Annotated in this window: 88 protein-coding genes (2 of these 88 running past the window's edge); 31 read left to right on the top strand and 57 right to left on the bottom strand. The window is 67.2% G+C overall.

The window, feature by feature from the left end; translation table 11 throughout:
* Both IPG63_06690 and IPG63_06685 read right to left on the bottom strand, forming a co-directional pair.
* Nucleotides 1-485, bottom strand: the 5' end (the start) of a protein-coding gene (locus IPG63_06690; GenBank protein ID MBK6726939.1) for a hypothetical protein. It extends 1246 nt beyond the left edge of the window; only the first 485 of its 1731 coding nucleotides appear in the window; the start codon lies at nucleotides 483-485; its stop codon lies off the left edge, out of view.
* Between the two features lie 104 nt (nucleotides 486-589).
* Nucleotides 590-3196: a TonB-dependent receptor gene (locus IPG63_06685; protein ID MBK6726938.1), complete on the bottom strand. Its 2607-nt coding sequence runs from the start codon at nucleotides 3194-3196 to the stop codon at nucleotides 590-592.
* A gap of 420 nt (nucleotides 3197-3616) precedes the next feature.
* Here IPG63_06685 and IPG63_06680 point away from each other — a divergent pair, with 420 nt between their 5' ends.
* Both IPG63_06680 and IPG63_06675 read left to right on the top strand, forming a co-directional pair.
* Nucleotides 3617-5374 (top strand): arginine--tRNA ligase, encoded by a 1758-nt coding sequence (locus tag IPG63_06680; protein MBK6726937.1) that lies wholly within the window; start codon nucleotides 3617-3619, stop codon nucleotides 5372-5374.
* Nucleotides 5374-5949, top strand: a complete 576-nt coding sequence (locus tag IPG63_06675; protein ID MBK6726936.1) for an SPOR domain-containing protein — start codon at nucleotides 5374-5376, stop codon at nucleotides 5947-5949. The genes IPG63_06680 and IPG63_06675 overlap by 1 nt, the downstream gene beginning before the upstream one ends.
* A 93-nt stretch (nucleotides 5950-6042) precedes the next feature.
* On the opposite strand, the gene IPG63_06670 is transcribed toward IPG63_06675, so the two are convergent.
* The 4 genes from IPG63_06670 to speA all read right to left on the bottom strand — a co-directional run bounded on the left by IPG63_06670 (nucleotide 6043) and on the right by speA (nucleotide 10769).
* Nucleotides 6043-6450: an energy transducer TonB gene (locus tag IPG63_06670; GenBank protein ID MBK6726935.1), complete on the bottom strand. Its 408-nt coding sequence runs from the start codon at nucleotides 6448-6450 to the stop codon at nucleotides 6043-6045.
* Between the two features lie 103 nt (nucleotides 6451-6553).
* Nucleotides 6554-7942 carry a PQQ-dependent sugar dehydrogenase gene (locus IPG63_06665; GenBank protein MBK6726934.1) on the bottom strand — a complete coding sequence of 463 codons (1389 nt, stop codon included), beginning with the start codon at nucleotides 7940-7942 and terminating at the stop codon, nucleotides 6554-6556.
* Nucleotides 7943-8016: 74 nt separating this feature from the next.
* Complete coding sequence (locus IPG63_06660; protein ID MBK6726933.1) at nucleotides 8017-8886, bottom strand: NAD(P)-dependent oxidoreductase; 870 nt, start codon at nucleotides 8884-8886, stop codon at nucleotides 8017-8019.
* Nucleotides 8883-10769: an arginine decarboxylase gene (gene speA, locus IPG63_06655; protein MBK6726932.1), complete on the bottom strand. Its 1887-nt coding sequence runs from the start codon at nucleotides 10767-10769 to the stop codon at nucleotides 8883-8885. Before speA ends, IPG63_06660 begins: the two co-directional genes overlap by 4 nt.
* A 170-nt stretch (nucleotides 10770-10939) precedes the next feature.
* Here speA and speE point away from each other — a divergent pair, with 170 nt between their 5' ends.
* Nucleotides 10940-11794: a polyamine aminopropyltransferase gene (gene speE / locus IPG63_06650; protein ID MBK6726931.1), complete on the top strand. Its 855-nt coding sequence runs from the start codon at nucleotides 10940-10942 to the stop codon at nucleotides 11792-11794.
* A 19-nt stretch (nucleotides 11795-11813) separates the two neighbouring features.
* On the opposite strand, the gene IPG63_06645 is transcribed toward speE, so the two are convergent.
* The gene (locus IPG63_06645) at nucleotides 11814-12152 is read right to left on the bottom strand and encodes a P-II family nitrogen regulator (GenBank protein ID MBK6726930.1); all 339 of its coding nucleotides are present in this window, start codon (nucleotides 12150-12152) and stop codon (nucleotides 11814-11816) included.
* A gap of 167 nt (nucleotides 12153-12319) precedes the next feature.
* On the opposite strand from IPG63_06645, the gene IPG63_06640 reads away from it, so the two are divergent.
* From IPG63_06640 to IPG63_06625, 4 genes are all read left to right on the top strand, one after another.
* The gene (locus IPG63_06640; protein ID MBK6726929.1) at nucleotides 12320-12559 is read left to right on the top strand and encodes an accessory factor UbiK family protein; all 240 of its coding nucleotides are present in this window, start codon (nucleotides 12320-12322) and stop codon (nucleotides 12557-12559) included.
* A gap of 196 nt (nucleotides 12560-12755) precedes the next feature.
* Nucleotides 12756-14270, top strand: coding sequence for a YifB family Mg chelatase-like AAA ATPase (locus IPG63_06635; protein ID MBK6726928.1), 1515 nt, complete (start codon nucleotides 12756-12758; stop codon nucleotides 14268-14270).
* A 74-nt stretch (nucleotides 14271-14344) separates the two neighbouring features.
* A complete protein-coding gene (locus IPG63_06630; protein ID MBK6726927.1) occupies nucleotides 14345-14749 on the top strand; it encodes a GFA family protein in 405 nt (134 codons plus the stop codon).
* Nucleotides 14746-15534: a DNRLRE domain-containing protein gene (locus IPG63_06625; protein MBK6726926.1), complete on the top strand. Its 789-nt coding sequence runs from the start codon at nucleotides 14746-14748 to the stop codon at nucleotides 15532-15534. Before IPG63_06630 ends, IPG63_06625 begins: the two co-directional genes overlap by 4 nt.
* On the opposite strand, the gene IPG63_06620 is transcribed toward IPG63_06625, so the two are convergent.
* From IPG63_06620 to IPG63_06600, 5 genes are all read right to left on the bottom strand, one after another.
* A complete protein-coding gene (locus IPG63_06620; GenBank protein ID MBK6726925.1) occupies nucleotides 15494-17257 on the bottom strand; it encodes an acyl-CoA dehydrogenase family protein in 1764 nt (587 codons plus the stop codon). The two genes, IPG63_06625 and IPG63_06620, sit on opposite strands and share 41 nt — an antisense overlap.
* Before the next feature lie 58 nt (nucleotides 17258-17315).
* Nucleotides 17316-18854: a DUF1501 domain-containing protein gene (locus tag IPG63_06615; GenBank protein ID MBK6726924.1), complete on the bottom strand. Its 1539-nt coding sequence runs from the start codon at nucleotides 18852-18854 to the stop codon at nucleotides 17316-17318.
* A gap of 7 nt (nucleotides 18855-18861) precedes the next feature.
* Complete coding sequence (locus IPG63_06610; protein MBK6726923.1) at nucleotides 18862-20658, bottom strand: DUF1800 domain-containing protein; 1797 nt, start codon at nucleotides 20656-20658, stop codon at nucleotides 18862-18864.
* Between the two features lie 136 nt (nucleotides 20659-20794).
* Complete coding sequence (gene aceA / locus IPG63_06605) at nucleotides 20795-22090, bottom strand: isocitrate lyase (GenBank protein ID MBK6726922.1); 1296 nt, start codon at nucleotides 22088-22090, stop codon at nucleotides 20795-20797.
* A gap of 177 nt (nucleotides 22091-22267) precedes the next feature.
* On the bottom strand, nucleotides 22268-23857 hold the full coding sequence (locus tag IPG63_06600; GenBank protein MBK6726921.1) for a malate synthase A: 1590 nt from the start codon (nucleotides 23855-23857) through the stop codon (nucleotides 22268-22270).
* A gap of 149 nt (nucleotides 23858-24006) precedes the next feature.
* Between IPG63_06600 and IPG63_06595 the strand changes: the two genes are divergently transcribed.
* Genes IPG63_06595 through IPG63_06585 form a run of 3 tightly spaced genes read left to right on the top strand, consistent with a single transcriptional unit; the run spans nucleotide 24007 to nucleotide 25549 of the window.
* Nucleotides 24007-25038 (top strand): LysR family transcriptional regulator, encoded by a 1032-nt coding sequence (locus tag IPG63_06595; protein ID MBK6726920.1) that lies wholly within the window; start codon nucleotides 24007-24009, stop codon nucleotides 25036-25038.
* A gap of 47 nt (nucleotides 25039-25085) precedes the next feature.
* Entirely contained in the window at nucleotides 25086-25328 is a 243-nt protein-coding gene (locus IPG63_06590) for a hypothetical protein (GenBank protein MBK6726919.1), read from the top strand.
* Entirely contained in the window at nucleotides 25325-25549 is a 225-nt protein-coding gene (locus tag IPG63_06585) for a hypothetical protein (protein ID MBK6726918.1), read from the top strand. Before IPG63_06590 ends, IPG63_06585 begins: the two co-directional genes overlap by 4 nt.
* Before the next feature lie 6 nt (nucleotides 25550-25555).
* Here IPG63_06585 and bcp read toward each other — a convergent pair whose 3' ends face one another.
* From bcp to arfB, 3 genes are all read right to left on the bottom strand, one after another.
* Entirely contained in the window at nucleotides 25556-26053 is a 498-nt protein-coding gene (gene bcp / locus IPG63_06580) for a thioredoxin-dependent thiol peroxidase (protein MBK6726917.1), read from the bottom strand.
* 61 nt (nucleotides 26054-26114) lie between these two features.
* Complete coding sequence (locus tag IPG63_06575; protein ID MBK6726916.1) at nucleotides 26115-26705, bottom strand: 1-acyl-sn-glycerol-3-phosphate acyltransferase; 591 nt, start codon at nucleotides 26703-26705, stop codon at nucleotides 26115-26117.
* Entirely contained in the window at nucleotides 26705-27127 is a 423-nt protein-coding gene (gene arfB, locus IPG63_06570) for an aminoacyl-tRNA hydrolase (protein ID MBK6726915.1), read from the bottom strand. The genes IPG63_06575 and arfB overlap by 1 nt, the downstream gene beginning before the upstream one ends.
* Nucleotides 27128-27227: 100 nt before the next feature.
* Here arfB and IPG63_06565 point away from each other — a divergent pair, with 100 nt between their 5' ends.
* Complete coding sequence (locus IPG63_06565; GenBank protein ID MBK6726914.1) at nucleotides 27228-27995, top strand: hypothetical protein; 768 nt, start codon at nucleotides 27228-27230, stop codon at nucleotides 27993-27995.
* 48 nt (nucleotides 27996-28043) lie between these two features.
* On the opposite strand, the gene tatC is transcribed toward IPG63_06565, so the two are convergent.
* From tatC to IPG63_06540, 5 genes are all read right to left on the bottom strand, one after another.
* Nucleotides 28044-28793, bottom strand: coding sequence for a twin-arginine translocase subunit TatC (gene tatC / locus IPG63_06560; GenBank protein ID MBK6726913.1), 750 nt, complete (start codon nucleotides 28791-28793; stop codon nucleotides 28044-28046).
* A complete protein-coding gene (tatB, locus tag IPG63_06555) occupies nucleotides 28790-29074 on the bottom strand; it encodes a twin-arginine translocase subunit TatB (GenBank protein ID MBK6726912.1) in 285 nt (94 codons plus the stop codon). Before tatB ends, tatC begins: the two co-directional genes overlap by 4 nt.
* A gap of 10 nt (nucleotides 29075-29084) precedes the next feature.
* Nucleotides 29085-29300, bottom strand: a complete 216-nt coding sequence (gene tatA / locus IPG63_06550) for a Sec-independent protein translocase subunit TatA (protein ID MBK6726911.1) — start codon at nucleotides 29298-29300, stop codon at nucleotides 29085-29087.
* Between the two features lie 45 nt (nucleotides 29301-29345).
* Entirely contained in the window at nucleotides 29346-30023 is a 678-nt protein-coding gene (locus IPG63_06545; GenBank protein ID MBK6726910.1) for a lipid-binding SYLF domain-containing protein, read from the bottom strand.
* Between the two features lie 72 nt (nucleotides 30024-30095).
* Nucleotides 30096-30989, bottom strand: coding sequence for a hypothetical protein (locus IPG63_06540; GenBank protein ID MBK6726909.1), 894 nt, complete (start codon nucleotides 30987-30989; stop codon nucleotides 30096-30098).
* Between the two features lie 205 nt (nucleotides 30990-31194).
* On the opposite strand from IPG63_06540, the gene hemH reads away from it, so the two are divergent.
* Both hemH and IPG63_06530 read left to right on the top strand, forming a co-directional pair.
* Nucleotides 31195-32298: a ferrochelatase gene (gene hemH, locus IPG63_06535; GenBank protein MBK6726908.1), complete on the top strand. Its 1104-nt coding sequence runs from the start codon at nucleotides 31195-31197 to the stop codon at nucleotides 32296-32298.
* A 3-nt stretch (nucleotides 32299-32301) separates the two neighbouring features.
* The gene (locus IPG63_06530; GenBank protein ID MBK6726907.1) at nucleotides 32302-33144 is read left to right on the top strand and encodes an alpha/beta fold hydrolase; all 843 of its coding nucleotides are present in this window, start codon (nucleotides 32302-32304) and stop codon (nucleotides 33142-33144) included.
* 3 nt (nucleotides 33145-33147) lie between these two features.
* Here the strand turns inward: IPG63_06530 and IPG63_06525 are convergent, their stop codons facing one another.
* From IPG63_06525 to ttcA, 5 genes are all read right to left on the bottom strand, one after another.
* On the bottom strand, nucleotides 33148-34197 hold the full coding sequence (locus IPG63_06525; GenBank protein ID MBK6726906.1) for a DUF2167 domain-containing protein: 1050 nt from the start codon (nucleotides 34195-34197) through the stop codon (nucleotides 33148-33150).
* A 9-nt stretch (nucleotides 34198-34206) separates the two neighbouring features.
* A complete protein-coding gene (locus IPG63_06520) occupies nucleotides 34207-34716 on the bottom strand; it encodes a hypothetical protein (GenBank protein ID MBK6726905.1) in 510 nt (169 codons plus the stop codon).
* A 69-nt stretch (nucleotides 34717-34785) separates the two neighbouring features.
* Nucleotides 34786-35553, bottom strand: coding sequence for a M48 family metallopeptidase (locus tag IPG63_06515; GenBank protein ID MBK6726904.1), 768 nt, complete (start codon nucleotides 35551-35553; stop codon nucleotides 34786-34788).
* 30 nt (nucleotides 35554-35583) lie between these two features.
* A complete protein-coding gene (locus tag IPG63_06510; protein ID MBK6726903.1) occupies nucleotides 35584-36498 on the bottom strand; it encodes a recombination-associated protein RdgC in 915 nt (304 codons plus the stop codon).
* 77 nt (nucleotides 36499-36575) lie between these two features.
* Nucleotides 36576-37487: a tRNA 2-thiocytidine(32) synthetase TtcA gene (gene ttcA, locus IPG63_06505; protein MBK6726902.1), complete on the bottom strand. Its 912-nt coding sequence runs from the start codon at nucleotides 37485-37487 to the stop codon at nucleotides 36576-36578.
* Between the two features lie 97 nt (nucleotides 37488-37584).
* Here ttcA and IPG63_06500 point away from each other — a divergent pair, with 97 nt between their 5' ends.
* Nucleotides 37585-37794, top strand: coding sequence for a DUF465 domain-containing protein (locus tag IPG63_06500; protein ID MBK6726901.1), 210 nt, complete (start codon nucleotides 37585-37587; stop codon nucleotides 37792-37794).
* A 3-nt stretch (nucleotides 37795-37797) separates the two neighbouring features.
* Here the strand turns inward: IPG63_06500 and plsB are convergent, their stop codons facing one another.
* The 4 genes from plsB to IPG63_06480 all read right to left on the bottom strand — a co-directional run bounded on the left by plsB (nucleotide 37798) and on the right by IPG63_06480 (nucleotide 44553).
* The gene (gene plsB, locus IPG63_06495) at nucleotides 37798-40311 is read right to left on the bottom strand and encodes a glycerol-3-phosphate 1-O-acyltransferase PlsB (GenBank protein MBK6726900.1); all 2514 of its coding nucleotides are present in this window, start codon (nucleotides 40309-40311) and stop codon (nucleotides 37798-37800) included.
* A gap of 37 nt (nucleotides 40312-40348) precedes the next feature.
* On the bottom strand, nucleotides 40349-41260 hold the full coding sequence (locus tag IPG63_06490; GenBank protein ID MBK6726899.1) for a hypothetical protein: 912 nt from the start codon (nucleotides 41258-41260) through the stop codon (nucleotides 40349-40351).
* 255 nt (nucleotides 41261-41515) lie between these two features.
* Nucleotides 41516-42511, bottom strand: coding sequence for a hypothetical protein (locus IPG63_06485; GenBank protein ID MBK6726898.1), 996 nt, complete (start codon nucleotides 42509-42511; stop codon nucleotides 41516-41518).
* A 59-nt stretch (nucleotides 42512-42570) separates the two neighbouring features.
* A complete protein-coding gene (locus tag IPG63_06480) occupies nucleotides 42571-44553 on the bottom strand; it encodes a UvrD-helicase domain-containing protein (protein ID MBK6726897.1) in 1983 nt (660 codons plus the stop codon).
* 89 nt (nucleotides 44554-44642) lie between these two features.
* On the opposite strand from IPG63_06480, the gene IPG63_06475 reads away from it, so the two are divergent.
* The gene (locus IPG63_06475; GenBank protein ID MBK6726896.1) at nucleotides 44643-45269 is read left to right on the top strand and encodes a thymidine kinase; all 627 of its coding nucleotides are present in this window, start codon (nucleotides 44643-44645) and stop codon (nucleotides 45267-45269) included.
* A 154-nt stretch (nucleotides 45270-45423) separates the two neighbouring features.
* Here the strand turns inward: IPG63_06475 and rpoH are convergent, their stop codons facing one another.
* The 5 genes from rpoH to IPG63_06450 all read right to left on the bottom strand — a co-directional run bounded on the left by rpoH (nucleotide 45424) and on the right by IPG63_06450 (nucleotide 61053).
* Nucleotides 45424-46284, bottom strand: coding sequence for an RNA polymerase sigma factor RpoH (gene rpoH / locus IPG63_06470; protein ID MBK6726895.1), 861 nt, complete (start codon nucleotides 46282-46284; stop codon nucleotides 45424-45426).
* A gap of 72 nt (nucleotides 46285-46356) precedes the next feature.
* Nucleotides 46357-47034: a hypothetical protein gene (locus IPG63_06465; protein MBK6726894.1), complete on the bottom strand. Its 678-nt coding sequence runs from the start codon at nucleotides 47032-47034 to the stop codon at nucleotides 46357-46359.
* A 26-nt stretch (nucleotides 47035-47060) separates the two neighbouring features.
* On the bottom strand, nucleotides 47061-53387 hold the full coding sequence (locus IPG63_06460; GenBank protein ID MBK6726893.1) for a beta keto-acyl synthase: 6327 nt from the start codon (nucleotides 53385-53387) through the stop codon (nucleotides 47061-47063).
* 2 nt (nucleotides 53388-53389) lie between these two features.
* Nucleotides 53390-59584: an SDR family oxidoreductase gene (locus IPG63_06455; GenBank protein ID MBK6726892.1), complete on the bottom strand. Its 6195-nt coding sequence runs from the start codon at nucleotides 59582-59584 to the stop codon at nucleotides 53390-53392.
* 17 nt (nucleotides 59585-59601) lie between these two features.
* Nucleotides 59602-61053: a PfaD family polyunsaturated fatty acid/polyketide biosynthesis protein gene (locus tag IPG63_06450; GenBank protein MBK6726891.1), complete on the bottom strand. Its 1452-nt coding sequence runs from the start codon at nucleotides 61051-61053 to the stop codon at nucleotides 59602-59604.
* 241 nt (nucleotides 61054-61294) lie between these two features.
* Here IPG63_06450 and IPG63_06445 point away from each other — a divergent pair, with 241 nt between their 5' ends.
* On the top strand, nucleotides 61295-61900 hold the full coding sequence (locus tag IPG63_06445) for a TetR family transcriptional regulator (protein MBK6726890.1): 606 nt from the start codon (nucleotides 61295-61297) through the stop codon (nucleotides 61898-61900).
* A 3-nt stretch (nucleotides 61901-61903) separates the two neighbouring features.
* Here the strand turns inward: IPG63_06445 and IPG63_06440 are convergent, their stop codons facing one another.
* Nucleotides 61904-62911: a TerC family protein gene (locus IPG63_06440; GenBank protein MBK6726889.1), complete on the bottom strand. Its 1008-nt coding sequence runs from the start codon at nucleotides 62909-62911 to the stop codon at nucleotides 61904-61906.
* A gap of 355 nt (nucleotides 62912-63266) precedes the next feature.
* On the opposite strand from IPG63_06440, the gene IPG63_06435 reads away from it, so the two are divergent.
* A complete protein-coding gene (locus tag IPG63_06435) occupies nucleotides 63267-63677 on the top strand; it encodes a hypothetical protein (GenBank protein ID MBK6726888.1) in 411 nt (136 codons plus the stop codon).
* Here the strand turns inward: IPG63_06435 and ung are convergent, their stop codons facing one another.
* The 8 genes from ung to IPG63_06395 form a co-directional block, all read right to left on the bottom strand.
* Nucleotides 63678-64379: a uracil-DNA glycosylase gene (gene ung, locus IPG63_06430; protein ID MBK6726887.1), complete on the bottom strand. Its 702-nt coding sequence runs from the start codon at nucleotides 64377-64379 to the stop codon at nucleotides 63678-63680.
* The gene (locus tag IPG63_06425; GenBank protein ID MBK6726886.1) at nucleotides 64376-65224 is read right to left on the bottom strand and encodes a response regulator; all 849 of its coding nucleotides are present in this window, start codon (nucleotides 65222-65224) and stop codon (nucleotides 64376-64378) included. The genes ung and IPG63_06425 overlap by 4 nt, the downstream gene beginning before the upstream one ends.
* Before the next feature lie 6 nt (nucleotides 65225-65230).
* Nucleotides 65231-66232 carry an ABC transporter permease gene (locus IPG63_06420; protein ID MBK6726885.1) on the bottom strand — a complete coding sequence of 334 codons (1002 nt, stop codon included), beginning with the start codon at nucleotides 66230-66232 and terminating at the stop codon, nucleotides 65231-65233.
* Nucleotides 66229-66906, bottom strand: coding sequence for a cell division ATP-binding protein FtsE (gene ftsE / locus IPG63_06415; protein MBK6726884.1), 678 nt, complete (start codon nucleotides 66904-66906; stop codon nucleotides 66229-66231). Before ftsE ends, IPG63_06420 begins: the two co-directional genes overlap by 4 nt.
* The gene (gene gspF / locus IPG63_06410; GenBank protein ID MBK6726883.1) at nucleotides 66903-68114 is read right to left on the bottom strand and encodes a type II secretion system inner membrane protein GspF; all 1212 of its coding nucleotides are present in this window, start codon (nucleotides 68112-68114) and stop codon (nucleotides 66903-66905) included. Before gspF ends, ftsE begins: the two co-directional genes overlap by 4 nt.
* Before the next feature lie 457 nt (nucleotides 68115-68571).
* On the bottom strand, nucleotides 68572-68811 hold the full coding sequence (locus IPG63_06405; protein ID MBK6726882.1) for a DUF433 domain-containing protein: 240 nt from the start codon (nucleotides 68809-68811) through the stop codon (nucleotides 68572-68574).
* Nucleotides 68812-69134: 323 nt separating this feature from the next.
* Nucleotides 69135-71888 carry a DNA polymerase I gene (polA, locus tag IPG63_06400; protein ID MBK6726881.1) on the bottom strand — a complete coding sequence of 918 codons (2754 nt, stop codon included), beginning with the start codon at nucleotides 71886-71888 and terminating at the stop codon, nucleotides 69135-69137.
* Between the two features lie 17 nt (nucleotides 71889-71905).
* The gene (locus IPG63_06395) at nucleotides 71906-72913 is read right to left on the bottom strand and encodes a diguanylate cyclase (GenBank protein MBK6726880.1); all 1008 of its coding nucleotides are present in this window, start codon (nucleotides 72911-72913) and stop codon (nucleotides 71906-71908) included.
* A gap of 107 nt (nucleotides 72914-73020) precedes the next feature.
* Between IPG63_06395 and IPG63_06390 the strand changes: the two genes are divergently transcribed.
* From IPG63_06390 to IPG63_06365, 6 genes are all read left to right on the top strand, one after another.
* Nucleotides 73021-76905, top strand: a complete 3885-nt coding sequence (locus IPG63_06390; protein MBK6726879.1) for a response regulator — start codon at nucleotides 73021-73023, stop codon at nucleotides 76903-76905.
* Between the two features lie 13 nt (nucleotides 76906-76918).
* Entirely contained in the window at nucleotides 76919-77314 is a 396-nt protein-coding gene (locus IPG63_06385; GenBank protein ID MBK6726878.1) for a DUF2782 domain-containing protein, read from the top strand.
* Between the two features lies 1 nt (nucleotide 77315).
* Complete coding sequence (locus IPG63_06380) at nucleotides 77316-77759, top strand: GNAT family N-acetyltransferase (GenBank protein ID MBK6726877.1); 444 nt, start codon at nucleotides 77316-77318, stop codon at nucleotides 77757-77759.
* Nucleotides 77760-77763: 4 nt separating this feature from the next.
* Nucleotides 77764-78306: a TRAP transporter small permease subunit gene (locus IPG63_06375; GenBank protein ID MBK6726876.1), complete on the top strand. Its 543-nt coding sequence runs from the start codon at nucleotides 77764-77766 to the stop codon at nucleotides 78304-78306.
* Complete coding sequence (locus IPG63_06370; protein ID MBK6726875.1) at nucleotides 78303-79682, top strand: TRAP transporter large permease subunit; 1380 nt, start codon at nucleotides 78303-78305, stop codon at nucleotides 79680-79682. Before IPG63_06375 ends, IPG63_06370 begins: the two co-directional genes overlap by 4 nt.
* 213 nt (nucleotides 79683-79895) lie before the next feature.
* A complete protein-coding gene (locus tag IPG63_06365; protein MBK6726874.1) occupies nucleotides 79896-81380 on the top strand; it encodes a sulfotransferase in 1485 nt (494 codons plus the stop codon).
* A 57-nt stretch (nucleotides 81381-81437) separates the two neighbouring features.
* On the opposite strand, the gene IPG63_06360 is transcribed toward IPG63_06365, so the two are convergent.
* From IPG63_06360 to dctP, 5 genes are all read right to left on the bottom strand, one after another.
* Nucleotides 81438-83651 (bottom strand): M20/M25/M40 family metallo-hydrolase, encoded by a 2214-nt coding sequence (locus IPG63_06360; protein MBK6726873.1) that lies wholly within the window; start codon nucleotides 83649-83651, stop codon nucleotides 81438-81440.
* Between the two features lie 85 nt (nucleotides 83652-83736).
* Nucleotides 83737-86571, bottom strand: coding sequence for a proprotein convertase P-domain-containing protein (locus IPG63_06355; GenBank protein ID MBK6726872.1), 2835 nt, complete (start codon nucleotides 86569-86571; stop codon nucleotides 83737-83739).
* Nucleotides 86572-86647: 76 nt separating this feature from the next.
* Complete coding sequence (locus IPG63_06350; protein ID MBK6726871.1) at nucleotides 86648-87472, bottom strand: hypothetical protein; 825 nt, start codon at nucleotides 87470-87472, stop codon at nucleotides 86648-86650.
* A gap of 181 nt (nucleotides 87473-87653) precedes the next feature.
* A complete protein-coding gene (locus tag IPG63_06345) occupies nucleotides 87654-89885 on the bottom strand; it encodes a M4 family metallopeptidase (GenBank protein MBK6726870.1) in 2232 nt (743 codons plus the stop codon).
* 395 nt (nucleotides 89886-90280) lie between these two features.
* Nucleotides 90281-91363 carry a TRAP transporter substrate-binding protein DctP gene (gene dctP / locus IPG63_06340; GenBank protein ID MBK6726869.1) on the bottom strand — a complete coding sequence of 361 codons (1083 nt, stop codon included), beginning with the start codon at nucleotides 91361-91363 and terminating at the stop codon, nucleotides 90281-90283.
* A 190-nt stretch (nucleotides 91364-91553) separates the two neighbouring features.
* On the opposite strand from dctP, the gene IPG63_06335 reads away from it, so the two are divergent.
* Complete coding sequence (locus IPG63_06335; protein MBK6726868.1) at nucleotides 91554-93560, top strand: serine/threonine protein kinase; 2007 nt, start codon at nucleotides 91554-91556, stop codon at nucleotides 93558-93560.
* Between the two features lie 56 nt (nucleotides 93561-93616).
* On the opposite strand, the gene IPG63_06330 is transcribed toward IPG63_06335, so the two are convergent.
* The 5 genes from IPG63_06330 to IPG63_06310 form a co-directional block, all read right to left on the bottom strand.
* Nucleotides 93617-94300 (bottom strand): DUF4339 domain-containing protein, encoded by a 684-nt coding sequence (locus IPG63_06330; GenBank protein MBK6726867.1) that lies wholly within the window; start codon nucleotides 94298-94300, stop codon nucleotides 93617-93619.
* Nucleotides 94301-94326: 26 nt separating this feature from the next.
* Nucleotides 94327-96525 carry a DNA helicase II gene (gene uvrD, locus IPG63_06325; GenBank protein ID MBK6726866.1) on the bottom strand — a complete coding sequence of 733 codons (2199 nt, stop codon included), beginning with the start codon at nucleotides 96523-96525 and terminating at the stop codon, nucleotides 94327-94329.
* 23 nt (nucleotides 96526-96548) lie between these two features.
* Nucleotides 96549-99677: a sialidase gene (locus IPG63_06320; GenBank protein ID MBK6726865.1), complete on the bottom strand. Its 3129-nt coding sequence runs from the start codon at nucleotides 99675-99677 to the stop codon at nucleotides 96549-96551.
* Nucleotides 99674-100402: a hypothetical protein gene (locus IPG63_06315; protein MBK6726864.1), complete on the bottom strand. Its 729-nt coding sequence runs from the start codon at nucleotides 100400-100402 to the stop codon at nucleotides 99674-99676. The genes IPG63_06320 and IPG63_06315 overlap by 4 nt, the downstream gene beginning before the upstream one ends.
* Before the next feature lie 124 nt (nucleotides 100403-100526).
* Nucleotides 100527-101330 carry an SDR family oxidoreductase gene (locus IPG63_06310; protein MBK6726863.1) on the bottom strand — a complete coding sequence of 268 codons (804 nt, stop codon included), beginning with the start codon at nucleotides 101328-101330 and terminating at the stop codon, nucleotides 100527-100529.
* A gap of 110 nt (nucleotides 101331-101440) precedes the next feature.
* Between IPG63_06310 and IPG63_06305 the strand changes: the two genes are divergently transcribed.
* The 7 genes from IPG63_06305 (at nucleotide 101441) to IPG63_06275 (ending at nucleotide 110300) form a co-directional block, all read left to right on the top strand.
* Nucleotides 101441-102208 (top strand): glucose 1-dehydrogenase, encoded by a 768-nt coding sequence (locus tag IPG63_06305; GenBank protein ID MBK6726862.1) that lies wholly within the window; start codon nucleotides 101441-101443, stop codon nucleotides 102206-102208.
* The gene (locus IPG63_06300) at nucleotides 102205-103011 is read left to right on the top strand and encodes an ABC transporter ATP-binding protein (protein MBK6726861.1); all 807 of its coding nucleotides are present in this window, start codon (nucleotides 102205-102207) and stop codon (nucleotides 103009-103011) included. Before IPG63_06305 ends, IPG63_06300 begins: the two co-directional genes overlap by 4 nt.
* 47 nt (nucleotides 103012-103058) lie before the next feature.
* Entirely contained in the window at nucleotides 103059-105602 is a 2544-nt protein-coding gene (locus IPG63_06295; protein ID MBK6726860.1) for a CPBP family intramembrane metalloprotease, read from the top strand.
* 33 nt (nucleotides 105603-105635) lie between these two features.
* A complete protein-coding gene (locus tag IPG63_06290) occupies nucleotides 105636-106394 on the top strand; it encodes a TonB family protein (protein MBK6726859.1) in 759 nt (252 codons plus the stop codon).
* Nucleotides 106391-106891: an RNA polymerase sigma factor gene (locus IPG63_06285; GenBank protein MBK6726858.1), complete on the top strand. Its 501-nt coding sequence runs from the start codon at nucleotides 106391-106393 to the stop codon at nucleotides 106889-106891. The genes IPG63_06290 and IPG63_06285 overlap by 4 nt, the downstream gene beginning before the upstream one ends.
* Before the next feature lie 76 nt (nucleotides 106892-106967).
* Nucleotides 106968-107903, top strand: coding sequence for a FecR domain-containing protein (locus tag IPG63_06280; GenBank protein ID MBK6726857.1), 936 nt, complete (start codon nucleotides 106968-106970; stop codon nucleotides 107901-107903).
* Between the two features lie 12 nt (nucleotides 107904-107915).
* Entirely contained in the window at nucleotides 107916-110300 is a 2385-nt protein-coding gene (locus IPG63_06275) for a TonB-dependent receptor (protein ID MBK6726856.1), read from the top strand.
* On the opposite strand, the gene IPG63_06270 is transcribed toward IPG63_06275, so the two are convergent.
* From IPG63_06270 to rsmB, 4 genes are all read right to left on the bottom strand, one after another.
* Nucleotides 110288-111994, bottom strand: coding sequence for a glycosyltransferase family 39 protein (locus tag IPG63_06270; protein MBK6726855.1), 1707 nt, complete (start codon nucleotides 111992-111994; stop codon nucleotides 110288-110290). The genes IPG63_06275 and IPG63_06270 overlap by 13 nt on opposite strands.
* Nucleotides 111991-114117: a HAMP domain-containing protein gene (locus IPG63_06265; protein MBK6726854.1), complete on the bottom strand. Its 2127-nt coding sequence runs from the start codon at nucleotides 114115-114117 to the stop codon at nucleotides 111991-111993. Before IPG63_06265 ends, IPG63_06270 begins: the two co-directional genes overlap by 4 nt.
* Entirely contained in the window at nucleotides 114117-114485 is a 369-nt protein-coding gene (locus tag IPG63_06260; protein MBK6726853.1) for a DUF4390 domain-containing protein, read from the bottom strand. The genes IPG63_06265 and IPG63_06260 overlap by 1 nt, the downstream gene beginning before the upstream one ends.
* A gap of 73 nt (nucleotides 114486-114558) precedes the next feature.
* On the bottom strand, nucleotides 114559-115343 hold the 3' portion of the coding sequence (gene rsmB, locus IPG63_06255) for a 16S rRNA (cytosine(967)-C(5))-methyltransferase RsmB (protein ID MBK6726852.1). Its footprint extends 529 nt past the window's final position; only the last 785 of its 1314 coding nucleotides appear in the window; its start codon lies off the right edge, out of view — the gene reads right to left on this strand; it ends in the stop codon at nucleotides 114559-114561.

The following is a 115343-nucleotide window of genomic DNA, read 5'->3' as shown; positions in this document are numbered from 1 at the left end:
TCGGTCTGGTAGGCACAGCTTGCCGGCGCGCCGAAGAAGCGCTCCAGGTCCATGTTGAAGTTCTGCAGGTTGCTGCCGGCGCCGGCGACGAAGTCGAGCTTGACGCGATTGCAGCTCAGGAACTCGACATCGAGCTTGCCGACATTCGCCGAAGTCGGTGCGGTGAAGGTGTTGCCGAAGCTGCCACCGGTGAAGCGGAAGACATCGATGTTGGTCTTCTTCGACTCGCGTTCACCGAACGGAACGTTGGCGAGCACCCACGACGGATTGCCGGCCGCGTCATAGGTGTAGAAAACGATGCCCATGATGCCGCCGGTGGAACTGGTCTGGAACCAGTCGAAGTTGACGCCGCGGCCAGATTGCGTGGTGTTGTAGTAGGTGCCTTCGAACTGCTCGTCGACGATCAGCGCCGCCTGTGCGGTGCTCGCGGCAAGCGCGGAAACAATGGCGAACGCGAGTGGTCGCGTGAACTGTGCAAGACGCATGGACAAGGCTCCTGTGGATGTCGGACCGCCACCTTAGGCAGCGCGCATGGCGCGGTCATTGCACGCAGACTGCAGCCTGATGACACGCGCCGATTCTTGTGTGATCAGGGCTGCGGGCGCCATTCGAGGGTGAGGCCAAGCTCGCGGCCGCGGCGGAATGCGCGGGTGATTTCGTCGCCCTGGGTGAACTCGACCTTGGGGTCGAGCAGGTTGCGCAGGCGCAGCTTGAGCGTCCACTCCGGATCGAACTGCTTGCGCAGGCTGAAGTCGAGCGAGTGGAAGTCCTGCTCGTAGATGTCCGGCGCACCGAACACGCCGACCTGCGAGATTCGCTTGCCGAACACGTTGTACAACAGCGTCGCTTCGAGCGCGTTGTCCGGCCTGCGATAGCCCAACTGCAGGTTCGCGACGTAGGGCGACTGCCCCTGCATCGCGCGCTGGTCGTTGGTCTGGATGGCGTTGACGCCGCCGAGCTCGATCTCCGAGTCGATCCAGGCGAAGTTCGCCGCAGTGTAGAAGTCGCTCCAGCGATCGCCGAGGAATTCGAGGCCACGGAAGTAGTCGAGTTCGATGCCGCGGTTGCTGGCCGCATCGGCGTTCGCCAGCGACAGCAGGCTGCCGGTACCAGGCACCTGGATCTTTTCGATCGGGTCGTCGAACTGCTTCAGGAACAGCGCCGCCGAAAACGATTCGCTGTAGGAGAAGTAGTACTCCCAGCGCAGGTCGAGGTGCTGGATGGCCGTGGGCAACAGGTCCGGATTGCCGATCGTCTCCAGGTCCAGCAGCGGGTCGGTGTAGGGCGCCGACGACAGCTCGCGGAAGTCCGGGCGCGACACCGTCTCCGCATAGGAGAAGCGCCACTGCGCGGAATCCGAATACAGCCAGGTGAACCCCGCACTCGGCAACAGGTCGGAGGTGGTGATGCGCGACAGCACCGGTGCCGTCGTCGTCGAGCCGAGCGCGAAGGTACTGACTTCCTGGTCGTTGGCCTCGTGGCGCAGACCGAGCGTGAAACGGTATGCGCTCTTCCAGTTCAGGTCGGCCGCCAGGAACAGCGCGTCGAGGTCCTGTGCAGCGTCGTAGTTGTCGGTGCCGCGGGTGATCTCGCGCAGCTGGAAGCCATCGCTGCCGATCGTGTCCGGCGTAAAGACCTGGTCCGGGGTGGCGCCGCCGATGACCACGGGATCGTTGGCCAGCGGGCCGACGCCGCCGAACTCGAAGCGGCGGATTTCGGACTCGCGCTCGCGCCGCGTCAGCGCGCCGCCAGCCGAAAGATCGAGGTAGGTCTCGTCATTCAGCATCAATGGCAGCTTGAACGCGAAGCCGAAGTCCTGGCTGTCGTCGGCGAGGTCGCTGAACACCGTCGAGTTGCTGTCCGAGCGGCGCGAAAACTGGAAATCGCCGCTGGCGTTGTTGCGGTCGTAGCGGTAGCTGCGCGTGTTCGGGGATTCGCGCGTGGCCTGCGCCAGCGTGTACTGCCAGTTCAGGCTCAGGTCGCGCGCGCCGGGAAAGCGATGCTCGCCGGCGAACTGCGCCGCTACCAGTTCGTTCTCGATCCACTCCAGCGAGTGGAAGCGCGACACGTCGGCCGGATCTTCGGTGTAACCCTCGGCGATGCGCGCCTCGTCCTCGCTGGCGCGCAGCAACATGGTTGTCTGCTTGAGGCGGTGGTTCTCGTTCAGGTCGGCGCCGAGCGACAGGAAGGCGGACAGCTCGACGTTCTCGGTGCTGCGCGCCACATCCAGGCCACTGGCCTGCACCAGCGAGCCATCGCCCAGCACGGCATAACTGTTGCGCTGCTCATCGACGTGGTCGCTGGTGTTGGCGTAACGCACCGCGGCGAGCACGCCAACCGGCACGTCACCCAGCGTGAAGCTGTTGCCGATGGCGCCACCGACGCTGCTGTTCGGCTTGAGGCTGCGGCGCTCGATCGCATAGCCCTGCGCGGCGAGTGACTCGCCGAAGCCTTCCAGCTGGGTCGGCGTGAAGCCGGTTGGATTGGTCGGCGAAGACGGGCGCAGGATGGTACCGTCGGCGATCGCCGCGGCGAGGGCGTCCGGCAACTCGCGCGCGCCGTCGTCGTAACCCGACCAGTCGCGATCACCGCCGGCATAGCCGAGGCCGTCGTCGAAGGTGGCGCTGTCGTCGTAGCCGAGCCCGAAGCCAAGCTTGGCAACGAAACCGGACGGCACGCCGCGCGTGCGCAACTGCACCGTGCCGCCACCGAACTCGCCCGGCAGCTCGGCGCTGTAGGATTTTTGGATGACCACGCCTTCGAGCAGTTCGGTCGGGAACAGATCGAGCGGGATCACGCGCCGCGTCGGGTCCGGGCTCGGGATCTGCGCGCCATTCAGCAACACACTCGAATAGCGATCACCGAGACCGCGCACGAACACGTACTTGCCATCGACCACCGAGAGCCCGGTAACGCGCTTGAGCGTGCTGGCCGCGTCGGAATCGCCGGTGCGGGCGATTTGTTCGGCACTGAGCGCCTCGGTCACCGCTGCGGTGCTGCGGCGCTCGTCGGTATAGAGTTCCTGACCGCCCTCGTTGTAGATGCCCTCCACCTCGACACCGCTGAGCTCGGTGGCGTCTTCTTCGTCCACGGGTTCGGCGCTGGCGTCCTGGGCACGCACGGGGGACGCCAGCACGGCGGCGATCAGCAGAGGCAGCAGGGCGACGCGGGGTCGCTGCGAATGTTCGGTTTTCATCGGGGGAGTTCCGCAAACAGGAAGGGGTGCGCGAGTCGGTGGCGCATGGCGGCGGAAACTAGGTCAGTACCGTGACTCGGCAATGACGCAAAAACTGCAGCGATGTTGCAGCCCGGCTTACCCACAGTTCGCCAAGAGCCGGCGCGGCTTATCCGCTGAAGTTCACAGACCGCGTGACGATCATCCAGCAACATATTGAATAGGAAATGTTTTCTGTTTCCGAGACTGCGCCGCTTGTGCGCCATGCGCGCTTCTGCTCCCTGCGCTGGCAGCGCGGTTTCGGCGCTCCACCCACAGACTTGTCCACAGGCGCGCGGGATCGTCCTCGTCCTGCCCGCGCCACGCCAGCGCCCGGCGCTGTCGGCAGTCCGGCACGCCGACTACACTACGCGGCCCCCTTTTCGCTTCCGGACGCATTCCGTGAAAGAAATCCTGTCCGGGCTGGTGCTTGGCGCACTGGCCCAGTTGCGGGCCGATGGCCGCATCGCGCTCGATTCCGCTCCCGAGATCACCTTTGAACGTACCCGCGCCAAGGAGTTTGGTGACTTCGCGTGCAACATCGCGATGCAACTGGCCAAGCCGCTGGCGCGCAAGCCGCGCGAGATCGCGGAACTGCTGGTTGCGGCCCTGCCCGCACATCCGGCACTGACCAAGGTCGAAATCGCCGGCCCTGGATTTCTCAATTTCTTCCTGAGCAGCGCCACGCTGCAGCAAGTGGTCGCGCGCGTACTCGACAACGAACGCTACGGCTTCGCACCAAAGCATTCGCGCGAGTCGGTGCAGGTCGAGTTCGTCTCGGCCAACCCGAACGGACCGCTGCACGTCGGCCATGGCCGCGGCGCCAGCTACGGTTCGACACTCGCGAACCTACTCGAAGCCGGCGGCTACCGCGTCGATCGCGAGTACTACGTCAACGACGCCGGCCGCCAGATGGACATCCTCGCGATCTCGGTGTGGCTGCGCTACCTCGAGCTTGGCGGCGAGCCCATCCGCTTCCCCGACAACGGCTACAAGGGCGACTACGTGCATGGCATTGCCCGGGATCTGCGCCTTGCCGTGGGCGCCGAACTGCATCACCCGATTGCGACCGTGCTTGCCGACATCGCCGCCGACGAGGGCCAGGGCGGCGACAAGGAAGCGCACGTCGATGGCTTGATCGTGCGTGCCCGCGCCCTGCTTGGCGTGGCGAACTACCGGCGCCTGTTCGACGCCGGCCTGAAAGCCTGCCTCGACGACATCAAGCAGGATCTCGGCGAGTTCCGCGTCGTCTATGACCAGTGGTTCTCCGAGCGTTCGCTGACCACCAGTGGTGCGGTGCAGCGCGCGATCGACGTGCTCACCGCCAAGGGCCACATGTACGAGAAGGATGGCGCCCTGTGGTTCCGCGCCACCAGCTTCGGCGACGAGAAGGACCGCGTCGTGCAACGCGAGAACGGCGCGACCACGTATTTCGCCTCCGACATCGCGTACTTGCTGAATAAGTTCGACCGCGGTTTTGATCGCGCGATCTACGTGTTCGGTGCCGATCACCACGGTTATGTCGCACGCCTGAAGGCGGCGGCACAGGGCCTGGGCATCGATCCCGATCGGCTGGAGGTCAAGTTGGTGCAGTTCGCAATCCTGTTCGAGGGCGGCGAGAAGGTGCAGATGTCGACCCGCGCCGGCCAGTTCGTGACCCTGCGCGACCTGCGCCGCGAAGTGGGCGTCGATGCCGCGCGCTTCTTCTACGTGATGCGCAGCCACGACCAGCACCTCGACTTCGACCTCGACCTGGCGCGTTCGCAGTCGGTCGACAATCCGGTGTACTACCTGCAGTACACCCACGCGCGCCTGTGCGGACTGTTCCGCCAGGCCGTCGAGAAGTCACTGCCGTATGACGAGGCGACAGCGCGCGCGGCGCTGGGCCAATTGTGCGAGCCACAGGCGCATGCCTTGCTGGAGCAACTCGACCGCTTTCCGGAAGACCTGCGCGGCGCGGTCGACATCCGCTCGCCGCACCTGATCGTCGCGGCGCTGCGCGAACTGGCGGCACGCTACAACGCCTTCTACAACGGCCATCACTTCCTGGTCGAAGACACCGACCAACGCTGCGCGCGTCTGGCGCTCGCCGCGTGCGTGCGCCGCGTGCTCGCGAACGGGCTCGGCATCCTCGGCGTGTCCGCGCCGGAGACGATGTGATGGCCAAGCGCAGTTCGCAGGCGACGATGCGCGGCGGCAACAGCGGTGGCAGTCGCCAGATCCCGTGGTGGATCTGGTTCCTGGGCGGCCTGTTCTGCGGGCTGGGTCTCTCCGCCCTGGTACTGATGAAGCAATGGGCTCCGCAGCTGCGCGGCAACGAGGCCAAGGTGGCCGCACCACCACCGCTGGCGCCAGCGTCCGCCACGCCCGACGACAAGCCGAAGTACGACTTCTACAGTGTGCTGCCGGAGATGGAAGTGGTGGTGCCGGATGCCGAGGTGAAGTCAGCCGGCGCCGCCGCACCGGTTGCCACGGCAGCCGCGGGCACACAGCGCTACATGTTGCAGGCAGCCTCGTTCCGTTCCGCAGCCGATGCCGACGCACTCAAGGCGCGGCTGACACTGATGGGCGTCGGCGCCGCGGTATCGATCCAGGCGGTGACGGTAAATGGCACCGAGTACTTCCGTGTTCGCCTCGGTCCGTTCGTCGACCTGCGCGCAGTCGACGCCGCCAAGCGCACGTTGGAAGGCAACGGCATCAGCGCCATCGCGCTGCGTGAGAGTGCTGCACAGTAAGGCATCGCGGGCCGGAGCCCGCTCCCACAGTCGCCCGGACAAACTCTCCTAGAGCCCCTGTGGGAGCGGGCTCCGGCCCGCGATGCCTTCCCATCAAAGCTGCGCGAGCGTCTGCGTCAGCGAATAGGTGACATTGACCACAGCGACACCTGCCGCAACCGGGGCGTCGCCCGCGAGCGGGCAAAAGCGCACCGAGGCCGACTTTGCGGCGGTGGTAGCGCTGCGATCGAGCAGGCTGGACCCGCTGCCCTTCAGCAGCGAAACACGCTGCGCCTTGCCGCGGTCATCGAGCGTCAGCTTGAGCGTCACCGTGCCGTGTTCGCGATTGCGGCGCGCCTGCGCCGGATAGCGCCAGGGATTCTGCAGGTCGGCCTTGGCCTTCGATGCAAGGCCGATCCCCGGTTGCGGCGAATCGGGACAGGGCACCACGCGGGTGGCATCGTCGGCCGCGAACAAGGCGCCGCCCCACATCAGCGCAGCGATTGCGAGCATCGTCTTCATGGTGTTCTCCCCGGCCGCAATGGCCTGTGAGGCGAACGTACGCACTCCTCACCCCGCTGGCAAGCGCACTGTCATACGCATGTCACACAACTGTGCTGGGCGATCATTCAAACCCATTCGCAAACAAGATCGACTCCTGGATGCGGTGCACGCTGCCGCCCGCCGCCACATAGACGCGACCGCCTTCGTCCTCGCCGAATCCGGCCACGCCGCCGCCCGGGTTCTCCCACAGCTGGCTGGCCCAGACGCCAGGTGCGGTCTCCCGAGCCAGGAAGATCTCGCTGGTGCAGTAGTCGCTGTACACGTAGGTGCCCTGGAAGAACGTCGCCGGCCCGCGGTAGCGATAGCCGCCGGTGATCGAGCAGCGACCGGCGCTGTGCGAGTACCAGAGGATCGGGGCGATGGCGCCGGCGAGCCCGCAGGGCGTGCTGCCGGAGCCGCTCACGTAAGGTCCCTCGCAGACCTTCCAGCCGTAGTTGCGCCCGCCGGCACTGCCCGCGGCTTCGAAGTCCACTTCCTCGGTCGAGCCCTGCCCGACATCGCCGATCAGCAGATCTCCGGTGGAGCGATCGAAACTGAAGCGCCAGGGATTGCGCAGTCCATAGTCCCAGGTCTCGTCGCAAGCCGACTGCGGGTCGGCGCCCGCGAACGGATTCGCCGGACCGCCCATCGGGTTCGGGATCGCGTAGAACGCCACCACGTCGCCGCTGGTGCCGCCGGTGCGCTTGCCGCACAGGCCATTGGCATTGGCGGCGGTGGTGTCTCCATCGATGTCGATGCGCAGCATCTTGCCCAGCAGCGCGCGCGAGTCGGGATTGCCGTTGGCCAGCGAACTGAAGTTGGAGTCGGCCGAGCAGCCGCTGGTGCCGTCGTTGCCGGGCAGCTGGCTCGGGCTCAGCGTCTGGCCGCGGTTGCAGGGATCACCGCCGGAGCCGCCATCGCCCATGCCGATGTAGAGATAGCCATCCGGACCGAAGGCGATGTCGCCGCCGTTGTGGTTGCTGAAGTCCTGATCGATGCGCAGGACCACGCGGCAAGTGTCGTAATCGGTGGTGTTGCCGGTGGCGGTAAAGCGCGCGATCAGCGTATCGCCGCGGCTGTCCGAGAAGTGCACGAAGAAATACTGGTTGTCGACGCCGAAGTCCGGGTGGAAGGCCATCCCGAGCAGACCGCGCTCGCCGCTTGCGCCAGAGAATCCGAAGGAAGCCGATGACACGCCGGCGACGGCGCAGACCCCGAGGTTGCCCGAACCGGAGGTGATGTCGAAGAACGGCGTCGGTTGCAGGGCGCCATTGCCATCGGCCCAGCGGACCACGCCGCCCTGCTGCACGAAGAAAAGGCGGTTGGACCCGTCGCCCGCATTGCGAACCGCGAGCACACCCGAAAGTCCGGTCTGCACCTCGACCAGTTCCATGCCGTCGCCAAAGGTCTGGGCCTGCGCCCAACCGGTCAGTGCCAAGCCGAGGCCTAGCCCCAGGATCACGCTGCGCATCGTTCTGCTCCGTCCGAAATCGAGCCGATAGCGTAACCTTTCTTGACCTCGCTGCCGTGCGCCGCGTCGCGCTCTCAGCGCTGGCGCTTGAGCCGGATCAAGGCCGAGGTGTCCTCGTCGGCTCGGCCCTCGGCCATCAGCGCCGCATAGTTCGCCAGCGACAGGTCGATGAGGTCGTGGTTGACGCCGGCCGCGAGCGCAAGTTCGCGCACGATCCTGAGATCCTTGTGCAGCAGACCGAGCTTGAAGCCGGGTGCGAATTCGCTGCGCAACATGGTCGCGCCGCGCTTGTCGAGGAACCAGTTCGCGGCCGCGCCGGCGCCGATTGTCGGCAGCAGCTTGTCGGCGGAGAGCCCCAGGGCCTCGCCGAGCGCGAGACCTTCGCACACCGCTTGGGCGATGCCGGCGACCAGCACCTGGTTGACCGCCTTGGTGTTCTGGCCGGCGCCGACCTCACCCATCAGGGTGATGCGTGCCGCGAAGGTGTCGAGCGACGCACGCACGCGCTCGAGCGTCTGCGCATCGCCACCGACCATCACCGACAACCTGCCGTTGCGCGCGCCTTCGACACCACCCGACAGCGGCGCGTCAAGGAAATCGGCGCCGACTGCGCGCAGCAGCTCGGCCGCCTTGCGCGCACTGGTCGAGGCGATGGTCGAGGTATCGACGAGCACGAAGCCGGGCTTCGCCTTGGCCGCCAGCGCCGCGGCCAGACCGAGCACGTCCGCGTCCGCAGTCACGCAACTGATCACGACATCGCAATGTGCCGCGAGCTCGCCGGCATCGGCCAGAGCCAGCACGTCGGCCTGTTCCGCCGCAAAGCGCTGAGCCTTTTCATGGCTGCGATTGGCGACCGCGACCAACAGACCGGCGCGATACAGGTGCCCGGCCATCGACCAGCCCATGGCACCGAGGCCGACAAAACCAACACGAAGCGTGCTCATGCGTGCGGGGTCTCTTCGAGATAGGTGTAAGCCGTCAGGCCCGCCTCGAGATCGGCGGCGATACGTTGCGCGAAGCCGGCATCGACCTGCGCCTTGGCGACCTTGGCCGCAAAGGCGGCGCGCAGGTCGTCGGCGGCGAAGCCGACATACCCGAGCACGCGGTCGCAACTGTCGCCGCGGCGCGCGTTCGACAACTTGAACCCGCTGCCGTCGACGCGCACGTCGACGGTGTCGGTGTCGCCGAACAGGTTGTGGATGTCGCCGAGCGTCTCCTGGTAGGCACCGACCAGGAAGAAGCCAAGGCGGTAACTCTCGCCGGCACGCAGCGCATGCAGCGGCAGGCTGGCATCGACGCCTTCAGAATCGACGTACTGGTCGATGCGCCCGTCGGAGTCGCAGGTGAGGTCGGCGATCACGCCGTGACGGGTCGGCTTCTCGTCGAGGCGATCGATCGGCACGATCGGGAACACCTGGTCGATCGCCCAGATGTCAGGCATCGACTGGAACACCGAGAAGTTCACGAAGTACTTGTCGACCAGCTTCTCGTTCAGCTCGTCCAGCGTCTCGCGGTGCGAGCGCTCGTCCGGCTTGAGCAGGCCACGCACGCGATGCGCGATCGCGTAGTAGAGCGCGTCGAGCGCGGCGCGTTCGGCGAGCGCGATCTCGCCGTGCGCGTACATCGCCTGGCCCTCGGCCAGGTAGTGCTGCGCCTCCTGGTACAGCTCGAGCGCCGGGCGAGTGTCGAGCGCGGCATGGATCTCGCGCAGGTGACGCATCGGCACCGACTCTTTCGCCGCGAGCGGCGGCACCCGGCCCTCGGGTGCGGTTTCGACTTCGCTGACATTCGCGATCAGCACTGCATGGTGCGCAGTCATCGCCCGCCCGGCTTCGGTGATGATGTGCGGCGCCTTCAAGCCATGCTCGCGGCAAGCGGCGGCGACCGGTTCGACGATGGTCGCGGCGTATTGTTCGAGGCCGTAGTTGATCGAGCAGAAGCTGCGCGAGCGCGTGCCTTCGTAGTCGACGCCGAGGCCACCGCCGACATCCATGTAGCGGATGTCGAAGCCGAGCTTGTGCAGTTCGACGAAATAACGCGAAGCCTCGCGCATGCCGCCAGAGATGTCGCGCACGTTCGAGATCTGCGAACCCATGTGGAAATGCACCAGCTTGAGCGCGTGGCGCAGGCCGGCGGCATCGAGGTCGTCGAGCAGTTCGGTCAACTGGCCCGGCGACAGGCCGAACTTGGCCTTGGCGCCGCCGGTGTTCTGCCACTTGCCGGCGCCAATCGAGACCAGGCGCATGCGCACGCCGAGCAGCGGATCGACGCCGAGGTCGCGCGCTTCCTCGATGACCAGCTTCAACTCGCTCGGCTTCTCGATCACGATGAACACGTCGAGGCCGAGCTTGCGCCCGATCAGCGCGAGGCGGATGTACTCGCGATCCTTGTAGCCATTGCAGATGACGATGCCGCCCTTGGACAGCGCCAGCACCGCGATCAGTTCCGGCTTCGAACCGGCTTCCAGGCCGAAGCCGTCGCCGCCGCTGGCCGCGAGTTCACCGGCGACGCTGTGGTTCTGGTTCACCTTGATCGGGAACACCGCGGTGTAACCGCCATCGAAGCCGGAATTGCGCATCGCTTTGGCGAACGCCGCCTGCATGCGCGCGCGCTTGTGCGACAGGATGTCGTTGAAGCGCAGCAGCAGTGGCAGCTTCAGGCCGCTCGCCTCGGCGGCGGCGACGACCTCGGGCAGGGCCAGCGCGGTGCCTTGCGGGCCCTGCGGCTGCACTTCCATGCGGCCTTGCGCATCGACATCGAAATAGCCCTCGCTCCAGTGCGCGATCGAATAGGTGTGCCGCGCCTGCGCCAATGTCCAACCGCCCATGTCCAGCACTCCCAAGCCGCGGCAAACCGGCCGCCCGGACCCCGCGGGGCGCGTAGTGTAACGGCCGTTTGTGAACGAACGGCAGCCTGCTTTCGCGCGACGGTGCGCGCTGCGGGCTTCCCGCTACAATCGCGCCCCCAAAATTCGAAACACCTCGCCCTGGAGTCGTCATGAGTCTCGATTCGACCTGGTTCTCGGAACCACACGATCTGTCGGGATCGGCCATTTCCTTCCGCATCAAGCGCAAGCTTGCCGAGGAGCAGACGCCGTTCCAGAAGATCGAGATCTACGAGACCAGCGACTGGGGCAACCTGATGGTGATCGACGGTTGCGTGATGCTGACGACGCGCGACAACTTCCTCTACCACGAGATGATGTCGCACCCGGTGCTGTTCACGCACCCGAGCCCGAAGCGCGTCGTCATCATCGGCGGCGGCGACTGCGGCACCCTGCGCGAAGTGCTCAAGCACCGCGAAGTGGAGTCGGTCGTGCAGTGCGACATCGACGAGCGCGTGACGCGCCTGTCCGAACAGTATTTCCCGGAACTCTGCGACGCCAACGCCGACCCGCGCGCGAAGCTGATGTTCGACGATGGCATCGCCTACATGAAGCACCTCGATGCCGAGTCGATCGACGTCGTGATCGTCGATTCGACCGATCCGATCGGCCCGGCCGCAGGCCTGTTCAACACCGCGTTCTACCAGAGCTGCCTGAAGGCGCTGCGCCCGGGCGGCATTCTGGTGCAGCAGAGCGAGTCGCCACTGGTGCATATGGACCTGACCAAGGACATGCGCAACGCCATGAAGAACGCCGGCTTCGCGCACCTGCGCACGCTGCCATTCCCACAGCCCTGCTATCCGACCGGATGGTGGAGCTCGACCATGGCGCGCAAGCACCTCGACCTCGACACCTTCCGCGAACGCGGTGCGGCGACCAAGCAGTTCGCCACCCGCTACTACAACGCCGACACCCACCGCGCAGCGCTGGCGATGCCGAACTTCCTCGGCGAGTTCCTCGGCGAATGACGCGCGCGGACGGCGGCGCCTAGAGCGCGTCGCCGTCCAGTTCGCCGGTGCGGATGCGCACCACACGGTCGAGTTGATAGACGAAGATCTTGCCGTCGCCGATCTTGTTCGTGTTCGCCGCGTGCATGATCGCCTCGACCGCGCGTTCGGCCTGGTCGTCGGCGACTGCGATCTCGAGCTTGATCTTGGGCAGGAAGTCGACCACGTATTCGGCACCGCGATAGAGCTCGGTGTGGCCCTTCTGGCGGCCGAAGCCCTTGACCTCGGTCACGGTGATGCCCTGCACGCCGATCTCGGCCAGCGCCTCGCGCACGTCGTCGAGTTTGAACGGCTTGATGATGGCCATGATCATTTTCATGCGCGTAACTCCCGGAAACGCCGCGAGCTTAGCGAAAGCGGCGTCGCTGCGGCGGCTGCCCGCGGGTGTCCACGCATTTGCGAAATTTCCTAGGCACAATTCAGATTCCGCCCGAGGCGGAGCGCATCGGGCGTTCCGTACTCTGACGGCCATCGAGGAGGTGAACCATGATCAATGTCCGCGCGATCGACGAGCTGGCCCAACGTCTCACGACGCTGGTGCCGCCGGGCTTCGACGCCGCCCGGGATGATCTGGCGAAGACCTTTCGCGCCACCCTGCAGTCCGGCCTGGAACGGCTGAACCTGGTGACACGCGAGGAATTCGACGTGCAGCGGCTGGTCCTGCTGCGCACCCGCGAAAAGCTGGAAGCGCTGGAACGGCGCCTGGCCCAGCTCGAAGCGGAATAGCGTTCACCTTGACCTCGGCCGTCAGCGGGCAGCGTCGACCTCCCCCGGGGTCGTAGGCGGAACGGACTCCGCCGCCCGCACTCTTGATGCCGCGTTCGCGCGGCATTTTTTTCGGGACGATGAGGCTCATGCTGCGCAGGATCGTTGGCCACAACACCCAGGGACGCTGCCCGGTCGCGCGGCGCGCTCCGCCAGCATGAGCCTCGCCACCGTCCATGCGCGCGCCGCGCTCGGCGTCGAAGCGCCGCGGGTCAATATCGAAGTGCACCTGTCCGGCGGCCTGCCCGGCACCAATATCGTCGGCTTGCCCGAAGCCGCCGTGCGCGAGAGCCGCGACCGCGTGCGTTCGGCCCTGCTCAACGCCAGCTTCGACTGGCCGCAACGGCGCATCACCATCAACCTGTCGCCGGCCGACCTGCCCAAGGAAGGCGCGCGCTTTGATCTGGCGATCGCACTCGGCATCCTCGCCGCCTCCGGCCAGGTGCCGGCGGAGCGGCTCGACGAACACGAGTTCTACGGTGAGCTCGCGCTCTCCGGCGACCTGCGCGCGATCCACGGGCTGCTGCCGGCGGTGATCCAGGCGACCCGCAACGGCAAGTCGGTGATCGTGCCGACCGCCAACGCCGACGAGGCCGCGCAAGTGCCCGATGCCAGGGTCCACGCCGCCGACAATCTGCTGGCGGTGTGTGCCCACCTGCGCGACGAGCAGCGGCTGCCGCGCAGCGTCGCGCTGCCGGTGCCGCCCGCGCTGTCGAGCGCACCCGACCTCGCCGATGTGATCGGCCAGGCGCATGCGCGACGCGCGCTCGAGATCGCCGCGAGCGGCGGCCATAACCTGCTGTTCATCGGTCCGCCTGGCACCGGCAAGACCATGCTCGCCTCGCGCCTGCCCGGCATCCTTCCGCCGATCACCCACGCCGAGGCGATGGAGGCCGCGGCGGTGGCCTCGCTGTGCGGGCTCGATGTCACGCTGGCGTTATCGCGACGAGCATTTCGTTCGCCGCACCATTCCGCGAGTGCGGTAGCGCTGGTCGGCGGCGGCTCGATCCCGCGCCCAGGCGAAGCTTCGCTGGCGCACAACGGCGTGTTGTTCCTCGATGAACTGCCCGAGTTCGACCGCCGCGTGCTCGAGTCGATGCGCGAGCCGATCGAGTCCGGGCGCATCCTGATTTCGCGTGCCACGCGCCAGGCCGAGTTCCCGGCGCGCTTCCAGCTGGTCGCGGCGATGAACCCCTGCCCCTGCGGCTATGCCGGCGATGTCTCCGACCGCTGCCGCTGCTCCGCCGACCAGATCGCGCGCTATCGCAGCCGCGTCTCCGGCCCCTTGCTCGATCGCATCGACCTGCACGTGGAAGTGCCGCGCCTGCCGATCAGCGACTGGCGCGATGCCGGACCGCGCGAAAGTTCAGCGCAGGTGCGCGCACGCGTGCTCGCAGCGCGCGAACGCGCTCTCGCCCGCAGCGGCAACTGCAACGCGCAACTCGGTCCCAATGAGCTGAAGCAACACGCCGCACTCAGCGAGAACGAGCGCGCCCTGCTGGAACGCGCGGTCGACCGCCTCGGGCTCTCGGCGCGCGCGCACCAGCGCATCCTGCGCGTCGCCCGCACCATCGCCGACCTTGAATGCGCCGAGCAGATCGGCGCCGCGAACCTGATGGAAGCGATCGGTTATCGACGCCTCGACCGCCAGATCATCGTCGCCGCGGCGTAGTCGCCGGCGGGCCGCAGATTGCAGCGCGACAGCATTGGCGGCAGGCTTGGCCCATGTCCACGGGATCGACGAACATGGTTGCCGATGCGAGCGTGGTGGGTGGCTGCCTGTGCGGCGCCACGCGCTTCGAGTTCGACCTGCCGAGCAAGTGGGTCGCGCACTGCCACTGCACGATGTGCCAGCGCGCACATGGAGCGGCGTTCGTGACTTGGGTCGGCGTCGCCGAAGCCCAGTTCCGCTGGGTCGCCGATGCCACGCTGCGCTGGTATGCGTCGTCCGCCGAAGCGCAACGCGGCTTCTGCTCGCACTGCGGATCGCCGACCGCGTTCCGCTCGTCGCGCTGGCCGGGCGAGATCCATCTGGCGCGGGCGCTGATCGAAGGCTCGCTCGATCGCGATCCGCAGTTGCACGTCTGCCATGACACGGCGGTCGCGTGGGTGGTGCTCGGCGACAGCCTGCCGCGCAAGGCCGCGCCGTGAACGCGCGCCTCGCACTGTTCGCGGCGCTTGCGCTCGCTGCCGCCGGGGCGCGAAGCGAAACCCTCGTACTCCCGGCGATCGCCGACGCCACGCTGTACCAGCCCCTGGCCGGCGACCCAGAGACTGCCGACAGCCAGGGCCCGCACCTGTTCGTCGGGCGCATCGTCGCCGGCACGCGTCGACGCGCGCTGTTGCGTTTCGATCCGAGCGCATTGCCGGCGAATGCACTGATTCAATCGGCACGACTGGAACTCACGGTCTCGCGCACCACCAGTGGTCCCGTCGATGTCGGCCTGCACCGCGTCAGCGCCGCGTGGACAGAAGGATCGTCCAACGCCGGCACACCCGGTGGTCAAGGCACCATGCCCAGCATGGGCGATCCGACCTGGTCGCTGCGCGCGTTTCCCGCCGATCCCTGGACTGCCGCTGGCGGCGACTTCGCAGCGATCGCCAGCGCAACCCTCACGCTCGACGGCGAAACCCGCTACCTGGTGCCCGCGACTGCGCAAATGCTCGCCGACCTCGCGTCCTGGCGCGCGAACCCCGCCAGCAACCACGGTTGGCTGCTGCTCAGCAACGAGGCGCAGGTGCCGCCCACCGCCAAGCGTCTGGAATCGGCCGAGTCCTCCGATCCCGCCGCACGACCGCTGCTGGTGATCGACTACGCGCTGCCCACCGCACCGGTGCCCGGTCCGCGCAACCTGGCGCTGGCCGTGCTGATCCTCGCGGTCTTGCTTGCGGCGCTCAAATCACATCCCACGGATAGCTGCCGCGCTCCAGGATGAAGCCAGCCAGGGCTTCGATCTCGCCATCCTCGTTCTTCTCAACGCCGCGCACGTTGCGAAACATGCGCCGCCGCGCCTGCTTGGTGAACACCTCGGCGATCGCCAGCGCCTGCTCCGAGTGCGCATCACCAGCCTTGTCGAGCGCATCGGCGCGCGACAGCGTGCACAGGCCGACGAACAGGTCGATGGCGATGTCGGCGGCGCGCTTCTGCTGGTGCTGGTAGTCGGCGATGCCCCTGCCGTATTTTCGCAGCAGCACGTCGGAGACGCGCGCCAGTTCCACCGTGTACTGCTCATAGATCTTCGCGAGCTTCTGCAGCCGCGGATGCATCTCCCGCACGATGTGGTCGGTGCCGAAACCGGTGGCATGCGACAGGCGCCGCTGACCGTAGCCGCCGAGCACACCAAAGCCCTTGATCGGGTTGTTGAAGATGTCGCCGATCGCGGACTTCAGCTCGCTCAGGCTGGCACCCACGTCCTTCATGCCGGACAGCGCGATGTACAGGCGCAGGATCTCGTTGGTGCCTTCGAAGATCGACAGGATGCGCGAGTCACGCTGGATGCGTTCGTACGGGAATTCCTTCATGAAACCGTTGCCGGCGGCGATCTGCAGCGCTTCATGCGCGTGGCGCTGGATCGCGTCGGAAGCAAACACCTTGCTGATCGCGGCCTCGGTCGAATAGTCGCTGCAACCCGAGTCGATGTAGTGCGCGACCATCCACACCGCGCTCTCCGCAGCGAAGCAGTCCACCGTCATCTGCGCGATCTTCTCGCGCACCAATCCGAACTCGGCGATCGGCCGGCCGAATTGCTTGCGATCCTTGGCCTGCTGCGTGCTGAGCGCGATCAGCGTCTTCATGCCGCCAACCGCGCCGCCACCAAGCCCGGTGCGGCCGTTGTTCAAGATCGCCATCGCCACCTTGAAGCCCTTGCCCGGCTCGCCGAGCACGCACTCGGCCGGCACGCGCACGTCGCTGAACGCGACCGTGGTCGTGCTCGAGGAGCGGATGCCCATCTTCTGCTCGTGCGGCCCATGCGAGACCCCGGGCCAGCCGGCCTCGACGATGAACGCGGTCATCTTGCCGTCGGTGTCGTCGGTGCGTGCGAACACGGTGTAGAACTGCGCGATGCCGCCGTTGGTGATCCAGATCTTCTCGCCATTGAGGACCCACGACCCATCCGCCTGGCGCACGGCCTTGGTGCGAATCGAGGCGGCGTCAGAACCGGCGCCGGATTCGGTCAGGCAGAACGCGGCGATCATTTCGCCACTGGCGAGCTTCGGCAGGTACTTGGCTTTCTGCACCTCGTTGCCGAACAGCAATAGCCCCTTCATGCCGATCGACGAATGCGCGCCGATGGTCAGCGAGGTCGACGAATCATGGCGCGAAGTCTGCGACAACACGCGCGCATAGGCGGCGTTGCTGAGTTCCAGGCCGCCATGCGCTTCCGGAATGATCAGGCCGAACAGGCCCATGTCGCGCAGCTGCTGGATGAACTCGGCCGGCTGTTCGGCGGCCTCGTCCCAGTGCCGGAAATCGTCCTTGTGGCTGGTGAGGAAGTCGTCGATCGAACTCACCATCATCCCGAGCATCTCGCGATCGCGCTCGCGCATCTGCGGATACGGGAACAGGTTCTCCTCGACGATCTCGCCGAAGAACAGGTTCTTCGCCACGCTGACATTCTGCTTCAGTGCGCCGGCAACGGCGGGTTTCGGTTCGGCCATGACACGCTCCGGTTCGGGAGCCCGAGTGTCGGCCGGCACGACCGAGGCCGCAAGTCGCTCAAGGCAGGAACGGCAGGGTGTCGGGACTGAAGTTCACCAGGTTCGGGAACACCTGCTCCAGGTCGATGTCGGGCACGCCCATCCAGCGCGCGAGCGTGGCGGCGTAGGTGTCGACCGGCGTGGTCGGCAGGAACTGGCCGCGCGAGAAGCTGTCGGGGCCATCCAGGGTCTGGTTGGGGAAGGTGCCGTAGAACTTGCGCCCGGCCACTGCGCCGCCGAGCGCAAGCTGCACGCCGCCCCATGCGTGGTCGGAGCCGTTGCCGTTCGAGGACAAGGTGCGCGCGAACTCGCTCATCGTGAACAGCGTCACTTCGTTGTGCACGCCCATGTCCGACAGCGCTCGCCAGAACCAGGCCAGCGCCTGGTTGAGCCGCGCCAGCAGCAACGGCTGCCCGGTATTGCTCATCTGGGTGTCGTGGGTGTCGAAACCACCGAGGCGCACCAGAAACACCTGGCGCTCGTGGTTGATGCCGGCGCCGGAACCCGGTCGCGAGACCTTGATCATGCGCGCGACCATGCGCAATTGGTCGAGCAGGCTGTTTGAATAGTTGGTGCCGGCGACGGTGACCTGGGCGTCGGTATTGCTGGCCGAGGTCTGCTGATACGGCGTGGTCACCGTGCCGAAGCCGGTCAGCGCGGTGCTGATGGTCGCGGACAAGTCGAGCGAACGCGTGGTCAGCCGCGCGTACTCGTCGCCAAACGGATGCGGATAAGCAATCGTGAGCATCTGGTCGAGCGCCGCGCGCCGCGCCGACTGCAGGCCGCCGGCGGTGGCCGAGTAGTTGCTGAGGCTGGTCGCACCGCTGGTGGACATCTGGTACGGGTAGACGCCGTCGCCGACCAGGAAGCGCGAGCTGCCGGCGATGGAAATGCACGGCGCAAGCGACTGCAACTGGTTGCCGGAATCGACCCGCGAGGCGAGCTCGCCGCCCCAGCCATAGGGATGGTTCGGGTTGGTGCGCCCGAGGTGCCAGAGCGTGGTCTGGTCGTTGTGCGAATACAGCTGGGGCGGCCGCGGCGTGGTGTTGTAGGTGGCCTTGGTGATCGGTTGCACCAGGGTGCCGACGTTTACCAGCATGCCGAGCCGCTGCTGCGCGAACAGGCTGGCGAGTCCCGACTGGGTGGTCGACGATCCGCCCTGCGGCGTGAACGTGTAGTCGGCGCACTGCGGGTGCAGGCCGAAGCTGCTCGCGGCGAACCCATCGGGCGAGATCGGGCGCAGTGCAGCGAAATCGAGCGCCAGCCCGTCTGGATTGGTGCCGGCGTCGTAGAGCCCGCCGCGGGCGTCGCGGTAGGTGCTGTAGAGACTGCCGGGCCCGGTGCTGTCGCGCGGCACCAGCAGGTTCCAGGAGTCGTTGCCGCCGTCGAGGTACACGCAGACCAGGGCGCGGTAGTTGCCGAAGGCCTTGCCGCGCGGTACGGCGGCCAGGGCGCTGCCGACCAAGCCGAGCTGCGGCAAGAGGGCTCGCGCCGAACCGGCGGTGAGCGTGGCGCCAAGGCTGCGCAGGAAATCGCGGCGATCACGGGATTGGCTCATGGCACCCTCAGCGCTGGACCAGGAATTCGGGGGACATCGTCGCCAGGTGCACGGTCGACAGGATCTTGAGGTGCTCGTGGCTGCCGGCCATGCTGAAGATCAGGAAATTGCGCAGCACGTTGCGCGTGTCCGCGCCCATGGTGTTGCCGAACAGGCGCAGGTCGATCTCGTCGAGGAACAGGTTGTAGGCGTTGGCGCCGGTGGCATTGGCGCCGGTCACCAGCGGCACTAGGTCGGCGACGTTGAGCCAGGCGCTCGTGGTCGGCGTGGTGAAAGTGCCGCTCGATGTGCTGTAGCCGGCCCAGATGCGGCTCCACAGTTCGTTCGCCGCGGTCATCGCCGTAGTCTCGTTGGCGATCTGGAACTCGGGCGCGTAGACGTCGGCGGCGTCCAGTGCGCCCGGTGGCCGGTAGTCGGGCTCGTAGAAGTTGAACACGCTGTTGGCGCCCAGCGGCCGCTGCGCGAAGTTGGTCTGCGGACTGCGGATGCCCATCTGGATTTCGCCGTTCACCGCCGCCGGTGCGGTAACGCCGAACGCGCGCCAGACTGCGGTCAGGCGCAGCAGCGGTTCGCGCAGCTTGCCGTAGGCGACGGCGGGATCGAGCGGCGCCACGCGCGCCTCGTCATCGAGCAGGATGGCGCGCAGCACCGCGCCCAGGTCACCGCGCACGCCCTGGCCGTTGTCGTTGAACACCGCCGCGACGCGGGCGATGTAGGCACCGGAGGGATCGCTGGTGACGAAGCGCTGGATCAGCTGCCGCGACACAAACGGTGCCACGTTCGGGTGATTGAACAGATAGTCGAGCGTGGTCTCGATCTGGTCCACGCAGTAGGCGCGGCAGGCGGTGACCACAGCCGGGTCGCTCGGTTGCGAGGTGCCGCTTGACCCGGTGCCGCAGACCGGCCCGGCCACGATCGGCGCGCCGCCGAGCAGGGTCTTGGCGCCGCTGTCGGCGTAGGCCGGGAAGCAGGCCATCGGCGTGTAGCCGGAGGGGCCGCTGTACAGCCCGGTGTAGGTGTTGCAGCTGCCGGATCCGGCGCAGTCGTAGGACCAGCCGGTGAACACGCGGGCGAGTTCGCTCACGTCCTGCTGCACGTAGGTCGGGATCGGTTGGCCGAGCCCGTCGAGGATCGGCGAGAAGTCGTCGGCGCGCTCGATCAGACCGATGGTGAACAGCTGCATGATCTCGCGCGCGTAGTTCTCGTCCGGCAACTGGGTGCCGGTGAGGTTCGCTTTGCGGTTGCGCCAATGGCTGAGGTAGCGCCCCATCATCGGAGACAGCGTGACTTCCTCGAGCAACTGGCGGTAGTTGCCAAACGCATTGCGGGCGAGGATATCGGCGTACTCGGCGACCCCGAAGGCGTCGTTGGACAGCGCGTCGGCGCGATCGGACACCACCAGGATCTGCGACAGCGCGAAGGCCATGCGCTGACGCAGCTGGTCGGGCCCGAACCCGGCGGTGTGGAACCAGCGGTCCATGCGCTGGCTCTGTCCGATCGAGGGCGGCGTCGGCAGCGCGGCGAGCGCGTCGAGATAGGCGCGCGCCAGCGTCGGCGGTTGCGCCAGCTGCTGGCTGATCCAGCCGTCGTAGCTCGACGCCCGGAACTGCGCGATCGTGGTCTTGCTCGGCCCGAACGTGGCCTGGGTCAGAAAGCGCGCTGCCTCTTCATCGCTCTGCGGGATGAAGTAGACCGACTCGAAGCCGGCGGTGTGGCCGCCGAAGATGACATCGGAGCCAGCAGCGGCGGGCGTCGCCGCGCACAGGCACCAGACTCCAAGAGCAGAAGCGATCAGGGGTTTCATCAGCCATCTCCAACGCGAGAGGCGATGCTAGGTTGACCGCAAGAAAAGACTGTGACGGGCACCGCGGGTTCAAGCGATGCCCGCAAAGCGTTCTCGCCGGCCGCCCGAGGGGGATGCCCCCGGGCGCCGGCGATGCTCAGGCCGCCTTCTCGGCGTGGAACTGCTCCTGCTCGGTCGAACCGTGCAGCGCCGCGAGCGAACTCTGGCCGCCGGCGATCACTTCATTGACCTGGTCGAAGTAGCCGACGCCGACCTCACGCTGATGCTTGGCCGCGGAGTAGCCGCGCTTCTCGTCGACGAACTCCTGCTCCTGCAGTTCGACATAGGCCGCCATCTGGCGATCCTTGTAGCCGGTCGCGAGTTTCCACATCGAGTGGTTGAGGGCGTGGAAGCCGGCGAGCGTAATGAACTGGAACTTGTAGCCCATCGCCGCGATGTCCTTCTGGAAGCTGGCGATGGTCTGCTCGTCCAGGTTCTTCTTCCAGTTGAAGCTCGGCGAGCAGTTGTAGGCAAGCAGCTTGCCCGGGAACTTGGCATGGATGGCTTCGGCGAACTTGCGCGCCTCCTCCAGGCTCGGGGTCGAGGTCTCGCACCAGACCAGGTCGGCGTAGGGCGCATAGGCCAGGCCGCGCGAGATCGCCTGGTCGATGCCCATGTCGGTCTCGTAGAAGCCTTCGACAGTGCGGCGGCCGTTGCAGAACGGCTTGTCGTTCTCGTCGACGTCGCTGGTGAGCAGCGCCGCACCCATGGCGTCGGTGCGCGCCACGATCAGCGTCGGCACCCCGGCGATGTCCGCGGCGAGGCGCGCGGCGACGAGCTTCTGCACCGCTTCCTGGGTCGGCACCAACACCTTGCCGCCCATGTGTCCGCATTTCTTGGCGCTCGCCAGCTGGTCTTCCCAGTGCACCGCGGAGGCACCCGCTTCGATCATGTGTTTCATCAGCTCGAAGGCGTTCAGCACGCCGCCGAACCCGGCCTCGGCATCGGCCACGATCGGCTGCAGCCAATCGATGTCGTCACGGCCCTCGGCATGGTGGATCTGGTCGGCGCGCAGCAGCGTGTTGTTGATGCGGCGCACGACGTTCGGCACCGAGTCGACCGGGTACAGCGACTGGTCCGGATACATCGCACCCGCGGTGTTGGCATCGGCCGCGACTTGCCAGCCGGACAGATAGATCGCCTTGAGCCCGGCCTTGACCTGCTGCATCGCCTGGTTGCCGGTCATGGCACCGAGCGCGTTCACGAACGGCTCGCTGTGCAGGGAATGCCAGAGCTTCTCGGCGCCACGCTTGGCCAGCGTGTGCTCCACGTGTACGGAACCGCGCAGGCGCACCACATCCGCTGCGGAGTAGCCGCGTTTGACACCGGCCCAGCGCGGGTTGCTGGTCCAGTCCAGTTGGATCTGTTCGGCGGTGGGGAGTGTGGTCTTCATGGCGTTACCTCGGGGCTGGGGCGTCGGGGAGGACGAAAGCAATCGGATGGAACTTCGGCTTCCTGCCCCCTCCCTTCGCGGAGCGAGGGGAGGGTTGGGGTGGGGTCGCTCTTCATCGCTCCAGAGCCGACCCCCTCCCGACCTCCCCCTTGCTGCGCAAAGGGGAGGAGAAACACTTCAGGCAAGTCGCTCGTAGCAAGGCAAGGTCAGGAACTCGACCAGCTCCGCAGCATGCGTCCACTCGGCCAACAGTCGCGCGGCCTCGTCGAACTTGTGCTCTCCGGGCAGGCCGGTCGGATTGACGCGGTTGCGGATGGTCGCGATGGATTCGTCGAACACAGTGAAATCGAGTGGCGTGCCATCGTCGAACTTCAGCCCGCCGACATGCAGCCACTGCCATAACTGCGCACGCGAGATCTCGGCGGTGGCGGCGTCCTCCATCAGGTTGTGGATCGGCACGCAGCCGAGGCCATCGAGCCAGGCCGCGACGTAGCGCACGCAGACGTCGATGTTGTTGAAGAAACCGGTGCGGCTGATGCTGCCGGCGCAGGGCGCGAGCAGCGCATCGCGCGTCACCGACACGTCGTCGCGGTTCACGTGCAGCTGGTTCGGCGTCGGCATGCCGGCATCGAAGATCGCCTGCGCGACCGGGATCAGTCCGGGATGCGCGACCCAGGTGCCATCGTGCCCGGCGGTCACTTCGCGTTGCTTGTCGTCGCGCACCTTGGTCATCGCCGCTTCGTTGGCGGCCGGGTCACGATGGATCGGAATCTGCGCGGCCATGCCGCCCATCGCGAACGCACCGCGACGATGGCAGGTTCGGATCAGCCATTCCGAATACGCCTTCAGGAAGGGCACGTCCATCCCGATCTGGGTTCGCTCGGGCAACACGCGATCGCGATGTTTCCGCAGCGTCTTGATGTAGCTGAAGATGTAGTCCCAGCGTCCGCAGTTCAGACCGACGATGCGGCCGCGCAACGCGTGCAGGATCTCGTCCATCTCGAACACGGCCGGCAGGGTTTCGATCAGCACGGTCGCCTTCATCGTGCCGATCGGCAGGCCAAGGCGCACTTCGACGAAGGCCATCACCTCGTCCCACAGCGCTGCCTCGCGGTGGCTCTGCAACTTCGGCAGATAGAAAAACGGGCCGAGACCCCGGGCTGCGAGCGTGGTCGCGTTGTGCAGGGCGAACAGCGCCAGATCGAACAGCGAACCGCTCAGTCGCTGGCCATCGACACAAACGTGCTTCTCGTCCAAATGCCAGCCGCGCGGGCGCACCATCAGCACTGTCTTCGAATCGGACCTGAGCGCGTAGTGCTTGCCTTCGGGCAAGCTGAACTCGATCGAACCGGCGACCGCGTCGCGCAGGTTCTGCTGGCCCTCGAGCATCGCCTCCCAGACCGGGCTGGTGGAGTCCTCGAAGTCGGCCATGAACACCTTCGCGCCCGAGTTCAGCGCGTTGATGATCATCTTGCGATCGACCGGTCCGGTGATCTCGACACGACGGTCCCGGATCGCTTCCGGAATCTCGGCGACGCGCCACTCGCTTTCGCGGATGTGCCGGGTCTCGGCCAGAAAGTCGGGCAACTCGCCGGCATCGAAGCGTGCCTGGCGTTCGCTGCGGGCCGCGAGCAAGCTGCGGCGGCTCGGTTCAAAACGGCGATGCAGTTCCGCGAGCAGGTCGAGTGCGGCCGGCGTCAACACCGCGGCATGCGTCGATGTAGCGGCTGGCTCGGCAACGATGGAGGACTGCTGGGTCACGGACATACGAATTCCTTGATTGGTTCGTGGGTCCGACCGGAATGCCCTCCACATTCCTGCCGAGGTCCCGACGCTACGCCCGGAACTTTGGTTTGACAAACCGAATGTTTCAATGCGAACTATTGACGTCGTCAAATCGCACGCAAGGCATTGATATGCAGCCCAGAAAAACAAACAAGCGTTCGACTGCGATCCCGATTTCGGGCGAAGTCCCACCCCAACGGCGGCGGCGGAAGGGCGAAGGCGCGGTTCGTTTCTACTACAAGGGCAATCGCCTCAAGCAACTGCGGGCATTCTGCATGAGCGCCAAGCTCGGCACCTTCTCGCGCGCCGCCGAAGCCCTGTTCCTGAGCCAGCCTTCGATCAGCCTGCAGATCGGCGCGCTCGAGCGCGAGCTCGGCGTTGCGCTCATCGAGCGCGGCAGCAGGCGCGTGCAACTCACGCGTGAGGGTCGGGCGCTGTACGAGCTGGCACTGCCGCTGGTTGACGGCTTCGATGCCGTCGACGCCAACTTCCGCACCCGGCTGGTCGCGATGGACGCCGGCGAGGTCACCATCGCCGCGGGCATCTCGACCATCCAGTACCTGATGCCGAACCTGGTGCAGGCGTTCCGGCAGCACCACCCGAAAGTGCGCCTGCATCTGGTCAACGTCACCGGCAACGAGGGCCTGGCCATGTTGCGCAACGACAGCGCCGATTTCGCGGTCGGCTCGATGGTCGACGTGCCGAACGACCTGGCCTACGAAGCCGTGTACCACTTCGACCCAATGCTGATCACGCCACCGAACCATCCGCTGATGCAGAAGACCGACATCGGTCTGGAAGACCTTTCGTCCTACGGGCTGATCCTGCCGCCGCGCAGGGTGACCACCTACCGGCTGGTGGACTTGATCTTCCAGCAGGCGCGCGTCCCCTACCAGGTCGCGATCGAAGTCGGCGGCTGGGAGATCATCAAGCAGTACGTGTCGATGGGACTCGGCATCTCGATCGTCACCGGCATCTGCCTGCGCCCCGAGGACCGCCTGGAAGTGCGCAACATGCGCGCGCACTTCCCGCAGCGCAGCTACGGCGTTGTCATGCGCAGGGGCAAGTACCTGAGCCCGCAGGCACGCGCCTTCCTCGACCTGATCAAACCCGACTTGTTCAATCGCCGCGACGCCGTCGACGGCGGACATTCGGAGCGGTGAGGTGGTCGACCATGCGTTCGCCGTGCGTCCCGCGATAGCATCAGCACGTGTACTTCGAGATCGTTGGAACCATCAGCCACATCGAGACGATTGCCCGTGGCAACGGCATTCGGGAGTTGCCGCGATTGCGAAAGATCTACGGCGAAGGCGATTGGCGCAAGCGCAAGGGCGTCGCGGCGGTACGATTCACCAACGGCGTTCAGCGGCAAGCCGAAATCCACTGGTACGAAGCCAACGGCATTGGCAAGTTCGAGTTCAAGATCAAGCGATTTGCAGGTCAGACGCCATGAACAAGCATCAGTTCGCAGTGTGCATCGACAATCACGGCTACGAAGCGTCGCTCGAGTTGCGCAAGCTCTACGAGATTCTTCCTGACGCCGAGGCCGACAAGTTCGGGCAACTGCGCGTCATCGATGAATCCGGTGACGATTACCTGTACCCAGCGGGGTCGTTCGATCGAGTCGCCTTGTCCGAACGCACGGCGGAACGCTTGTTTCTCGCGGTGGCCTGAACGGCGTCAGCGGGCTCTCCTGGCAGCGGGTTTCGCCGCCGCGCCGGTCGTGTCCAGATACGCCAGCACTTCCTCGGCATGGGTCGCCGGTTTGACCTTGTCCCAGACGCGTTCGATCTTGCCGTTGGCGTCAATCGCGAACGTTGCACGCGCGATGCCCATGTACTTGCGTCCGTACAGGGTCTTCTCGATCCACACGCCGAAACCCTCGATCGCCTGGCGTTCGGGGTCGGCGATCAGCGGGAAGTTCAGTTGATGCTTGGCGACGAACTTCGCATGACGCTTGGCGTCGTCGGCGCTGATGCCGTAGACGCGCACCTTGGCGGCGTCGAACTTCGGCAGCGCATCGCGAAAGGCACAGGCCTCGGTGGTACAGCCCGGCGTGTCGTCCTTGGGATAGAAATACAGCACGACGCGCGCACCTTTCAGCGTCTGCGGCGAAACGCGCTCGCCACCGTCGGTCAGAAGATCGAAATCGGGGATGCTGTCGCCGGGCTGCAGCATGAGTCTGGTTCCAGTGTTGCCGCGATCAAAACAGCAGGAACGTGCAGGCGGCGTGCTCGCGTCAGACGCCGCGATGCTTGCCCTGGTACGGGACGAACCATGCACGGATGCGAGCCATGTCGGCGTCCATGTCGTCGCTCATGTGGAAGATCTCGCCGACGCCGAAGCAGCGCTCGGGATAGTGGATGTACAGACAGCACACCGGCACATTGGCCTGGCGTGCGATGTGCCAGAAGCCCGACTTCCACTTCGTCACCGCCTTGCGCGTGCCCTCCGGTGCGAGCAGGAACCATGCATTCGGATTGCGCGCGAAGCCATCGACGGTCTCCCCGACCGCGCCATGCGCCGCGCGCCGGTCGATCGGTACCGCGCCGAGCCAACGCAGCAGGATGCCGAGCGGGAACCAAAACGCTTCGCGCTTGGCCATGAAGCGGATGTCGACACCGGAGGCCACCTTGATCAGCAACCCATACAGCGCATCCCACGCCGACGAATGCGGCGCTGCGACGAACAGCACCTGCTGCAGGTTCGGAAACGGTCCGACCAGGCGCCAGCCGAGCAGGCGCAGCATCAGCCTTGCGAACGCGCGTGCCGGTCGCGCAAAGGCGCGGGGTGCCAGCGGCGGCAGGGGCTCGACGACGGGCGGCGACATCAGTCGTGGTCCACTTGCGTGCCGCGTCCGCGCTTGATCGCGCTGCGCGACTTCTTGGCATCGAGGCGCCGCTCCTTGGAGGCGCGCGTCGGCCGCGTCGCGACGCGCGCCTTGGGCACGAAGCTCGCGGCGCGGATGATCTCGGCCAGGCGTTCGCGTGCGTCTTCGCGGTTGCGCTCCTGGGAGCGGAAGCGGTTGGCCTGGATGACGACGACGCCGTCATCGGTGATGCGGCGGTCGGCGCGCGCCAGCAGGCGCGTGCGCACCGCTTCCGGCAGCGACGGCGAGGAGCGCGCATCGAAGCGCAGTTCGACCGCGGTCGAGACCTTGTTGACGTTCTGGCCACCGGGCCCGGACGCGCGCACGAAGCGCTCGTCGAGTTCGCCGTCTGGAATATGGATGCGGGAATTGATCTCGAGCATCCGCGCATTCTATCGGGAGCCGCCGACAACCGCTGCGGCCGCAGCGTCCTGCGGCTATGCTCGCCGGCGCGCAACCCGCGCAATTCACGGGGAGAAAAGTATGAGCGGCAAGAAACTCGAGGTGGGCGACGTATTCGGCTGGTTCACATCGGCGATCCAGTTGGCGATGAAGAATCCGGGCGCCTTCCTGGTCATGGCCCTGATCATGGCGATCATCGCCGTCATTCCGGTGCTCGGCAGCCTGGCACTGATGGTGCTGTCACCGGCGCTGTATGGCGGCTTCATCTATGCCGCACGTGAGGAAGAGGCCGGACGCAAGGCCGAAATCCCGCACCTGTTCATCGCATTCCAGCAACCCGGCAAGATCGGCCCGATGCTGATGCTGTGTCTGCCTTCGATTGCCGGCGGTATCCTCATCGGCATTCTCGGCTTCGTCTTTGTTGGCGGAGCGATCATGGCCGCGGCCTCAGGCGGAAATGCCGCGGGTGCCGGCTTCGGCTTCGGCATGATCCTGTTCGCGGCGTTGGCGATGGCGATTTCGGTCGGCATCGCGTTCCTGGTCTATTTCGCGATCCCGCGGGTGATGCTCGACAGCGTCGAGCCGATCGCTGCGATGAAGGAGAGCCTGGCCTACTCGCTGGCAAACGTGGTGCCGCTGATCGTCGGATTCATCGCCGTCGGCGTGGTGTTCATGGTCGCGGCCGTCGTACTCATGTTCATCCCGATCCTGGGCTGGATCGTGCTCGCGTTGGGCAGCGTGCTGGTCGGGTCGCTGTCGATGTACTTCGCCTACAAATCGGCGTTCGGCAGCAGCATCGCCCAGGTCGAGCCGCCGATGCCGCCGGCCCCGCCGCCCGTCGTGCAGTAACCCGCGACCTCGCCTCCGAAAACGGCCCCACGCGGGGCCGTTTTCATTTCAGGACTTGGCGGTTTCAGCGCGCGCCGGCAAACAGCGTGCGGCGAGGATGCCGATCTCGTAGAGAATGCACATCGGGATCGCGAGCAGCAATTGCGAGACCACATCGGGCGGCGTCAGTACCGCGGCCACCACAAACGCGCCGACCACCACGTAGGCACGGGCTTCGCGCAGTTGCGGCGTGGTCACCCAGCCGAGCAGCACCAGAATCACCACCGCCACCGGCACCTCGAAGCACAGGCCGAAGGCGAGGAACAGCACCAGCACGAAGTCGAGGTACTGGCTGATGTCGGTCATCACCGCCACGCCGACCGGCGCCACCGCCTGCAGGAAACCGAACACTGCCGGCAACACCAGGAAGTAGGCGAAGGCACAGCCGGCATAGAACAGCGCCACCGCCGACACCAGCAGCGGCACCGCCAGGCGCTTCTCGTGGCGGTACAGACCCGGCGCCACGAACGACCACGCCTGATAGAGCACATAGGGCATGGCCAGCACCAGCGCTGCAAAAAACGTGAGCTTCAACGGCGTCAGGAACGGCGATGCCACCTCGATCGCGATCATTTGCGCGCCTGCCGGCATCTTCGCCAGCAGCGGCTGCGCCAGCACCGCGTAAATGCGGTTGGCAAACGGCAGCCCAACGAGGAACAACAGCCCGACCGCGACCACGGCCTTGAGCAGCCGCTCGCGCAATTCGATCAGATGCGCGAGAAACGGCAGCTCGCCATCCGACTCCGCCGCCCCGCTCATGGCTCGCGCGGTTCCTGCGACGGCGCGGGCTCGATCTCGCGCTTGACCGCTTCCACCGGATCGGCCTTGCGAATGCTCTCGCCAGCCTCGCGCAGACTGCGCTTGAGCTCATCGGCCGCGATCTCGCGGTCGATCTCGTAGCGCAGGTTGGTCCAGCTGGAACGCAGACGACGCAGCATGGCGCCCACCGTGCGCGCCGCGCGCGGCAGACGCTCGGGGCCGAGCACCACCAGCGCGACCACGGCGATCAGCGCCAGTTCGCTGAGTCCGACATCGAACATGGTCGGACGATCAGGCGGTCTTGTCTTTTTCGGACTGGGCGGCGCCCGCGCCCGACTTCTGGTCGGCTTCGAGCTTGGGCGCGTCTTCGCCTTCGCCGAGGCCCTTCTTGAACTCCTTGACCGCGCCGCCGAGATCTCCGCCGATGTTACGCAGCTTCTTGGTGCCGAAGATCAGCACCACGATGAGCAGCACGATCAGCCAATGGCCAATGCTGAAGGAACCCATGTTGCACCTCGAAAGTGGAAGGCGGCAAGGATAGCGCCGCGGGCACTACTGTGCGGTGTATTCCTCCAGCCGATCGCGGAAATCGACGACCGCATCCGGAACCGACTCCACGCCACCTTCGAAGATCCGCCGCGGCGTCATGTTGCGTCCGTAGGTCGCCTGGTTGCTGTCGTGGTCGATCGACAGCACCGAGCCGTCGAGGGCCACCCCGGCGAACAAGCCACGCGATCGCGAATAGCTGTAGATCTCGGCCTTCATCTGCGCATCCGTGGAGGCCTGCGCGTTGCGGCCGACCGGCCCGGCCGCGACCGCGGCGTCGGCGCCGAGGGTGAACTTGCCGTTGACGATCTGGTCCACACCGCGCCGGGACCGGAATACCAGCACCACGTCGGTGGACTGCACGCCCGCCTGGAATCCGATGCTGCCGCCGGTGATCGAGAGGAAGCTCGGGTTCGACCAGGTGCCATCGGCCGAACGCACCGAGATCAGGCCGCGACCATGGCGCCCGCCGAGCACCAGGCCGGCCTTGACCACGTCCGGGATCACCGCAATCGCCTCGGCCCGCTCGACCAGATGGCTCGGCACGCGCTTGTCCGGCGCCGACATGATTTCGGTCAGCACGCGCGACGCGTTCTCGGCACGTTCCACTTCCTTGTCGCCGGCCAGAACCGGAGCAGCGACGAACGCGAACACCAATGCGGTGGCAGCCAAGCGATGCAACATGCGCGAAACCTCGGTCTGGGAGAAGTGTCGGCAAGGTGACGCGGCAGCGATGAATCTGCCGTGAGCGGATGCTCAGGACGCGCGTCGCCAGCCGACGATGGCGAGCCAACCGGAGCAGGCCAGCACGATCGCCAACAGCACGCTCGCGACCGAACCGCCCACGGGAATCGATGCGGCATTGCCGCCCGGCAGCGGTCCGCGACACACGGGCGTCGGACCAATCGCCAGCCCCTCCATCTCGGGCAGGGTGGTCGACACGAAAGTGGCAGCGCCCGAGTTCAGGTCAACCCGAACGATATCGCTCGGTCGGTTGTCGTCCGGCGGCCGGTAATCGAGGATGGCCCAGAGTCGGCCCTCGGCATCGAAATCGAGACCGCCGTCGGCGAATACGAGGTTCGGCGCGAGCACCCCGAGCCGCGTGCTCGCCGCCGTGGTCGAGTTAATGCGGTAGACGCCTTCATCGCCCTGCGAACCAAGCCCATAGAGCCCGCCGCCATCGGCGCCGAGCCCGGTGATCTGGAAGCCCAGGTCACCCACCAGCGTCGCGTGCCCGCTGGCGCGATCGATCTGCCACAGCTTCTTCACCGTATCCGACGATGCAAACAGTCGTCCGTCGCAAGTAAATGCGAGGCCGAAATCGAGGGCATCGAACTGACCCACGCCCTGGCCACTCAAGCCGGTATTGCCGGTGCCGCCGCCAACCATCGTGCCGTGGCCGCTTGCCTTGTCGATGGTGATCAGGGTCTTGGTCGAATCCACCAATCCGTACAGCACACCATCAGCGGCCATCGCGAGGCCTTCGACGTCATTGAACCCGGTCTCGCCGATCAGCGAGGTCTGGCCACTTGCCAGATCGATGCGATACAGCTTGTTGAAGGAAATGGCATAGGCAAGCGGCTCCGCGGCCGCGGGCAATGCCATTGCGGTCGACAGGGCTAGCACTGCGTTGAGCAGGCTGCGTCGCATGTCCGGTCTTCCTTGCGTTGTTTCTTGGATTCTTGGGGTAATCGTCCGCTGTCCGGCGAAGACAGCGCCTCGAATCTTAGACGCGACCCGCTGCAAATCAAAGCCTTGGCCGCGGGTTATTGTTGTTTTCCTGCCACAAGCCACTGTCACCCCGCCGCTTGCGCGTTTTTATCGCGGCAAGCCCCGGATGTAGTAGAAAGGCCGGATGAACTACATGGGAAGAAGCGACTTCGACCACCGCGAACCTCCGCGCGCAGCCGTGGTCCTGGTCAACTTGGGCACGCCGGATGCGCCAGATACCGGCTCGGTGCGCCGCTATCTCGCCGAATTCCTGGCCGATCCGCGCGTCGTGGAGCTACCGCGCTGGCTGTGGCGAATCATCCTGCATGGCGTGATCCTGCGCATCCGCCCGCGCCGCTCGGCACACGCCTACCAACAGGTCTGGACCGAAGCCGGCTCGCCGCTTCTGGTCCTGAGCGAGCGCCTGGCGGCGGCGGTGGGGTCGCGACTGCATGTGGCCGCCGCCGGCCCGGTGCTGGTGCGTACCGCGATGCGCTACGGAAGGCCAGCGCTGGCCGCCGTGCTGCGCGAACTGCAAGCCAGCAATGTCCGGCGCCTGCTGGTGCTGCCGATGTATCCGCAATATTCGGGCACCACCACCGGCTCGGTGTTCGATGCGCTCGCCGACGAACTCAAGCGCTGGCGCTGGATCCCGGAGCTTGCAATGGTCAGCGACTACTACCAACACCCGGCCTATGCCGAGTTGCTCGCGGAGAGCGTGCGCGCGCACTGGGCCGCGGGCGCGCGCAGGCATCTGCTCTTCTCGTTCCACGGACTGCCTGAGCGCTACCTCCACGCCGGTGACCCCTACCACTGCCAGTGCCTGGGCACGGCACGGCGCGTCGCCGAGCAACTCGGTCTCGGCGATCAGGACTGGAGCGTTGCATTCCAGTCCCGGGTCGGACGCGAGCCCTGGTTGCAGCCTTACACCGACGCCACCCTGGCGGCGATGCCGGCGCGCGGCATTCGCGAGGTCGACGTGCTCTGCCCTGGCTTCGCCGTCGATTGTCTGGAAACGCTGGAGGAGATCGCGATGCAGAATCGTGCCGGATTCCTCGCCGCCGGCGGCTCCGGCTTCGGCTACATCCCGGCCCTGAACGACAGCGCCGGGCATGCGGCCTTGCTCGCGCAGATCGTGCGTGAGCGCAGCACGCACTGGCCAGAGTTCTCGGCCAGCGCGCAGCAAGCGGAGACGGCGAGCCGGCCGCTGTTGGCCGCTCGCTTCGAAACACTCAAGGGTGGGCGCTGAGCGATGTTCGAGGAGATCACGCTGGATACGCCGTGCCTGCGCATCGCTGGCCGCCGCAGCGGAAAAGCTGCCGGGCCCAAGCTGCTGGCGGTGCATGGCTGGCTGGACAACGCGGCCAGCTTCGCGCCGCTGGCGCCGCATTTTGCCGACCATGACCTGGTCGCGATCGATCTGCCCGGCCACGGACGTTCCTCGCATCGCGCGCCGGGCGCCTGGTATCACTTCATCGACTACTGCAGCGACGTGCTCGCGGTCGCCGATGCGCTCGGCTGGCCCCATTTCGCGTTGCTCGGTCACTCGCTCGGCGGCGCCGTATCCAGCATGCTGGCAGCGGCGTTGCCGGAACGCATCGAGCGGCTGTACCTGATCGAAGCGCTGGGCCCGCTCAGCACTGCAGAGGAGCGCCTGCCCGAATTGCTCGGCCAAGCCTTGCGCGAGCGCGAGGCGCTCACCGGCAAGCAGTTGCGCCGCTTCGTTTCGATCGATCAGGCGGTGGCCGCACGGCGCAGCAACCGCGACATGCCGCTGGATGAAGCCAGCGCGCGCCTGCTGGTGGAACGTGGCGTGCGTGCGGTCGAAGGCGGTTTCGAGTGGAGCAGCGACCCACGCCTGACCCTGACCAGCGCCATGCGTCTGTCGGAGAGCCAGGTGTGCGGCTACCTCGCCGGCATTCGCTGCCCGGTAAGTCTGGTGCTCGCCGATCCGCCGATGCCCTTCCTCGATGGCACGCTGATGCTGGCGCGCACCAATGTCGTCAGCGAGTTGCACTGGCAGCGCATGCACGGCAGCCACCACCTGCACATGGAAGCGCCGGCCGCAGTCGCCGCCCTGCTGCGCGGCGCGTGAGCCTTAGTCGTCGACGCGATGCTCGTCGGCGATGACTTCGCCGAGGTCGTATCCGGAACTGTCGTCGACCAGCCAGGTGTAGTCGGCATAGGTCGAATCGGCCGCGAACTGCGTCTTCGCCGCCATCAGGCGCACACTGCGCAGGCACAGCTCGCGCGAACCGACGAACTGCTCGCGCATCCGATACCAGACCTGCGCCTCTTTGCCGAGCTTGATCGCGTAGCAATCAAGCAGCAGCGAGGTCTCTCCGCCGTAACTCATCTCATCGACCCAGACCGCGCGATCGAACTGTGCGTCGTAATTCGGCGGCTCGACGAAGCGCTTGAACAGGAAGCTGACGCCCCCCGCGGCAAGCGCGCGGGCGGACAATTTCGAGGTGGCATCGCCCTTGCGCCGTTCCAGATCGCTGGCGTCGACGCCGGACGCCTTCACGTGGCCACGTTGCTCGGCATACACCTCGACGTACCAGATGGTGTCGAGCTGAGCCAGGTCCACGCGCTCATGCACCAGCCAGCCGATCACACCCAAGCCCGGGAAATGCCGAGTGCCGGACAGGCTAGCGCGTAGCGGCGCAGCCTCGATGAACCGCCAGTGCTCGGGCACTTGAAGCTCCGCGCCGGTGTCCGCAAGTGCGAGCTTGCCGCGCTGCCGCTTGAGCTTCGCCGCACGCTGCGGCCAGCGTGCCGTGGTTTCGGCGGCGTCGGCCGCGGCCGTCTCGCTCTGCTCGCGGAATGCGGCCACCTGCGCTTCGTAGGCCTGGGATGCCGCAGCCTTGGATCGGCTACTGGAAGAGTTCCACAGCCACGCGGCGATCAGCAGCCCGACCAGCGGCAGCAGGATGTCGTACTCGGTCCCACGATGGCGGTAAGCCAGATAGCCGAGCGGCAACAACGCCGCGTAGGCGACCAGCCCGTAACCGGTGACACTGGCCACCGCGATCCCGACCAGTGGCAGCAACGCCACCATCAGGCCGCGCCAAAGTGAGAGCTTGGCGGCAATGATGCCGGCCCAACCGGCGAGTACCAGCAGCAGAACCGTGGCGATCATCAGCATGGCAAACCCTCAGATCCGTTCCAGGGAGGCGATGGCATTCTTTTTCAGCGTCATCAGCGCACCGCCACTGCGCTGGGCCACACTGATCTGGACCTCGTTGCCCTTGACTGCCTTGACCTGCCCTTGCCAGACACGGCCGTTGTAGGTCCTGAGTTTGACCCACTGACCGACCAGCAAGCTCAGGTCTTCGAACTGGATCGGTCCGATCGGCGGCAACTCCACGACCGGCGCCCCGGCATCGGCCACGGTGGCGTCGGCGGGCGCCGCAGCGGCCACCGGTTCGGCCACCGGCGTCAGCACCATGTCGTCGCCCGGCACCACCGGCAGCCCGGTAACGGGATCGATCAGCGGCTGGCCATCGGGACCGAGGCCTTGGGCGGCGAGCGCGTCGATCTCGGCCTGGGTCGGCCCGTAGCGCTCGTGCACGATCTCCTCGATGCGCTTCTCGTCTTCGTCCGGTGTCTGCGCCGGAACCACCAGCGGGATGCAAAGCAACAGCAGCAGCAGATCCACACGCATGTCGTTTCCCGTTGCAGGCGATGAGCAAGGCTAGCGCACCCGGACCGGGTCGCGCACGCGGCCCCGTTCTCAATCCATGTCTTCGCCAATCCAGCGCGAAAGCTCGTGCTTCACCGCATGGCCGTGGCGATTGAGCCAATCGCGCTGGGTCTCGAAGTCGGTATCGACCGCGGCAACGCGCGCCCAGAAGCGCGGCCCGTGGTTGCGCACCCACAGATGCGACATCTCATGCACAACCACGTATTCCAGCGCCTCGGGCGGTGCCAGCATCAGCGCCAGGTCGAGGTTCATGCGGCCGTCGGCGCTGAGACTGCCCCACAGCGTGCGCATCGGCTGGAAGCGCAGCGCGCTCGGCTGCTTGCCGACTTTCAATGCGAAATAAGCCGACAGTCGCGCCACTTCCCGCCGCATCTCGCGCAGCAGGAAGGCGCGCATGGTGCGCTGGCTGATGCGCAGGGCGTCGTCGTGTGCCAGGTCGAGCGCGAAGTCGAGCCCTCCCGGGCCGACCTGGATGCGCGGAAAGCGGTCGTGCTGCCACAGCACTGGCAGTTGCACACCACGCCAGGTGAACGTCTCGGTACGCCCGGGCACCGGTGGCGCAAGCTTGCGCCCGGTCAGTTCGAGTTCGCGAAGTTTCTTCTGCAGCCAGCCGGCGTGCTCGCGCAGGAAGGCGCGCACAGTGGCCGGATGCGTGCCCGCAGGCGCTGACACCCGCGGCCCACCGGCGCCGATGGTGAGCGACAGTCGGCGCGCTCGCGGATTGGTCTGCGCACGCACGCGCACGGTGCGCCCGTTCGGCGTTTCCAGTTCGACGATGTCCGACAACAACTGCGCCATGCCGACCTCGCGGAGTCGGCGAACCTGGCCTCAGAGCGACTGCGGCCGTGGCACGCCGAACGTGGTTTCGATCGCGGCGAGCAGACGCGCCACCTCGCCACTCATCAACGCGAAACGCGCGTCCAGTTCGGCCTTGGCCGAATCGCGGTCGCCCTTGTCGAGCTGTTCCACCGCGATATCGAGCAGCTTGAACTTGCGCACGGTCAGCGTGTCGTCGAGCACGAAGCGCATCCGCTCCTCGAACGTGAGTGCAAGCTGGGTGACCTGCTTGCCGCTGGTGAGATGCTCGCGCATCTCGTCGGCCGCCAGATCCTGGCGTCGACAGCGCACGATGGCGCCACGGTCCGCCGGGTCCTTCAGCTCGCATTCGTCGCCGAGTGCGAATCCTGCCGGGAGCTTACCCTCGATCATCCACTCCGTCATGAGCGCTCGCGGCGATTCCTCGGGTTCCAGACCAACGGCGGGAAAACTGCCGATGGCGTTGCGCAGGGCTGAGACGAAACCCTCCGCGGCCTTGCGCGAACTGCTGTCGACGACCAGCCAGCCCTGGGCGATATCGAGGTAGCCGGCGAGACGGCTCGGTCGAGCCAGCGCACGGGGCAACAGTTCGGTGAGGGCATCGTCCTTCAGCTTGCGGCGCTCCCGGGCGCCAACCGGGCGGCCGCGCTGCTTTTCGATTTCATCGACTTTCTCGGCAATATGCTGGTTGATTACCGCCGTTGGCAGCAACTTGTCCTCGCCACCCAAAGCCATCAGGGCCAGTTTGCCCTGCTCCAGCGCCAACATCGACTCGCCGCGCCCGTACGGCGAGACCCAGCCCCGGGTCTGCAATTCGAGCGGGCCGCAGGGACGAAGCTCGTGCTCCGCGAGTTGGGCGTCGAGCTGCTGGAAGCGCTTCTCGATGCCTTCGGGAAAGCGGAACAGGGTCAGGTTTCGGAAAAACATGCGGCGTTACTCCAGCAATGAGCGTGCTCGCCGCCGACCGGCGACGAGGAAAAAAGTCAGGCGATGTTGCAGTCGGCTCAGGCCTCGAGGATCTCCAGCCCGCTCACGGGCGTCGCGGGTACGGCGCCGCCCGCGTCGCCTTCGCGAGAATCCCCACCCAGCCAGACGCTCCGGTCAGCGCGCGCGCCGCGGCCGGTGCTGATCGCGGCAAAATCGTACAGGTCGCGATCCGCAAGATGCGATGGGTGGACGGCGGCGAGTGCGCGGAAAGTATTTTCGACGCGTCCGGGTGTCTTGCGCTCCCAGTCCGCGAGCATGGCCTTGATCGCCTTGCGCTGCAGGGTTTCCTGCGTGCCGCAGAGGTTGCAGGGCAGGATCGGAAACCGCTTCGCGGCGGCGTAGGCGGCGATATCGCGCTCGGCACAGTACGCGAGCGGGCGGATCACGATGTGGCGACCATCATCCGAGCGCAGCTTCGGCGGCATCGCCGAAAGCTTGGCCTGGTGGAACAGATTCAGGAACAGGGTCTCGACGATGTCGTCGCGATGGTGACCAAGCGCGATCTTGCTGCAACCGGTCTCGGCCGCGTGCGTGTACAGGGCACCACGCCGCAAGCGCGAACACAGGCCGCACAGCGTCTTGCCCGCAGGCACCACCCGCTTCACCACCGAGTAGGTGTCCTGCTCCAGAATGGTGAACGGCACACCGCGGGAGCGCAGATACCCGGGCAGCACCTCGGGCAGGTAGCCGGGCTGCTTCTGGTCGAGGTGCGCGACGACCAGTTCGAAGTGCACCGGCGCCTTCTCCTGCAACTGCATCAGCAGATCGAGCAGGGTGTAGCTGTCCTTGCCGCCCGAGAGGCAGACCATGACCTTGTCGCCTTCCTCGATCATGTCGAAGTCGGCGATTGCCTGACCGACCTGGCGGCGCAGTCGCTTGTGCAGCTTTTGCTGTTCGTACGGGTCTTTGCGGGTCAGGTCGAGGCTCATCGGCGCGCCTCCGGAGGGCCGCGCAGTTTAGCGGCGCCGAAGCGTTCCCGCCCGCGGAGCAGGAGGCTACACTCGGACACCCGCCGCGCGTGACGCCATGACCGAATCGCTCGACCCCGCCTTCATCGCCCGTCGCCTGGTGGAACTGCGCACCGAACACCGCGACCTCGACGTCGCGATCGCCAACCTGGCCGAAAACAACGCTGCCGATGAAATCCAGCTCAAGCGCCTGAAGAAGCGCAAGCTGCGCATCAAGGACATGATCACCTACTACAGCGACAAGCTGATCCCGGACGAGCCGGCGTAGGACTCACGCCGACTGCGGCGGCGGCGTGATCTCGCTGCGGTCCGGCGAGGAGCCGGCGAGCTTCAGGATGGAGTGGCGCAGCTCGCGGCTGAGGATCAGCTTGGAGTCCTGCGCCATCGCGACCATTTCGTCGCCGAACGTGAGCTTGGCGTTGCCGTCGAGCGCAAGCACGCCGCGCTCGCGCATGGTCGCGATGAATCCCTTGAACAGGGATTTGTCGAAGAACTCTGGCGCTGCCTGCGTGTGCAGCAGCGACAGGCGCTGCGCGGTGAGCTGGCACTGGCTCTCGAGTTCGCCGGTCGAGAGTACGCCGGGCCCGGACTTCACCAGCAGCGCCAGCGCGATGTAGTAACGCTCGAACGCCTGCAGCAGCGAGTTGGCAACCACCCGCAACTGATAGGCCTCGTCGGTCTGGCCGATGCGCCGCCGCAATGCCTTGCCCTCGTCCTCGATCTCGAGCAGCCCCTCGGCCGCGAACTGCCCGATCATCGCGTCGATGCGCGCCACCCATTGTTCCTCGCTCCACGGCAGGAACAGCTCGCCCTGGATGAACGGGTAGATGAAGCGGCCGAGGCGCTGCACCGTCGCCCGCTGCAGCCGGCGATTGTTGAGGAAGCAGCACGCCACCCAAGCCGGCGTCGCGAACAAGTGCAGCACGTTGTTGCGGAAGTAGCTGAGCAGCACCGCCTGATCGCCGCTGCTGTGCAAGACGTCGCCAAGCGGATGCTTCACGCGTTCGATCACGCCGAGTTTCTCGCCGTAGGCGATCACGCCGGCGGCATCGAGTTCGGTCATGGTCACACGATCGGAGTAAGGCACGCTCGTGATCAGCCGCTGGCTCAACGCGATCTGGCGCTTCAGGTCGTCCTCGGCCATCGCGTGCTTGGGCGTGCCGAGCAGCGCGGTCGCGAGCAGGTTGACCGGATTCACGTCCGCGGCGCGGTTGATGTTGACCAGAATGCGCTCGGCCAACGTCGCCACCGCGCTGCCAAACCACTCCGGGCGCTCGTCCTTCGCGCTCGCGCGCCAATCACTTACCGCCTCGTCGAGCAGCTGCGTCAGGTACACCGGCTCGCCGAAGCTGACCGTGACCTTGCCGTAGCGCTCGCGCAGCAGCTTCAGCGACTTCAGCAGGCCGAACACCGATTCCTTTTCCTTCTGCTTGCCGGAAAGCTCACCGATGTAGGACTTGCCCTCGAGCACGCGCTCATAGCCGATGTACACCGGCTGGAACACGACCGGGCGGCGCGATTCGCGCAGGAAGCTCTTGACGGTCATCGCCAGCATGCCGGCGCGCGGTTCAAGCAGGCGGCCGGTGCGACTGCGGCCGCCCTCGATGAAGTACTCCATCGACACGCCGCGCTGGAACAGCTGGGTCACGTATTCCGAGAACACCGCCGAGTACAGCGCGTTTGCACGGAAGCTGCGGCGCAGGAAGAACGCACCGCCCTTGCGCAGCAGCGAACCGATCAGCGGCAGGTTCAGGTTCACGCCGGCCGCGATATGCGGCGGCACGATGCCGTTCGAATACAGCAGGTAGGACAGCAGCAAGTAATCGATGTGGCTGCGATGGCAGGGCACATAGATGACTTCGTGCCCCGGCGCGGCCTGCTTCAGGGTATCGAAGTGATGCGTGCGGATGCCGTCGTAGAGCCGATTCCAGAAAGTCGTCAGCAGGAACGACGCCGAGCGCACCGCCGAATGCGAGTAGTCGGCGGCAATCTCCCAGGCAAAAGACCGGGCACGACCCTCGGCTTGCTCGAGTGTGATGCGTTCCTTGCTGGCCAGCGCCAGGGTCGCAGCACGCACGCCCTCGGCATTCATTGCAGCATCGATCACGGTGCGGCGATGCGACAGGTCCGGGCCGATGACCGCCGCTCGCAGGCGCCGGAAATGCGCGCGCATGACGCGGCTCGCCTTGCGCACGGTGCGTTCGGTGTCGAGCCCTTCCGCGACCACGTCACGCAAGCTGACCGCGGTACTGAAATGCACGATGGTGTCGCGGCCATTCAGCAGCAGCGACAGCATGCGGCGAAAGCGCCCGACCACGGCCCAGTTCTCGGAGAACAGGACCCGGAACCAGCCGGACTCGCGCTGCGGTGCGCGCCCGACGAAGATCGAAACCGGCACGACCTGGATGTCGAGATCGGCGTTGGCCTGCACCGCCCGCACCACCTGAGCCAGCCCGGCCGAATGCGTGCGTTGGCGCGGGCGCCGGAAGAACAGGCCCTCTCGGCGCGAGAGTGCGAGCACCGCCCGCGCCTTCGGCAAGTGCCCGCCGGGCATCGGCATCAGCGGTGCCGGCAGACCCTGCGCACGGCAGGCGTCCTCCAGAATCACCGCATTGATGGCGCCGTAGCGCTCCAGCAGGTAGACGACTGGCTTGTCTTTGGCCAGCACCGAGCCCGCGGCGGGCGGCTCGGTGCGCAGCACGACCCAAGGTCGCACCAGCACACCCAGCAGCTTCCAGAACCACGGGCCGCGCAGGCTGCCGGCTACGGCTGGGCGATCGGGCATGGTCGCGCTGTGCATCGGTCCGTACGACAGGCCAGGATCAGCCTTGGGCCGGCGTCTCGCCTTCCTGGGCGACCGCGGGTTCCTCGGTCTCCGGCTCCGCCAGATCCTTCTTCAGGCTTTCCAGCGCATCCTTGCCGTACCAACGGCCGTCGAGCTGGACCATCTCCGATTCGAAGCTCAGCGGCGTCTCGAACATGGTGTAGGTGACCTTGATCTTGGCGGTATCGCCGGCCTGCGACAGCACTTCGGCCTTGGTTGTTGCCAGCACGTCGTCAATCTTGAAGCCGTAGGTCGCGAAGATGTCCTTGACCGCGACGAAGACGATGTCGCCGCGCTGGATCGCCTCGTCGAAACTGAGCGCGCGCATTTCGTCGAAGCTGCCGAGCTTGAGATCGCGCGCCGCCTTGCAAACATGCCCGATGACCTGCTTGGCCTTGGCCGGATCGGCGAACTGCGCGCTTTCCGCCCACTTCGCGAAGGCGTCGATCGAGGCCATCGCCTGGGTCTTCTGTTCCGCGGTCAAGTCTTCGCGCTGCTGCACGCCGGCAGCCAGGATGCCGCGGCCCATGCCGACATACATCGGCATCTGCATTGCTGCCTGTTCCTGGAACTTGAGCAGTTCCGGCTCGACCTTGGCGTAGATCGCGTCCTCGGCACCGGGGGCGGTGAGCTCGGTCATCATTTCCTGATACTTGGCGCGGTCCTCGTCCGAGGCCGGCTCGGCCATTTCGGCCTTCCACTTGACCCGCATCTGCTCGACCACGTCGGGCGGCATCGAGGCCAGGAACGCGCTCGAGAACTCGCCGCTGCGCAGGGCCGCGATCTGGGCTTCCACGGCCGCGGTAGGCGTTGTCGCCGAAGCCAGCTTGGCTGCCGGAGCTTCCTCTTCCTTGTTGCAGGCGGACAGACCGACGATGGCGGTCAACAACAGAGCAAGCAGGCGTTTCATCGCGGGTCCTTGGATCCGATGGGGGGCGGCCATGTTGGGCATCACCAGTGGCGTTGGCAAGTCCCGGAGGTACAAAAAAAATCAGATGGCTCTTTCGAGCCATCTGATCGAACCGGCGATCGCCGGAGGGGGAAGCTTGGGCGCTGTTAGAGTTGTTTGTCGTCGTTATTCGAGGAATCTTATGGACGAAGAATAACTTGAGGCCGCAAGCTTATGCAATACATGAATTGTTCTGCGTTATCACATTGATTAAAGTCACTTTTTATCGATTGGCTGGGGATGCGCCCACCAGTCGACCCCGCGCATCTGACGTGCCCGCTCCAGTCGGCGGCGCTGCATCTGGACCCCAAGGGTCGGGCTGACTGCATCGGTCGCCGCCGCTTCCAGCGCATCTTCCCAGGAGCCGTACATCGGGTTCGGCAACACGATCCAGCGTTCACCCCACCAGCTGGCATGCGTGTCGACGATGCGGTCGCGCTCTTCGCGCGGGGTGTACACGCCGTCGGCGAAATCGCCGAGGTTGTCGCCCATCACCAACACCACGCGGTGCGTAGCCGCCACCGTCCGCCGGCGACTGCCCTTGTCCTTGGTCCGGCCCTCGGCGTCGTTGCGGGTGATCACCTGCGTCGCGCAGTCCTTCAGCGGCAGCTTGGCCTGCACCAGGTTGTTGCAGGTTTCGGTCTTCTCCGGGTCCTTGCGGTTGGTGATGTAGAACACGGTGATGCCGGCCTTGTCTGCTGCCGCAAGCAGCTCCACCGCCCCCGGGATCGGCAATGCCTCACGCTCGGCCACCCAGTCGTTCCAGCGCTGTTCGAAGGCCTTGCGCGCCTCGGCCGGCGGCAGCGCCGGGTCGATCGGGTTCTGGATCAGATCGACACTGAAGGCCGAGTTGTCGAGCACGGTCTCGTCGATGTCGGTGATGATCGCGAGCGGAGCGTCGGCCGGCATCTTGCCCTGCTCGGATTCAGGCAGCGCGCTGAAGGTCGGGTCAGCCTTGGCGATGGCGAGCGTACGCGCCGCCTGATTGAACGCCTGCATCGCCAGCGCGCGGTATTCCGCCGAGGTCTGCGTCCACAGCACGGCGTTGAGACCGTCGTTGGTCGGGTCTTTCAGCGCACCCGGCGGGGCGACGCGCGGAATATCGGACAGGTCGTCCACGGCTGCGGTGGACTTGGTACCGCTGCCACCACCGGCACAGGCAGAGAGCAGCAGAATCGCGCCGATGGCGCCACCACGAAGCATCGATCGCATGCATTTCTCCTGTTCAGACGAATTGTGGAGTGTAGCGGGATGCCCGCCGCGGCGGCGCCTCACGCGCCGTCGAACAGCGCGGCTAATCGCGCCAGGTGCGCACTGCCGCGGGCGCGCTTCTCGATCTGGTCGCGGACCGGATCGTCGCCCTCACGGACCACGTCGGCGGCCGGAAGTTCGTCGAGGAAACGGCTCGGCTTCTGCGCCACCAGCTCGCCGTAGCGCTGCTTGTGCGCGGCGTGGCTCAGCGTCAGGGTGTCCTTGGCGCGGGTGATCGCGACGTAGAACAGGCGCCGTTCCTCGTCGAGGCGGCCCTCGTTGATGGCGCCCTCGTGCGGCAGGGTGCCGTCCTCGAGCCCGACCAGCCAGACGTGACGGAATTCCAATCCCTTGGAAGCGTGCAAGGTCGAGAGACGCACCGCATTGCCGTTGTCATCCCGGTCGAGGTTGCCGAGCAGGGCCAGTTGCGCGGCGAGATCCCCGAGCGCATCGCGACCTTTCCCATTCGCCTTCAGGAAGTCGATCAGCTCCTGCAGGTTGGCGTGGCGACGCGCACGCGCGGCCGGATCCTTGACCGTCGACTCCAGGTGCTGGGCGTAGCCACTTTCCTGGATCAGCTTCTCGCACAGCGCCGCCGCATCGAGGCTGGTCGCGCTTATGCGCCAGCGCTTGATCTGTTCGGCAAAGCTCGCCAGCGCCGACGCCGGGCGTGCCGCAAGCTGCTTGTGGATCTCCATCGACTCGGCCGCACGCGACAGCGACAGCCCGCGCGAGCCCGCGAGTTGGGCCAGTTTCTCGAGCGTGCCGGTGCCGATGTCGCGCTTCGGCGTCTGCACGATGCGTAGGAACGCGCTGTCGTCGTCCGGATTCACCAGCACGCGCAGATAGGCGAGCAGGTCGCGCACCTCGGCGCGGTCGAAGAATGCGGTGCCGCCGGAGACGTGGTACGGCACGCGCAGCAGACGCAAGGCCTGCTCGAACGCACGCGACTGGAAGTTGCCGCGGTACAGGATCGCGAAGTCGCTCCATGGCGTCTTGCGGGTCTGCTGCAGGTGCGCGATCTCGGCGGCGATGCGTTCGGCCTCGTGGGTCTCGTCCTTGCATTGCAGGATGCGCAGCGATTCGCCCTCGCCATGCGCGCTCCACAACTTCTTCTCGAACAGATGCGCGTTGTTCGCGATCACCGCGTTGGCTGCACGCAGGATGCGGCCGCTGCAGCGGTAATTCTGCTCGAGCTTGACCAACTTCAGTTGCGGATAATCGCGCGCCAGCTCGTTGAGGTTCTCCGGGTTGGCGCCGCGCCAGGCATAGATCGACTGGTCGTCGTCGCCGACCGCGGTGAAGCGGCCGCGTGCGCCGACCAGATGCTTGAGCAGGCGGTACTGGGCGCGATTGGTGTCCTGGTATTCGTCGACCAGCAGGTAGCTGAGCTTCTGCTGCCAGCGCGTGCGCACCTCGTCGTTGTTCGCGAACAGACGCTCGGGCAGGAAGATCAGATCGTCGAAATCGAGTGCGTTGAAGTTGCGCAGCCGGCGCGTGTAGGCGGCATAGAGCTCGGCCGCCTCCAGCTCGCGCGGCGAACGTGCCGCGGCCAGCGCCTCGTCCGGATCGAGCCCGTTGTCCTTGGCCTTGCCGATCAACCCGCGCAGCAGTTCCAGCGCGTCCGGCTTCAGCCCGGCCGGCGCCAGGTCCTTGACCAGTGCAAACGCGTCCTCGGCATCGAGGATCGAGAAGCCGCGACGCAGTCCGACATGATTCGCTTCCTGCTGCAGGATGCGCAGGCCGAGCGCATGGAAGGTCGAGACCTGCAACGCTTCCGAGGCTTCGCGCGAGATCAGCTTGCCGACGCGCTCGCGCATCTCGCGTGCCGCCTTGTTGGTGAAGGTGATCGCGGCAATACCTTCGGGCCGATGGCCGTTGCGCAGCAGGTGCGCGATCTTCTCCACGATCACCCGGGTCTTGCCCGAACCCGCGCCCGCGAGCACGAGCATGGGACCGTCGCAACCGGCGACGGCTTCGCGTTGGGCAGGATTGAGGCTCATCGGGACAACCGGAATGCGGGCGCGGATTCTATCCGGGCGGCGGCGACGCGCGCTGCTAAAATCATCGGCCCAGTCCCAAGTACGCAGCGATGGCCAAGCTCTATTTCTATTATTCGGCGATGAACGCCGGCAAGACCACCACGCTGCTGCAATCTGCGCACAACTACCACGAGCGCGGCATGCGCACGCTGATCCTGACGCCCAAGCTCGACGACCGCTACGGCCGCGGCGTAGTGCAGTCGCGCATCGGGCTCAAGGCCAATGGCGTGATCTTCGAGCGCGACGACGACTTGCTGACGCTGGTGCGCGGCGATCTCGAGGCGTACGGTCCGCTGCACTGCGTGCTGGTCGACGAGGCGCAGTTCCTGAGCAAGGCCCAGGTCTGGCAACTGACCGAAGTGGTCGACCAGCTCAACATTCCGACGCTCTCGTACGGCCTGCGCACCGATTTCCAGGGCGAACTGTTCGAAGGCAGCCAGTACCTGCTGGCCTGGGCCGACTCAATCAGCGAGATCAAGACCATCTGCCACACCGGTCGCAAGGCGACGATGGTGGTGCGCGTCGATGAACACGGCCGCGCGCTGACCCAGGGCGCGCAAGTCGAGATCGGCGGCAATGATCGCTACGTCTCGGTCTCGCGCGCCGAGTTCAAGCGCGTGTTCCGCGGCGAGGCCGAGATTCCGCTCAAGCAGACGGAGTTGCCGTTGTCGTCTTGAACCTCGGTTCGCAAAGGGCGGCCACGGGGGGCCGCCCCTACGCGAGGGCCGCGAGCGAATGTAGGGGCGGCCCCCCTGTGGCCGCCCAACGCCCCGCCCCGAAACAGCAAACGGCCCCGAAGGGCCGTTGCGGTAATGCGAATGCGGGCGGCGATCAGGCCACGAACAACGCGCGGATCTTCTTGAACGCGTTCGCCTCGACCTGGCGGATGCGCTCGGCCGAGACGCCGTACTCGTCCGCCAGTTCCTGCAGCGTCGCCTTGTTGTCGGCCAGCCAGCGACGATTGACGATGTCGCGCGAACGCTGGTCGAGTTGGTCGAGGCCATCGCGCAGCAAGTCCAGCTGGTGATCGCCGGAATCCTGCGCGAGCAGGGCTTCATCCGGACTCAGGCTGTGATCGGCAAGGAAGGCCACGGGCGACGGACGCGCATGTTCGTCGTCCTCGTTGGCCGGGGCATCGAAGCCGATGTCGCGGCCATTCAGACGCGACTCCATCTCGCGCACATCGGACGGCTCGACCTTCAACTCACGCGCGACCGTGTTCACTTCCTCGTTGTTCAACCAGCCGAGGCGCTTCTTCGACTTGCGCAGGTTGAAGAACAGCTTGCGCTGCGCCTTGGTCGTGGCGACCTTGACGATGCGCCAGTTCTTCAGGATGAACTCGTGCATCTCGGCCTTGATCCAGTGCACCGCGAACGACACCAGCCGCACGCCTTGTTCCGGATCGAAACGCTTGACCGCCTTCATCAGGCCGATATTGCCTTCCTGGATCAGGTCGGCGATGCCAAGGCCATAGCCCTGATAGCCGCGCGCGACATGCACGACGAAGCGCAGGTGGGCCATGATCAGCGCCTTGGCAGCATCGACATCGTTGTCGAGACGCACGCGCCAGGCCAGGTCCTGCTCCTCGGTGACATCCAGCATCGGCACGCGATTGACCGCGCCGATGTAGGCGTCGAGCGAACCGATGGCGCTGGGGATCGGGAAATTGCTGGTGGTCAGGGCTTGGGACATCGAACTTCTCCTTCAGGAGACGAGGTTAGCAGTCGGGTCATTGGAGTGCTAATCAGGGCAAAAGTTCCGGTTTCAAGTGTTTGATTCAGCGGCATTTGACGATTGGATACCGGTTCCGCCTGACCGCCCCACCCGCCACCCGCTCGCGGCCATGACCTCGGGGAAGTGGATCTGCCAAGTCGGCGCGGCCAGCGTGGCCAGTGCGATATGGAAGTCGGCGCCACTCCACAAGCGTATGTCGGCGGTGGTGGGCTCGGCGTGATGCAGGCGGATCGCGGCCAGGTGTTCGGGCAGGGCACTGCCGTGCTCGCGTTTGATCCAGGCTTCCTTGGCGACCCAGCGTTGCAGCAGGGCGTCGTTGTCGAGTGTTCCCGGAGTCTCGCCCGCGGCCAGCAGCAGTTCTTCGAAGCGATGCAGGGCTTCGCGCGGGCGGCGTTGTTCGAGGTCGATGCCGATCGCGGCATCGGCGACGGCGGCGGCGATCCAGTCGCCGCTGTGGCTGAGCGAGAGCTGCAGCGCCGCCTCGTGCCCGATCACCGCCGGCGGCAGGCTGGGGCGTTCCTGCAACCGCCAGCTCGCGGGATCTGCACCGGCGAACGCGGACAACTGCTCGCGCGCCAGCCAGTGTCCGGCCAGATACTGGTCGCGCCGCGCCGGTACGCGCAGTCCGGCGAGGCGTTCCTGCTCGCTCGGCGACAACCAGGCAGACGTCTCGGCCGGCAACCGTGGCAACACTTCGGCGATGCGCATGACTTGCAGCTGCAGCGCCACGTTGCTCAGCCCGCGCCGGCAACGACACGTACGCCGAGGCCGCTGGCCTCGTAGATGCGCTGGCCGTCGACCCACAGGCTGGCATCCGCGAACGCGTACTCGCCACGCGCATCGTGACCACGCGCGGTGATCTCGAGCGTGGTGTGCACCTGCCGGTGATGCGGCAATACCTGACCGCGATATTTCCAGGAATGCATGTGGTCGAGCGCGATGCTTTCGAAGCGGGGCGCCACCATGCCAGCTCCGGCGTCCTGATGCAGCAGCAGCGCCTGCAGTGCCTGCAGCATCGCCTCCAGACCGAGCGACCCCGGCTGCACCGGGTCCTGGAAGAAATGCGCCTTGAAGAACCACTCATCCGGGTCGACGTCCTTGACCGCGCGGATCTGGCCAAGGCCGGCGGCGCCGCCTTCGGGCCAGACGCCTTCGATGCGGTCGATCATGCGCAGCATCGGTCCGGCCAGGCGCAGCGTCGGGTGCGCGAAGAACGCCGCGGGCGCAGCATCGAGGTCGATCGCGGTGTTATTCGCGCGCTCCAGCAGTTCGCGATGCATAGGTGTGATCGGCAGGCCGGCCTGGGCGGCGAGCGCGGCCGGCGGGAAGAAGCCGAACACGGTGCGCAGTTCGTAGACCTTGCGCTCGCCCAGCCAGCAGTTCACGACAAAGGTCTCGATGATCATGCCGGCAGTCGCCGACACCGCGCTGAGTTCGACTTCGGTGCGCAAGGTGCCGGCAGCGCCGGCGAGTTCGGCCAGCACGCGGCCTTCGCCATCGAGGTTGCGGAAGCCGAGTTCGCCCTCGACGGTGAGCGCCGAGCCGACATAACTCGACAACCAGCCGCAGGGCTGCAGCACCGCTTCGAGCAGCACCGCGAAGGGCATGCGTCGGCAGCCATTCTCATCGAGATACCAGACCTGCTCCGGCACATCGTATTCGGCGACCACGCGCGCGCCGGCCTGCATCACGCCGATCGGCCCTTGGACCGATGCGATGCGGCTGATGAAGTGATACGGCGGGCTCGGCAGCCGCGCGACGCGGGTCGGACCGTCGAAGCGGCGATACATCGGGCCGAAGGCTTCCGAGGGACGGCCGAGGGCGCAGGCGAGCAGGCTGTGGCGGTCGAAGCGGAAGTCGTCGATGACGGGGGCGGAAGCGTCCGAGCGGAGCTCGGACCCACATAGATGTGCGGGATCGGAACTGCGGGTGAGAGCGTCCGAGTGGAACTCGGACCCACAAGACAAAGGTGCGGTGAGATTGCTGCCTTCGAGTGGCCAGGCGGGCACCAGCTCGAGCGCGACGCGGCGCGCGTGGAAGGCTTTGAGGCCATCCACCGTGCACAGCAGATCGGCATACAGCGTCGGCGTCGGTCCGGCGCTGCGTTCCTCGACGAAGACCTCGGTGACCAGCAGCTTCGACGTCGGGATGACCTGACCTCGGCATTGCAACTGGTACGGCAATTCCGGCACCGGCTGAAAACGCCAGCCATCGCGTTTCAACGTGTAGCCGAGCGCAGCCAGCTGGATCGCCATCGCTTGCAGGCAGGCCTCGAACATCAAGGTGCCGGGCATGCACGGGTCGTTCTTGAAGTGGCCGTCGAAGAACCACTGCGTCGGATCGATGTCGAGTTCGGCGCGCAGATAACCGCGTTGCCACGGTCCGCCATCGACTTCGAGATCGGTGACGCGATCGAGCAGCAGCATGCGGCCGGCGGCGATGCTCGGCGTGCGCGTATGCGTGCCGGCGGACTCGAAGCCGGGACCGAAGCAGGCGTGGGCATCGCCGGCGGCGAAGGCCTCGAGTTGAGCGCGCGTCAGGCTGCGCCGCGTGCATTCGACCAACGCCGCATCGAGCCGCGGCGCGGCAACGATCGCCTGGGTCTCGGGCGTCCACAGGCAGCCGGCGGAGTCGGCGAGCTCGGCAGCGGTGAAAAACCCGGCCTGGCCCTTGCGCACCGACAGCTGCGGGCGCACGCCGTTCATGCAGTCGTAGTGGAAGAACATCAGGCGCACGTCGCCCTGGGCGGCATGGCCGTCGAGCTCGATGTCGAACGCCAGCGTGTCGCCGCGCCGCGGCAGATCGCCGTGATAGGTCAGCTCGCAGCCGAGCAGGCGATAGACGCGTTCGCCACGATTCAGGGCATCGACGCCGAGCCAGGAAATCAGCATCAGGTCGGCTTGGCCGGCTTCGATCATCACGCCGGCCGGCATGCGGCCATGGTGCAGATACCAGTCCTGGCTGCCGACATCGGTCTCGGTCCAGATGCGACCGCGGCCCATGCTGCCAGCCTCGCCTTCGAGCGCGGTGACGCGATCGGCCAGCAGCAACGGCGGTTTGGGCATGCGTACCTGACGCGCGTAGCGGTCCTGGGCGCGGAACGACTCGCCGAAGATCTCGGCGATGCAGCCATCGGCATGGATCAGCAACTGCTCGCGGCTGAAGCGCGGAGCGTGCGCAGCGGCGTTCGGCTTGAGCGCCGCCAGCGCAACGGGAGAAGGTCCGGCGGGCGCAGGGATGCGCGGCGCCGGCGCCGCACTGGCTCCGAGCAGGATCGCCAGCGCCTGCTGGCGCAAGCCGAGGAACTGGCGGTGCGCCTGCGCCTGCAGGGCGAGGAATTGCTGGTGCGCGGTGGCGAGGTCGGCGAGCGCGCTGCGCGCGATGCTGCCCACGGGCGGCGCGGAAAGGTCGGGCGCCGCGGTCGCACCCATCGCAGGAGCCGCCTCTGTGGGAGCGGCCTCCGGCCGCGATTCCTGCAACACCGGCGGCAACCAAGGCGCCGGCACCATGCGCTGCACCGCGCGCTCAATGCGCACCGGCGGCCAGTGCGCCGGCAGCTGCAGCGGCCGTTGCGCAGGCGGCAGCGCGCGCGCGGGTGCGAGCAGGGCTTCGAGGCGGGCGGAATCCACCGCTACCCCGGCCGCGATCAGCGCCGCGATCGCAGACAAGGTCGCATCGAAACCCTGACCCCTGCGATCGAGGCTGAGCACCAGCGCCTCGCGCTCGCCGAGGATGTTGCGGATCGCGCGCGCAAAGCTGCCGCCGGGACCGTGCTCCAAAAACACGCGCACGCCGTCGTTCCAGGCCGCGAGCACCACCGGGCGCAGGTCCAGGCAGCGATCGGCCTGTTCGAGAATGGCGCGCGCGCAGGACTCGGTGTCGGGCGCGTAGGCGCGTCCCAGGGCATTCGAGTAGATGCGCCCGCAGCGCGCGGCGTGCGTCTCGCGCCGGTGCAATTGCAGCCAGTCCGCGGCCACCGCCGCCAGCTCCGGCACGTGCACCGCGAGCGGGTACTCGAGGCGCAGACAGCGACTGTCGCCGATGCGCGCGACCACCGCCGCACAACCCTCCTCGTCACCGGCGATCAGGCAGTCGGCGTCGCCGTTGATGATTGCGACATGCACGCGCTCGACCGCATCGACCGCGGCACGCACCTCGTCCAATGGCGCCGCGATCGTCCAGCTCGCCCAGCGCACCGGCCGTTGCCACTGCGCCGCCACTGTCGCGAACTCGCCGCCGAGCCAGTGCGTCACCAGCCGGCTCTCGTCCATCGCCTGCATCAGCGCGTCGGCGTCGCGCCAGACGCCGGCGGCGACCAGCGCATTGGTCTCGCCCGAGGAATAGCCGAGCCAGGCATCGGGCTGCAGCCCGAGCACGCCCGAACTCAACTCGACATGCAACTGCGACAGTGCCGATGCGCCCCACAACTGTTCGCGCACCGAAGGCGGCACTTGTGGCGTCGCGAAGGCCCAGTCGAGCGCCGTTGCCAGGCGCTGGCTGCGCGCCGCGAGCTGGTTCGCGAGCTGCGGCAACTGCCGCAGCAGGTCGGCGCCCATGCCGTGATAAGCGGCGCCGGCACCGGCGAATGCAAAGGCGATGCCGCCGCCGATCGGCGCGTCGCGGTAATGCACGTTCTGGCCTGCGGGGGCGCCGTCGCGCAAGTGCGCCAGGGCACGCTCGCGCACACTCTCGAATTCGTCGTCGCCGGCGACCAGCACCAGCCGCGCCGGACCGTCGCCGCCCTCGCGCCGCGCGATCAGGGCCGCGATCACCGCAGCGCGCTCCGCCCCGGCGTAAACATGCAGCCGCGGCAGTGCGGTTTCGCTGCGCCGCGGCGCGGTCCAGGCTTCCTGCAGTTGCAAGGGAACGGAACCAGCCAGCGCGAACTGCACGCTGCGCGGTGCCGCAGCCAGCCACGGCCGACCGCCCGGCTGCAGCCGATGATGCAGACAAAGCGCCGCGGTCGCGAGTTGCAGCAGGCCATCGGCAGCACCGGCGCAACCCAGGCGTCGGCGCAGATCGGCCGCGATCAGATTCGCCGGCAACGTTTCCGCGCTGGACGACTCGGACATCGTCAGCAGTGCGTAGATGCGATCGCCGTCGCGCTCGGCATCGGCACGGCGCTTCAGCACCAGCGCCACCGCGGCATCGGCGGGATCGGCATTGCCGGCGGCGCGGGTGACCGCTTCGCAGCACAGATCGACGGCACCGACCAGGGCGGCGTCGATCTCGTTGTTGGCGAGCGCGCGACAGGCGATCTGCAGCGCGTGCAAGCCCGACTCGGCGCCGGCCTGCACGGTGAATGCGGGACCACCAAGATCGAACTGCGCGCTGATCCGGTTCGCCGGGATGTTCGGCATGCAGCCGATCACGCCGGCGGACTCGAGCGCCGCGATCACGCCGTCGCCAGCGCCCTCCGCGACGCGGCGCCAACGCGTGCCAAAGCGCGCGACCTCGGCGTCCGGCTCCATGCCGATCAGTACCGCGCTGCGTTCGTGCGGCAGCTCTCCGCTCTCGGCCAGCGCCTCGCGCGCGGCGGCGAGCATGGCCAGCTGCTGCGGCAAGGTCTGGGCGAGATCGCGCGGCGGAAAGCGCAGGCCGGCGAGGTCGAGTTCGATGCGTTCGATCGCGCCACTGCCGGTGGCATCGCGCAACGCAGCCCCGGCGGCGAGCGCGGCGCTGAATTGCGCGCGACTCGTCGCCGTGCCGGCGATGCAGCCGAGCGCGGTGATCGCGAACTGCTGTGAAGGCGCCTGCGGCGGCCCGGAGTGCAGCGTCGGATCGTCTTCGGACAGGATCAGGTGGGCATTGTTGCCGCCGAATCCGAACGCCGACACCGCCGCGATGCGCGGCCGCTCGGACGGCCAGGCCTCGGCCTGGCGCAGCACCCGAAACGGCGTGTCGGCAAGCGCCGGGGTCAGCTCGTCCGCGTGCAGGCTCGGCGGACGCACGCCGGCGCGCATCGCTTCGATCAGCTTGAGGATGCCGGCCGCGCCGGCGACGGTGATCAGATGGCCAAGGTTGGATTTCAGCGAGCCGATCGGCAATTCGCCGCCGCCAGCGAACACCGCGGCGCTGCTGTGCAGCTCGGTCGCGTCACCCACCGGGGTGCCGGTGGCGTGGCATTCGAGCAGCGACACCGCGGTCGGATCGATGTCCGCAACGGCGTATGCGGCGCGGATCGCGCGTTGCTGCCCGGCCGCGTCCGGCACCAGCAGGCCGCGGCCGCGGCCGTCGTTGGACAGACCAATGCCGCGCGCGATGGCGTGGACGGTGTCGCCGTCGCGACGCGCATCGTCGAGACGCTTGAGCGCGAGCATGGCGCAGCCTTCGGCCGGCACCAGACCATCGGCGTCGCGATGGAACGGTCGCGAGCGGCCGCTCTTGCTGAGTGCGTTCAGCGCCGAAAAACCGACGTGCAGGAACAGATCGTCGGCGCGCTGCACCGCGCCGGCCAGCATCAGGTCGGCACTGCCCTCGTGCAGCCGATCGCAGGCGAGCTTGAGCGCATACAGCGAACTCGCGCAGGCGGCGTCGAGCGCGTGGCAGCCGGCGTCGAGCACAAGCGCCTGCGCCATGATGTGCGCCGCGCCCCCGCTCATCGCGCGATTGCGCGGGTCGATGCCGGCGTCGCTGCCACTCCAGACTTGGTCGGCGAACGCGGCCATCTGTTCGCTCGGAAAACCGAGATGGCCAAACACCGCGCCGACACGGTCATCCTCTCCGCGCGTGGTCTCCGCGAGTGCCGCGCGTGAGCAGTGCAGCAACCAGTGCACCAGTGGATCGAGTGCGGCCAGCTCGCTTGCCGGCAGCGCGAAGCCTTGCGGATTCCACAGCGCGTCGAAGCCTTCGACATAGCCGCCGCGGTCGGACCAGGCACGATCCGCCTGCGGCGCATCGGGCGAGCACAAGGCGCGTTCTCGCGGCAGTCGCCAGCGTCCGGCGGGCGCGGCTGCGAGCAGATCGCGACCCTCGCGGACCGCAGCCCACAGGCTTTCCGGAGACAAGGCTCCGGGCAGGACGCACGCGCGCCCGACGATGGCGACCGGCGTGAAGTGCACGCTCAGGTCCGCGCCAGCGCGTGGTTGTGCACACCGATCAGTGCGGCGAAACGCTGGCCGTTGCCATCGACAAAGTAGATGTCGGTGGTGACCGCGCTCGCCCCGACCGCGCGCCGATAGGCCGAGGCCGTGATCGGCCCGGCGCTGGCCGCGCTGGCGTAGCGTTGCACGCTGTCGATCGCGGTCGGCAGGTTGGGGCCGCCGAGCATGCGCTGTCCGTACAACACCGCCAGCTGCATGCCGCCATCGAGTGCGGCGACATCGAACTGCCAGTCCTGCTTCGGCCAGGCGGCCGACTGCACGCCGTGCACGCGCGCCGCCACGCCGGCGTCGGAAATGCCCTGCATCTGCTCGATCAGCTCGAACTGGCCGCGATGAAACAGCAGCCCCGGATACGGCGCCGCGCCGGACCATGCGTCGAGCGCCAGTTCGGGGGCATCGTTTGCGGCGGTCGCCGCCAGCGGCCGCAGTTCGACGCGGGCGCTGTAGCGCGGCCGGCCGGCGATGTCGCGGACGCTCATCTGCAGCAGCGTCGCCGCACCGCCGGGCAAGGCCTGCGCCTCGATGCGGAAACGGTCGCCGCCGTTCTCGAAGCCATCGAGACGGATGCCCTTCAGCACCTTGAGGTCATGCAGCGCGATCAGCGCCAGGCCGGGCCGGAAACTACGCGCCGCGCGTGCCAGCCACTCCGCGACCAGCACCACCGGCACCACCGGTGCGCCATCGACGGCATGGCCTTCGAGCCAGCCGTGGCTGGCGCGCTGCACCGAGAGTTCGAGCGCGTCGACGCGCTGCTCGGCGCCGTCGAACAATAAGGCTTCAGCGCGCGGTTCGCCGCCGAGCACGAGTTCCACGCCATCGCCGCCGGCATCGGCCATTTCATCGGCGAACATCTGCGCACCGATCGCCAGCGGGATCATCGGCACGCCGAGTTCGGCGAAACGTTGCTTCAGCTGCGGCGAGACCATGCCGCCTTCCCAGGGCCCCCAGCCGAGCGACTTGACGCGCAAGCCCGGTCGCCGGCGCGCTTCGGCCGCGGCGACCTTGGCCAGCACTTCGTTGGCCATCGCGTAATCGGCCTGGCCGGTATTGCCGCAGCGCGCCGACACCGAGGAGAACACGCACAGCAGTTTCAGTGGATCGCTCGCGGTGGCGGCGAGCAAGGCGCGCAGTCCTTGCACCTTGGTGTCGAACACATAGCGGAATTGCGCGTCGGTCTTGTCGGCGATGCGCTTGTCGGCGAGTACGCCGGCAGCATGCACGAGACCGCGGACCGGACCCCACTCAGCGCGCACGCGGGCCAACTCGGCGGCCAGCGCAGTGCGGTCCTCGACCGCCACCGCGCGATAGCGGACTTCGCTGCCGGCGGCGATCAAGGCCGCGAGCGTGCGCCGGATTTCGCGTTGCGACAGCACCTGCTGCACGCGCCCGAGCAACACGCTCGGTGCCAGTTGCTCACCGGCCGCAAGCGCCGCGGCGAACAGCGCGCGCTTCAGCCCGGCCTCGTCTTCGATGCCGCGGCAAGTTGCGGGCTCATCGACTAGTGCGGTGCGGCCGAGCAGGACGAAGCGGGCGCGCACACGTCCAGCCAAGGCCAGCAGGCAGGCCGCGGTGACGCCGCGGGCGCCGCCGGAAACGACCACGACATCGCCATCGACCAGCACCGGTGCCATCGGTGCAACGTCGCGGGCAACGCTGCACAGGGTGTAGCGGGCGCCGTCGTTCGGCAGCGCAACCTCGATCTCGCCGCCGCCGGCGACCAGTTCCTCGGCGATCGCTTCCGCCACTTGCACGGGCGTGCGCCCTGCGCGCTGCACGTCGATCGCCTTGACGCTGGCCTGCGGCCATTCCAGCGCGCAGGTCTTGACCAGCGCCGGCAGGCCGGACAGCCATTCGCGATGCTCGGGACAGGCGCCGAGGCCGAAGCGGCCACCGCTGTCTTGCGCGGTCACGAACAGGCCCGGCGCCGTCTGAAGTCGCGGCGCGAGCCGGCGCGCAACACCGAACACCTGGCGATTCACCGCAACCGCGTCGTCCTCGCTGCGCATCCGCGCCAGACCGGCAAGATGCACGCAAGCCGTTGACGACTCCGGCAACACCACCACCGACAAGGCCAGCACGCCGCGCGCGCGCAGAGCTTCTGCGACCAGCGGCGCCATCTCTTCATCGCCGGTCACATGCACGCGCTGTCCGCTCAGCATGCCCGGCATCGCGAAGCCGGTGGCCGGCGCGGGAATCAGTTCCAGCGCATAGCGCCCCAAGCGATCTTCCGCAGGAGCGACGTGTGCGACGCGACCGGGCTCATGATCGTCGGCAACAGCGGTCGCGCCCAGGTGCGCTCCTACATCGCCAGAACCGCCACCGAGGTAATCGACAATCTCGCGCAAGGTATGCAGCGCCGACAAACGCCCGCGATCGACCTTGGGCAACTGCGGCGCGCGCTCATCCACCGCCGCCAGAATCTCGACGCGCTTGATCGAATCGACACCGAGATCGCCCTCGAGATCCATGTCCAGATTCAGCATGTCCACCGGATAGCCGGTCTTCTCCGCCACCACCGCCACCAGCAACGCCGCCACATCCACCAACACCGTTGCCGGAACGCCCTGGGGCGCGGTGCTTTCTACCGCACCACCCATCCCAACCCCGAGGTAATCCACAATCTCGCGCAAGGTATGCAGCGCCGACAAACGCGCGCGGTCGACCTTGGGCAGCTGCGGCGCGCGCTCATCGACCGCCGCCAGGATCTCCACGCGCTTGATCGAATCGACGCCAAGGTCACCCTCGAGATCCATGTCCAGATTCAGCATGTCCACCGGATACCCAGTCTTCTCCGCGACCACAGACAACAACAAGGCCGGCAAGTCGATCGAACCCATGGTTTGCCCCAACACTGATCCTCGCGATGTAGGAGCGACCCCGGTCGCGACCGGCGACGGTGTCGCGACGATCGGCGTCGCGGCGGTCGGCGTCGCGGCGGTCGGCGTCGCGGCGGTCGGCGTCGCGGCGGTCGGTGTCGCGACGATCGGCATCGCGACGGTCGGTGGCACGACGATCGGTGGCACAACGATGGGATTCGCGACCGGGGTCGGCCCTGCCACGTAAGCCGTGATCGCAGACTGAGGTGCGGGTCCCGTACCAGCCAATCCGAGCAGCGCCGATTCAGCGAGTTTCAGGTACGCGGCATGGCCTTCGGCGAGCGTGCGCTGGAAAGCCTCGTGCGCCGCGGCGGTCTGCTGCTGGCTTTCCTGGAAGGCGGCCAGCCAAGCTTCAGTGAGGTGATTCGGAACACGCATGTCTTCGCTTCCTGCAAGGGGTTCGGCCGCGGGCACGGCGGCAGTGGGTCGCACTTCGGCGCGCGCCGGGTTTGGCGGCGGGATAGCGGCCGCATCGGCCGGTGGATAGGGCTTGCCGTGGTTGCTACCGCTGATCGCCACGGCGAGCTTGGGCTGCGGTGCTGCCGGCGCCGGCAGGCGCACGTCGGCAAACAGCCGCGACGCCTGCATCGATACGCCCGCGGCCGCGAGGCGAGCGAGGCCGGTGAGCAAGGACTCGACACCATCGCGACCCTTTCGGTCCAGCGCGATCGCGCGGTGCGGACGATCGCCGAGGATGGCGTCGACCAGGCCGCTCAGCACTTGGCCCGGACCGACTTCGACGAAGCAGCGCACGCCGGCTGCGTACATCGCCTCGATCGTGGCGACGAAGCGCACCGGCGCTGCGATCTGCGCCGCCAGTTGCGCGCACATCGCTGCGGCGTCCTGCGGGAAGCGGGCGCCACTGGCGTTGCCGAACACTGGTGCGACGGTCGCGCTGATCGGCAGCGCTGCGAGTTCGCGCACGAAGGCATCGCTGCACGGCGCGACCAGCGGGGAATGGAACGCGGTCGCAACCGGCAAGCGCTTGCACGCGATGCCGAGCGATTGCAGCGTGGCCTCGAACGCGGCGATCGCAGCGAGCGCGCCGGACACGACGACCTGGTTCGGGGCGTTGTGGTTGGCCAGCACCAGCGTCGGTGCGTGCTGTGCGATCAGCGCCTGCACCTCGTCTGCGGGCAAATTCAACGCGGTCATCGCACCGGCCGTCGTGGCCGCGGCGTCGCGCATCAGCTCGCCGCGCCGGCGCGCGATCCGGATCGCGGTCGCGACATCGCAGGCGCCCGCCGCATGCAGCGCCGAGACTTCGCCGAAGCTGTGTCCGGCATAGGCATCCGCGCCGATACCGAGTTCGCGCAATTGCGCCAGCAACGCGGCAGAATGCGCACCGATCGCCGGCTGTGCCCATTCGGTGCGAGTCAACTGCTGCGCCTGCGCCTGGCGCGCGGCGTCGGAAAACACCGGGCGCGGGAACAGCACCTGGTGCAGGCGCTCGCCTTCGTCCATCGCCAGATCAGCGGCGACATCGAACACCGCGCGCGCCGCCGGGAACTGCATCGCGAGCGTCGCACCCATGCCCAGGTACTGGCTGCCCTGGCCGGGAAACAGGAACGCGACCTGGCCGCTGCTTTCACCGAGGCCATAGCTGCTGCCATCGGGCAGCTCGAATGCTTGCGCCGATTGCGCCGCGATGCGCGCACGCAGGACGGCGAGGCGTTCGCGCAGCTGTGCCGTGCTGGCCGCGACCAGCGCGGCGCGATGACTGCGCGCACTCGCCGCATCGAAGGCAACGCGACGATCGTGGGCGAGCCGCGCCAGCGGCTCATCTTGCGCGAGCAGCGCGTCGATCTGCTGCAACAGCTCGGCGACGCTTGCGGCGGCGAAGGGCAGCAGTTCGCAGGACTGCGTCGCCAGCCGCTCCGCTCGCTGGCCGGGCCCATTGTATTCCTCCAGCGTGACGTGGAAATTCGAACCACCGAAACCGAACGCACTGACCGCTGCGCGGCGCGGATGTTCGCTGCCGCGAATCCAGGGTCGCGCTTCGGTATTCAGATAGAACGGACTGCGCTCGATCTCGAGCTTGGGATTGGGCGCGTCGATCTTGATCGTGGGTGGCAGCACCTTGTGGTGCAGCGCCATCACCGCCTTGAACAGGCCGGCGGCACCGGCCGCGGCCTTGGTGTGGCCAATCTGGCTCTTCACCGAACCGAGCGCGCACCATTGCCGCTCCGTCGGCTCGGCCTCGTCGTAGACCATGCGCAGGCCTTCGAACTCGGCGACGTCACCGGCCTTGGTGCCGGTGCCGTGCGCTTCCATCAGCTCGACGCTGGCCGCCGAATATCCGGCGGCCTCATAGGCACGGCGCAGCGCCTGCGCCTGCCCCGCCGCGACCGGTGCGTACACCGACTTCGAGCGCCCGTCGGAACTGGTGCCGATGCCGCGCAGCACCGCATAGATGCGATCGCCATCGCGCTCGGCGTCGGCGAGGCGCTTCAGCGCGACCATGCCGAGGCCTTCGCCGAGCATGGTGCCATCGGCCTGGTCGCTGAACGGACGACAGTCGCCGCTCGGCGACAGCGCCGGCGTTTTCGAGAAGCACATGTACATGAAGATGTCGTTGAGCGTGTCGACGCCGCCGGCAATCGCCATGTCGCTATGGCCGAGCTGCAGCTCGTTGACCGCCATCGACAGCGCGCTGAAGGTCGACGCGCAAGCAGCGTCGGTGACGCAGTTGGTGCCACCGAGATTGAGCCGGTTGGCGATGCGCCCGGCGACGACATTGCCGAGCAGACCGGGGAAGGTCGCTTCCTGCCAGGGCACGTAGTGCGCGGCGATGCGATCACAGGCCTGCTGCACTTCGTCCTCGGGCAGGCCGCTCTCGCGCAGCGCCTTCACCCACACCGGGCGCTGCAGGCGCGAGACCATCGAGAACAACAGCTCCTGCGCCGAGGTGACGCCGAGGATCACCGAGATCTTCGAGCGATCCATGTTCGCGAGCTTGTCGCGCGCGGCATCCTCCAGCACCGCCTGCGCGACGATCAGCGCCAGCAGCTGCGAGGTGTCGGTCGCCGCCAGCGTGGCCGGTGGGATGCCGAAGCCGAGCGCGTCGAAATCGATCGGCGACAGGAAGCCGCCGCGGCGCGCGTAGGTCTTGTCCGGAGCCGACGGATCGGGGTCGTAGTAGTCGTCGATGCGCCAGTGGCTCACCGGCACATCGCCGAGCAGGTCGCGGCCCTTGAGGATGTCGTTCCAGAAGCCGGTCGCGTCCTGCGAGCCGGGAAACAGGGCACTGACGCCGACCACGGCGATTGCGTTGTTCATGGAAACCTCGGTGCGCTTCAGGCGAGCGGGCGCGGACGGAAATCGAAGGCGGCGGCCGGCACCGGCACGCCATAACTGCGCAGTTGCTGGGCGCGCGTAACCACCGCGGCACCTTCGAGCAGGTTCAGCGCGACCTGGGCCACGCTGCGCCCTTCGGGGGCTTCGAGGAAGCTGCCCTCGACCCAACGGTTGAAGCCGCCCATCGCCGGCCCGCACCAGATCTGGTAGTCGGAGTCGCGGTCCTCGACGCCGTCGATCGCCCAGCGTGCGGCCAAGCCCAGATAGGAGCGGAACACCAGCGCCATGCGGTGCTTCGGATCACGCTCGCCGCGTTCGGCCTGCGCCGATTCACGCTTCTCCCAGAACGCCCGCGTCGAAGCCCAGGCGCTGGCGTAGTCGCTGCGCAATAGTTGGCGCTCGATGCGCTCGCGTTCCTCGGCCGCAATTTCCTCGAAGCTCGCATGCGCGCGATACAGCTCGTACAGCTTCTTCGCACGCGGCGCGAACAGGGTGCCGCGCTTGAGCACCTGCACGTCGACGCCCATCTCGAACATGTCGGCGGCCGGGGCCATGGCCACGTCGGCCATGCCGGCCTTCGCGAGCATGGCGCGGCCACGCGCGTGCAGCCCCGCCTCGATGCAGCTCTGGTTCACCGAGCCGGTCTGCACATACGCCGCACCGAGCGCGAACGCGGCGGCGACAGCACCCGGCGTACCAAGACCACCCGCGGCACCGATGCGGATCGTGCGCGCGTCGCCGCGCCTGACAACGATTTCATCGCGCAGGCGCATCAGCGCCGGGATCAGCACCGGCAACGGCCGGTTGTCGGTGTGGCCGCCGGAATCGGCTTCGCCGGTCAGGTCGTCGGCCACCGGCAGTTGCGCGGCGAGATCGGCCTCGTCGCGCGTCAGGCGGCCGGACTCGACCAGTGCGTTCAGGATCTTCGTGGATGGGGGTTCGAGGAAACGACGGGCGACCTCCTCGCGCGAGACCTTGCCGATCACGAAGTTGCGGCGCTGGATGCGACCCGCGGCATCGCGGCTCAGACCGCTCGCGGCGTAGCGCACGATCGCCGGCGACATCGCCATGAACGCGCTCGCCTCGACGCGACGCACGCCGCGACGCAGGAACAGATCGACGATGGCGTCTTCGAGCGAAGGCTCGGCCGGGCTGTGGATCAGATTCACGCCCCAGGGTTTGCCGAGCGGATCCAGCGCGGCGGCGATGGTGTCGATCGCCGCTTCGACGCGCGCCGGCGACAGCCCCGCGGCGCCGAACATGCCGAGCGCGCCGACCTTGCCGAGCTCGATCACCATCTGCGCCGAGGCGATGCCATTGGCCATGGCGCCGCCGATGTACGCATGACGCGTGCCGTGCACCTCCTGGAAGCTGCGATCGCCGAGCCATTCCGGGTACAGCGGCGGCAGCAGGCCGAGCAACGGCCACACCGCGGCGTCGTTCGAGGTCATCACTTCACCGTCGCGGCCAACGCCGATGCCGCCATCGCGACCACGCAGCACATGCAGCGGCTCGCGCACTGCGGCGGCAGCGGCGGCAATGCCGGCACCATCGAAAACTGCGGCGTGCGCGCCGGCGGTCCACGCCAGCGCCGGGGTTGCGCCGTGGGCGCGGGGGAGGGAATGGGACTGGCTCACGGCGAATTTGGCACTCAGTGGCACTTTGTGGGCAGACAGCTATATCCTCTTGGCGATGAAAAAGCCACCGTCGCTGCGCCGCGAGTTGAAGAAAGACGCCACCCGGCGCGCGCTGGTGCGCGCCGCCAATCGCCGCTTCCACAGCGTCGGCTTCGGCCGGACCACGCTCGATGAAATCTGCGCCGACGCCGGGGTCAGCCGGCGCACCTTCTTCCGCTACTTCGACAACAAGGAGGCGCTCGCGTTTCCGCACCGCGCCGAGCGCTTGGAGGGCTTTTGCGCATTGCTCGACGCCGCACCGCACGGCGAGAGCCCGCTCGCCAGCCTGCGCCGCATCGCGCAAATCTTCGCCGCTGAATACGCCGCCAACCGCGAGCAGTTGATCGCGCAACAGCGCGTGGTCGCCAGTACACCGTCGCTGATCGCGGTGGAGCACGAAATTGACCGCGACTGGGAAGAGGCGATGTATTGCAGCTTCGTGCAGCGCCTCGGCAGCGGGGAAGCCGCCGAGTTGCGCGCGCGCGTACTGGCCGGAGCCTGTATCGGCGTGATTCGCGCGACCATGCGTCACTGGTTCGAGGTCGAGGGTCGCGCCGATCTCGGTCAGCTTGGCTTGCAGGCTCTCGCCGCGCTGCACGATCCGCTGCCGGCGGGCGGCTGAGCGTCAGCGCTCGCGCCGCTCGCGTTTCGGGTCATCACCAGCCGCCAGCCCCGCTCCTTGGCGCCGCGTCCCGAATGGGTACATCAGGCTGATCACGATGCTGGTGGCGAGGATCGCGACCACGATGCCGAGCGAGAGCAGCGCGTCGAACTTGTAGAAATCGACGATCAGCATCTTGGCGCCGACGAACACCAGCACCATCGCCAGCCCGTAGGTGAGCAGGTGGAAACGTTCCTTCAGGTCGGCGAGCAGGAAGTACAGCGCGCGCAGGCCGAGGATGGCGAAGATGTTCGCGGTCATCACGATGAACGGATCTTCAGTGATGGCGTAGATCGCCGGGATCGAGTCGACCGCGAAGATCACGTCGGTGACCGCGATCAGGATCACTACCGCGAACAGCGGCGTGAACCAGCGCTGGCCGGCTTCGACGAAACTGAAATCCTCGCCGCGAAAGTGGTTCGCGATCTTCAGGTGCGAACGCATCCAGCGCAGCACCGGGTTGCGTTCGAGATCCGGAGTTTCGTCGGCGAACCACAGCATCTTCAGGCCGGTGACCAGCAAGAACAGGCCGAACAGGTACAGCACCCAGTGGAATTGCGCGATCAGCAGAGCGCCAAGCAGGATCATCACGGCGCGCAGCACGATCGCTCCGATCACGCCGATGATCAGCACCCGCTTCTGGAATTCGATCGGCACCGCGAAGTAAGTGAACACCATCAGGAACACGAAGATGTTGTCGACCGACAGCGACTTCTCGATCAGATACCCGGTCAGGAACTCGCTGGCCTTGGCATTGGCCAGTTCGCGGCCACCGCTGCCATCGAGGTACCACCACAGACCAGCGCAGAACAGCAGCGCGAACACGATCCACACCAGCGACCAGCCCAGCGCTTCGCGCACCGAGACCTTGTGCGCGCCTTGCGCACGCATCACCACCAGGTCGACGACCAGCGCGACCAGCACGAAGCCGGCAAAGCCGGCCCACATCCACCATTCACCAATTGTTTGCATCACGATTCCCCGAAACCCTCGGCCACGGCACGTGCCGTCGCGGCGGAGCGGGAACGATGTACGCGACCCGGCCCCCGCACACGGCGGCGGAAGGCCGGACTCGCGTCCAGCCCTCCTCAAGGCCAAGGTCTTGCTCGCAGTGCCTGGGCACTGCCCACAAGACCGGGAACCTGCGGTTCCGTGCTGACGGTCGTTGCGGCGGGAGCTACTCCCCTTGGAGCGTCCCGGCCAACCAGCGCCGGGAGCAGCCCAGTATGCCGCAAGCGCGTGATCCGTACGTCAAGCGTCGAAGCGGGCGCGCAGGCCGTCCCGACGATGCCATCATCGGCCCAACCCGAGCCGCAACTCAGTGATCATGCCAGGCAGCGACACCCTCCACGGACCCGGATTCGACATCGAACTAGCCGAGCGCCACGGCTACCTGCGCGCCCACGTGCGTGGCGGCGTCGACTCGGTCGCAGTCTCGGTCGCGTATTGGACCGCGCTCGGCACCGAGTGCCGGCACCGCGCCGCAACGTGCCTTCTGGTGATCGAAGAACTGGAGCCGTTCGGCGACCCCGGGCCCGACGTGTTCGAAACCGTCACCGATGCCATGGTCGAAGCCGGGTTCCGCGACATTCGCCTGGCCTTCGTCGATGCACGCGAAGAGGTCGAGGCCAACGAGATGGGCATGATCGTCGGCGCCGACAAGGGCCTGGCGATGATGATGTTCTCCAGCGAAAGCGTCGCCGACCACTGGCTGCGCTTCGGCGGCGGTCGCGGCTGATCAGGCCAAGGTCGCCCGCGCCGGCAGGCGCCAGTCGATCGGCGCGCGAGCGTGCTCGCGCAGGTAGGCATTCGCAGCCGAGAAGTGGCCGCAGCCGGTGAAGCCGCGATACGCCGACAGCGGCGACGGATGCGGCGCTTTCAGCACCAGATGCCGCCGCATATCGATGGCTTTGCCCTTGGCCTGGGCGTGGCTGCCCCAGAGCAGGAACACCAGGTTCTCGCGTTCCTCGTTGAGGCAGTGCACGATGCGATCGGTGAAGTGCTCCCAGCCGCGGCCCTGGTGCGCACCGGCACGGCCCTGCTCGACCGTCAGCACGGCGTTCAACAGCAATACGCCCTGGCGCGCCCACGCCATCAAGTCACCATGGTCGGGTCGGGCGATGCCGAGATCGCGCTCGATCTCGGCTTGGATATTGAGCAGCGACGGCGGCACCGGCGTGCCCGGCAACACCGAGAAGCACAGACCATGCGCCTGGCCGGGGCCGTGGTACGGGTCCTGGCCGAGGATCACAACCTTGACCGCATCGAACGGCGTCGCGTCGAGTGCCGCGAAGATCTGCGCAGCGGGAGGAAACAGGGTCTTGCCCGCCTGCTTCTCCGCGACCAGGAACGCGCGCAGGCCTTGCAGGTACGGCGCCGCGAACTCGTCGGCGAGGCGCGCCTTCCAGCCCGCTTCGAGGCGGACGCGCTCGCCGCTCACGCCCGCGCGGATTGGGTCTGGCGAAAGTTCCGGCCGACGCGCAGCTGGAACAGCAGCTTGGTGATCAGCAGGCGCTCCTCGACCGGCTTGCTGACCAGATCGTTGGCGCCGGCGCGCAACAGCGCCGCCTGGTTGTTCGGATTGTCATCGGCCGTCATCACCAGGATCGGCAATTGGCCCTTGGAATACCCGTAGGGGCCGCGGATGTGTTCGAGCAGCTCCTTGCCGGTCAGACCACCCTTCAGATAGACGTCGGTCAGAATCAGGTCGGCACCGGGCCCGCCGCTCTGCGCCTTGGCGGTATCGACCAGGGCGAGCGCGTCTTCGACACTGACGACGTGGGTGACCTTGAGTCCGTACTTCTCCAGCATGCGCCGCGTCGCCAGCGCCACCACCTTGCTGTCCTCGACGTAGAGCACCTGGCCGTCAGCCGAGGTCTGCGCGCTGATGTAGCCGCGGATGAACTCCCCGAGCGCGGCGAAACCGAGCGCCTTGTCGAAATAGTCGGTGACATCGTCGGACATGCCGCGCGTCTCGAGCATCTCGGTGACGCTGCCGGAAACGACGATTATCGGGATATAGGCCTGCGGCGTGAACTCGCGGATGTGGCGCGCCAACTCGAAGCCATCCATGTCCGGCAGGGTCAGCGCCATCGTGACCAGATCAACCACGCCCGCTTCGAGATGCTGTTTGGCCTGGGCTCCAGTCTCGCAACTCATCACCACCACGTTTGGCAGTTCGGCGCGCAACACCTGCTCGATCATCCGGCGCGCCACTTTCGAGCCATCGACCACCAGCACGCGCGGCTCATCGCTCGCAATGTGAGAGGTCAGTACGGCGCTCATGCTGCTTCAGTCGGCCCGGTCGGAAAGTAGTTGCAGGGTAGCGGCGACCAAGGCGCCGATCCAGCCCAGCACCGCTCCCGCGACCAGCGCCAGCAGGCTTGCAGCGGCGCTCGGCGCCGACAGGCGAAAGTCTGCGGCGTAGCTCGCCGCCAGCGCCGCGACCGGCGCGCGCAGCAGCAGGTACACCAGCCACGACAGCGCGATCGCGAGCGCCGCACCCAAGACGCCGTAAAGCGCGCCGCCGTAGAGAAACGGACGGCGCACATGGGCGTCGCTGCCGCCGAGCAGCGAAACGATGCTGATCTCCTCGCGCCGCGCCATCACGTCGAGACGGATCGCGTTCGCGATCAGCAACATCGCGCCAAGACCGAGCAGGCCGGCCAGCACCTGCACGATGCGGCGCAGCAGTCCGAGGATGCGGTCGAGGCGTTCGCGCCAGGCGGCGTCGTGCTGCACCAGGTCGACGCCGGCGACGGCTTCCAGGCGCGCCGCCAGTTCGGCACCGGTGACGCCGGCCTCGGGCGTGGCCAGCGCCACCCAGGGCAGCGGGTTGCGATCGAGCGCGGCCGCTGCGGCCTCGAATCCGGGCAACTGGCGCAGTTCCTCCAGACCCTGGCCGGGCGTGCGCCGGCGCAGCGCGGCGACGCCGTCCACCGCCAGCAGCGCGCGCATGCTGGCATCGACGCCAGCCGCGTTCAGTTCCGGGTCGAGGAACACCGTGACATCGCGTTGCTCGTCAAGCGCGCCGCCGACCTGCGACAGATTGTGCACGGCGTGATCGAGCAACAACGGCAGCGTCAGCGCGAGTCCGATTACCAGCACGTTGACGCTGCTGCCGATGCGGTGCGCGGCGAATTGCGCCAACGCGGCGCGGCAGGCGGCGCGATGCTGGGCGAACCACTGCACCACGCTCGGACGCCCAAGCCCGCGATTGCGCGCGATGCGGATGTTCGCCGGCGGCTGCAGCGCTGCCTGGTCCTCCTTCGAGCGGCGACTGCGCCGGCTCATGCGCTCTTTCCCGGGCGGAAATCGTCGATCAGCCGTCCCTTGTCCAGCACCAGCACGCGCCGCTTCATGCGCTGGATCAGATGCAGGTCGTGCGATGCGACCAGGATGGTGCTGCCGGTGTGCGCGAGTGCGACGAACAGCTGCATGATCTCGCTTGCCAGCTGCGGATCGAGATTTCCGGTCGGTTCGTCGGCGACGATCAGCGCCGGGCGTGCGACGATGGCTCGGGCGATGCCCACGCGCTGCTGCTCGCCACCCGAAAGCATGCTCGGACGCACGCGTTCGCGGCCACCGAGGCCGACCAGGTCCAACGCCGCGCGCACCCGTTTCTGCAGTTCGGTGTCGTCGCAGCCGGCGATCTGCAACGGCAGCGCGACATTGGCGGCCACGCTGCGGTCTTCGAGCAATCGGTAGTCCTGGAACACCAGGCCGAGGCGTTGCCGATACGCGGCGATGCGAGCGCCGCGCGTGTTCGCAAGCGCTTCGCCGTCGACCGCGATCTGGCCGCGCGTCGGCCGCTCGATCAGCGCCAGCAGCTTGATCAGGGTGCTCTTGCCGGCGCCGGAGTGGCCGGTGACGAACAGCATCTCTCCGGTACCGATCTCGAAGCTCAGCTCCGTCAGTGCATCGCCGCCGTTCGCATAGCGCTTGCCGACGCCGTCGAACCGGATCATGCGCGACCCACCAACGAGTTCAACTCGAAGATCGGCAGCAGGATCGCGAGCACGATCGCGAGCACGACGGCACCGACCAGCAGAATCACCACTGGACCAAGCACGGCGGCGAGCACGCCGAGATGCGTGCGCGCCTCGCGCGACTGCTGACTGGCAGCGGCCTCCAGCATCGCCGCCAGTTGGCCGCTCTTCTCGCCGCTGCCGATCAGGCGCAATGCCACCGGAGGCATCGCCTTGTGCTCGCCGAGCGCACGCGCCAGCGTCGCGCCCTCGCGCACGCGCAGCGCAGCCTGGCGCAGTGCGATGCGGATCGGCTCGCGGCGCACGGTGTTGACCGCGAGCTTGAGTGCTTCGAGCACCGGCACGCCGCATCCGATCAGTACCGCCAGCGTGCGCGTGGCACGCGCGGTGTCCATCGCGCGCAGCAGGCGCCCGAGCCCGGGCAGGCGCAACAGCAACACGTCGAGGCGCTCACGCACCGCCGGCCGGCGCAACGCTGCGGCCGTGGTCATGACCGCGACGACCACCGCCGCGCCCAGCCACAGGCCCCAGGCCGAAAGGAATCGCGAGAGCGCGACCATGGCCACGGTCAGCCACGGCAGCTCGCGTCCGAGGTTCTCGAACACGTCAATGACCTTGGGCACCACTGACGTCATCAACCCCATCACCACCGCGCCAGCGACGATCAGCAACAGCATCGGATAGGCCAATGCGGTCCACAGTTCACGCTGCAGCCCGTCGCGCTGGTCGGCATAGTCGGCGAGTCGATGCAGGGCGCCGTCGAGCTGACCGCTGCTCTCGCCGGCGGTAACGGTGGCGACATACAGCTCGTCGAAGGATTCCGGGAATTCGGCCAGCGCCGCCGCCAGCGAACGGCCTTCGCGCACGCGCCCACGAAGAGCCGCGACCAGGTGGCGCAGCTTCAAGTCATCGGTTTCGTCGGCAAGCGCGCCCAGCGCCTCGTCGATCGGCAACCCGGCACCGAGCAGCGTCGCCAGCTGCTGCGTGAACACTGCCAGACGCCCGGCTCCGAGCCCGCGCGCGCCAACCGTACCGGCCACCGCGCTCTCCATCGCCGCCGCGACCTCCAGCGGATGCAGCCCACGATCGCGCAACTGCTGGCGCGCCGCACGCGCGGTGTCGGCATCGACCACGCCGCGCTGCTCGCGCCCTTCCGCATCCAGTGCCTGGTATTGAAATGCCGCCATCGAACCGTCTGCGAACTCAGGCCGCGGCCGGGCGCGGGCACGTCAAGTCGCCCTCGTCAGCCAGCCATCCGGCAATTGAAATGTCCCCACCCAGGGCTTCCCGATGCATGCGCTCACTGTCGAAACGCGCGGACCGGGCAGTCGCCGAATCATTCATGTCAGGTTTTCTCGATCAATACGGCGTGTTGGGGACGATTTCCGTCAGTTCGCGAAGGGTACGCGCATCGAAGCCGTCGTTGTAGGCCACCGCGGCGTCGATACCGGCAAGCCCGGGCTACGCGAACACCGCGGGCAGTGGCCGCAAACGCAGGCCGGATTCTCCGACAACCACCAGATGGCCCCGCATCCGCTCGGCATCGTCCAACACCGTCATCACCTGCGAGTACGTCGATACCCCGTGCTCGCAGCAAAGCCACGGATGGCGCAGGAACATTTTCGTTAGCGATCAGCGGCGGCTTCACGCCACCGCCTTGTGCGCGGCAACATAGCGTTCTTCACGCATCATCTCCTCGGCGAAGGCCAGTGCCGCGAGGATGTCGTCCCGCACCAATTGCGGGTAGGAGGCGAGTATCTGCTCATAGCTCCAACCGTTCGCCAGCCAGCCGACAATCAACTCGACAGAGATCCGCGTGCCGCGGACTACTGGCTTGCCCACCAGCACTTCGGGATCACTGCCAATCCGGTTTCGCCACTCCATGATCCGACCTCGTGTCGCGCTGCATCTGCGCCTGTAGACCGAAAAAACTCTAGCACTTCGCGAGCCGGAATTTCGCCCAAAAGAAAGCCCCGGGCGCTTGGGGGCACACCCGGGGCTGGGGTCGCAGGCCGAACTGGGGAGTAAGGGCCTGCTTTCAGTTCACTCAGGGGATGGGAGTGAACGGATGCGTTGGGGGACGCGATCCGGGGTCTATGATCCGGACGCGGGACGCAAAGTTCGCATGCCAAAGGTCCCGAATTCAGAAACGGTTCATCGCCGTGACAGCGGCGCGAAGACTGCGTTTCGCGGGCCGCGACGTGCGCTCAGTGCGCCTCGTCCCAGTTGGCGCCGGCGCCGATGCCGACTTCCAGCGGCACGCGCAGCTCGGCCGCAGCCATCATGCGTTCGCGCAGACCGGCGCTGAGTTCCTCGACCGCACCCGGTCGAACCTCGAACACCAGTTCGTCATGCACCTGCAACAGCATGCGCGCGTCGTCGCGGCCGCCGAGCCAGGCATCGACCGCGAGCATCGCGCGCTTGATCACGTCGGCCGCCGTGCCCTGCATCGGCGCGTTGATCGCAGCGCGCTCGGCGCCGGCGCGTTGCGCGGCATTGCGCGAGTGGATCTCGTTCAAGTAGAGGCGCCGCCCGAACACGGTTTCGACGTAGCCGTCGCGGCGCGCGCGTTCGCGGATATCGTCCATGAACGCGCGCACGCCCGGATAGCGCTGGAAGTAGCGGTTGACGTAGTCCTGCGCCTCGCCACGGCCGACGCCGATCTGCTTTGCGAGCCCGAACGCCGACATGCCGTACATCAGCCCGAAGTTGATCGCCTTGGCAGCGCGCCGCTGGTCGCTGCTGACTGCATCCGCCGCGACTCCGAACACTTCCGCCGCGGTCGCGCGATGCACGTCGATGCCGTCTCGAAACGCGCGCAGCAGGCCTTCGTCGCCGGACAGGTGGGCCATGATGCGCAGCTCGATCTGCGAATAGTCGGCCGCGACCAGAACGAAGCCGGGCGCGGCGATGAAAGCGCTGCGGATGCGGCGACCATCCTCGGTGCGGATCGGGATGTTCTGCAGGTTCGGATCGGTCGAGGACAGGCGCCCGGTCTGCGCCGTCGCCTGGTGGAACGAGGTGTGCACGCGGCCTGTGCGCGGATTGATCTGGCCCGGCAGCTTCTCGGTGTAGGTATTGGCGAGCTTGGCGGCGCCGCGGTAGTCGAGGATCAGGCGCGGTAGCTCGTGTTGCTCGGCCAGATCCGAGATCGCGTCCTCGTTGGTCGAGGGTTGGCCGGTCGGGGTCTTGGCCAGCACCGGCAGCTTCAACTCGTCGTACAGCACCGCCTGCAACTGCTTGGGCGAGTCCAGGCTGAAGCTGTGCCCGACCAGCGCCTGCGCGCGGGTCGCGATCTCATGCATGCGCCGGCGCAGCACCTGCGTCTGTTCACGCAGGCGCTGCGCGTCGATCAGGATCCCGCGCGCCTCCATGCGTGCGAGCACCGGCACCAACGGCATCTCGATCTCGTCATAGACGCGCTTGAGCGCCGGCACGCTCGCGAGCTTCGCCTGCAGCACCTGGTGCAGGCGCAGGGTGATGTCGGCGTCCTCGGCGGCATAGTTCGTCGCCGTGTCCAGATCGACATCGGCAAAGCCGATCTGCTTGACGCCCTTGCCGGCCACCGCTTCGTACTTGATGGTCTGGTAGCCGAGATATTTCTGCGCCAGCGAGTCCATGTCGTGGCGCGTCGCGGTCGAGTTCCAGACGTAGGACGCGAGCATGCTGTCGTGGCGATAGCCGCGCAGCGCGATGGCGTAATTCGCGAGCACGTGCATGTCGTACTTGCCGTGCTGGCCGATTTTCGCGAGCGATGGGTCTTCGAGCAGCGGCTTGATCAGGGCCAGGGCTTCGTCGCGATCGAGCTGCTGCGGCACGCCTGGATAACGATGTGCAAGCGGCACGTAGGCAGCCTCACCGGCTTCGATCGCGAACGACAATCCAACGATCTCGGCCTGGTGCGCGTCCAGGCTGCTGGTCTCGGTGTCGAAGGCGAAGCTGCCGGCTGCGCGCAGGCGCTGCAGCCAATGCTGAAACTCGTCGCGTTCGCGGATGCAGACATAACGACCCTTCGTCGCCAGCGCCGCATCCAGCGCTTCGTCCTCGCGGGTGGCGGCGACGATCGCAACCGGCGCGCGCGCGGCACGCGGTGGCGCGCGATCGACCGCGGCAGCACCATTCGCCTCCAGGTCCTGCAACGCGGCGCGGAAGCCGTAACGCGTGTACAGAGTGCGCAGCGCGTCGATGTCGGGCGCGGCACGCACCAGGTCTTGCGGCCTCTGCGCAAGTGCGAGATCGGTCTTCACCGTCGCCAGTTCCTGCGACAGCGGCAGGCGCTCCATCGCCGCGCGCAGGTTCTCGCCGATCTTGCCGCCGACCTCACCGGCATGTTCGATCACGCCCGCCAGCGAGCCGTATTCGCCGAGCCACTTCGCCGCGGTCTTCTCGCCGCATTTCTCGACGCCCGGAATGTTGTCGACCTTGTCGCCCATCAGGGCCAGGTAGTCGACGATCTGGTCCGGACGCACGCCGAACTTCGCGACCACGCCGGCAGGATCGAGCCGCGAGTTGGTCATGGTGTTGACCAGCGTGACCTTGTCGCTGACCAGCTGCGCCAGGTCCTTGTCGCCGGTGGACACGACGACGTCGACGCCGTTGCCCTCGGCCTGCTTCGCAAGCGTGCCGATCACGTCGTCGGCCTCGACCCCGGGCACGCGCAGCAAGGGCACGCCGAGCGCCTGCACGATCTGCATCAGCGGTTCGATCTGCGCGCGCAAGTCGTCCGGCATCGGCGGCCTGTTCGCCTTGTAGTCGGGGTAGCGCTCGTGGCGGAAGTTCTTGCCGCCGGCATCCATCACGAAAGCCAGGTATTCGGGCTTCTGCGCCAGGTGCTGGCGCAGCATGTTGACCACGCCGAACAAGGCACCGGTCGGCTCGCCCTGGGCATTGCTCAGCGGCGGCAAGGCATGGAAGGCGCGGAACAGATAGGCGGAGCCGTCGATGAGGATCAGTCTGGACATCGTGCTCTCCGCCGCGCTCAGCCGCGGACGCGATTGCGGCCGTCGGACTTGGCGCGGTACAGGGCGCGATCGGCGGCGTCGATCAGCAGCGCTGGTTCCAGTTTCGCGCTTGCGGCGAGCGCGGCGTAGCCAACGCTGACCGTGACCACCGGCGCTGCCGCCGAGCGCGGATGCGACAAGGCCTCTAACTCCACGCGTGCCCGCAGCGCCTCGGCGAGCAGTGCCGGGTCGGTGCGCTGCGAGTCGTCGATCAGCACCGCGAACTCCTCGCCGCCGTAGCGCGCGACCAGGGCACCGGCGGCTGCGGCTTCCGCTTCCAGCGCACCGGCCACGCGCTTGAGGCAGTCGTCGCCGGCGAGGTGGCCGCGGGCATCGTTGTATTCCTTGAAGTGATCGATATCGAGCAGGATCAGTGCTGGCGTCCGCCCCTCGTTCCGCGCCTGCGACCAGACTTCGAGCAAGCTGCCGTCGAACAGGCGGCGATTGGCGACGCCGGTGAGGCCGTCGCGCTCCGAGAGCTGGCGCAGCTGCGCGTTGCTGAGTTCGAGCCGCTGCGTCGCTTCGAGCAGTTCGGCGTTCAGTCGCGCCAGCTCGGCGTTGCGCTCGCCAACCTCGCGCTGCATGCGCGCGATGCGCACCTGGTTCTCGACGCGCACCAGCACTTCCTCGATCTGGAACGGCTTGCCGATGTAGTCGGCGCCGCCGGCACCGAACGCCTGCACCTTGTCGATGGCGCCGTTCAGCGCCGACAGGAAGATCACCGGCACCGCCGCGGTGGCCGGCTGCGCCTTCAGTTGTCGGCACACCTCGTAGCCATCCATGCCAGGCATGGCGATGTCGAGCATGACCAGGTCGGGCACGTCGGCGGCGGCGGCAACCATTGCGCGCGCGCCACTATTGGCGACGCGGCAGCGATACCCGTGGCTGCCGAGGATGGCGACCAGCAGCTCGATGTTCGCGGGGTTGTCGTCGACCACCAGAATGTCCGCCCGCTGAATCGTGGCGGGCGCGGAAGTGGCTTGCATCGGCGCGTTCCTGGGACAACGCAAGGGGAGGCGAGACTAACACGCGTGGCGGTCGCGACGGCGCGCGCACGCGGGCTATGATCGGCGCTCCCTGGACTCGGTGACGCATGCCCATCCGCTTCGCATTCCGCTGGTTGGCGATGCTCGCGCTGGTGCTGGTCGCGACTGCCGCGTACTCGTCGCCGGCAGCCGAGCGCGCCGAACTCGGGCAGCCGCTGCTGCGCAACTTCACGCCGCGCGAATACGGCGCGCACAGCCAGGTGTGGGCGGTGACCCAGGATCAGCGCGGTCTGATCTACGCCGGCACCGAGGATGGCGTGCTCGAGTTCGACGGCCTGCGCTGGCGCCTGATCCGGACCACAAACCGTTCGATCGCGCGCGCGCTTGCGGTCGATGGCGCAGGCCGCGTGCATGTCGGCGGCCTGCGCGAGATCGGCTACCTGGAGCCGGATGCAGCGGGCCGCATGCACTACGTGTCGGTGCTCGACCGCCTGCCACCCTCCGCACTCGGCTTCGACGACGTGCACCACATCTTCGTGCGCGGCGACGGCGTCTACTACGCCACCTATGCACGCCTGATCCGCATCGCCGGTGACCAGGTCAGGGTGTGGAGCCCGAAGAGCGCATTTCACCGCGGCTTCCAGGTACGCGACCGCATCTTCATCCGCGAGCGCGGCCGCGGCCTGCTCGAACTGGTCGGTGACGAACTGCAACTGGTCGCCGGCGGCGCGCGCTTCGCCGAAGAGCGCGTCGACGCCATGCTGCCCTTCGGCGAAGACGGCGTGCTGATCGGCAGCCGCGGCTCGGGGCTGTTCGTGCTCGATGGCGGCGGGTTGCGTGCGCATCCGACCGCGATCGACGCCGAGCTCGCCAGCGATCTGCTGTACAGCGGCGCGCTGCTCGAAGACGGTCGTATCGCCCTCGGTACGATCCAGGGCGGCGTGCGTTTCCTCGCTGCCGACGGAACCTCGCGCGGCCGCATCGATAAGCCGCTCGGGCTGCAGGACGACACCGTCTACGCCATGTGCGTCGATCGCCAGGGCGGGCTCTGGCTCGGTCTCGACCGTGGCCTGAGCCGGATCGAGACACGCGCTTCGCTCAGCCGCTTCGACGAACGCTCCGGCCTGCCCGGCGGCGTGCTGTCCTTGCATCGGCATGGCGGGCGCCTGTACGTCGGCACCGGCCAGGGCCTGTTCCGTCTCGAACCCGGATCAGACCCGCACTTCACGCCGATCCGAGGTATACGCGGCCAGACCTATGCATTGCTGTCGGTCGGCACGCGCCTGCTCGCGGGCAACAACGAAGGCACCTTCGAGGTGCGCGGCGACGAAGCGCTGCAGCTGCAGTCCGGCGGTACCGGCACGACCATGGCCCTGCACGCCTGGCCCGGAAATCCCGCGCGCGTACTGGTCGGGTTGTGGGACGGCTTCGCGTCGCTGCGCCTTGAGAACGAACACTGGATCGACGAAGGCCGCATCCCCGGTATCAGCGCCGAGGTCAGCTCCTTCGCCGGCGCCGGAGAAGACTCGCTCTGGGTCGGCACCTGGAACAGCGGCGTGCTGCGGCTGCGCTTCGCCGCTGCCACGCCCACGGTCGAGCGTTTCGGCGTCGAGCACGGCCTGCCGGCGCTGGACGACAACTACGTGCAGCGCATCGGCGGGGCCACGCGTTGGAGTACGAACCGCGGCATCTACCGTTTCGATGAGGGCAACGCGCGCTTCGCACCCGACCCGGCCTTCGCCGGGCTGTTCGCGGAGGGTCCGCGAAGGATCGTGCAACGTGCGGCGGAGAGCAGCGATGGCAGCCTCTGGATGCAGACGCTCGACGAAACCCGCGGCTGGTACGAGGCCGGAGTCGCACGCCACGATGCCGCGGGTCGCTACCACTGGGCGCCACAGACACTGCGTGCGCTGTCCGGAAGCCAGATCGAGATCGTGTTCGTCGATGCCGATGGCGTGGTCTGGTTTGGCGGCAGCGATGGCCTGGTGCGGCACGATCCGGGACCGCCGCCCGCTGCGCGCGCGGATTACGCCGCGCTACTGCGACAGGTCAGCGTGCTCGCCGACGGCCGCGTCCTGCAGGGCGGTGCCGGCGCGGTGGCGCTGGCGACGCTGGCGTTCGCCGATCACGGCCTGCGCTTCGATTTCGCCGCACCCGGCTTCGGCGCCGCCGACGACGCCAGTTTCCAAGTGTGGCTCGAAGGCAACGACCGCGACTGGTCCGGATGGAGTCGCGAGGGCTTCCGCGAATACACCAACCTGCACGAGGGCAACTATCGCTTCCGGGTGCGCGCGCGCGATCTCGATGGCGTCGTCAGCCGCGAAGCCGAGTACCGCTTCCGGGTGCTGCCGCCGTGGTATCGCAGCACCTGGGCCTGGCTCGGCTATGCCGTGCTCGCGCTCTTGCTCGGTCGCCTGCTGCTGCGCTGGCGACTGGCACGGGTCGAGGCCGAGAAGCACGAGCTCGAGGCCACGGTGGCATTGCGCACCGGCGAGCTGCAGACCCGCAACCGCCAGCTCGAGGAGGCACGCACCCGCGCCGAGGACGAACGCCACGCCGCCGACACCCAGCGTGCGCGCGCCGAAGAGGCGAATCGCGCCAAGACCGTGTTCCTCGCCAACATGAGCCACGAGCTGCGCACGCCGCTGAATGCGGTGCTCGGCTTCGCGCAGTTGATGGAACGCACACCGAGCCGCTCGTCCGAAGACCACCGTCACCTGGGCACCATCCTGCGCAGCGGCGAGCATCTGCTCGACCTGATCAACGATGTGCTGTCGCTGTCGCGCATCGAAGCTGGCGCGATGGCGCTGGAGACCTCCACCTTCGACCTGCGTGCGCTGCTCGACAACGTCGCCGAGTTGATGCGCATGCGCGCCGAGGCCAAGGACCTCTGGCTGCGCATCGAGCTCGATGAACTTCCACGCGCGGTCGAGGGCGACGCACGCAAGCTCAGCCAGGTGCTGTTGAACCTGCTCGGCAACGCGGTCAAGTTCACCGCGCACGGCGGCGTTACCTTGCGCGCGAGCTGGGCGCAGGGGCGTGCCCAGTTCGTGGTCGAGGACACCGGCCCCGGCATCGCCGCGCAGGAAATCGGCCAGCTGTTCGAGCCCTTCGTGCAGGCCGAAAGCGGACGCGCCGCGAAGGAAGGGGCCGGGCTCGGGCTGGCGTTGTCGCGCGACCTCGCACGCATGATGGACGGCGACATCGAGGTGCAAAGCACGCCGGGGCAGGGCAGCGTCTTCACGCTATCGATCACCCTCGCGGCAAGCGCCGGCGATGCGCCGCTGTCGGAACGCGGTGATCGTCGGCGCGTGCGTGCGCTGGCTCCCGGACAGGCAGCGCAACGCGTGCTGGTGGTCGACGACCACGATGACAACCGCGCCTTGCTCGCCGGCCTGCTCGGCGCCGTCGGCTTCGAGGTGCGCACCGCCGCGGATGGCGGGGAGGCGCTGCAGCTTTGGCGCGACTGGCGGCCGCAGCTGATCTGGCTCGACAAGCGCATGCCGGGCATGGACGGCACCGAAGTCGCGCGCCGTATCCGCGCCGAGGAACAGCGTGGCGGCCGCGAGCGCGTGGTCATCCTGGCGTTGTCCGCGAGCGCGCTGGAGCACCAGCGTGCCGAGATCCTGGCAAGCGGCTGCGACGATTTCCTGTCAAAGCCGTGCCGCGAATCGCGGATCTTCGCGCGCATGGCCGAGCACCTCGGGGTGCGCTACCTGCACGACGATGACGGCGAGCCCGCCGCGACGACAGCGGCAGCGGCAGCGGCCGCCGCCCCTGTCCAGGACCGCCTGCAAGGGTTGCCGGCGCCGTGGATCGCAACCATGCGCCACGCGCTCGCGCTCGGCGACACCGAGCGCGCGCTCGCCACGGCCGCCGAGATCGAGGCGCGCGACCATGATCTCGCAGCGCAGATGCGCGCCCTGCTCGCGGCCTATCGTCTCGACGAACTGGAAGCCATGCTCGCGGCCGCGGACGCACCAAGGCGCTGATAAGCTAGCCGCCATGCGCATCCTGACCTTGATCCTCGCACTCGCCCTGCCGCTGCCGATCGTCCTGGCCGCGGCGCCCGCCACGACCGACAAGCCCGACGCCAAGCCTGCCACCCAAGCCGAAGCCGCGCCGACCAAGGTCGCGGATGCGCCACGTCCGAGCGATCCGCCACTACCGGAGAAGGCGCAGCCGCCCGAGGAACCGCCACCGACGGTTACCATCCGCAACGTCAAGGGTGCGCTGATCGAGGAATACCGGCACGGATCGCAGCTGTACATGATCCGCGTCGTGCCCGAGCGCGGCGTGCCTTACACCTATCTCGACACCGACGGCAACGGTCGCCTCGAGTACGAAGGCGAGGACGGCCCGGTGCGCGCGGTCTACTACACGCTGTACGAGTGGGACTGAAATGGCTCGGCACGAAAGCACGGTGACGATCCGCAAGTCGAATTCGATCAGCGCACTCAAGGCCGCGTTCCCGGTGATGCGCGAGTTGCGCCAGCATCTCGATCTCGATTCCTTCCTGGCCGCAGTCGCCACCCAGCGCAAGGAAGGCTACGAGATCGCGGCACTGTGGGATGGCGACCAAGTCAAGGCCGTGGCCGGCTATCGGCTGATGACCTTCCTGGTGTGCGGGCCGACGATGTACGTCGATGATTTCGTGACCACCGCCGAGTCGCGCGACAAGGGCTACGGCAAGCTGCTGTTCGCCTGGCTCTACCGCGAGGCCAAGCGCCTGAAGTGCGAGGCCCTGCACCTCGACTCCGGCGTGCATCGCCACGCCGCGCACGCGTTCTACCTGGGCCAGCGCATGGCCATCACCAGCCACCATTTCTCGATCGACATCAGCTGAGACGATGCGTTTCCTGCAGGCGGCGTGCGCGCGCATCGACGCGCTGAACGAGTGGATCGGGCGAGCGCTGGCGTGGCTGACCTTGCTGCTGGTGCTGCTGGTGTTCGCGCTGGTAGCCGCTCGCTACGCGTTCTCGCTCGGATCGATCGCCGCCCAGGAAACCACGCTGTGGTTGCACAGCATGGTGTTCCTGCTCGGTGCCGCGTTCACCCTCAAGCGCGACGCGCACGTGCGCGTCGACCTCGTCTACCAGCGCCTGACGCCGCGCGGTCGCGCGCTTGCCGACCTGATCGGCACGCTGCTGCTGCTGTTGCCATTCTGCACGTTCCTGCTCTGGGTCAGCCTCGACTACGTCGCCATGGCCTGGTCGGTGCGCGAGGGCTCGCGTGAACCCGGCGGCCTGCCCGGCGTGTTCCTGTTGAAGACGCTGATTCCGATCGCCGCTGCGTTGCTCGGGCTGCAAGGCATCGCCCAGGCGGTGGCGGCATGGCAGCGCCTGCGCACGGGCAGCGAATCGCCCGCGCATGCGCCGGGGGTCGGGCCATGAGCGGCGGCGGCTGGGCCATCCTGATGTTCCTCGGGCTCTGCGCCGCGTTGATGCTCGGCTATCCGGTGGCAATGACGCTGGCCGGCGTCGGCCTGATCTTCGCCGCCATCGGCACCGCGCTCGGCGCCTTCGACCCGGTGTTTCTCGAAGCGCTGCCGAATCGCGTGTTCGGCACCATGAGCAACGACACCCTACTGGCGGTGCCGCTGTTCGTGTTCATGGGCGTGATGCTGGAGCGCGCGCGCATCGCCGAGAAGCTGCTGCTGACCATGGGCGCATTGTTCGGCGGTCTGCGCGGCGGGCTCGCGGTGTCGGTGATGCTGGTCGGCGCGGTGCTCGCCGCCTCCACCGGCATCGTCGGCGCGACCGTGACCACGATGGGCCTGATCGCGCTGCCGACCATGCTGCGCTATGGCTACGACGCGCGCCTCGCCAGCGGCACCATCTGCGCTGCCGGCACCCTCGGCCAGATCATTCCACCGTCGGTGGTGCTGGTGCTGCTCGGCGACGTGCTCTCGAATGCCTACCAGCAGGCGCAGTTGAAACAAGGCATCTACGCGCCGAAAACGGTCGCAGTCGGCGACCTGTTCAGTGGCGCGCTGCTGCCCGGAATGGCGCTGGTCGCGTTGTATCTGGTCTACATCCTGTGGACCGCCTGGCGCCATCCCGAACGCGCGCCGGCGATTCCCGCCAGCGAACGCGCAGCGATCGGCCCCACCGACCTGCTCCAGGCGCTGGCGGCGCCGTTGCTGCTGATCCTCGCGGTGCTCGGTTCGATCCTGTACGGCATCGCCACGCCTTCCGAGGCCGCCGCGGTCGGCGCCGTCGGTGCGATGCTGTTCGGTCTACTCGGCCGCGAATTGAGCCTGGCCCGCCTGCGCGAGGTGATGCAGCAGACCGTGCTGGTGAGCAGCATGGTGTTCCTGATCCTGATCGGCGCGGCGCTGTTCTCGCTGGTGTTCCGCGGCTTCGGCGGCGACGACGCGGTACACGGATTGCTCACCGACCTGCCCGGCGGCAAGTGGGGCGCGTTGTTCTTCGTCTGCCTGGTGATGTTCCTGCTCGGCTTCGTCATCGACTTCATCGAGATCATCTTCGTGGTCGTGCCGCTGACCGCACCGCCACTGCTCGCGCTCGGCATCGACCCGGTCTGGCTCGGCGTACTGTTCGCGGTGAACCTGCAGACCAGCTTTCTCACACCACCGTTCGGCTTCGCGCTGTTCTATCTGCGTGGCGTCGCTCCGCCGACCCTGCGCACCGCCGATATTTACCGCGGCGCGGTGCCGTTCATCGCCTTGCAGGTGCTGATGCTGCTGATCATGTGCCTGTGGCCGCAACTTGCAACCTGGTTGCCCACTCGGTTGCTTGCGGACTGAGGCGCACGCGGCGGCCAGGCGCATGACACGGCGCCACCCGACCCGCGATGCTCACGGTTATGATCGGCGCTTCGCAGCCGCCGAGCATCCATTTTCGTGTCCGACTCCGCTACCGCCGGTCGTGGCCGCACGCACGGTCTGCCCGCAGACGCTGTCGCCCAGCTGGAAGCAGCCGCGCGTGCGATCCGCGACGGTGCCGGCGAGTCGGCGCGCATGCACCTCGATGCGGTCGTCGCCCGCCATCGAGGGCATCCGGAAGCCTGGCGCTTGCTCGGGATCCTGCACAGCGTCTCGCGCAGGCCGGCAGATGCGGTGAACGCGTTGCGCCGCGCGCTTGCGCTGCGCGCTGACGATGGCCTGATCCACAGCGACCTCGGCAACGCCCAGGCAGCGCTCGGCGAAATCGACGCAGCGATGAGCAGTTGGCGTCGCGCAGCCGCGCTTGCACCGGAACAGGCCATGCCCTGGTTCAATCTCGGACGCCAGCACCAGTTGCGCGGCGAGAGCGAGTCGGCGGTGCAGGTGCTCACCCAGGCGGTTGCGGTCGATGCCCGGTTCCTGCCGGCGCGCATCCTGCTTGCCGATGCCCTGGTGCATCTGGGTCGCTTCGACGCAGCGACGGCGGCCTATCGCGCGGCGCTGACGGTGCATCCGGCCTGCGGCGATGCCTGGCGCGGACTCGCCAACATCAAGACACAGCCGCTCACCGATGCCGACCGCGAGCAGTTGCTCGCACTGCTGCACAGCTCCGACACCAGCGAGAACGACCGAATAGCGATCGGCTTCGCCCTGGGCAAGGTCGAGGAAGACCACGGTCATGCAGCCGAAGCCTACGCCGCACTTGTGCAGGCCAATGCCTGGCTGCGCCGGCGCGCGCCCTGGAGTGAAGCTGCGCTGCGCCAGTACGTGGAACGCGTGCTCGCGCTCACCCGGCAACTGCCGAAGCCGCCGAACCCGAAGTTCGGGGCGGAGGTGATCTTCATCGTCGGCCTGCCGCGATCGGGCTCGACCTTGCTCGAACAGATGCTCGCCGCGCACCCCAATGTCGAAGGGGCAAGCGAACTCGACGATCTCGGCGATGTGCTGCAGGCCGAATCGCAGCGCCGTCGACAGCCCTATCCGGAGTGGATCGCGAAGGCAAGCGCGCAGGACTGGCTGCGCCTCGGCCGCGAGTACCTGAAGCGCACCGCGCGCTGGCGGACGCGCAAGCCGCGCCACAGCGACAAACAGCCGGACAACTGGAAGCACGTCGGCGTCCTGCGCGCGATGCTGCCGGGAGCGCACATCATCGACATGCGCCGCGATCCGCTCGAAACCGCATGGTCATGCTTCAAGCAGCAGTTCTACCAGTTGCCGCATTTCTCCTGCGACTTCGCCGACATCGCCGCCTACCTGCAACTGTGCGAACGCGCACTCGATGCGTGGCGGGGCAGTGATCCGCAGCAGGTGCACGTGCAGCACTACGAGGCCTTGGTCGCCGAGCCCGAGCCACAGTTGCGCGCGCTGCTCGCGTCGTGTGGCCTAGACTTCGACGCGCGCTGCCTCGACTACGCGAGTGCCGAACGCAGCGTGCGCACCGCCAGCGCCGCCCAGGTGCGTCAGCCATTGCGCCGCGATACCGCCCGCACCAGCGACTATGGTGCCTTGCTCGACCCCTTGCGTGCGGCACTCGCCGGGCGCGGCCTGCGCGGCGCCTGAACAACGAAGGCCCCGGGTTCGCCGAGGCCTTCGCGGGGTCGAACGCCTGCAGCGGCGCTACATCGTGATCGACCAGCTGTTGATGTAGCCGGTGTCGCCTGCACCGTTGTCGTTCACGCGCAGCTTCCAGGTGCCGTTCAACAACTCCGAAGACAGGTTCAGGGTCATCGTCTTGTTGATGTTGTCGGTGCCCGAACCGGTGCGGTTGTGGAGGTTGTAGAGCGTGCCATCGGGTGCGACCAGGTCGACCTTCAGGTCGCCCTGGTAGGTGTGCACGATCGCCACCGTGACCGACGCCGTGCTCGGCGCATTGCCGCTGCGACCGCTGATCGTGATCGGCGAATCGACCGTGGTGTTGTCGCGGATTTGGTAGTCGGTGGCGTTGCTGTAGGTCTGCGTTTGCGGCGGCGTGCCGGTGCTGTAATTGCCGACGATGCTGACGCCCGAGAACGCCGAATACGCCTTCATGCGCACGTAATACGTGCCCGTGGACGGCGTCGCGAAGGTGCAGGTTTCGGCATTGCCGGACTTGTACGGGCGGCAGTCGTAACTCGTATCGGTCGGCGCCGAGCCGAACTTCACGTACAGGTCGGCGTCGCCGCTGCCACCGGACATGGTGAACGTCAGGTTGCTGGCGCCCGCCGGCACATTCATCACGTAGTTGACGCTGGCACCGGTGGCGGCCGAGAGGTTGTTGACCGGCACGCCCTTGCTCAGGATCAGCGCGGTGCCCGAGGACACCGTGACCGCGCTGGTCTTGCTTGCGCTGGCGCCGGCGTTGTCGGTGACGGTCAGGGTGACGTTGTAGCTGCCGCCGGTCGCGTAGGTCTTGCTCGGGTGGGTCGCGGTGCTGCTGCTGCCGTCGCCGAAGTTCCAGCTGCGGCTGGCAATGCTGCCGTCGCTGTCGCTGGAGCTGTCGGTGAAGGTTGCCGTCAGCCCCGAAGTGGCCACGCTGAAGTTCGCCACCGGCGGCTGATTGCCGCCACCGCCGCCCGTGGTCTTGCCGAGCTCGCCGAGGAAGGCGAGGCCGAGCTTGGCGAACTTGACACTGTTCGCGGCCGAGTTGGCCATGTTCGCGAGGGTGTCGTTGGGGCCATGGATGTTCGGGTTGTAGCCGCTGCCGCTGCCGGCCTCGAACATCATCGCCGCCGGGTAGCCGGCGCTGGTCCACGAGGCATGGTCGGAACAACCGTAGCCGCAGGTGTAACTGCTTCGGGTCAACCCGCTCGGCGCCAGATAGGTGTCGAACAGATTGGTCAGGAAGGTCTTCATCTCGGCGTTCGAGTAGTCGGTGATCAGCTGCATGTCGGCAACCGAGCCGGACTTGTAGTTGGTCATGTCGAGCTGCAGCACGCCGACCACGTTCTTGCCGGCGGTCTTGAACGACTGCGCAATCGCGTTCGATCCACGCAGCCCGACTTCTTCAGCGGCATAAGCCATGAACTTGACCGTGCGCTTCGGTTTCCAGCCGCCGGCCAGCGCGATGCGGATGATCTCGGTCAGCGTGGCCACGCCCGAGGCGTCGTCGTCGGCGCCCGGCGCGACCTGGGTGTTGCTGCCGCCACCGTTGGTGTTGATCGAGTCGAGATGTGCACCGAGCACGAGGATCTCGCCGGGCAGCTCGTTGCCGTTCACGGTCAGGATCACCGAGGGTTGCGTCGAGCAGTTGCTGCAGGTGGACAACTCGGTGCTGACATCGCTGCGCGTTCCGGCCAGGGTCTGCCAGCGCGAGCGGATCCACTCCGCCGAGGTCTTGCCGGTACTGCTGGTGTAGTAGCGGTTGGTGTTCCCGGACAGCGTGGTGATGGTGCCGCGGATATTGGCCTCGCTCGCCTGCGACAACCAGGGATTGACCGTGGTCTGGTTGTCGATGGTGTAGCTGACCAGCTTGGCGTGCGCCGCCTGCAGCGAAGCCTCGCCGCGCAGGAAGGCCTCGGCCTCGGCGCGCGTGGCGAACGCGAAGAAGCCGCCACAGCGCTTGCGCTTCTCGTGGATGGCACGACTGATCGGTTCGAGCTGATATTCGCGCACCTCCGCCAGCACCAACGGCGTGCCGATGCTGTCGCGCACGCCGATGCCCTTGCCGTTGCCGACGAGGGCCTGCAGGTCGCTCTGGTAGATGTCGCTGGAGGTGACGATGAACGCCGCGGCCATGGGATCAGGGGCAGGTTCAGCGCCACTGTCGAGGTGGTTGAGGGCACGACCGGCTGGTGCGAACGCGAGCAGCGCGGCGAACAAGGTGGCGAACGGAATCGGGTGCAGCAGTTGCATGTGAACTACTCCTTCAAAGTCCCGAAAGACACAACCCCGGACGAGCCGGGGTTGTGCATGGTTCAAGCTAGCGGTGTTGCGTCGATCACATCGTGATCGACCAGCTGTTGATGTAGCCGACGTCGCCGGCGGCGTTGTCGTTCACCCGCAGCTTCCAGGTCCCATTGATCACCTCGGAGGACAGATTCAGGGACACCGTCTTGATGACGTTGTCAGTGCCCGACCCGGTGCGGTTGTGGATGTTGTAGAGGGTGCCATCCGGTGCCACCAGGTCCACCTTCAGGTCGCCCTGGTAGGTGTGCACGATGTTCACCGAGACCGAGGTGTCGGTCCAGGCATTGCCGCTGCGACCGCTGACCGTGATCGGCGAGTCCACCGTGGTGTTGTCGCCGATGTTGTAGTCGGTGGTGTTGCTGTAGGTCTGGCGGGTGCCGCCACCGGTGCTGTAGTTGCCGACGATGCTGACACCGGAGAAGGTCGAGTAGGCCTTGATGCGGACGTAGTAGGTGCCGGACGAGGGCGCCGCGAAGGTGCAGGTTTCGGCATTGCCGGACTTGTACGGACGGCAGTCGTACACGGTGTCGTCCGGCGCAGCGCCGAACTTCACGTACAGATCGGCATCGCCGGTACCGCCGGACATCGTGAACGTCAGGTTGGTCGCGCCCGCGGGCACCACCATCGTGTAGTTCAGCGAATTGCCGGTGCTGGCACCGAGCCCGGTCACCGCAACGCCCTTGCTCAGCACGTTGCTGGTGATGACGCTGCCGGTGAAGTTCTGCGCGGTCTGGTTGGCGCTGCTGATGGTGACGGCTCGATTGACCGGCGAGAAGGTGTAACCGGCGAGCGACGGCGTCACCGTGTAGGTGCCGTTGGCGAGATTGGCGATGGTGTAGGCGCCGCTGCTGTTGGTGGTGGCACTGGCCGAGCCGGTGCTGACGCTGACGCCGTTGATGCCGGTTCCGGTGCTGGTGGTGATCGTGCCCGAGATCGAGTACGTCGTCGTGGTCGCGGTGCCGGTGAAGTTCTGGCCAGTCACGTTGGCGCCGTTCACGACCACGCTGCGGTTCACCGGCGAGAAGCTGTAGCCGGAGAGCGTGGGCGTGATGGTGTAGGTGGCGTTGGCGAGATTGGCCAGTGTGTAGGCGCCGCTGCTGTTGGTGGTGGTGCTGGACGAGCCATTGCTGACGCTGACGTTGGCGATGCCCACGCCGGAGCCATTGGCGATGGTGCCCGAGATCGAGTAGGTGGTGCCGGTGGTGCCGCAGTTGCTGAACTTGAAGTCGGCGATGCGGGTATTCCACGAACCCGAGGGACGATACGAGCCGACCAGGTAGAAGGTGCAGTCATCGGCCGGATCGACAGTCATCTGGTAGTAGTCGCCCCAGCGACCCGAGGTTTCGGCGGCGGAGCCGGTCGCAACTTCGTTCTCACCCAGCGACATCACGCCGGAAGCGTCGGCCGGCGAGCGGCCGGTGTAGCGCAGCGAGGCGTACACGGTCGGCGAAGTGGTCTTGGTGACGTTGTAGGCCATGCCGATGTTGCCGTTCTTGTCCATCGCGACGGTGCCGAGCAGGTGGTGCGTGCTGGTGTCGCCCGGGCTGTAGGTGCCTTCCTGATGCAGCGCCCAGTTGCCGGTGCCGGACTTGCGCAGTTCGAACCAGCGGATGCCGGAATCGACGACGGTGCCGGTACGCGCGCTGTTCTGGTTGGTCGCGAAGGTGCCGATGATGGCTTCATGCGTACCCATGTTGCGGTACATGAGCTGGTTCAGGATCACTTCGCGGATCGGGTCGAGCTTCGAGGTCGAACCGGGCTGCGGCACGGTCGCGAAGGTCGAGTAGTTGGTAAACCAGCTGTTGAACTCGGTGATGGCAACGCGCGGCAGCGTAGTGATGCCGCTGTTCGCCGGCGTGGTCCAGTCGATGTTCATCGAGTACAGGTCGATGTAGTCGGCGCTGCCATTCGCACCGGTGCCGGCATGCGCTTCGTCGTCGTTGTGACGGGCGAGGATCTGCTTGCTGCCAGCCGGGATCGCGGTGGTGCCGTAGAAGGTCGCCGGCGTCAGGATCTGGAAGCCATAGCCCGCCAGTTTCGGCACCGAGGCGAAGCGCTGGGCCGCACGCGCAGTCTGGCCAAGCAGCATGCGCTCGCGGTCGAACGCGTAAACGCTGACCTGGGCATTGCCCTCGTTGTCACCGCAGACGTAAGCGTTGTTCCAGATGCCGCAGTGCGGGTAGTCAGGCGTGCTCGGTGCCGAGAAGCCGTAGTACCACCAGCCGCCGCTGACCGGGTCGCTGGTCTTGGAGACGTAGGTGCACAGGTAGGGCGTGGAACTCGAACCGCCCATTTCCAGCATGAACCAGCGGTTGGCGATGCGATCAAACATGATGATCGGATCGGACACCGAGGTAGCGCAGGCGCTGCCGGCGGTGGCCAACGACTTGAACGTGGTCGGGCCGGCGAGCTTGGTGCCGGCCTTGTCGTACACAGTGAAGGTGGTGCCGCTCGAACCATTTACGCCATACAGGATGTGGCTGGGGCCGACTTCGACCACCGGGTCGCCCGGGCTGACGCCGGTCGAGCCGTTGTTGATGCTGACGTGGCCGCCGGCATTGGTGGCGCCGAGGCTGCGGGCATTGCTCTCGTCCCACATCTGCTGCAGTTCGGGCAGGCCGTCGGGCTTGGTCGGCTTGTTCGCCGGCGCGTGCGGCGCGCGCGCATCGGGCGCGCGGTACTGGCGTTTGTGCGCTTCGCGGATGAGCATGCCCGGCGCCCAAGGTGCGGCGGTCGGCAGGTTGCGGATATCGCCACTGAAACTCTGCGGCGTCACCGGCTCGCCTACCTGCGGTGGATTGGCATTGGCGGCAAACGGCAACAGCAGTGCCATCGCGACCGCTTTCAAGTTGCGTGAAACATTCATTCCCTAACTCCCCAAGAGTGGATGTGTCTGAGCGTGTATTCGCTTCTCGTGCTGCGTGTTGCGTTGCCTTCGTGGATCAGCCGGAAGGCGCGGGTGGAGCAACCGGGACATCGATGTACACCGCACGCCGCAGCAGGCGGATGTCGCCGCGCAGGCTGTGCAGTTCGAGCAACGCGGGTGCCGCTGCATCGACCTTGCCGATGCGCGCCTGCGCGCTCTTGTTGGGCTCGGCGCCGCCGTGGTGCACGACGTCGAGCGAGTAGTCGGTGGTGAACGGCGCTGAAGTTGCCAGGCGCACTTCCGCGGCGAGGGCGTCGGTCACGCCGACGATGATCGTTCCGGTGGTCGTCGCCAGCCGCTGACGCGAACCTGCGGTCGCCACACCCGCGAACGCCGCTTCGATGCTGCCGGCGCCGGTCTCGGCCTGGACCAGGCCCTCGTTGCCGCGCACCGCCAAATCGCCGCTGTCCGAGCGCAACGCGATATCGGACTGCACGCCGCGACTCTCGATGCTGCCCGCCAGGGTGCGCACCGTGACCGCATGCCGCTGCGGGATGTACGCCACCAGATCGAAGCGCTGGCCGGCCGCGAGCGCGTCGCCCTCGGGCAGGCGCGGCGCGATCTCGAAGCGGCCGTCGATGCTGCGCGGTTCGAATCGGATCACCGGCGCCTGTGCCGGCTGTTGCAGGGTGGTGTGCAGACCCAGCTGGTGCTCGTAGCCACCGAAGCGCAGGAACACGCCGCCGTAGGGGTTGTCGATGTGCACCGGTTGCCCGGCTTCGAGCTTGAATTCGAGATCCTGACGGATCGGTTCGAGCGTGACCGCGACCGGTGCAATTTCGGTCCCGACACTCTTGCTTGGCTTCGACTCATTCGTGGCGCAGGCCGCCAGCAGAGCCATGCCGGAGCACAGCACGCCGCGCCCGGAGCGTCGGTGCCGCAAACCGGTCTTTGAGCTGGCCTGGCTGACTGTGGACATCATCGGCGGTGTGGCCTTGGATGTTGCGTCACGGCGCGGGGATCGCCCGCAAAGCGAAGCCCCCCGCCGCGGCTGCGACAGGGGGCTTCGACCGGTACTGCAATTACATGGTGATCGACCAGCTGTTGATGTAGCCGGTGTCGCCACCCGCGTTGTCGTTGACACGCAGCTTCCAGGTGCCGTTGATGGTTTCCGACGACAGGTTCAAGTTCACCGTCTTGATGACATTGTCCGTGCCCGAACCGGTGCGGTTGTGGATGTTGTACAGGGTGCCATCGGGAGCGACCAGGTCCACCTTCAGGTCACCCTGGTAGGTGTGTACGATGTTCACCGAGACCGAGGTCGAAGACGGAGCGTTGCCGCTGCGGCCGCTGACCGTGATCGGGGAGTCGACCGTGGTGTTGTCGCCGATGTTGTAGTCGGTGGTGTTGCTGTAGGTCTGCGTCGAACCGCCACCGCCGGTGCTGTAGCTGCCGGTGATGCTCATGCCCGAGAACGCCGCGTAGGCCTTGACCATCACATAGTACGTGCCGGCCGAGGCGGTCGCGATGTTGCAGGTTTCGGCGTTGGTGCCGCCATCGGACTTGCAGGTATAGCTGGTTGTGGTCGGGGCGCTGCCGAACTTGACGTACAGGTCGGCGTCACCGGTTCCGCCCGAAGTCACGAACTTCAGGTTGGTCGCGCCCGCGGGCACCACCAGCGTGTAGTTCAGCGAGGCGCCGGTCGCGGCCGACTGGCCGGTCTTGGCCACGCCATTGGTCAGCACGCCACCACCCGACGGCGGCGGGGTCGTCGCGCAGGACACGCCCACCGAGGTGAACGCCGCGGTCACGTCGGCCTTGGTGAAGCCAAGGTCGGTCGCGGCCGTCTCGACGCCGCAGGCACCCTGGTTGAAGGTGCTGCTCGAAGTCCAGTACAGGTCGTTGGCACGGGCAAAGACCTGGAAGGCCTTCTTCGTGGTCCAGCCGGTCTTGGTGGCGAGCAGGTAGAACGCCTTGTTGTAGACGCCCGACGAGTAATGCACGTCCATCGAACTGGTGAAGTTCGCGGCGTTGTCGATCGACTTGCCGTCCTGCGGCGGGTTGTTCATGTAGCGCAGCGCGCCGGTGCCCTTGAAGATGTCAGCGCCGACCTTCCAGTCGTTGCTGCCCTTCATGAAGAACTCGGCGGCTTCGCCGGCCATGTCGGAATAGGCTTCATTCATGCCGCCGGACATGCCCGAGTAGGTCAGGTTCGAGTTCTGCTCGGTGAACCCGTGCGAGACCTCGTGCGAGGAGACATCCAGCGAGACCAGCGGGTAGAAGGTGCTGGCGCCGTCGCCGAAGGTCATCGCGGTGCCGTTCCAGAACGCATTCTCGTAGTTCGAGCTGTAGTGCACCTTCATCTGCAGCTGGAAGGTCAGCGGCGCCTTGGAGATGTAGCTCTGGTACATGTTGTAGATGACGCCGCCGAAGTAATGGGCGTCATTCAGCGGCGAGTACGCGCCATTGATCGTCTTCACGGTGTTGCGCGGGCAGGTGTAGGCGAACGCGGTCGTGCCCGAGGTGCCACCGTTCAAGTTGATGGTCTTGACGTTGGCGTTGTTCATCGTGCACGAGGTGCCGCTCTGGGCGACATCGTTGTAGCCGTAGGTGGTGCCGTATTCGTACTGGCCGGTCTTGGTGTTGCCGCCGGGACCGGTGCCGACCAGCGCATGCGCGAGCGCATCCCACTGCTTCAGCACCTTGCCGGTGTTGGCGTCGAGGATGGTGAACATGCGGCTCGGAGCGCCGCCACCAGCCTTGTCGGACAGCACTTCGGTGAGGAATGCCAGCGAGGCGTTGCCATCGTCATCAAGGAACACCACGCGCTGCGCGCTCTCGCGCTCGATCAGCGCACCGGCGAGACGCTTGCCAAGCGCAGCGCGCTTGCCGAGGTCGAGGGCGCGCGACTCGTCGAGACGCGTCTTGGCAAACGCACCGATTTCGCGGTCGAGGCCGTGCACGGCGCGTCCGAACAGATTCTTGACCTGGCCACTCTTGGCTTCGGAGACAACGACCTGCTCACCGAACACCGGGATTCCACGATAGAGCTGCTGATAACGATAGTGCGTGGTGCCGTCGGCATCGACGGACTTTTCGAGCACGCGCAGCGTCGATGCTGCAGTCAATCCGAGCATTTCCGCATGCCGATCTTCGGCGCGGGCGCTGCGTCCGAGTTCGGCCGCAATCTTTGCGTACTGCTGGTTGAGCGCCTTGATGTCCTGCTGGTGCAGGTCGGGGCGTTCGGCGGCAAACGAGGTGCTGGCCGCGATGGCGAGCGCGAGTGCCGATACGGAGGTGAAACCACGAACCACAGGCTTATGCGTGAAATTGCCCACTGTACGATTCCCCTTCTAAGGAATGTGTTTCTTATGAAGTCTCCCCGATGGTCTCCGAGCCACCACCACCGCGCAGACCGCACTTCTCTGTGCCGGCGCTGCGCCGGCGGCAGATGGGTACCTGTGTGCGCGATGAAAGCCCCCTGGCCATCGCCCCGCCTGCCCGGTATCCGGGAAGGCGGGGCGACTATACGCAGGCTGAACACAAGGTCACGCTGCTTTGCAACAAATCGCGAGCGCCGCGATTCTGTGACTTGTTTCACAGTCGCGACGCCGTCTGTCGCCCGGCAGGCGCCGCTTGCGCCACCGCGCGATCGCGAGCCGATCGCCGCGACCGCTTCCGGACGCCGGCGCGGGCAGCAGTTCCGGCCTCAGGTTCGTGCCTGGTAGAACGCCACCTCGGATACAGCCGCCCAGGCCCGCACCTGCTCGCGATACGCGACATAGCTGTCGTGCACGCGCTTGGCAAAGGCATCGCTTTGCGCGAGGTCAGCCAGCACCGCATCCGCCTGCTGACGCAAGGCGGCGAGCACCGGATCGGGCAAGCGCCGGAACTCGACCTTGTGGGTCTCGATCAGCTGCTTCAGTGCGTCCTGGTTGCGCGCCGTGTACTCGGCGAGCATGTCGTCGTTGATGGCGCGACAGCAGGCGTCGAGGATCGCCCTCAGGTCTTCGGGCAAGGACTCGTAAGCGGTCTTGTTGACCATGCATTCCAGCGTCGGGCCCGGCTCCTGCCAACCCGGGTAGTAGCAATACTTGGCCGCGCGATGCAGACCGAAGGCCAGGTCGTTGTAGGGGCCGACCCACTCCGCCGCGTCGATCGCGCCCTGCTGCAGCGAAGTAAAGATCTCGCCGCCCGGTATGTTCACCGGCACCGCACCGAGACGGGCCATGACCTCGCCGCCGAGCCCGGGGATGCGCATCTTCAATCCCTTCAGATCATCGACCGAGGTGATCTCGCGATTGAACCAGCCGGCCATCTGCACGCCAGTGTTGCCGCAGGCGAATGGCACCAGGTTGAACTTTGCATACAGCTCGCGCCACAGCTCCAGGCCGCCGCCGTGGTAGAGCCATCCGTTCATTTCCTGGGCATTGAGACCGAACGGCACGGCACAGAAAAACGGCGTCGCCGGCGACTTGCCCTTCCAGTAATAGGCTCCGCTGTGGCCCATCTCGGCGGTGCCGCGTGACACCGCGTCGAATACCTCGAACGGCGGCACCAGTTCATTGCCGGCGTAGATCTTCACGCTGAGCCGGCCGCCACTGGCCTGCGCCAGCATCTCGGCGAGACGCACGACACTGCTGCCAAGCCCTGGGAAATTCGGCGGCCAGGACGTGACCATCTTCCAGCGGAATTGCTGCGCGCTCTGGCCGGCGCCACCACCGCTGGGCTTGGGCGCGCAGGCGGCGAGCGCGGCGGCACTTCCGGCGGCAATCAGTTGGCGTCGCTTCATCTTCAGTCCTCCATCGGAGCCGCGAGTCTATCCGCCAAACTCTTGCTTCCAACCGCCGGTCGGTTCGGCTGCGCTCGCCGCTGTGGCTTGGGAGCCATTCAGAATGCAGTGATATTCTCGATTGACGTTTGGTGACAGGGGCCGCCGGCCAGGTGCGCTCCTCCCGGGCGATCCATCGGGGAGTCGAGTCATGAGAAGCAAGGTCGGTCATTACGATGTCGTCTGCGAACTCGGTCGCGGCGGCATGGGCGTCGTCTACAAAGGCTACGAGCCTGCACTGAACCGCTACGTCGCGATCAAGACGCTGTCGGAGTCGCTGTCGCACGACGAGTCGGTGAAGGAACGCTTCCTGCGCGAGGCGCGCTCGATGGCGCAACTCAACGATGCGCACATCATCCAGATTTACTTCATCGGCGAGGAATCCGGCCAGCCGTTCTTCGCGATGGAATTCGTCGAGGGCGAGTCACTGTCTTCGTACTTGAAGCGCGAAGGCAAGATGTCGCCGGGCCAGGCCGCGAAAGCGGTGCACCAGACCGCGCTCGGCTTGTCGATCGCGCATGACAAGGGCGTCGTGCATCGCGACATCAAGCCGGCCAATCTGATGCTGACGACGCGCGGCACGATCAAGATCGCCGACTTCGGCATCGCACTGGCGCAGCACGATTTCTCCAAGAAGCTCACCGGCACCGGCGAGTTCGTCGGCACGCCCGGCTATCTCTCGCCCGAGGTCTGCCTGGGCAAGCCGGTCGACCTGCGTTCGGACGTGTTCTCGCTCGGCATCGTGCTATTCGAGATGTTGACCGGGCGCATGCCGTTCACCGACGAGTCGCCGCTTGGGCTGCTGCTGGAAGTGGTCAAGGCGGAAGTGCCGGACGTGCGCCAGCTCAACAGCGACGTCGATCCCGAACTCGCGCGCATCCTGATGCGCATGGTCGCCAAGGACCCGGCCGACCGTTACGCCAGTTGCCATGAACTGGTCGCCGATCTGCAGAAGCATCCGGCGGTAATGGCCGGTGGTCCGATTTCGGTGCAGGCCAAGCTGCCCTTGGCTGCCGCCACCGTGATCGGCATGGCCACGCCAGCCGAGGCGATCGCGGCGGCGACCCAGCGCGAGGCAGCGCTCAAGGCAACGCCACCGACGCCAGCCACGCACCAGCGCGCGGTGGTGCCACCGCCGGCGCCGGCTGCAGCCGCCAGGCCATCGGTGATGGAGGCGCAGGAAAAGCGCGCCGGTGGATCGAAGGCCTTCTGGCCGATCGCAGCCGTCGTCGCGCTTGGCGCCCTCGGTGCAGCCGGCTACGCATTCAAGGATCGCCTGCTCGGTACGCCGCTGGCGGCACCGGAATCGGCAGCGCTGAGCACACCGACGACGACGCCGGTCCAGCCTGCCGCAGCGCTCGCAGCGGGCACGCTGGCTTCCGATGTGGACGCACTGGTGGTTGCCGATCGCGCAATCGCCGGAGCGGACGATGCCATGGTGGGCGCAGCCGACGCCCTCGCCGGCGCCAGCGAAGCGCTGCGCCATACCGGGCTGGCGGCGGCCAGCGATGCTGACGACAACGCTGCCGAAGCGGCGCCTGGCCTGACCGTGCTGGACGAACTCGCCCAGCGCCGCAAGGACGTCGAGGGCGGGCGCGATCCGGTCGCGATCGAACGCCCCGGCTTGCGCGGCGATCGCCCGGCGCTGGCGCGCAACCTGCCGCCACCGGAAGATCGGCCACGGCGCCCGGTAGGCCCACCGCGGGTGATGGTGATCAGCCTCGGCGATCCGGCGATTGCGCAGGCAGCCGAAAGCGTGATCGAGGAGGCGCTGGAATCCGCAGGTTTCCTGCTCGCCGATGAAGAGAGCACCCCGGGCATTTCGTCGCTGATCAACTCCGGCGCGCCGGACATGCCGCGTCTGTTCGCCGCACTCGCGCGCGCCAACAACGTGCGTGCGGTGACCGTGATCCGCGCCCAGCCGCTCGGCTCGACGCCGATCACCTTCTACGGCCAGACCGACACGCTGTATTCGGCCAACTTGACGATCAAGACCTGGGATGTGTTTGCCGGCCAGCCGCTCGGCCCAGCGGTGACGCAGAAGGTCGACTTCACCAACCTGAGCGCACCGGACAAGGCGCGCGAGGCGATCGAGGAACGCCTCGGCCGTTATCTCGGAGCGCTCAACGGCTTCCGCCCGAAGGGTGGCGCTCGCTGAGCCTTGGCATCATCGCCGCAAACGGGGGCCGCGCGAGCGGCCCTCGTCGTTTCGCATCAGCCGCGGCAACTCTGAGGCAACACGCGATTCGGCAGCTCCGACGAACACTTCCAGCCGCTGCCGGACTCGTCCAGCCAAAGCCAGAGCTTCTTGTCCTCGCTGTCGACCAGGCCGGGAATCGCCTCGAAGACCAGCTGGATACCGCAGGTTTCGTCCTCGAAGCGGCCGACCCAGATCTCGCTGAAACCATCGGGCACGTCGCTGCTGTCGACTTCGATATCCACCGGGCAACCACCGAGTCGCCGGTAGTCAGCCATCACCCTCTCCTTCAGCGAAGCGGCGCTCCCGATCGCCACGGCGACCTTGGCGCGATGGGTGTAGTCCTGATACGCCGGAATCGCGATCGCGGCGAGCACGCCGAGGATCATCACCGCGCCGAACGAACCGAGCACGATCGCGATGGCACAGCCGCCGCCCGCCAAGCCGCTGCGCGCAGCGGGTCTTGCGAGACCGGCCGCGGGCAACGGTGGCGGAGCCGCCGGTGCCAACGCCGCCTCGCTCACCCAAGGCAGCACCGCCGCCAACGTGGCCAGCGGCTGCCATCCGGCCATGCCCTCGCGCCACAGCAAGGTCTGCGCGTGGATGCGGCCATCGCGCCACAGGCGCTGCAGCGTCTCCGCATCCACCGGTTCCTGCTGCTGACCGCCAGCGTCGGCGTAAAACCATTCTGCGTTGTCCATGACCGACTCCTGCTCTGCTTGGAGAACTACAGCAATTCCAGGTTGGCAAATGCAAGGACCAGCCACTTGGCTCCACTGGCGGCGAAGTTCACCTGCACCCGCGCCGACGCGCCGGCGCCCTCGAAGTTCGTGACCACGCCCTCGCCGAAACTGGCGTGGGCGACGCGCGCACCGAGCTTGATCGGCGGCAGCTCGACCACGCCGCCACGCAACAGGCCACGCTCGGCAAGGAAGCCCTCGGCGCTGCGGCCAAACGCCATCGGCCGGCTGACCTGTACTTTCGGGCGCACCTCGGCGAGCACATCTTTCGGGAGCTCCGCAAGGAAACGCGAGGGCCGGTTGTAGGTTTCCTGGCCATGCCAGCGCCGCGACTCGGCGTAACACAGCACCAGCTTCTGGCGCGCACGGGTGATGCCGACGTAGGCGAGGCGGCGTTCCTCCTCGAGTCGATCTTCCTGCTCCAGCGACTTCTGGCTCGGGAACAAGCCGTCTTCGAGCCCGACCAGGAACACCAGCGGGAATTCCAGGCCCTTGGCCGAATGCAGGGTCATCAGCTGCACGCAGTCTTCCCACGCTTCGCCCGCCGCCTCACCGGCCTCGAGCGTGGCGTGGGCGAGGAAGGAGGCGACCTCGCTCAGCCCCGCTTCGGCGTCCTCGACGCTGCGCTCGAAACGCGCGGCGACATTGATCAGCTCATCGAGGTTGTCGATGCGCGACTCGGCCTGGCCCTTGCCTTCCGCCTCGTAGTAAGGCTTCAGCTGCCCGGCCTCGATCGCGCGCTCCATGCGTTCGGCGAGACTGGCCTCGGCGGTGGCGGCGGCGAGTTTCTCGATCAGCTCGATGAAGGCGCGCAGCGCCGACTTGGCGCGTGCGGCGAGGGTGCCACCCGCGAGTTCCGCCTCGGTCGCGGCCCACAGCGAAGATCGCGCATCGCGTGCGCGCTTGCGCAGCGCATCGAGCGTGCGTTCGCCGATGCCACGCGGCGGCGTGTTCACCGCGCGCTCGAACGCGGCATCGTCCTCGCGCAACAGGGACAGGCGCAGGTAGGCGAGTGCATCCTTCACTTCGGCGCGCTCGAAGAAGCGCAGGCCGCCGTAGACCCGGTACTTCATGCCTTGCACCATCAAGGCCTCTTCGAACAACCGCGACTGCGCGTTCGAGCGGTACAGGATGGCGGCATCACGCGCCGAGCCACCGTCATGGATCCAGCGCTGGATGCGCTCGATCACGAAACGCGCTTCGTCCTGTTCGTTGTAGGCGGCATACAGGTCGATCAGTTCGCCCTTGCCCGAGCTGGTCCACAACTCCTTGCCGAGGCGGCCGCCGTTGCGGGCAATGACCGCGTTCGCGGCGCTCAGGATGTTGGCGGTCGAGCGATAGTTCTGTTCGAGCTTGAAGGTGACCGCGCCCGGGAAATCGCGCAGGAACTGCTGCACGTTCTCGACCTTGGCGCCGCGCCAGCCGTAGATCGCCTGGTCATCGTCGCCGACCACGAAGGCGGATGCCCGTTCGCCCGCGAGCAGGCGCACGAAGGCGTATTGCAGGGTGTTGGTGTCCTGGAACTCGTCGATCAGCAGATGCTCGAAGCGGCTGCGGTAGTGCTTGAGCAGTTCACTGTCGCGCAGCAGCGTTTCATGCGTGCGCAGCAGCAGCTCGGCGAAGTCGACCAGGCCGGCGCGTTGGCAGCGTTCCTCGTAGGCGGCATAGATGTCGATCAGGGTGCGCGTGGCCGGGTTGTAGTCGGTCGCAATCGCCCCCGGGCGCTTGCCCTCGTCCTTCATCGTGTTGATGAACCACGCCGCCTGACGCGCCGGCCAGCGCGATTCCTCGAGACCCAGGTCGGCGCTGACGCGCTTGATCAGGCGCAGCTGGTCGTCGGCATCGAGGATCTGGAAGGTCTCCGGCAACAACGCCTCGCGCCAGTGCTGGCGCAGCAAGCGGTGCGCGATGCCGTGGAAGGTGCCGACCCACAATCCGCGCGTGCCTTGCGGCATCAGCAATTCGGCACGCGAACGCATCTCGCCGGCCGCCTTGTTGGTGAAGGTCACCGCCAGCACCGACCACGGCGAGGCGCGCTCGACCTCGGTCAGCCAGGCCATGCGATGCGTGAGCACGCGGGTCTTGCCGCTGCCGGCGCCGGCGAGGACCAGGTAGTGGCCGCGCGGCGCGCACACGGCTTCGCGCTGCGCCGGGTTCAGCGCGTCGAGCAAGTGGGAAACATCCATCGCCCGATTGTAGCGGGCCCGACTCAGCGGGCGGCGACGCGACTCCCGCCGTCGCCGCCAGCAGCGATCGCCGCCAGCACCACGCCGAGTGGACGGGCCTCGCGCTCCAGCAGCTTGGCGAATTCGGCCTCGACTTCGCCGAGCTCGCGCTCGAGCGCGTCGATGCGCTGCAGCTGATAGGAACCTGGCCGTCCTTCCCAACCCACGATCGCGCCGTAGAGCGAGTCGAGGTGTTCGCGCAAGCGCTCCTCGCCGGTCACCGCGCCGCCTTCCTTGGTCGCGACGATCTGCCGGCGCACGTCCTCGATCCGCGTCACCAGTTGCAGCAGGCGCTTCTTCGCCCGTTCGCCTTCCGCCAGCGCCGCGGCTTTGGCGGCCGCCTGCTCACGCAATGCGACGATGCGCTCGGACAGGTCGGACATGCGCTCGAACAGTGCGTGTACGCGCATCGCCGCCGCGAACTGCGCCTTGCGATCGTCGATCGTGTACGCCGCACGCGGATCAAGATCGACGCGCAACGGCGTCTCGTAGACCTTGCCGTTCTTGGTCAGGCGCACGCGGTAGGTGCCTGGCAGCACACGCGGACCATAAGTCGCCGCGCCGGCCAGGGTCGCACCCTGCGGGGTGCGTGGTGGCTTGACGCTCATCGACCACTGCACGCGGTTGATGCCGCGGCGCTTGGACGCCGGCAACGTGTCGACGAGCTTGCCCTCGGCATCGAGGATTTCGAGCTTGAGCTTGCCGAACAGGTGCCGCGTTTTCTGGTGATAGCTGATCACCGCCGCGCTCGGTGCGTTGCGTCCGACGAACACGGCATCGCCACGCGACCAGCCGCCGAAGCCGGGGACGCGCTGCTGCTGCGGACGACTCGGCAGCAGGCTGACCTCGGCTGCGAGTGTCGTCGCATCAAGATGGCGCAGCGGCGTGAGGTCGTCGATGATCCAGATGCCGCGGCCGTGGGTGGCGATGACCAGATCGTGGTCGCGCGGCTGGATCGCAAGGTCGCGCACCGCCACGCTCGGGAAACGGCCACCCTTGAACGCCGCCCAGTGCGCACCGCGGTCGAGCGAAATCCACAGGCCGAACTCGGTGCCGAGGAACAGCAGGTCGGGGTTGACGATGTCTTCGCGGATCACGTGCGCATAGCCGCGCACGCCCTGCGTCGCTGCCGCGATGCGGGTCCAGCTGCGGCCGTAGTCGCGGGTCATGAACACGTGCGGGTCCATGTCGCCGAAGGTATGGCGGTCGAAGGCGGCGTACGCGGTGGCGGCATCGTGGCGACTGGCCTCGACCCAGCTCACCCACGAGGCCTTGGGCAGGCCGGGGACGTTGCGCACGGTGTTGTTCCAGGTCTTGCCGCCATCACGCGTGAGCTGGACGTTGCCATCGTCGGTGCCGACCCAGATCACCTGTCCGTTCTGCGGCGATTCGCTGATCGAGTAGATCGTGGTGTGCATTTCGGCAGCGGAGTTGTCGACGGTGATGCCGCCGGATTTCTCTTGCTGCTGCTTGGCCGGATCGTTCGTGCTCAGGTCCGGAGAGATGCGCTCCCAGCTCTGACCCTGGTCGCGCGAGCGGTGCAGGAACTGCGAACCGAGGTAGATCGTGCCGCGCTCGCTCGAACTCAGGTGCAGCGGCGCATTCCAGTTGAAGCGCAGCTTTTCCTTGTAGCCGGCCTTGGGCTGGATCTCGCGCTGCTGCATGGTGTGGCGGTTGGCGCGCACCAGGTATCCGCCCTGCGACTCGAAGTAGACGTAGTCGCGCGGCGCCACCGGGTCGGCGAACATCCAGAAGCCGTCGCCGCCGGAGAACGGTTCCCACTGCGCGTTGGTGATGCCACCAGGGTAGCTCGATGGCGCGATCCAGCTGGTGTTGTCCTGCAGGCCGCCGTAGACCTCGTAGGGATCCTGGTCGTCAACGCTGACGTGATAGAACTGCGACACCGGCAGGTTCTCGCTCTTGATCCACAGCGAGCCGCCGTCGTGGCTGGTCCACAGGCCGCCATCGTCGCCGCCGATCAGGTGCTTGGGGTTGGCCGGATCGATCCAGACATCGTGCCAGTCGCCATGCGCACCGCCGCCGGTAGCGGAGAAACTCTTGCCGCCGTCCTCGGACACGATCAGCGAAAGATTGGCCTTGAACACGCGCTCGGGATTGGTCGGATCGACCACGAGCTTGGCGAAGTAGAACGGTCGCCACACCATCATCTGGCTGCGGTCGCGTTCCTCCCAGGTGGCACCGCCGTCGCTGGAGCGAAACAGCGCGCTGCGCTTGCCCTCGACCACCGCGTAGACGATCTTCGGATCGCTCGGTGCGATCGCGATGCCGATGCGGCCATACGGTTTCGCCGGGAAGCCGGCGTGCGTTGCTGGCGTGAACTCGCTCCAGTGCGCGCCGCCGTCGCTGCTGCGAAACAGGCCGCTGCCACTGGCGGCGGTCTCGCTCTCGCCACCGGAGCGGAAGGTCCAGCCCTGGCGGCGGAAGTCCCACAGCGCCGCGATCAGCACGTCCGGCTGCTTGGGATCGAACTCCAGGTCGGAGCAGCCGGTGGAGCGGTTGCCGCCGGCGAGGACCTTGCTCCAGGTCTGGCCGGCGTCGCTGGTCTTGAACAGGCCGCGTTGGTCGGAGTCGCTCCACAACGGGCCGGGGGCGCAGACGTAGACGATGTTGCCGTCGCGCGGATGCACCAGGATCTTGGCGATGCGCTCGGTTTGCGGCAGGCCCATGTGCTGCCAGGTGTCGCCGCCATCGGACGAACGATAGACGCCATTGCCGACCGAGACCGAGTTGCGCGTCCAGCTCTCGCCGGTGCCGACCCAGACCCGCTTCGGGTCCGACGGGTCGAGCGCTATCGCGCCGATCGACTGCACCGGCTGGTCGTCGAACTTCGGCTCGAAGGTGGTGCCCCCGTCCTGCGACTTCCACACGCCGCCGCTGGCGGCACCGACATAGACCGTGGTCTTGCCCTCGCGATTGAACGCGGCGACGGCGCTGATGCGGCCGCTCATCGCCGCCGAACCGATGTTGCGCACGCCGAGCCCGGAGACGGTGGCGCTGTCGAAGGCACGGCTGGCGTCTGCGGCCGCGAAAGCGGCGAGACCGAACACGATCGGCCCGACCGCGCGCAGCAGGGGTTGCGGGTTGCGCTTCATGGCTTGGCTCCCTGCGGGAATGCGAACAGCGCGTCGTCGAGTACGACATTGGCTTCGGCGCGTTCGTAGGTGATGGTCGCTTTCTGGGTCGAGCCCTTGGCGCCTGAGGCCACCGAGAATGGCACCCAAACGCCGTTGACCTGTTCGTAGTCGCCGAGGTCGGCTTCGCCCTCGAACTCGCTGCCGCGGTACCAGCTCTTGCTGACGATGCGGATTTCCAGGAAGTAGTCGGGATCGAAGTAGTAGACCGCCTCGTTGCCGGTCGCGTACTTGACGCGCAGCTTGTGCGCCTCGGTGCCGTCGATGTCCTCGGTGCCGAGGTATTCGACACTGTGGCCCTTCTTCGCGTAATCGACCAGCGGGCCTTCGAGGTCGGCCTCGATGCGCATGTCCTTGAGGTCGTCGCCGGAGAGCTTCTCCGGATCCTTGCGCCCGCCGAACGGCGAGATGGTCCAGCCCGCGCTGCCGTCGAAGGCGCGCACCTGGGTCATGCCCTGGATTGAAAACTCGCTGCGCAGGCGGCCGCCGCCGCGGATCACCGCCACCGCCGCCTCGAAGCCGCCCTGCTGCAACTTGCCGCTGAGCTTCAATGACTGCATGGCGCGGATCGCGGCGATGCCGCCGCGCGCCTCGATGTTCTTCGCGACCAGCTCCGAAGCGTCCATCGCCGACAGCGACCACGGCAGCGCGAGCATGAGCCCGGCCAGACTCCACAGACCACGCATGTTCCTCTCCAGCCCCAAGTGAGGAGCGAAGCCTAGACCCGGAAACGAACCATGACAGCGCCGGAAGTCATGCCTGTGACGAGTCGTGCGCGGCCGGGTTCGCAGCGCCTGCGCCGGCGCCGGGTCAACGCGCTTGCATGGCCTTGGCCATGGCCATCAGTCGGCGGAAGTAGAACTCCGGGAACCAGCGCTTCAACCGCCAGTGCAGACGCTCGGGGGCGGTCGGAATGATCAGGAACTGCCCACTCTGCTGGGCGCGGAACACATAGTCGGCGATGTCGTCGGCGGACTCGCGCGCGCGCTCCATCAGGCGCGTGGCCGCGGCGCTCATGCGTTGGTCGGCGCAACGTGCGCTGTCCATCAGGTTGGTCTTGAAGAAGCTCGGGCAGATCACCGAGACGCGCACGCCGAACGGCTCCATCTCGGCGCGCAGCGCCTCCGAAAGCGCGACCACGCCGGCCTTGGCGACGCCGTAGCTGGCAATGTTCGGCGCCCCGGCCAGACCGGCGAAGGAGGCCGTGCTGAGCACGTGGCCGCGCCGCTGCTGCCGGAACATCGGCGCGAACGCCTTCATGCCACGGACGACGCCGAACAGGTCGATGTTGGTGACCCAGCGCCAGTCGTCGAGTGAACTGTCGGCGACCGACCCGGCGGTCGCGACGCCGGCGTTGTTGATCAGCAGGTCGAAACCGTCCCAGTGCGCGCGCACGCGGTCGCGCAGCGACTCGACCGCGGCATCGTCGCCGACATCGGCCACCAGCGCGAGGTGCGCGCCGCCGTGGGCGCCAAGCTCCGCAACCACGGCTTCGGCACGGGCGCGATCCAGATCGACCACGGCGATGTCGTGACCGGCGCGCGCATAGCGATGGGCGAGCGCGCGGCCAAGGCCGCTGCCGGCGCCGGTGATGAGGGCTCTGGGTCGGGACATGCGCGCACTCCGCAGCGGGGCGCGCAGACTAGCAGCGGCGGCCATACGCATTCGTCGCGCCCCCCGGCCGCGCCTACAATCGCGCTCCCGTTCTGCGAGGTGATCGCGCGATGACCAAGGCCCTGTTCGACCTGACCGGCAAGACCGCGCTGATCACCGGCGCCAGCCGCGGCATCGGCGCCGCGACCGCGCACCTGTTGGCGCAGCAGGGCGCGCACGTGATCGTGTCCAGCCGCAAGCTCGATGCCTGCGAGGAAGTGGTGGCGGCGATCCGCGCCGAAGGCGGCGTGGCCAGCGCGATCGAGGCGCACATCGGCGACGTGGCATCGATGGACCGGCTGTTCCAGAAGGTGATCGACCGCGGCTTCGGGCTCGACATCCTGATCAACAACGCCGCCGCCAACCCCTACTTCGGCCCGTTGCTGGAGATGGGCCTCGACGCCTTCGAGAAGACCGCCGCGGTCAACCTGCGCGGCTACTTCTACTGCTCGCAGCAGGCGGCGCGGATCATGCGCGAACGCGAACTCGGCGGCTGCATCGTCAATGTCGCCTCGGTCAATGCGCGCCGCGCCGCGCCGGGGCAGGGCGTGTATTCGGCAACCAAGGCCGCGATCGTGTCGCTGACCGAGGGTTTCGCCAAGGAACTGGCGCCGCTCAAGATCCGCGTCAATGCCGTGCTGCCCGGCCTCACCGACACCAAGTTCGCCTCGGCGCTGACCCAGAACGCGCAGATCATGAACCAGCTACTGCGCCAGATTCCCCTCGGCCGCGCCGCCGCTCCCGGCGAAATCGCCCCGATGCTGCTGTTCCTCGCCTCCCCCGCCGCGAGCTACATCACCGGCGCCAGCTTCGTCGTCGATGGCGGGTATCTGGCTTGAACACCTTCCCCGCGAAATCAAGCAGCGCGATGATCGTCGCGACTGCGCTGAGCAAGCATTTCGGCGACAAGAACGCACTGCGCAACGTTGAGTTGACGGTAGAGCGCGGGCAGGTTTTTGGCCTGCTCGGCCCGAATGGCGCCGGCAAGACCACGCTGTTCCGGATCTTGATGGGTGTGATCAAGGCAAGCGCCGGCGCCCTGCAGGTCGATGGTCGCGACGCGTTCGCCGATCGGCTCGAGATCAAGCGCTTTCTCGGCTTTCTGCCGGACGAGCCGATGTTCCACAGCTTCCTGAGTGGCCGCGACATCATCGAGCTGTCGGCTTCATTGCACGGACTTGACCCGATGGCCGAACTGCGTCGGCTGGAACCGCTGATCATGCGCATGCAGCTTGGCGACGCGCTTGATCGCTTCGCCGATGACTATTCGCGCGGCATGAAGAAGAAACTCGGTCTGTTGCTGGCGTTGCTGCACCGCCCGCGGCTGCTGGTGCTGGACGAACCGACCAACGGCCTTGATGTCGAAAGCACGCGGCTGTTCTTTGATGTCATGCGCGAACAGACCGCGCTCGGAACCACGATCGTGTTTTCGACGCACCTGCTCGCGCAGGTCGAGCAATCGTGTTCGCACATCGCGATCCTGCATCAGGGCACAATCGTTGCCAGCGGCGCGCTCGAGCAAGTCGCGGCATCGGTGCCAGGCGCCCAGTCGCTCGAACAGGCGTTCCTGTCCCTGACCAGGCCCAGGCCAGTCAGCGCTGCAGACCGCTTCCGCGCGCAGGTCATGGCGAGCCGGAAGTGAAGACATTGGCACCATCTTCATTTGCAGCGCTTCGCAGCCTGCTGCGCATGTCGATCCGACAGAGCGGCAACCGCATCCACCACCTGCAGCAGCGCAAGCGTTCTCCCGCGCTTGCATACTCGATAGCGCTGCTCAGCTCGCTGATGATGACCGTGATGATCGGCTTCTCGCTGGCGAGGACCAGCGACCTTGGCCCAGATGCGGAGGCCGATCGTCGCGGTGCGGTCGTCGTTTCTTCGAGAACGACTGATCGGATTCGCGAGCTCGAACGGATCCAGACCTCACTCAGCTACGTGCGCTCGCAGCGAGCCACCCCGACAGCGCCCCCGGGACTGACCGAGCAGGCGCTGGCTGCGGATCTGGCTGAGCACCAGGGACACCTGCAGTATCGGTTGGAGGTCGAGTCCGATCGTCTGGCGCGCACGCGCGGCGGCCACTCGGTCGCCTGGCAGCAGCGGCTGAAGGCGGTGGTCGCATCGGAGAAGCCGCAACTTCTCGTACCGGAATCCGAAAGCGCTGCCGCCGCGAGTGCGACCTCGTGGCGCATCCTGAGCGTCGGCGTCCTGATCTGGTGGCTGGCGCTGGCGTTGCAGGGCGATGGTTTCGCCATCGACATGAATCGGCGTCGACACCCGCTCTGGGAGTGGTACCTCGCGTTTCCGGTACCGCAACCGGCGATCTATCTGGCGGAAGCACTGAAGCCTATCGTCTCGAATCCGTTCCTGTTGAGCAGCCCACTGATGCTGATGGTGCTGGCGGCACTGGTCAACAAGTCGCTCGCGGCAGGGCTCGCGGCATTCGCCGTCGCGCTGCCGTTCACGGCCAGCGCTGCGGTCATGACCAAGGCGATCGAAGTGCAAGTAATGCTGCGCGCTTCGCCGCGCAATCGCAGTGCCTGGCTGGTTGCTGCGGGTGGCATCGGCTTCGTGCTGCTGATGACCCCGCTGATCGCACTAACGACCCCGAGCCTGAGCTGGGGCTTGGCCCGCTGGTTGGCGGGCGCAGGAGATACCGCCACGCCCTCGGCCGAACTGTTCCTGCACTACCCGGATGTCATTGCTTGGCTGCGGGCAATCGTGCTCTCGCTGTTGCTCAACGGCGTGCTATGCGCGCTTGCGCTTGTTGCGATGCACGCCGCAACGCTGAGGGGTTTCGAGGCTGGCTTTGGCGGCGCCGAAGAACGCGTCGATCCGTCAGCAATCGGTGCGCTGGCAGTCAAAGCGTCGCGCTGGCGGCGCTCGCCGTTGCTGCGCAAGGAGTTGTTGTGGCTGCGCCGAGATCGCGGCGCATTGGTGCAGATGTTGTTGGTGCCGTTGCTGCTGGTCGGGCTGCAAGCGTTCTATCTCGGGCACTACCTGCGCAACATTGAATTCCACTGGCATCACTGGGCCGGCATCGTGCTCGCCGCTGGCGCCTACATGATCGCGGTCTCGGCGCCGCGCATGCTCGCAGCCGAGGGCCCTGCACTCGGCTGGATGATGAGCTGGCCACGCAGCTTGCTGGAGGTGGCGCGCACCAAGGCGATGGTGTTGACCGCATTCGTCAGCGTGATGGTGCTGTCGAGTCTCGTCGTCGTTGCCTGGATGCATCCCACCGAGCTGTGGAAAATCGCCGTAATCGGAGTGCTCTGGTTGCTCTCCGGCACGATGATTGCCTTGAAGGCGGTCACGGTATTTCCGACCTATAGCGCCACTGGCGAAGCCATGCCGATGCAGGCCAGTCGTGGCATGGCGGCGGCAGTCGGGAACATGGTGATCGCGATCGGCGTGTTCGGTGCGAATTGGCCACTCGCGATCGCGGGTCTACTGATGAATGGCGTATTCGCCGCGGCGCTGTGGAGCCGCCTGCAGGTGCAACTGGCCTATCTGTTTGATCCGGACGCCGAGCCAGACGAGGCGCCACCGACAATGCTCGGCGCCCTGATCGCAATCGTCGCGCATCTGGAGCTGGTCGCTGTATTGCTCGCTCTGATCGGCGGCGTGTCCGGCGCACGCGCTAGCGCAAGCGCCTTGCTGATCGCATCGGCTGTCAGCGCCGCGCTGGTCAGCTTCTACGTCTGGCGCTGGAACCGTCGATTCGGTGTCGGCCTTTTCGACATTCTCGTTCCCTCGCCGATGGGCCGATCGACGTTCGCCTGGCTCGCCGGCGCGGCCGGCGTGGGCGTAGTGCTGGGTGCGTTGGCCCTCGCCTATCTTGGTCTGCTCCACCGATTCGGTTCCAGCGAACTTCGCGAGCAGCTTGCTTCCGGAGCGGCCTTCTTGCGCGAGTCAAACGGAGCACTGTACGCATTTGCCGGAGCCACCGTTGTCGTCGCGCCGCTGGTCGAGGAGTACCTTTTCCGCGGCCTGCTGTTCCGCGCGATGCGCCGCGAGTGGCCCCTGTGGATTGCGATCACGCTCAGCGCAGCGTTCTTTGCCGTCATGCACCCCTTCGCTTCTTGGCCACCGGTCTTTCTGGTCGGTGTCGCCAGTGCCTGGCTATTTGCCCGCGCCGGAAACCTGCTGCCCAGCATGCTCTTGCACGCGACATACAATGCGGTGGTGGTGCTCGTTCCCCTGACCTCCGGCGTGCATCGAACTTTAGGGCTTTGACGCCGACACCAGCACGCTGCGAGCATGGCGCCGATGCCGGACGTTGCCTCCCAGCCATTCGACGAAGCACTGCCCCTGCCGCGCCCTGAAGCAGCGGACGCGCGCGTCAGCCTGCGCTTCGTGGCCGGGATCAGCGTGTCGCTGGTGGTGCATGGCTTGCTGCTCGGGTTGCTGTTGCTGCAGCAGGGCGGTGGTGGGGAGATCGCAGCGCAGGCGACTTCGCCGCTGCTGGTCGAGTGGCAGGTGGCCGAGCCGGCGCCGGTTCCGCTGCCGCGCATCGAGCCGCCGGTGCCACAGCCTGAGGCGGCACCGATGCCACGCGCTGCGCCGGCCGCAGCCCGCGACGATGCCGCGGCAGCGCTCGCGGTCAGCGACGTGCCGGCGCCGGAGCCGCTGCGCGAGGCGCAGCGCGCACCGAACGCCGCCGGTCGCAGCAGCGCGGATGCAAGCGAGTCGCTGCCGACGCCGACGCCGACGCCCGCTACGAGCGCCGCGGCGTCTGCTGCGGACGCCTACGTCTGGGACGTGCTCGCGCACCTGCGGCGCTTCCAGCACTACCCGGAGCGCGCCCGCCAGCGCGATGTCGAAGGCACGGTCTGGTTGCGCGCGCGGGTGTCGCGGCGCGGCGTGGTGTTGCGCTCCGACATCGAGCGCAGTTCCGGCCATGACCTGCTCGACCGCGCCGCCACGCGCCTGATCACGCAGTCTTCGCCGCTGCCGCCGCCACCGGCGGGAGCGTTCGCGATCACCGACCTGCGCCTGCCGGTCGAGTACCGGTTGCGTCGCGAATGAGCCCGTGGACCGCGGTATTCGCCGCGCATGCCTCGGAACTGCGCGCGGTGCTGACGCGCGTGCTCGGCGACCGCGCGCTGGCCGAGGACTGCGTGCAGGACACCGCGATGCGCCTGCTCGACGTGCCCTTCGCCGAGGTCCGCGATGCCCGCGCCTTCCTGTTCCAGGTCGGCTACAACCTGGCGCGTGATGCGTTGCGTCGGCGCAGCACGCGCGGCGTCGAGGTCGAGGAAAGCGACGTGGCGATCGATGCCAACGTCGCCGACGAGGCCAGCCCCGAGGTGCACGCCCTGGCGCGCGAGCAGCTCGCCCGCGTGCAGCAGGCGCTGACGCAACTGCCGGAACAGCGCCGCCGCGTGCTGTGGCTGGTGCGCGTCGAGGGCTTGAGCCTGAAAGAGGCCGCGGTGGCACTCGGAATCACCGCCAAGACCGTCGAGAACCACATGACCCAGGCCCTGCGGCAACTGGGCGAGCTGATGCGCGGAGGTGCGCAATGAGTCGCCACAACGGTTTTCGAAGCAGCGCTGGGGGAAGCGCGGGCACGGCGCGTCGGCCGGTTATGGGAGGTCTCCGGTGAACGACATGCAGCTCGCGCAGGCGGTGCAGTGGCAGCTTCGCATCAGCGCGGCGCCGGCGGATGCTGAATTGCAGTCGGCGTTCGACGCCTGGCTGGCCGCAGACGACGCCCATCGCCTCGCCTATCTGGACGTGCTGATGACCTTGAACGCCGCCGCCGAGCCGAGCCAGCCGCGCGTCGCGGAACCGGCGCCGTCGCGGCTGCGCCGCCACGCCCCGTGGCTCGGGTTCGTCACTGCCTCGCTGGCGATCGTCGCCGTCATGCTGGCTCCGCGCGCGATCGAAAACGCGCGCGCCGACTTGCGCAGCGCGGTCGGTGCGACCGCGTCGCTGACGCTCGCCGACGGCAGTCGCGTCGAACTGGAGCCTGATTCCGCGCTGCGCGTCGAACTGGGTGCCGATGCCCGCGTGGTCGAGCTGCTGCGCGGCGGCCTGCGCATCGCAGTCGGCGCCGATCCGCGCCCGCTGACGCTGCGGCATGGCGAGTTCCGCGTGCGCGATATCGGCACCCGCTTCGAGGTTCAGGCTGCCGAAGGTGCGCTGCGCGTCGGCGTCGCCGAAGGCCGCGTCGAGGTGCGCGCTGGCGCAGGCGAACCGCTGCAACTCGCTGCCGGCGAGGCCGCACAGTGGCGGGGTGCGCAGCTCGAACGCTTCGCGCACCATGAAACCGAAGCCGAGCCGGATCTGCTGGTACTCGACCATGCCCCCGCGGAAATCGCCTTCGCGCGCTGGTCGGCGCGCAGCGGCATGCGCGTGTTCGGCGCCAACGCCGGCAGCGACCTGCGCCTCGATGCCGCACTGCCGATGGGTGACACCGCCGAACAGCACGCGGCGCTCGACACGCTGGCGCAACGCTACGAACTGCGCGTCGTGGCATCCGCTGCCGGTATCGTCTGGCTGCGGCCGGTGGCGGCCAGTCGAACCGATCCCTGAGCACGAGGCCCGATGCCGGCACTTTCGAGGTCATTGCAGAGTGCGTTGATCTTGCTCGGGCTGGCGGGTCCCGTCGCCGCCCTGGCCTGCGACCTCGATCGCCCATTGTCTGCGACGGTGCCGGCAACTTCGCTGCTCGATGCCGTGAGCGCGCTGGCCGCGGCGAGTAACTGTCGCATCGTGCTGGCGCCGGCGCTGGGGCGACGCGCGGGACCTGCGCTCGACGCGGGCAGTTCGGTGGCCGATGCGCTCGATGCGCTGGCCATCGCCGCTGCACTGAACTGGTCGCAGCGAAGCGATCAGGTGGTCGAGCTGGTCGCAGCCGATGCCGCGGCGGCGCTGCAGGAGTCGACCCTGAGCATTGCTGCCGATGCCGAGACCGACACGGCATCGGCGCGCACCTCGCTGACCGCGCAGGCGCGCCTGCCGAGCGAACGCAGTGCCGCGATCGCGCGCACGCGCATCGACGCCGACGCCATCGCGGACACCGCGCCGCATGATTACGGCAGTGCGTTGACGCGCGCGCCCGGCGTCTACGGCATGGCCGCGAGCGATGTCATCCGCGGCGTCAGCGCTTCGCGCGTTGCGCCCAATCAGCGCGCCAGCCTGATCACCATCGACGGCGTGCCGGTGCCCGCCGAAGCCTGGTTGTTCAACCGGCCCGGACTGGGACTGATGCAGTCGCTCGAAATCACGCGCAGCGCCACCGGCATGGCCACCGCTTATGGCGCCGGTGCCGGCGACCTGGCAATCGGCACGCGCGCGCCCGCGGCCGCGTTCGGCGGTAGCGTCGGCGTCTCGCATGCGCCGGCGCTGGCGCCCATGGTGCATGTGGCCGCGACCGGCGGACTTGGCGTACCGGGCATGCAGGGCGCGTTCGGTGCGAGCCGGCAGATCGGTGGCGAGGAAATCGCGGCGGAGCAGCAGCCGGATGTCTTCCAGCAGCGCCAATACGCGCTGCGCCTGGCCTGGCAAAGCCCGGAGCGGACGCACCAGCTGCAGGCCAGCGTCCTCGATTTCGCGCGTGCCGACCTCGGCGGTGGCGAAGGCCCTTGCGGCGGCGGCCAACCGCATTGCCTGCTCGGCTCCGACGTCGACATCCATGGTGCCGGCGCAGCATGGCAATGGCGGCCCGGAGATCGCTGGCAGCTCAGTGCCCAGGCCGGCTCTTCCGACACCCGCGCCGCGCTGACGCGCCGCAACGGCCAGAACCTGGTCTCGGAGACGCCGGCCTACGTGCATCTGCAACACGCCGACCTGCGCCTCGAACGCGACGCCGGCGCGCATGGTTTGATCAGCGCCGGCCTGTTGCAGGCGAATCGCGGCTATCGCGTGCACGGCAGCCGCCGCTTTTCGATCACGCCTTCGACCTCCAGCTCGCTCGGGATGATTCCGGCGGCACCGGGTCCGGCCAGCCTCGCCTACGACGGCGCCGAGACGGCGCGGTCGGATCTGCCGCAGGCCTATGCCGAATTCCTCTACGACGACGAGACGCGTTGGGACGGCCACATCGGCCTGCGCCATGTCGCCGCTGAATCGCGCTCACAGCTCGCCACCAGCGTGGTCAGCGAGAACAACTGCCGACTGGTCACGGGTCGCTACGACGCCGCCATCGAAACCTGCAGCGACGCACTCGGCGTGCTGGTGCAGGAGCGCAATGCGCGCATCCGCCACCACGAAACGCTGTGGCTGCCGAGCCTCGGCCTGCGCCACCGCTTCAACGAAAACCACTGGCTGGCGCTGCTGCTACGAGACTCCTTCCTCGGTTCCGACCTCGACACGCTGGCCCTGAGCCCACGCTCGACGCTGGAGAAACTGCGCACCGCCGAACTCGCCTGGTCGCGACCGCTGTTGCGCTCGGCGCGTATCGAAGCGCGCCTGTTCCATCACCACTGGCGTGATCGCGTGGCGAATTTCACCGGTCCCGAGAACCCGGACGCGATCCACTTCGCCAGCAAGATTCTCGGCGCCGAACTGCAGTGGCTTTGGCAACCGCGCGACGACGCCGAACTGTGGGCCAACGCCAGCGGCCTGCACAGTCGCTCCACGCTGCAACCGGAATCACTGGCTGCGGCCGCGGTGCGCGGCGCGCCGGAATGGTCGGCGGGCATCGGTGGACGCCTGCACTTTGCCGGCGACTGGTATGCCGGCAGCCAGTTCAGCCATGCAGCCCCGACCTGGATCGTCAACGACGACGCCAGCATCGAACGCCTCGGCGCGCGCAATCTGCTCGACCTGCGCGTCGGCTGGCGCCGCGGTCGCTTCGATCTCTCGCTTTGGGGCAGCAACCTGCTCGACGACGACTACATCGCCGACAGCTACGGCCGCGGTCTCCTGCTCACGCCCTACCACGCCTACAACCGCATCGTCGGCATCGACGCCCGTTACGGGTTCTGAATCGCGCACGCCGCGAGCGCGTCGACGCGCAGCAGCATCCAGTCGCGGCGATTGCTGCTGCCGAGTGCGGTGGCGCGGGTGGCGTCCACGCAGGCGGGAATCACGGCGGCATCGGCGAAGATTGCGCGGCGCAGCGGCTCGGCGCGGAGCCACGCGGCGGCGGCATCGAACTGCACGGCTGCAGGCCGTTTGAAGCCGAATTCAGCGACCACGCCGATCGCCTGCAGCAAATGTTGTTCGCGCCAACCGACCAGTCCGATGGCGGTGTCGGCGCCGGCAGCGGCGCGTGCGCGCTGCATCACCGCGCGCCCGGAACTGTGCGCATCGAGCAACGGGTACGCAACCAGGCTAAGTCCAATCCACAGGGTCGCCAGCAACGCGAAGCAGGCGCGCAGCGCGTGGCGCGTGCCCGCCAACGCCGCCGCCACGAGCCCGACGCAACCGACCGCGCCGAGCATCCACCACAACGCGTCGGCGCCCGCGGCCAGTTCGTAGCGCAATTCCTGGCGCGCCTCGAAACCGGGCTCGCCGAGCGCCGCCATCAGCCCAGCGACCGCCAGCGGCAACGCAAGTGCCAGCACGAAGGCGAACACGAGACGACGGAAACCCCGGCGCCGCGAAGCGAACACCAGCCCCGGCGCCAGCGCCACGCACAGCATCGGCAGCAGCGGCAGGATGTACATGTCGCGCTTGCCCGGCGACAGCGAAAAGAACAGCAGCACCAGCGCCGCCCACAGCAGCGGCACGAACACGCGCGCGTCGCGGCGCGTGCGCAGTTGCCGCCAGGCATAAGGCAGCGCCCACGGCCAGGCCAGCACGAACGGCAACCACGTCGTCAGCATCACGCCAGCGAAGTACCACCATGGCTGGAAGTGATGCTCGGGATTGGCGTAGCGACGCGCGGTCTGGCCGAGCAGGATTTCGCGCGCATAGGCCACCACTTCGGCGTCGCCCCAGGTCGCCACCGCGATTCCCAGCGGCACCAGCCATACCGAGCACGCGGCGACGAACGCCAGCAGCCCCCACCCCAGGTGCGACCGCGCCGATTTCGCAGCCGTGTAGGAGCGGCACTTTGCCGCGACCGCTCTCACCGGAACCCCGAATCCAAGCCGCCGCCCCAACGCGATCACCGGCAACATCAACAAGGTCAGTGCGCCGACGCCCTTGCTGATGGTGCCGATCGCGGCCATGAACCAGCCCGCTGCATGCGTCACCCGCGATGGCGCGAGCAACGCATGACTGAGGAACGCATGCGCAGCCGCGGTCATCGCGAACACCAGGAACGGATCGATCTGCGCGCGCTTGGCCTGGTAGCTGAACTGGAACGCGAACAGCAGCATCAACGCCGCCAGCCGCGCCGCGCGCCGGCCCCAGAAGCGCAGCGCCAAATCGAAGGTGAGCGCCAGCGTGCCGAGGCTCGCGAGCAGCGACGGCAGCAGGAAACTGATGCGCCATTCGCCGGTGAACTTGTGCGCTGCGACCAGCAGCCACAGAAACAGCGGCGGCTTGTCCGGATAGATCTCGGCGCCGCGGTGCGGAATCAGCAGTTTGCCGCTTTCCGCCATCTGCTGCGCGACCAGCACGAAGCGCGGCTCGTCCGCCGGCCACGGATCGCGCAATCCGATCCCGACGCCAAGCACCAGCAAGGCCAGCGCCAGCAGCAACCACAGGTCGCGGCGCGCCGCGGCACTCATGCCACCGCTCCCGCGACCGGCAGCCACAACACGAAACGCGCACCACCGCCTTCGGCATGCTCGGCGCGGATGCGCCCGCCATGTTCCTCGGCGATCTTCTGCACCATCGCCAGACCAAGCCCACCACCCTTGGGCTTGGTGCTCGTGTACGGCTCGAACCAGCGACCATCGAACTCCGGCGGCAGTCCCGGCCCGTGGTCGCGCAGCACCAGTTCAATGCCACCGTCGCGCAACGCCAGCTGCACATCGACCGCGACACCATGGCCACCGGCCTCGACCGCATTGGTCAACAGATTCACCAGAAGCTGACGCAGGCTGTCGCGATCGGCGCGCAGCGCCGGCAACACCGCAGCGAAGTCGCGCGTGATCCGGCATTGCCCGCTCGACTCGTACAGATCGAGCACCTCGCCGACCAGTGGCGCAATCGCCAGCGCGCGCAACTCGATGCGCGCCGGGCGCGCGTAGTCGCCGAAGGCATTGACCAGGCCCTTGAGTGCATCCACCTGGGCGACGATGGTCTGCGTGGCGCGATCGAGCACCTGCGCATCGGCCGCGTCGAGCTTGCCCTTGAAGCGATGTTGCATGCGCTCGGCCGCGAGCCGGATCGGCGTCAGCGGGTTCTTGATCTCGTGCGCCAGCCGCCGCGCCACCTCCGACCAGGCCGCCTCGCGCTGCGCCTGCGCGATCACGGTCATGTCGTCAATGATCACCACGTAACGCGTGGCGTCGCCGCCGAGTTGCAGCGCGCGCAACAGCAATGCTCGCGGCTGCTCTCCCGGTGCGGCCAGCTCTTCGCGCCACTCGTTGCGCGCCTCCCGGCTGCGCGCCTGGATCATCGCCATCACCTGCGCTGCGACTGGCGATGCTGCGGCCACCTCAGTGACGGGCTGGTCGATCAGCGCCGTGAGCGGGCAGCCGAGCAGCTCCGCCGCGGCTGCGTTGGCGGTGGTCACGTGCGCGCCATCGACGCTGACCACGCCGGCCGACAACCGCGACAACACCGCCGCGAGATGCGCGCGCGCGTGCTCGGTTTCGGCACGACTGGTCTGTTCACGTACATCGAGCTCGGACAGATCGCGACTCATGCGATTGAACGCGGCCGTCAACACACCGAGATCGTCCTGCGACTGCTCCTCGACTTGCGCCCCGAAGCGGCCTTCGCCGATCGCCGTCGTCGCCTCGGCCAGACGTGCGATCGGCCGCGTCAGCCGGCGCGTCGCGGCAAGCGCGGCGAGCAGGGTCGCGAGCAGCGCGAGCAAGGTCACGAAACCGAGGATCAACACGAAGGTGGTCTTCAAGGCCGTGCGCTGAAAACGCAGCTGCGCATAGTCGATGCTGCTGCGTTCGAGTTGCGCCAGCTGCGGTGCCAGCTCCGCCGGCAAGGGCTGGATCCACTGCAGCAAGTGGCTGCGGCCGAGCGCGTCGGTGGTGGTGGCAAATGCCCGTACCACCAGCTGGTCGGCCAGGGTCACGGTCTGCGCGATACCGCCGGACTCGCCAATCTGCAGGCGCAAGGCTTCGTCCGGCGCCGCTGGCAGGGTAATCGCGGTGGTGCTGAAGGCGAGCGCTTCGACGCCGCCATTGCCGTCGTAGCTGGCGAGATGCACCGCCAGCGCGGCATCGTCTTCGAGCAAGCGGTCGAACTGCGCCTGCACATCGCCGCCCGGATCAGCGCCAATGCTTCGCGCCAATGCCTCGACCCGCGCCAGCGTCTGCCGCTGCTCGCGCAGCAGCACCTGCTCGCCGAGCGCGCGCGCCGCCTCTTGTGCGGCCTCAAGATCGACGCGGAACCAGGAATCGATGCCGGCATCGAGAAAGCGGATCGCGAAGCCGGCCACGAGCAGGGTCGAGGGCAACGCGATCAGGCCGAACAGCGCCGCCAGGCGCGCATTCAAGCGCGCCCCCGGCCGCGATTCGGCGCGCTCGCGCCACAGTCGCCAAAGCTCGCGCACGATTGCACCGACCAACACCAGCACCGCCACCGCGGAGACACCGAACAGCCAGCCGTAGGCAGCGCCGAGACGGCTCTCGGCGCTCTCGGCGTCGGCGGCGAGCCACAACGCCGCGACCAGCAGCGCGAGCGCACTCGCGGTCGGCAACAGCCACAGCAGGCGCCGCGCCATCAACGACTCCAGGACCGCTGCGGCGTGGCCAGCTGCCACTCGCGTTCGACTAGCGCCGGCAGCCGCAGCGGCGCGGGCAGCGCGCTGCTGACCAGTTTCACGCGCACCCGTCCGGAGTCCGCGGACACCGCACCGAGCACGATGCGGTCGAGCGCGGCGAGCAGACGCGCACGGCTGGCGAACACACGCGGCTGGGCGTCGCCCGGCAAGTGCAGCTCGTACTGCCGCGACAGTGGCCGGTAGCGCAGTCCGATGCGCTGCACGCTGGCCACAGCACCATCGATCTGCACCGCGAGCAGCAACGGAATACCGTCGTCGAGCGCCTGCAGCAGGGTGTCGGTGAAACGCAGATCGAGCTCGAGCTGCAAGGCACCATCCTCGACACGCGCACTGCGTACGCTGGAGCCTTGGGGATCGCCGCCGCAGGCAGCGATCGCGAGGCTAAGCGCGATGGGCCAACACCGCGTAATAGAAGCCATCGCAGTCGTCCTCGCCGGGCAGGTTCTGGCGCCCGTGGCGCTGCGCGCGTCCGAACCACTCCGGTACGACATCGAGCGCGACCGCGTCGCGACGACGTTCCAGAAACGCTGCGACTTGGCCGTCGTTTTCATCCGCGAGCACCGAACAGGTCGCATAGACTAGCCGTCCACCCGGGGCCAGCAAAGGCCACAGCGCATCCAGCAGCTCGGCCTGGGTGCGTTGCAGCGCGGCGATATCGGAATCGCGACGCAACAGTCGGATGTCGGGATGACGCCGGATCACGCCGCTACCCGAGCATGGCGCATCGAGCAGGATGCGATCGAAACGACGCGTGCTGTAGAGGTGGCGACTGCGCAGATCGGCCGCGGCGAGTTCTGCATCCAGCTGCAGGCGCTGCAGTCCCAGGCGCGTGCGTTCGACCCGTTCCTCATCGATGTCGACGCCGGCCAGCAACGCCAGCGCGGACTCGCGCTCGGCGATGTGCGCGAGCTTGCCGCCGGGCGCGCAACAGGCGTCGAGCACGCGCTGGCCCGGAGCCAGATCGAGCAGCTCGACCGCGAGCTGCGCGGCGCCGTCCTGCACCGAAAAATCGCCCTCGGCGAATCCCGGCAACTGCGTGACGTCGACGCCATGCTCGATACGCAAGGCGTCGGGCAGGCCGGCATGCACCTGCGCGACGATGGCGTGCGCAGCCAGCAATTCCTGCAACCGCTGGCGCGAGCCACGGCGGCGGTTCACGCGCAACC

The sequence above is a fragment of the Lysobacterales bacterium genome (assembly GCA_016703225.1).
Classification (GTDB): domain Bacteria; phylum Pseudomonadota; class Gammaproteobacteria; order Xanthomonadales; family Ahniellaceae; genus JADKHK01.
Note: the sequence above shows the minus strand (reverse complement) of the source record. Positions and strands in the feature narration are given on the sequence as shown.

What these genes read in the sequence shown, in the direction of transcription:
- IPG63_06665 (MBK6726934.1), bottom strand. Translation starts at nt 7,942, where the DNA reads ATGCGCAGCGTGATCCTGGGGCTAGGCCTCGGCTTGGCACTGACCGGT.
- ttcA (MBK6726902.1), bottom strand. Translation starts at nt 37,487, where the DNA reads ATGAGCCTCGACCTGACCCGCAAAGACCCGTACGAACAGCAAAAGCTG.
- IPG63_06685 (MBK6726938.1), bottom strand. Translation starts at nt 3,196, where the DNA reads ATGAAAACCGAACATTCGCAGCGACCCCGCGTCGCCCTGCTGCCTCTG.
- IPG63_06295 (MBK6726860.1), top strand. Translation starts at nt 103,059, where the DNA reads ATGTCGATCCGACAGAGCGGCAACCGCATCCACCACCTGCAGCAGCGC.
- aceA (MBK6726922.1), bottom strand. Translation starts at nt 22,090, where the DNA reads ATGAAGACCACACTCCCCACCGCCGAACAGATCCAACTGGACTGGACC.
- IPG63_06315 (MBK6726864.1), bottom strand. Translation starts at nt 100,402, where the DNA reads ATGCGTGGTCTGTGGAGTCTGGCCGGGCTCATGCTCGCGCTGCCGTGG.
- IPG63_06530 (MBK6726907.1), top strand. Translation starts at nt 32,302, where the DNA reads ATGTTCGAGGAGATCACGCTGGATACGCCGTGCCTGCGCATCGCTGGC.
- IPG63_06445 (MBK6726890.1), top strand. Translation starts at nt 61,295, where the DNA reads ATGAAAAAGCCACCGTCGCTGCGCCGCGAGTTGAAGAAAGACGCCACC.
- ftsE (MBK6726884.1), bottom strand. Translation starts at nt 66,906, where the DNA reads ATGATCCGGTTCGACGGCGTCGGCAAGCGCTATGCGAACGGCGGCGAT.
- IPG63_06355 (MBK6726872.1), bottom strand. Translation starts at nt 86,571, where the DNA reads ATGAATGTTTCACGCAACTTGAAAGCGGTCGCGATGGCACTGCTGTTG.
- IPG63_06465 (MBK6726894.1), bottom strand. Translation starts at nt 47,034, where the DNA reads ATGCGCATCGCCGAAGTGTTGCCACGGTTGCCGGCCGAGACGTCTGCC.
- hemH (MBK6726908.1), top strand. Translation starts at nt 31,195, where the DNA reads ATGAACTACATGGGAAGAAGCGACTTCGACCACCGCGAACCTCCGCGC.
- IPG63_06440 (MBK6726889.1), bottom strand. Translation starts at nt 62,911, where the DNA reads ATGCAAACAATTGGTGAATGGTGGATGTGGGCCGGCTTTGCCGGCTTC.
- IPG63_06290 (MBK6726859.1), top strand. Translation starts at nt 105,636, where the DNA reads ATGCCGGACGTTGCCTCCCAGCCATTCGACGAAGCACTGCCCCTGCCG.
- uvrD (MBK6726866.1), bottom strand. Translation starts at nt 96,525, where the DNA reads ATGGATGTTTCCCACTTGCTCGACGCGCTGAACCCGGCGCAGCGCGAA.
- IPG63_06575 (MBK6726916.1), bottom strand. Translation starts at nt 26,705, where the DNA reads ATGTCGCCGCCCGTCGTCGAGCCCCTGCCGCCGCTGGCACCCCGCGCC.
- rpoH (MBK6726895.1), bottom strand. Translation starts at nt 46,284, where the DNA reads ATGTCCCAAGCCCTGACCACCAGCAATTTCCCGATCCCCAGCGCCATC.
- IPG63_06375 (MBK6726876.1), top strand. Translation starts at nt 77,764, where the DNA reads ATGCGTTTCCTGCAGGCGGCGTGCGCGCGCATCGACGCGCTGAACGAG.
- gspF (MBK6726883.1), bottom strand. Translation starts at nt 68,114, where the DNA reads ATGGCGGCATTTCAATACCAGGCACTGGATGCGGAAGGGCGCGAGCAG.
- IPG63_06635 (MBK6726928.1), top strand. Translation starts at nt 12,756, where the DNA reads ATGAGCCTCGCCACCGTCCATGCGCGCGCCGCGCTCGGCGTCGAAGCG.
- IPG63_06675 (MBK6726936.1), top strand. Translation starts at nt 5,374, where the DNA reads ATGGCCAAGCGCAGTTCGCAGGCGACGATGCGCGGCGGCAACAGCGGT.
- IPG63_06380 (MBK6726877.1), top strand. Translation starts at nt 77,316, where the DNA reads ATGGCTCGGCACGAAAGCACGGTGACGATCCGCAAGTCGAATTCGATC.
- IPG63_06525 (MBK6726906.1), bottom strand. Translation starts at nt 34,197, where the DNA reads ATGCTGATGATCGCCACGGTTCTGCTGCTGGTACTCGCCGGTTGGGCC.
- IPG63_06420 (MBK6726885.1), bottom strand. Translation starts at nt 66,232, where the DNA reads ATGAGCCGGCGCAGTCGCCGCTCGAAGGAGGACCAGGCAGCGCTGCAG.
- IPG63_06640 (MBK6726929.1), top strand. Translation starts at nt 12,320, where the DNA reads ATGATCAATGTCCGCGCGATCGACGAGCTGGCCCAACGTCTCACGACG.
- IPG63_06365 (MBK6726874.1), top strand. Translation starts at nt 79,896, where the DNA reads ATGCACCTCGATGCGGTCGTCGCCCGCCATCGAGGGCATCCGGAAGCC.
- IPG63_06520 (MBK6726905.1), bottom strand. Translation starts at nt 34,716, where the DNA reads ATGCGTGTGGATCTGCTGCTGCTGTTGCTTTGCATCCCGCTGGTGGTT.
- dctP (MBK6726869.1), bottom strand. Translation starts at nt 91,363, where the DNA reads ATGAAGCGACGCCAACTGATTGCCGCCGGAAGTGCCGCCGCGCTCGCC.
- IPG63_06450 (MBK6726891.1), bottom strand. Translation starts at nt 61,053, where the DNA reads ATGACCTCGAACGACGCCGCGGTGTGGCCGTTGCTCGGCCTGCTGCCG.
- arfB (MBK6726915.1), bottom strand. Translation starts at nt 27,127, where the DNA reads ATGCTCGAGATCAATTCCCGCATCCATATTCCAGACGGCGAACTCGAC.
- IPG63_06275 (MBK6726856.1), top strand. Translation starts at nt 107,916, where the DNA reads ATGCCGGCACTTTCGAGGTCATTGCAGAGTGCGTTGATCTTGCTCGGG.
- IPG63_06585 (MBK6726918.1), top strand. Translation starts at nt 25,325, where the DNA reads ATGAACAAGCATCAGTTCGCAGTGTGCATCGACAATCACGGCTACGAA.
- IPG63_06500 (MBK6726901.1), top strand. Translation starts at nt 37,585, where the DNA reads ATGACCGAATCGCTCGACCCCGCCTTCATCGCCCGTCGCCTGGTGGAA.
- IPG63_06545 (MBK6726910.1), bottom strand. Translation starts at nt 30,023, where the DNA reads ATGTTGCATCGCTTGGCTGCCACCGCATTGGTGTTCGCGTTCGTCGCT.
- IPG63_06645 (MBK6726930.1), bottom strand. Translation starts at nt 12,152, where the DNA reads ATGAAAATGATCATGGCCATCATCAAGCCGTTCAAACTCGACGACGTG.
- IPG63_06435 (MBK6726888.1), top strand. Translation starts at nt 63,267, where the DNA reads ATGCCAGGCAGCGACACCCTCCACGGACCCGGATTCGACATCGAACTA.
- IPG63_06620 (MBK6726925.1), bottom strand. Translation starts at nt 17,257, where the DNA reads ATGGCCGAACCGAAACCCGCCGTTGCCGGCGCACTGAAGCAGAATGTC.
- IPG63_06565 (MBK6726914.1), top strand. Translation starts at nt 27,228, where the DNA reads ATGAGCGGCAAGAAACTCGAGGTGGGCGACGTATTCGGCTGGTTCACA.
- IPG63_06395 (MBK6726880.1), bottom strand. Translation starts at nt 72,913, where the DNA reads ATGCAAGCCACTTCCGCGCCCGCCACGATTCAGCGGGCGGACATTCTG.
- plsB (MBK6726900.1), bottom strand. Translation starts at nt 40,311, where the DNA reads ATGCCCGATCGCCCAGCCGTAGCCGGCAGCCTGCGCGGCCCGTGGTTC.
- IPG63_06335 (MBK6726868.1), top strand. Translation starts at nt 91,554, where the DNA reads ATGAGAAGCAAGGTCGGTCATTACGATGTCGTCTGCGAACTCGGTCGC.
- IPG63_06480 (MBK6726897.1), bottom strand. Translation starts at nt 44,553, where the DNA reads ATGAGCCTCAATCCTGCCCAACGCGAAGCCGTCGCCGGTTGCGACGGT.
- IPG63_06595 (MBK6726920.1), top strand. Translation starts at nt 24,007, where the DNA reads ATGCAGCCCAGAAAAACAAACAAGCGTTCGACTGCGATCCCGATTTCG.
- IPG63_06305 (MBK6726862.1), top strand. Translation starts at nt 101,441, where the DNA reads ATGACCAAGGCCCTGTTCGACCTGACCGGCAAGACCGCGCTGATCACC.
- IPG63_06425 (MBK6726886.1), bottom strand. Translation starts at nt 65,224, where the DNA reads ATGAGCGCCGTACTGACCTCTCACATTGCGAGCGATGAGCCGCGCGTG.
- IPG63_06515 (MBK6726904.1), bottom strand. Translation starts at nt 35,553, where the DNA reads ATGGCGCAGTTGTTGTCGGACATCGTCGAACTGGAAACGCCGAACGGG.
- IPG63_06265 (MBK6726854.1), bottom strand. Translation starts at nt 114,117, where the DNA reads ATGGCGCGGCGCCTGCTGTGGCTGTTGCCGACCGCGAGTGCGCTCGCG.
- IPG63_06455 (MBK6726892.1), bottom strand. Translation starts at nt 59,584, where the DNA reads ATGAACAACGCAATCGCCGTGGTCGGCGTCAGTGCCCTGTTTCCCGGC.
- IPG63_06370 (MBK6726875.1), top strand. Translation starts at nt 78,303, where the DNA reads ATGAGCGGCGGCGGCTGGGCCATCCTGATGTTCCTCGGGCTCTGCGCC.
- IPG63_06540 (MBK6726909.1), bottom strand. Translation starts at nt 30,989, where the DNA reads ATGCGACGCAGCCTGCTCAACGCAGTGCTAGCCCTGTCGACCGCAATG.
- IPG63_06615 (MBK6726924.1), bottom strand. Translation starts at nt 18,854, where the DNA reads ATGAGCCAATCCCGTGATCGCCGCGATTTCCTGCGCAGCCTTGGCGCC.
- bcp (MBK6726917.1), bottom strand. Translation starts at nt 26,053, where the DNA reads ATGCTGCAGCCCGGCGACAGCATCCCCGATTTCGATCTTCTGACCGAC.
- IPG63_06350 (MBK6726871.1), bottom strand. Translation starts at nt 87,472, where the DNA reads ATGGCTCTGCTGGCGGCCTGCGCCACGAATGAGTCGAAGCCAAGCAAG.
- IPG63_06320 (MBK6726865.1), bottom strand. Translation starts at nt 99,677, where the DNA reads ATGAAGCGCAACCCGCAACCCCTGCTGCGCGCGGTCGGGCCGATCGTG.
- speE (MBK6726931.1), top strand. Translation starts at nt 10,940, where the DNA reads ATGAGTCTCGATTCGACCTGGTTCTCGGAACCACACGATCTGTCGGGA.
- tatA (MBK6726911.1), bottom strand. Translation starts at nt 29,300, where the DNA reads ATGGGTTCCTTCAGCATTGGCCATTGGCTGATCGTGCTGCTCATCGTG.
- IPG63_06660 (MBK6726933.1), bottom strand. Translation starts at nt 8,886, where the DNA reads ATGAGCACGCTTCGTGTTGGTTTTGTCGGCCTCGGTGCCATGGGCTGG.
- IPG63_06360 (MBK6726873.1), bottom strand. Translation starts at nt 83,651, where the DNA reads ATGCAACTGCTGCACCCGATTCCGTTCGCCACCTTGTTCGCCGCGCTG.
- IPG63_06385 (MBK6726878.1), top strand. Translation starts at nt 76,919, where the DNA reads ATGCGCATCCTGACCTTGATCCTCGCACTCGCCCTGCCGCTGCCGATC.
- IPG63_06600 (MBK6726921.1), bottom strand. Translation starts at nt 23,857, where the DNA reads ATGTCCGTGACCCAGCAGTCCTCCATCGTTGCCGAGCCAGCCGCTACA.
- IPG63_06630 (MBK6726927.1), top strand. Translation starts at nt 14,345, where the DNA reads ATGGTTGCCGATGCGAGCGTGGTGGGTGGCTGCCTGTGCGGCGCCACG.
- polA (MBK6726881.1), bottom strand. Translation starts at nt 71,888, where the DNA reads ATGTCCAGACTGATCCTCATCGACGGCTCCGCCTATCTGTTCCGCGCC.
- tatB (MBK6726912.1), bottom strand. Translation starts at nt 29,074, where the DNA reads ATGTTCGATGTCGGACTCAGCGAACTGGCGCTGATCGCCGTGGTCGCG.
- IPG63_06485 (MBK6726898.1), bottom strand. Translation starts at nt 42,511, where the DNA reads ATGCGATCGATGCTTCGTGGTGGCGCCATCGGCGCGATTCTGCTGCTC.
- IPG63_06285 (MBK6726858.1), top strand. Translation starts at nt 106,391, where the DNA reads ATGAGCCCGTGGACCGCGGTATTCGCCGCGCATGCCTCGGAACTGCGC.
- IPG63_06390 (MBK6726879.1), top strand. Translation starts at nt 73,021, where the DNA reads ATGCCCATCCGCTTCGCATTCCGCTGGTTGGCGATGCTCGCGCTGGTG.
- IPG63_06270 (MBK6726855.1), bottom strand. Translation starts at nt 111,994, where the DNA reads ATGAGTGCCGCGGCGCGCCGCGACCTGTGGTTGCTGCTGGCGCTGGCC.
- IPG63_06330 (MBK6726867.1), bottom strand. Translation starts at nt 94,300, where the DNA reads ATGGACAACGCAGAATGGTTTTACGCCGACGCTGGCGGTCAGCAGCAG.
- IPG63_06475 (MBK6726896.1), top strand. Translation starts at nt 44,643, where the DNA reads ATGGCCAAGCTCTATTTCTATTATTCGGCGATGAACGCCGGCAAGACC.
- IPG63_06510 (MBK6726903.1), bottom strand. Translation starts at nt 36,498, where the DNA reads ATGTTTTTCCGAAACCTGACCCTGTTCCGCTTTCCCGAAGGCATCGAG.
- IPG63_06610 (MBK6726923.1), bottom strand. Translation starts at nt 20,658, where the DNA reads ATGAAACCCCTGATCGCTTCTGCTCTTGGAGTCTGGTGCCTGTGCGCG.
- IPG63_06670 (MBK6726935.1), bottom strand. Translation starts at nt 6,450, where the DNA reads ATGAAGACGATGCTCGCAATCGCTGCGCTGATGTGGGGCGGCGCCTTG.
- IPG63_06310 (MBK6726863.1), bottom strand. Translation starts at nt 101,330, where the DNA reads ATGTCCCGACCCAGAGCCCTCATCACCGGCGCCGGCAGCGGCCTTGGC.
- IPG63_06490 (MBK6726899.1), bottom strand. Translation starts at nt 41,260, where the DNA reads ATGAAACGCCTGCTTGCTCTGTTGTTGACCGCCATCGTCGGTCTGTCC.
- speA (MBK6726932.1), bottom strand. Translation starts at nt 10,769, where the DNA reads ATGGGCGGTTGGACATTGGCGCAGGCGCGGCACACCTATTCGATCGCG.
- IPG63_06405 (MBK6726882.1), bottom strand. Translation starts at nt 68,811, where the DNA reads ATGGAGTGGCGAAACCGGATTGGCAGTGATCCCGAAGTGCTGGTGGGC.
- tatC (MBK6726913.1), bottom strand. Translation starts at nt 28,793, where the DNA reads ATGAGCGGGGCGGCGGAGTCGGATGGCGAGCTGCCGTTTCTCGCGCAT.